Annotated in this window: 94 protein-coding genes, 1 tRNA gene, 1 other RNA gene and 1 pseudogene; 61 read left to right on the top strand and 36 right to left on the bottom strand. The window is 52.8% G+C overall.

Annotated elements, in window-relative coordinates; genetic code table 11:
• Positions 1-103: 103 nt before the first annotated feature.
• From B5F38_RS10395 to B5F38_RS10380, 4 genes and pseudogenes are all read right to left on the bottom strand, one after another.
• Positions 104-445: pseudogene (locus B5F38_RS10395) on the bottom strand (toprim domain-containing protein); the annotation flags it as partial.
• A 54-nt stretch (positions 446-499) separates the two neighbouring features.
• Positions 500-2,080, bottom strand: a complete 1,581-nt coding sequence (locus B5F38_RS10390) for a DUF3945 domain-containing protein (RefSeq protein ID WP_087409218.1) — start codon at positions 2,078-2,080, stop codon at positions 500-502.
• Positions 2,081-2,100: 20 nt separating this feature from the next.
• Positions 2,101-2,451, bottom strand: a complete 351-nt coding sequence (locus B5F38_RS10385) for a helix-turn-helix domain-containing protein (protein ID WP_087409217.1) — start codon at positions 2,449-2,451, stop codon at positions 2,101-2,103.
• Between the two features lie 3 nt (positions 2,452-2,454).
• Complete coding sequence (locus B5F38_RS10380; protein ID WP_087409225.1) at positions 2,455-2,799, bottom strand: helix-turn-helix domain-containing protein; 345 nt, start codon at positions 2,797-2,799, stop codon at positions 2,455-2,457.
• 222 nt (positions 2,800-3,021) lie between these two features.
• Between B5F38_RS10380 and B5F38_RS10370 the strand changes: the two genes are divergently transcribed.
• Positions 3,022-3,315, top strand: a complete 294-nt coding sequence (locus B5F38_RS10370; RefSeq protein WP_023056835.1) for a helix-turn-helix domain-containing protein — start codon at positions 3,022-3,024, stop codon at positions 3,313-3,315.
• Positions 3,316-3,345: 30 nt separating this feature from the next.
• Positions 3,346-3,651, top strand: a complete 306-nt coding sequence (locus B5F38_RS10365) for a helix-turn-helix domain-containing protein (protein WP_087409216.1) — start codon at positions 3,346-3,348, stop codon at positions 3,649-3,651.
• A gap of 81 nt (positions 3,652-3,732) precedes the next feature.
• Here the strand turns inward: B5F38_RS10365 and B5F38_RS10360 are convergent, their stop codons facing one another.
• Together B5F38_RS10360 and B5F38_RS10355 are read right to left on the bottom strand one after the other, a co-directional pair.
• Positions 3,733-4,095: a RhuM protein gene (locus B5F38_RS10360; protein WP_087409215.1), complete on the bottom strand. Its 363-nt coding sequence runs from the start codon at positions 4,093-4,095 to the stop codon at positions 3,733-3,735.
• Positions 4,096-4,108: 13 nt separating this feature from the next.
• Positions 4,109-5,344 (bottom strand): site-specific integrase, encoded by a 1,236-nt coding sequence (locus B5F38_RS10355; RefSeq protein ID WP_087409224.1) that lies wholly within the window; start codon positions 5,342-5,344, stop codon positions 4,109-4,111.
• Positions 5,345-5,694: 350 nt separating this feature from the next.
• On the opposite strand from B5F38_RS10355, the gene B5F38_RS10350 reads away from it, so the two are divergent.
• The gene (locus B5F38_RS10350) at positions 5,695-5,958 is read left to right on the top strand and encodes a GNAT family N-acetyltransferase (protein ID WP_087409214.1); all 264 of its coding nucleotides are present in this window, start codon (positions 5,695-5,697) and stop codon (positions 5,956-5,958) included.
• Between the two features lie 9 nt (positions 5,959-5,967).
• Here B5F38_RS10350 and B5F38_RS10345 read toward each other — a convergent pair whose 3' ends face one another.
• Together B5F38_RS10345 and B5F38_RS10340 are read right to left on the bottom strand one after the other, a co-directional pair.
• Positions 5,968-8,667: an AAA family ATPase gene (locus tag B5F38_RS10345; RefSeq protein WP_087409213.1), complete on the bottom strand. Its 2,700-nt coding sequence runs from the start codon at positions 8,665-8,667 to the stop codon at positions 5,968-5,970.
• 78 nt (positions 8,668-8,745) lie between these two features.
• Positions 8,746-9,957 carry an ROK family transcriptional regulator gene (locus B5F38_RS10340; RefSeq protein ID WP_087409212.1) on the bottom strand — a complete coding sequence of 404 codons (1,212 nt, stop codon included), beginning with the start codon at positions 9,955-9,957 and terminating at the stop codon, positions 8,746-8,748.
• A 219-nt stretch (positions 9,958-10,176) separates the two neighbouring features.
• On the opposite strand from B5F38_RS10340, the gene B5F38_RS10335 reads away from it, so the two are divergent.
• The 8 genes from B5F38_RS10335 (at position 10,177) to B5F38_RS10300 (ending at position 17,188) form a co-directional block, all read left to right on the top strand.
• A complete protein-coding gene (locus B5F38_RS10335) occupies positions 10,177-11,343 on the top strand; it encodes a cyclically-permuted mutarotase family protein (RefSeq protein WP_158096874.1) in 1,167 nt (388 codons plus the stop codon).
• A 94-nt stretch (positions 11,344-11,437) separates the two neighbouring features.
• A complete protein-coding gene (locus B5F38_RS10330; protein ID WP_087409210.1) occupies positions 11,438-12,355 on the top strand; it encodes a dihydrodipicolinate synthase family protein in 918 nt (305 codons plus the stop codon).
• 15 nt (positions 12,356-12,370) lie between these two features.
• Positions 12,371-13,552: an AGE family epimerase/isomerase gene (locus tag B5F38_RS10325; RefSeq protein WP_087409209.1), complete on the top strand. Its 1,182-nt coding sequence runs from the start codon at positions 12,371-12,373 to the stop codon at positions 13,550-13,552.
• A gap of 86 nt (positions 13,553-13,638) precedes the next feature.
• On the top strand, positions 13,639-14,877 hold the full coding sequence (locus B5F38_RS10320; RefSeq protein WP_087409208.1) for an MFS transporter: 1,239 nt from the start codon (positions 13,639-13,641) through the stop codon (positions 14,875-14,877).
• A 40-nt stretch (positions 14,878-14,917) separates the two neighbouring features.
• Positions 14,918-15,370, top strand: coding sequence for a YhcH/YjgK/YiaL family protein (locus B5F38_RS10315; RefSeq protein WP_087409207.1), 453 nt, complete (start codon positions 14,918-14,920; stop codon positions 15,368-15,370).
• Between the two features lie 28 nt (positions 15,371-15,398).
• Positions 15,399-16,016: a class I SAM-dependent methyltransferase gene (locus B5F38_RS10310; protein WP_087409206.1), complete on the top strand. Its 618-nt coding sequence runs from the start codon at positions 15,399-15,401 to the stop codon at positions 16,014-16,016.
• Between the two features lie 47 nt (positions 16,017-16,063).
• Positions 16,064-16,624, top strand: coding sequence for a GNAT family N-acetyltransferase (locus B5F38_RS10305; protein ID WP_087409223.1), 561 nt, complete (start codon positions 16,064-16,066; stop codon positions 16,622-16,624).
• Positions 16,625-16,636: 12 nt separating this feature from the next.
• Positions 16,637-17,188 carry a helix-hairpin-helix domain-containing protein gene (locus tag B5F38_RS10300; protein ID WP_087409205.1) on the top strand — a complete coding sequence of 184 codons (552 nt, stop codon included), beginning with the start codon at positions 16,637-16,639 and terminating at the stop codon, positions 17,186-17,188.
• Between the two features lie 91 nt (positions 17,189-17,279).
• Here B5F38_RS10300 and B5F38_RS10295 read toward each other — a convergent pair whose 3' ends face one another.
• Positions 17,280-17,975, bottom strand: a complete 696-nt coding sequence (locus B5F38_RS10295; protein WP_143240966.1) for a hypothetical protein — start codon at positions 17,973-17,975, stop codon at positions 17,280-17,282.
• 18 nt (positions 17,976-17,993) lie between these two features.
• Positions 17,994-19,394, bottom strand: a complete 1,401-nt coding sequence (locus B5F38_RS10290; protein WP_158096873.1) for an endonuclease — start codon at positions 19,392-19,394, stop codon at positions 17,994-17,996.
• 210 nt (positions 19,395-19,604) lie between these two features.
• Here B5F38_RS10290 and B5F38_RS10285 point away from each other — a divergent pair, with 210 nt between their 5' ends.
• The 9 genes from B5F38_RS10285 to B5F38_RS10245 all read left to right on the top strand — a co-directional run bounded on the left by B5F38_RS10285 (position 19,605) and on the right by B5F38_RS10245 (position 26,787).
• Positions 19,605-20,156 carry a DUF4199 domain-containing protein gene (locus tag B5F38_RS10285; RefSeq protein WP_087409222.1) on the top strand — a complete coding sequence of 184 codons (552 nt, stop codon included), beginning with the start codon at positions 19,605-19,607 and terminating at the stop codon, positions 20,154-20,156.
• Between the two features lie 4 nt (positions 20,157-20,160).
• A complete protein-coding gene (locus tag B5F38_RS10280) occupies positions 20,161-21,114 on the top strand; it encodes a glycosyltransferase family 2 protein (RefSeq protein ID WP_087409202.1) in 954 nt (317 codons plus the stop codon).
• 30 nt (positions 21,115-21,144) lie between these two features.
• Positions 21,145-21,678: a nitroreductase family protein gene (locus B5F38_RS10275; RefSeq protein ID WP_087409201.1), complete on the top strand. Its 534-nt coding sequence runs from the start codon at positions 21,145-21,147 to the stop codon at positions 21,676-21,678.
• Positions 21,663-22,196: a DUF6452 family protein gene (locus B5F38_RS10270; RefSeq protein ID WP_087409200.1), complete on the top strand. Its 534-nt coding sequence runs from the start codon at positions 21,663-21,665 to the stop codon at positions 22,194-22,196. Before B5F38_RS10275 ends, B5F38_RS10270 begins: the two co-directional genes overlap by 16 nt.
• Positions 22,186-22,977, top strand: coding sequence for a DUF6048 family protein (locus tag B5F38_RS10265; RefSeq protein WP_087409199.1), 792 nt, complete (start codon positions 22,186-22,188; stop codon positions 22,975-22,977). Before B5F38_RS10270 ends, B5F38_RS10265 begins: the two co-directional genes overlap by 11 nt.
• 13 nt (positions 22,978-22,990) lie before the next feature.
• Complete coding sequence (locus tag B5F38_RS10260; protein WP_087409198.1) at positions 22,991-24,238, top strand: mechanosensitive ion channel domain-containing protein; 1,248 nt, start codon at positions 22,991-22,993, stop codon at positions 24,236-24,238.
• Positions 24,239-24,573: 335 nt separating this feature from the next.
• On the top strand, positions 24,574-24,942 hold the full coding sequence (locus B5F38_RS10255) for a hypothetical protein (protein WP_087409197.1): 369 nt from the start codon (positions 24,574-24,576) through the stop codon (positions 24,940-24,942).
• A 35-nt stretch (positions 24,943-24,977) separates the two neighbouring features.
• The gene (locus B5F38_RS10250; RefSeq protein ID WP_087409196.1) at positions 24,978-26,282 is read left to right on the top strand and encodes a toll/interleukin-1 receptor domain-containing protein; all 1,305 of its coding nucleotides are present in this window, start codon (positions 24,978-24,980) and stop codon (positions 26,280-26,282) included.
• Between the two features lie 94 nt (positions 26,283-26,376).
• Complete coding sequence (locus tag B5F38_RS10245; RefSeq protein ID WP_087409195.1) at positions 26,377-26,787, top strand: secondary thiamine-phosphate synthase enzyme YjbQ; 411 nt, start codon at positions 26,377-26,379, stop codon at positions 26,785-26,787.
• Positions 26,788-26,900: 113 nt separating this feature from the next.
• On the opposite strand, the gene B5F38_RS10240 is transcribed toward B5F38_RS10245, so the two are convergent.
• From B5F38_RS10240 to B5F38_RS10215, 6 genes are all read right to left on the bottom strand, one after another.
• Positions 26,901-27,452, bottom strand: coding sequence for a hypothetical protein (locus tag B5F38_RS10240; RefSeq protein WP_087409194.1), 552 nt, complete (start codon positions 27,450-27,452; stop codon positions 26,901-26,903).
• Positions 27,453-27,668: 216 nt separating this feature from the next.
• Positions 27,669-28,352: an outer membrane beta-barrel protein gene (locus B5F38_RS10235; RefSeq protein WP_087409193.1), complete on the bottom strand. Its 684-nt coding sequence runs from the start codon at positions 28,350-28,352 to the stop codon at positions 27,669-27,671.
• 245 nt (positions 28,353-28,597) lie between these two features.
• Positions 28,598-29,374: an acyl-ACP--UDP-N-acetylglucosamine O-acyltransferase gene (lpxA, locus tag B5F38_RS10230; RefSeq protein WP_087409192.1), complete on the bottom strand. Its 777-nt coding sequence runs from the start codon at positions 29,372-29,374 to the stop codon at positions 28,598-28,600.
• Positions 29,375-29,392: 18 nt separating this feature from the next.
• Positions 29,393-30,775: a bifunctional UDP-3-O-[3-hydroxymyristoyl] N-acetylglucosamine deacetylase/3-hydroxyacyl-ACP dehydratase gene (locus tag B5F38_RS10225; RefSeq protein ID WP_087409191.1), complete on the bottom strand. Its 1,383-nt coding sequence runs from the start codon at positions 30,773-30,775 to the stop codon at positions 29,393-29,395.
• Positions 30,776-30,787: 12 nt separating this feature from the next.
• On the bottom strand, positions 30,788-31,834 hold the full coding sequence (gene lpxD, locus B5F38_RS10220) for a UDP-3-O-(3-hydroxymyristoyl)glucosamine N-acyltransferase (RefSeq protein ID WP_087409190.1): 1,047 nt from the start codon (positions 31,832-31,834) through the stop codon (positions 30,788-30,790).
• 237 nt (positions 31,835-32,071) lie between these two features.
• Entirely contained in the window at positions 32,072-36,046 is a 3,975-nt protein-coding gene (locus B5F38_RS10215; protein ID WP_087409189.1) for a DUF4062 domain-containing protein, read from the bottom strand.
• Between the two features lie 298 nt (positions 36,047-36,344).
• Here B5F38_RS10215 and B5F38_RS10210 point away from each other — a divergent pair, with 298 nt between their 5' ends.
• On the top strand, positions 36,345-37,532 hold the full coding sequence (locus B5F38_RS10210; protein WP_087409188.1) for a pyridoxal phosphate-dependent aminotransferase family protein: 1,188 nt from the start codon (positions 36,345-36,347) through the stop codon (positions 37,530-37,532).
• Positions 37,533-37,706: 174 nt separating this feature from the next.
• Here B5F38_RS10210 and B5F38_RS10205 read toward each other — a convergent pair whose 3' ends face one another.
• The 4 genes from B5F38_RS10205 to rd all read right to left on the bottom strand — a co-directional run bounded on the left by B5F38_RS10205 (position 37,707) and on the right by rd (position 40,697).
• Positions 37,707-38,147: a PepSY-like domain-containing protein gene (locus B5F38_RS10205; RefSeq protein WP_087409221.1), complete on the bottom strand. Its 441-nt coding sequence runs from the start codon at positions 38,145-38,147 to the stop codon at positions 37,707-37,709.
• A 122-nt stretch (positions 38,148-38,269) separates the two neighbouring features.
• A complete protein-coding gene (locus B5F38_RS10200; RefSeq protein WP_087409187.1) occupies positions 38,270-39,547 on the bottom strand; it encodes a HAMP domain-containing sensor histidine kinase in 1,278 nt (425 codons plus the stop codon).
• A gap of 15 nt (positions 39,548-39,562) precedes the next feature.
• Entirely contained in the window at positions 39,563-40,246 is a 684-nt protein-coding gene (locus tag B5F38_RS10195; RefSeq protein WP_087409186.1) for a response regulator transcription factor, read from the bottom strand.
• Positions 40,247-40,532: 286 nt separating this feature from the next.
• Positions 40,533-40,697, bottom strand: coding sequence for a rubredoxin (rd, locus tag B5F38_RS10190; RefSeq protein WP_087409185.1), 165 nt, complete (start codon positions 40,695-40,697; stop codon positions 40,533-40,535).
• A 537-nt stretch (positions 40,698-41,234) separates the two neighbouring features.
• Between rd and metF the strand changes: the two genes are divergently transcribed.
• The 4 genes from metF to B5F38_RS10170 all read left to right on the top strand — a co-directional run bounded on the left by metF (position 41,235) and on the right by B5F38_RS10170 (position 45,022).
• Positions 41,235-42,191, top strand: coding sequence for a methylenetetrahydrofolate reductase [NAD(P)H] (gene metF, locus B5F38_RS10185; protein WP_087409184.1), 957 nt, complete (start codon positions 41,235-41,237; stop codon positions 42,189-42,191).
• 25 nt (positions 42,192-42,216) lie between these two features.
• Positions 42,217-43,338 (top strand): DNA polymerase III subunit, encoded by a 1,122-nt coding sequence (locus tag B5F38_RS10180; RefSeq protein WP_087409183.1) that lies wholly within the window; start codon positions 42,217-42,219, stop codon positions 43,336-43,338.
• Between the two features lie 110 nt (positions 43,339-43,448).
• Positions 43,449-43,847: a transfer-messenger RNA gene (gene ssrA / locus B5F38_RS10175) on the top strand.
• Between the two features lie 113 nt (positions 43,848-43,960).
• On the top strand, positions 43,961-45,022 hold the full coding sequence (locus B5F38_RS10170; protein WP_143240965.1) for a hypothetical protein: 1,062 nt from the start codon (positions 43,961-43,963) through the stop codon (positions 45,020-45,022).
• Between the two features lie 352 nt (positions 45,023-45,374).
• Here the strand turns inward: B5F38_RS10170 and B5F38_RS10165 are convergent, their stop codons facing one another.
• The 7 genes from B5F38_RS10165 to B5F38_RS10135 form a co-directional block, all read right to left on the bottom strand.
• Complete coding sequence (locus B5F38_RS10165; protein ID WP_087409181.1) at positions 45,375-48,803, bottom strand: LamG-like jellyroll fold domain-containing protein; 3,429 nt, start codon at positions 48,801-48,803, stop codon at positions 45,375-45,377.
• Between the two features lie 372 nt (positions 48,804-49,175).
• Positions 49,176-49,748, bottom strand: a complete 573-nt coding sequence (locus B5F38_RS10160) for a 30S ribosomal protein S16 (protein WP_087409180.1) — start codon at positions 49,746-49,748, stop codon at positions 49,176-49,178.
• Positions 49,749-49,883: 135 nt separating this feature from the next.
• Positions 49,884-50,252, bottom strand: a complete 369-nt coding sequence (locus B5F38_RS10155) for an arsenate reductase family protein (protein ID WP_087409179.1) — start codon at positions 50,250-50,252, stop codon at positions 49,884-49,886.
• A gap of 30 nt (positions 50,253-50,282) precedes the next feature.
• Entirely contained in the window at positions 50,283-51,167 is an 885-nt protein-coding gene (locus B5F38_RS10150) for an AraC family transcriptional regulator (RefSeq protein WP_241147849.1), read from the bottom strand.
• A gap of 56 nt (positions 51,168-51,223) precedes the next feature.
• Positions 51,224-52,900, bottom strand: a complete 1,677-nt coding sequence (locus B5F38_RS10145; RefSeq protein ID WP_087409178.1) for an MFS transporter — start codon at positions 52,898-52,900, stop codon at positions 51,224-51,226.
• A 43-nt stretch (positions 52,901-52,943) separates the two neighbouring features.
• Entirely contained in the window at positions 52,944-54,041 is a 1,098-nt protein-coding gene (locus tag B5F38_RS10140; RefSeq protein ID WP_087409177.1) for an HlyD family secretion protein, read from the bottom strand.
• Positions 54,042-54,109: 68 nt separating this feature from the next.
• On the bottom strand, positions 54,110-55,432 hold the full coding sequence (locus B5F38_RS10135; protein WP_087409176.1) for a TolC family protein: 1,323 nt from the start codon (positions 55,430-55,432) through the stop codon (positions 54,110-54,112).
• 464 nt (positions 55,433-55,896) lie between these two features.
• Here B5F38_RS10135 and B5F38_RS10130 point away from each other — a divergent pair, with 464 nt between their 5' ends.
• From B5F38_RS10130 to B5F38_RS10040, 19 genes are all read left to right on the top strand, one after another.
• Positions 55,897-58,353: an ATP-binding protein gene (locus tag B5F38_RS10130; protein ID WP_087409175.1), complete on the top strand. Its 2,457-nt coding sequence runs from the start codon at positions 55,897-55,899 to the stop codon at positions 58,351-58,353.
• On the top strand, positions 58,350-59,675 hold the full coding sequence (locus B5F38_RS10125; RefSeq protein WP_087409174.1) for a sigma-54 dependent transcriptional regulator: 1,326 nt from the start codon (positions 58,350-58,352) through the stop codon (positions 59,673-59,675). The genes B5F38_RS10130 and B5F38_RS10125 overlap by 4 nt, the downstream gene beginning before the upstream one ends.
• Before the next feature lie 301 nt (positions 59,676-59,976).
• Positions 59,977-60,516, top strand: a complete 540-nt coding sequence (locus B5F38_RS10120; protein ID WP_158096872.1) for a hypothetical protein — start codon at positions 59,977-59,979, stop codon at positions 60,514-60,516.
• Positions 60,517-60,867: 351 nt separating this feature from the next.
• A complete protein-coding gene (locus B5F38_RS10115; RefSeq protein ID WP_087409172.1) occupies positions 60,868-61,383 on the top strand; it encodes a UpxY family transcription antiterminator in 516 nt (171 codons plus the stop codon).
• Between the two features lie 9 nt (positions 61,384-61,392).
• Positions 61,393-62,409: an NAD-dependent epimerase/dehydratase family protein gene (locus B5F38_RS10110; RefSeq protein WP_087409219.1), complete on the top strand. Its 1,017-nt coding sequence runs from the start codon at positions 61,393-61,395 to the stop codon at positions 62,407-62,409.
• Positions 62,409-63,674, top strand: a complete 1,266-nt coding sequence (locus B5F38_RS10105; RefSeq protein ID WP_087409171.1) for an oligosaccharide flippase family protein — start codon at positions 62,409-62,411, stop codon at positions 63,672-63,674. The genes B5F38_RS10110 and B5F38_RS10105 overlap by 1 nt, the downstream gene beginning before the upstream one ends.
• Positions 63,675-64,577, top strand: a complete 903-nt coding sequence (locus tag B5F38_RS10100) for an ATP-grasp fold amidoligase family protein (protein WP_087409170.1) — start codon at positions 63,675-63,677, stop codon at positions 64,575-64,577. It begins immediately after the preceding gene.
• 17 nt (positions 64,578-64,594) lie between these two features.
• On the top strand, positions 64,595-65,569 hold the full coding sequence (locus B5F38_RS10095; protein ID WP_087409169.1) for a N(5)-(carboxyethyl)ornithine synthase: 975 nt from the start codon (positions 64,595-64,597) through the stop codon (positions 65,567-65,569).
• Between the two features lie 27 nt (positions 65,570-65,596).
• Complete coding sequence (locus B5F38_RS10090; protein WP_087409168.1) at positions 65,597-66,784, top strand: O-antigen ligase family protein; 1,188 nt, start codon at positions 65,597-65,599, stop codon at positions 66,782-66,784.
• Entirely contained in the window at positions 66,777-67,850 is a 1,074-nt protein-coding gene (locus B5F38_RS10085; protein ID WP_087409167.1) for a glycosyltransferase family 4 protein, read from the top strand. The genes B5F38_RS10090 and B5F38_RS10085 overlap by 8 nt, the downstream gene beginning before the upstream one ends.
• Before the next feature lie 48 nt (positions 67,851-67,898).
• On the top strand, positions 67,899-68,993 hold the full coding sequence (locus B5F38_RS10080) for a glycosyltransferase (RefSeq protein ID WP_087409166.1): 1,095 nt from the start codon (positions 67,899-67,901) through the stop codon (positions 68,991-68,993).
• Between the two features lie 126 nt (positions 68,994-69,119).
• On the top strand, positions 69,120-70,145 hold the full coding sequence (locus B5F38_RS10075) for a polysaccharide biosynthesis protein (RefSeq protein ID WP_087409165.1): 1,026 nt from the start codon (positions 69,120-69,122) through the stop codon (positions 70,143-70,145).
• 8 nt (positions 70,146-70,153) lie between these two features.
• Positions 70,154-71,299, top strand: a complete 1,146-nt coding sequence (locus B5F38_RS10070) for an NAD-dependent epimerase/dehydratase family protein (protein ID WP_087409164.1) — start codon at positions 70,154-70,156, stop codon at positions 71,297-71,299.
• A 19-nt stretch (positions 71,300-71,318) separates the two neighbouring features.
• The gene (gene wecB, locus B5F38_RS10065) at positions 71,319-72,452 is read left to right on the top strand and encodes a UDP-N-acetylglucosamine 2-epimerase (non-hydrolyzing) (RefSeq protein WP_087409163.1); all 1,134 of its coding nucleotides are present in this window, start codon (positions 71,319-71,321) and stop codon (positions 72,450-72,452) included.
• A gap of 13 nt (positions 72,453-72,465) precedes the next feature.
• Positions 72,466-73,680 carry a glycosyltransferase family 4 protein gene (locus tag B5F38_RS10060; RefSeq protein ID WP_158096871.1) on the top strand — a complete coding sequence of 405 codons (1,215 nt, stop codon included), beginning with the start codon at positions 72,466-72,468 and terminating at the stop codon, positions 73,678-73,680.
• Positions 73,677-74,069: a WbuC family cupin fold metalloprotein gene (locus B5F38_RS10055; RefSeq protein WP_087409161.1), complete on the top strand. Its 393-nt coding sequence runs from the start codon at positions 73,677-73,679 to the stop codon at positions 74,067-74,069. Before B5F38_RS10060 ends, B5F38_RS10055 begins: the two co-directional genes overlap by 4 nt.
• Positions 74,070-74,261: 192 nt before the next feature.
• Positions 74,262-76,343 (top strand): ATP-binding protein, encoded by a 2,082-nt coding sequence (locus tag B5F38_RS10050; RefSeq protein ID WP_087409160.1) that lies wholly within the window; start codon positions 74,262-74,264, stop codon positions 76,341-76,343.
• A gap of 63 nt (positions 76,344-76,406) precedes the next feature.
• Positions 76,407-77,366 carry a WYL domain-containing protein gene (locus B5F38_RS10045; RefSeq protein ID WP_087409159.1) on the top strand — a complete coding sequence of 320 codons (960 nt, stop codon included), beginning with the start codon at positions 76,407-76,409 and terminating at the stop codon, positions 77,364-77,366.
• Between the two features lie 103 nt (positions 77,367-77,469).
• Positions 77,470-77,691, top strand: a complete 222-nt coding sequence (locus B5F38_RS10040; RefSeq protein WP_087409158.1) for a DUF6140 family protein — start codon at positions 77,470-77,472, stop codon at positions 77,689-77,691.
• A gap of 129 nt (positions 77,692-77,820) precedes the next feature.
• Here B5F38_RS10040 and B5F38_RS10035 read toward each other — a convergent pair.
• The 8 genes from B5F38_RS10035 to B5F38_RS10000 form a co-directional block, all read right to left on the bottom strand.
• A tRNA-Lys gene (locus tag B5F38_RS10035) sits at positions 77,821-77,893 on the bottom strand.
• 130 nt (positions 77,894-78,023) lie between these two features.
• Complete coding sequence (locus tag B5F38_RS10030; protein ID WP_087409157.1) at positions 78,024-78,716, bottom strand: LrgB family protein; 693 nt, start codon at positions 78,714-78,716, stop codon at positions 78,024-78,026.
• The gene (locus B5F38_RS10025) at positions 78,713-79,078 is read right to left on the bottom strand and encodes a CidA/LrgA family protein (protein ID WP_143240964.1); all 366 of its coding nucleotides are present in this window, start codon (positions 79,076-79,078) and stop codon (positions 78,713-78,715) included. The genes B5F38_RS10030 and B5F38_RS10025 overlap by 4 nt, the downstream gene beginning before the upstream one ends.
• A gap of 56 nt (positions 79,079-79,134) precedes the next feature.
• Positions 79,135-81,042, bottom strand: a complete 1,908-nt coding sequence (locus tag B5F38_RS10020) for an ATP-dependent DNA helicase RecQ (RefSeq protein ID WP_087409155.1) — start codon at positions 81,040-81,042, stop codon at positions 79,135-79,137.
• 195 nt (positions 81,043-81,237) lie between these two features.
• Positions 81,238-82,959, bottom strand: coding sequence for a single-stranded-DNA-specific exonuclease RecJ (gene recJ, locus B5F38_RS10015; protein ID WP_087409154.1), 1,722 nt, complete (start codon positions 82,957-82,959; stop codon positions 81,238-81,240).
• 247 nt (positions 82,960-83,206) lie between these two features.
• Positions 83,207-83,737, bottom strand: coding sequence for a GNAT family N-acetyltransferase (locus tag B5F38_RS10010; protein WP_087409153.1), 531 nt, complete (start codon positions 83,735-83,737; stop codon positions 83,207-83,209).
• A 143-nt stretch (positions 83,738-83,880) separates the two neighbouring features.
• Positions 83,881-84,801 (bottom strand): mechanosensitive ion channel domain-containing protein, encoded by a 921-nt coding sequence (locus tag B5F38_RS10005; protein WP_087409152.1) that lies wholly within the window; start codon positions 84,799-84,801, stop codon positions 83,881-83,883.
• A 36-nt stretch (positions 84,802-84,837) separates the two neighbouring features.
• Positions 84,838-86,025 carry a clostripain-related cysteine peptidase gene (locus tag B5F38_RS10000; protein WP_087409151.1) on the bottom strand — a complete coding sequence of 396 codons (1,188 nt, stop codon included), beginning with the start codon at positions 86,023-86,025 and terminating at the stop codon, positions 84,838-84,840.
• 134 nt (positions 86,026-86,159) lie between these two features.
• Between B5F38_RS10000 and B5F38_RS09995 the strand changes: the two genes are divergently transcribed.
• The 14 genes from B5F38_RS09995 to B5F38_RS09930 all read left to right on the top strand — a co-directional run bounded on the left by B5F38_RS09995 (position 86,160) and on the right by B5F38_RS09930 (position 101,605).
• Positions 86,160-86,963, top strand: a complete 804-nt coding sequence (locus tag B5F38_RS09995; RefSeq protein ID WP_241147848.1) for a tetratricopeptide repeat protein — start codon at positions 86,160-86,162, stop codon at positions 86,961-86,963.
• A 113-nt stretch (positions 86,964-87,076) separates the two neighbouring features.
• Positions 87,077-88,060, top strand: coding sequence for a hypothetical protein (locus B5F38_RS09990; protein ID WP_087409149.1), 984 nt, complete (start codon positions 87,077-87,079; stop codon positions 88,058-88,060).
• A gap of 64 nt (positions 88,061-88,124) precedes the next feature.
• Positions 88,125-88,883 (top strand): RNA methyltransferase, encoded by a 759-nt coding sequence (locus tag B5F38_RS09985; RefSeq protein ID WP_087409148.1) that lies wholly within the window; start codon positions 88,125-88,127, stop codon positions 88,881-88,883.
• 3 nt (positions 88,884-88,886) lie between these two features.
• Positions 88,887-90,260 (top strand): DNA repair protein RadA, encoded by a 1,374-nt coding sequence (gene radA, locus B5F38_RS09980; protein WP_087409147.1) that lies wholly within the window; start codon positions 88,887-88,889, stop codon positions 90,258-90,260.
• Between the two features lie 15 nt (positions 90,261-90,275).
• Positions 90,276-91,847, top strand: a complete 1,572-nt coding sequence (locus tag B5F38_RS09975; protein WP_087409146.1) for an FAD-dependent protein — start codon at positions 90,276-90,278, stop codon at positions 91,845-91,847.
• 45 nt (positions 91,848-91,892) lie between these two features.
• On the top strand, positions 91,893-92,603 hold the full coding sequence (locus B5F38_RS09970; protein WP_087409145.1) for an MBL fold metallo-hydrolase: 711 nt from the start codon (positions 91,893-91,895) through the stop codon (positions 92,601-92,603).
• Positions 92,604-92,639: 36 nt separating this feature from the next.
• Entirely contained in the window at positions 92,640-93,020 is a 381-nt protein-coding gene (locus tag B5F38_RS09965; RefSeq protein WP_087409144.1) for a VOC family protein, read from the top strand.
• 220 nt (positions 93,021-93,240) lie between these two features.
• Positions 93,241-94,677: a carbon starvation CstA family protein gene (locus tag B5F38_RS09960; RefSeq protein WP_087409143.1), complete on the top strand. Its 1,437-nt coding sequence runs from the start codon at positions 93,241-93,243 to the stop codon at positions 94,675-94,677.
• 1 nt (position 94,678) lies between these two features.
• The gene (locus B5F38_RS09955) at positions 94,679-95,521 is read left to right on the top strand and encodes a histidinol-phosphatase (protein WP_087409142.1); all 843 of its coding nucleotides are present in this window, start codon (positions 94,679-94,681) and stop codon (positions 95,519-95,521) included.
• Positions 95,522-95,635: 114 nt separating this feature from the next.
• Positions 95,636-99,070, top strand: a complete 3,435-nt coding sequence (gene ileS / locus B5F38_RS09950; protein ID WP_087409141.1) for an isoleucine--tRNA ligase — start codon at positions 95,636-95,638, stop codon at positions 99,068-99,070.
• A 100-nt stretch (positions 99,071-99,170) separates the two neighbouring features.
• Complete coding sequence (locus tag B5F38_RS09945; RefSeq protein WP_025277464.1) at positions 99,171-99,554, top strand: TraR/DksA C4-type zinc finger protein; 384 nt, start codon at positions 99,171-99,173, stop codon at positions 99,552-99,554.
• 168 nt (positions 99,555-99,722) lie between these two features.
• Positions 99,723-100,352 carry a lipoprotein signal peptidase gene (locus B5F38_RS09940; protein ID WP_087409140.1) on the top strand — a complete coding sequence of 210 codons (630 nt, stop codon included), beginning with the start codon at positions 99,723-99,725 and terminating at the stop codon, positions 100,350-100,352.
• A 4-nt stretch (positions 100,353-100,356) separates the two neighbouring features.
• Positions 100,357-101,205 (top strand): DUF4296 domain-containing protein, encoded by an 849-nt coding sequence (locus B5F38_RS09935; RefSeq protein WP_087409139.1) that lies wholly within the window; start codon positions 100,357-100,359, stop codon positions 101,203-101,205.
• 16 nt (positions 101,206-101,221) lie between these two features.
• Positions 101,222-101,605 (top strand): hypothetical protein, encoded by a 384-nt coding sequence (locus B5F38_RS09930; protein ID WP_087409138.1) that lies wholly within the window; start codon positions 101,222-101,224, stop codon positions 101,603-101,605.
• 228 nt (positions 101,606-101,833) lie between these two features.
• Here B5F38_RS09930 and gdhA read toward each other — a convergent pair whose 3' ends face one another.
• A complete protein-coding gene (gene gdhA, locus B5F38_RS09925) occupies positions 101,834-103,168 on the bottom strand; it encodes an NADP-specific glutamate dehydrogenase (protein ID WP_087409137.1) in 1,335 nt (444 codons plus the stop codon).
• A gap of 178 nt (positions 103,169-103,346) precedes the next feature.
• On the opposite strand from gdhA, the gene B5F38_RS09920 reads away from it, so the two are divergent.
• The 3 genes from B5F38_RS09920 to B5F38_RS09910 are packed head-to-tail and all read left to right on the top strand — an operon-like array spanning position 103,347 to position 108,710.
• On the top strand, positions 103,347-106,331 hold the full coding sequence (locus tag B5F38_RS09920) for a PEP/pyruvate-binding domain-containing protein (protein WP_087409136.1): 2,985 nt from the start codon (positions 103,347-103,349) through the stop codon (positions 106,329-106,331).
• A gap of 3 nt (positions 106,332-106,334) precedes the next feature.
• Positions 106,335-108,209: a hypothetical protein gene (locus tag B5F38_RS09915; RefSeq protein WP_087409135.1), complete on the top strand. Its 1,875-nt coding sequence runs from the start codon at positions 106,335-106,337 to the stop codon at positions 108,207-108,209.
• Positions 108,210-108,224: 15 nt separating this feature from the next.
• A complete protein-coding gene (locus B5F38_RS09910) occupies positions 108,225-108,710 on the top strand; it encodes a pyridoxamine 5'-phosphate oxidase family protein (RefSeq protein ID WP_087409134.1) in 486 nt (161 codons plus the stop codon).
• Positions 108,711-108,961: the final 251 nt, after the last annotated feature.

Below are 108,961 nucleotides of genomic sequence, written 5' to 3'. Positions count from 1 at the left end.
TACCATTATATTATCCAAACAACATTATCAAAAGTAATATTGAAAATCAATTTATTGGAAACTTATAGTTGTTATTGCTTTGGATAATCTTTTACTTTGGATAATCGCGTCCTGCATCGGTCGCCACGATGATCTGTTCGCTATCCTTGAAAAGACGGCTGATGATTTTTATCTGCGACACCACGCCGCTGTCGGGCTTGTAACCCTTCTCCGTTTTTTCCTGACGGGGAATGAGCGTGAAGGTTTCGGGGATGACGGGCAGGTTGTCACGGACGAAGCCGCGTATGCCGTAGCCGTCGGGCATAGCAAGCTGGACAAGGTGTCCGAATGCCCATGTCACGGCATAGCCGCCTCCCTCGAAATATCCTTCCTCTCTTTTTGTCGCGCCCACGATGCGGGCGATTTCACGTGCCACGGATGGCTTTTCTGCAATGATTGTCTTCATGCTGATTACTTTTTTATGAATTATTACTTTGGATTTAGTGGCGGACACGGGATGTTACATCTTCATGCCCTTATTGTTTTTCTTCTGGGGTTTCTCCTGCTGCTTTTGCTGTTTGTCGTCTTTCGGAGCGGTCTGTCCTTTCTGCAACGGCTCTTTCAGGTTCTTGGTCGCCTCGTTGGTCTTTCCTTCGCTGTTCACCGCCACCTGCGTGCGGCTCTCGTTGGACGGGGCGACCTTCTGCGCGTTGTCGGGGTTGGTGTCGTAGCGGTACGGACGTCCCTTCTCCGGGTTGAACTTGATGTACATGGTGGCGTGGAAGCCTTGCTTGTCGGTCACGTTCTCCAGCTTTATCGCCTTACCCGCAACGTAGTCGGCTTTCTGCTGCTCTGTGAAATTCACACCGCTCCATTTACTGATGGGACGGATGCTGCCGTCGGCGTTTGTCCACGTGTTGCGGCGTTGCTCTTTCTGTGGGGCTGCGGAATTTTCCATGCCCTGAGCCTGTCCCTGCGTGGGATTGTTCTTGGCTTCCTGCGTCTGGGCGGTACGGGGTGACCTGCCGGTTCCCGGTACGAACTCCACGCCTCGCTGCTCGACGTTCACTTGAAGGGTGGTGACGAACTTCCTGCCGTCGTTGCGTTCGATGAGTTTGTCGCGCACAGGAAGCCCGGCACGAAGCATATCCTGTTCTTGCTTGGTGATTTCCGTCTTTCCGATGCGCTCCGGTATGCGCACCTTGTTTGCTGGTATGTCCGTGATTTCATTCGTCTTGCGGTCTATGCTGATGAACGAGGGGATGATTTCACCCGTTTCCCTGTCCACGATGTCCACGACCCTGCCGAGGTTGCCCGTTTCACGCAGGTTCTTACGGTCTTCATCGGAGAACTTATGTTCCTTGTACTCGTCAAGTTTCTGTTCCTTGCGGATGAAGTGCGGCACGAGGCTGACATTGCCCTCGCTGTCCTTCTTGAAGGAGAGGCGGGCATCCAGCTCAAAAGCCTCGCCGCCGAACTTGGGCAACACTTTCACCAAGTCGGACTTGCCGTAGTTGAGCATCTTCTGAAGGTCGCCGGACTTTTCAAGGTCGTCACGTTTCACGCCCCATTTCTCTTCCAGCTCCTGCCAGTTGATTTTGCTCTCGTCAATGGGCTGGTAGCCCCGTCTGTCTTGCGTCTGCTGTTGCGGGCTTTCTTGATTCTGTTCCATGTTTTCCTGTTTTTGGGTTTCTTTTGGTTGTCCTTCCTGTTTTTGTTCCGGCATCCCGGTGGTCTGTTCTTCCTTCACCTGTTTTTCGTAGCCGGAAGTGTCCACCTTGTGGGGCGCGAGCAGTTCCTTGTTGGCTTCGGGGTCTTTCAGCAGGTCTTTCATCACCTCCAGCAGTTTGTCGGCTTGGTCTGCCGCGACACGGTAGAAACCGAAGCGGCTGGGTTCCTTGCACTGCCGGAAGAAGTTTTTGAAAAAGTTGTCCAGCACGTCGCCGTGGCGGTCGAATTGCAGGAAACTCTGTGCGTTCTCCGCTTTCGCGGGAGTGCGCTTGGGTGAACCGTCGGCATCCAGCCCGGCTACCACGCTGATTTCACCCGTCTTCTCGTCACGGACTATCAGCACGTCCTTTTCGCTTTTTTTCTTTGCCATTTGAAAAATGTTTTAATGGGTTATTTTTGAAAGAAATTATGGATACGAGCCTTGTAGAAGGCTATATCTTCTTTTTTGAAGTCCTTTACGTGTCCGGAAAGGAACGTCAGCACGTCCTCCTCGCTGTAATAGGTCTTTTTGCCGAGCGTCTTGTACGGCAACGCGCCGATGCTGCGGTAGCGCTGCAGGGTACGCTTGCTGATCTGGAGCAGCATACAGAGGTCTTGGTTGTCGAACATCCTGATACGTTCTATCGGATTCGGAACTTTGCCGGACGGCTGCAAGGAAAGCAGCAGTTCGTCCTGTCGGTCGAGCCGTTCAATCAGTTTCTGCATCCAGCTCTCGAAATGGTTTCGGGTAAGCAGTTCCATACGTCACGTCCTCCTTCCTTTTGGTTTGCCGCCGCCCGTGCGCAGCGTATGGTTGCGTTTCAGTTCCGTCGGTGTCGCCGCGTCTTCCATGACGGTGCAGTCCGCAAGCAGGCGGTCGATTTCTGACTGGCGGTAGCGGCATTTGCCGCGCAGCACCACATAGCCGATGCGATGTTCGCTGCGCATACGCTGGAGGGTGCGGGTACTCACGTTCAACAGGTGCGCAGCCTCACGGGTGTTGAGCAGCCTGTCTGCGGATTTTTCCTTTCTTTCACCGGAAACGGCACGCACGTGTGCCGCTATCTCGGCTATCTGTTCCGTCAATGCGGTGAAGGCGGAACTTTCCATCGTTATTACTTTCATATTCAGTCCTTTCTTTTGGTTTCTGCGGCAAAATTCGGCAATAAACGAAAGAGACTTTAACAGCTCACTACGTGTCTCACGTAAGATTTTTATCGGAAATGGCTCCGTAACCCGGACAGACGGCGCAAAATACAGCCTTTCAGCGGGAAACGATATGTGTTCACGGGGACGGCGTTACCTTTGCGGCAAACCTGAAATGTTTTGAATATGGAAATTGTATCTATCGAGAAAAAGACCTTCGAGATGATGGTGGCATCCTTCAACGCCCTCTCGGAGAAGGTTGCCGCCCTGAGGCGCAAGAGCGACGGAGGGCGGCTGGAAAGGTGGCTCACGGGCGAGGAGGTCTGCGGGCAGTTGAGAATCAGCCCGCGCACGTTGCAGACGTTGCGCGACAAGCGGCTTATCGGCTACTCGCAGATAAACCGCAGGTTCTATTACAAGCCGGAAGAAGTCAGAAGGCTGATTCCGCTTATTGGCACGCTCTATCCCGGCGGCAGATAATTTTATTATTCACCCACTGAATCCAAAGTTATGATGAACGAGAACAACGATGTTTTTACACTGGAGGATGAGCCGCTTGCCACCGTGGTACAGAATATGCGCAAAGGCTCTAAATGGCTCTCCGCATTTTTGGAAAGTTACCGTCCGCCGCTGGACGGGGAACGTTATCTGACGGACAGGGAGGTGGCGGAGCTGCTCCGTGTGAGCCGCCGTACCTTGCAGGAATACCGCAACAACAGGGTGCTGCCCTTTATCCTTTTGGGAGGAAAGGTACTTTACCCCGAATCGGGATTGCGAGAACTGTTGGAGGCGAATTACCGCAAGCCGCTGGAATAAAGGAAACATGATAACAAAACAAAAGGAAACGGACAACTCAAATTGGGCTGTCCGTTTCCTTTTGTTGGCACGTATGCGTATTCAGCAATACCCGGCTTTCCCGTTCTGTATGAACATCACGTATGCCTGTCGCTTTTCTTCCGAGAGAGCTTTACCCACCAGCCACGTGCGGAACACGTGCGTGCAGTAGGTGTTCAATCTGAAAGCGATGGGGATGATGATCTCAAGCGAGTAAACATCCGCGTACAGCCCGTTTTCAAGTTGTATGTAGCGGCACACCTCGTAGTCGTTCAGCACGTCCGTCTTTAGGACGGATTTGATGGCGGCGTTCACTGCCGGGACGCCCGTGTGGAACAGCCCGGCGATTTCTCCGGCGGTCATCCATATCTCGTTACCGGTTACGTTGACGGTCTTGTCATCTATAATGATTATGTCACGTTTCATGGCTTCTCTTTTTTTAGATGGTGCAACCTGCAAATTCCTCGATTTGGTTCAATCTCGCGGCAAGGTTCTCCATGTCTTGATTGAGCTTCTCTTTGGTTATTTTCGCGTATATCTGCGTTGTCTTTATGCTCTTGTGTCCCAGCATGGAACTGACCGTTTCGATGGGTACGCCGTTGGAGAGGAACACCGTCGTGGCGGCCGTATGGCGGCTTTGATGCCATGTAATATGCTTGGTGATACCGCAACGCTTGGCGACGGCACGGATTCCGGCAAGGCACGTGTTATAGTGGGGTACGGGGAATATCCTGCCGTCCCCGCACAGCCCACGGTATTTGTCGATGATGCGCTTCGCTATGTCGAGCATACGGATGTTGGACACCACCCCCGTCTTCTGGCGGTTGATGTTTATCCATTCGTGTTCGTCAAAGTAGGTGCGGATATTCTCGTCCGTCAGGTTGCGCATATCGGCGAACGACAAGCCCGTGAAGGCGCAGAATAGGTATAAATCACGATACAGTTCTTGCTTCGCATTCTTCAGCTTGCCTTCCATCAGCAGGCGGATTTCATCTTTGGTCAGGAAGCTGCGGGTCGTTTCCTCCTTCTTGATTTCATACTCGCGGAACGGGTCGCGCGTGAGCCACTCGTTGTTGATGGCGATAAACACCATCGTCCGAAGCGGGCAGACATACAGCCACACGGTATTGGTGCAGCAGTGTTTGTCCGTGCGCAGGAACATTTCAAAATCGGAAATGAAAGCGGGTGTAAGCTCTTTCAGGGCAATGTCCTTCACATGGTAGCGGATGGTGAGAAACTCTTGCAAGTGCTTGTAAACGATCTTGTACTTGTCAAACGTGCCTTTGGCTTTCATGCCTGCCTCCACCTGCTTGGCATAGTCCTCGTTGTGTTGCCGGAACACCTGCAACAGCGTGTGGTAGCGGTGTTCCAGTCCGAGAAAGGCGTTTTTCACCTTTTCCGCAGTGACGAAGTTGTCACGCTCCATAATTTCCTGATAATGCTTGTTGATGCGTACGCGCATCTTGTCGAGCATACGGTTCGTTTCGAGTGCAGCCGTGCTTCTCCCCGTGACACGTCCTCCTTTGGTGTCCCACAGTTTGGGATCGACGGTCAGTTTGCAGCTGAACTGTGTCTGGCTTCCGTCCACCGTGATACGTCCCATGACGGGTACTGTCCCGTCCTTTTTCACTACCTGACGTTTGAGGTAGTAGATTACTGAAAATGTACTCTTCATCGTCCTTAATTTTTTTAGGTTCAAAATTAGTCGGTGAAGAATCCTTCGTCGGTACGCAAAACACGGAGGAACGGCGCAATCTTTTTCCGTAACCGGATTTGTTTCGTGAGTTGTTAGTAACTCACTATATCACAATGCCTTGTTTTGCCATTCGTACTCATTTTGTTACCTATATGGTGTGGTTACGAACAAGTAACGTAGCGACGTCTTGACTTGGCTTCGGCAAGGATTATGGTGGCGTTGGAGATAATCGGCAGCTTAAATGAAACCTCTGTAAATCAATTCTATTACTTCATTCTTCCGTATTCCACTTTTTTGTAGTAACTTTGTATTCTTAAACAGACAGAGCTATGGAGATTGTACATGATGTACCGAAATGTCTTTTCGAGACTACGGTCGACGGCGTCAGAGCCTATGTGTCGTATGTGATTACCGACGGTTGCCTCGATATAGAGCACACCATCGTTCCCCCCGAGATTGGAGGCAGAGGCATTGCTGCTGTCCTGGTAAAGGCAGCGTATGACTATGCCCTGTCGCAAAACCTCACACCGCGGGCCTCGTGCGAGTATGCCGCCATGTGGCTGAAGCGTAACCCCTCGTATCTGAACCGATAGCTCTGCCCGTCAACAGAATCCTATGGTGTGGCGGGGAGGCACTCCGTCGATGTCGAAGCAGGCCACGTCGACAGGCAGAACGGTGGCCCGGGCCGGAGCCTCGTGCATGTTGCTGAGTCGAAGGTAGGTATTCTGTATGATGGTGCGCGATATGATTTTCATCGTGCGGGCGTTGGCATAGCACGAGCGGCGATCGGCTGCCAGATGCTTGATGTAGCGTCGCATGACGGCCTCGGCCTCCGGGTCGATGGCAAATTCCTTGTCGGAGAGCATCTGCTTCAGAATCTCGAACAGTTCGTCCTGGGTGTAATCCTCGAAGATGAGGGTGTGGTCGACCTCGGGAGCTCCGTTGTCAATCAGTTGCTCTACAAGCTCTTGGCGGGGTGCCCGATTTTCGGCAATGATGAGGGCGTGGGCACCGGGCAGGGTCGAGGTATACTCGGCCAGTTTGATGCGCAACTGTTCGCTGTCGAAGGTGTTGGCGGCATTTTTGAATTTGGGAGAGTCGCCGTCGATGAATAGCAGCCCCTGTTGCGATTGTTTCATGGCCTCTTGCAGCACTTCGTCGACCTTGTAGTCGGGCACGTTGTAGAGCTGTTCGCCCTTGATTTCGGTAAAATTGCCGTTGTCGAGGATATTCATCGCTTTCAGCAAATCGGTCATAATCTGGGCCACGGTACTCTTTCCGGTGCCGGTATTGCCGGCAAAACTCCATTTGAGCGGAATCTCTCCGAAGAAGTTCTTTCCGTTCCGGTGCAACAGCCGCGCTACCGTAACAAAGTTGTGAATGGCAGCCTTGACCTGAGTGAGCCCGATCATGCGGTCGAGCCGGGCCAGAGCCTCGTCGATGGCCGTTTCGTCGAACGGTTCGGTGACGACGAGCGATTTCTCGTCGACATGTTTGGGTATATCGTCTCGCTCGATGGTGATGAGTGCCTGCCGGTTGTCGCCGGGAGAATCGTAAATTCCGCTTTTGTTGAGCCGGGTAGCCATGGCCGGCAAAATCTCCGACTGGATAATCCGATTGACGAAACGGGCATTGCCGAAGTGGCGGTCGCGTTTCTTGCTTTCGGCTTTGATGAGCTGGGAGAGGGCTTCGCGAGCTTCGTCGGTGAGGGTGTATCCCTCGCGGCGTATGGTGAGCTCGGCAATCTCGAGCAGCTCTTTGGGCGAATAATCTTCGAAATGGAAGGTGAAGGGGAATCGCGATTTCAGGCCGGGATTCGATTCCATCAACTGCTCCATCTCGGCCGGATAGCCGGCCAGAATGACGATGGTGCCGAAGTTGCTGTCCGAGAGTTTGGGCAGCAGCGTTTCGATTACCCGGTTACCATAGTCTCGCCGGTCGCCATCCTTGTCGTTGGTGTAGAGGCTGTAAGCCTCGTCGATGAAGAGCACGCCGCCCTTGGCCGCTTCGATGGCCGCCTCGGTCTTCTGCTCGGTGTCGCCAATCCATTTTCCTACCAGTTTGCTGCGGTTGGTGCAGACGACATGCCCCTTCTCGAGCAGCCCCATCTTGTGGAATATCTCGCCCATAAAGTCGGCCACGGTCGTTTTGCCGGTACCCGGGTTCCCGGTAAAAATCATGTGCAGGGGCGGGATGGTCGCTTTCAGTCCCGCCTTTTTGCGGGCGGTCAGCAGCTTCACGTAGTTGATGTGGTCGGCTATACTCTGCTTGAGCGAGCGGAGGCCGACCATCTCTTGGAGGGCATCCATTGCATCGCGTTCTCCCGGTTTGGATTCCGACGCCTCTTTGATATTGCCCACAGGGGGGCGGGTCTGTATGGTGTAGAGGTTGTATTCGCCGGTCTGCTCCTTGCCTATATGCAGAGGGGCATCGATGATTTTGTCGCCGAAAGCCCAAATCTCCACGGTATAGTCGCCCGGTTCGTACTGGTCGAAGTCGACCGACTCTTGCATGATGTAGAGCAGGTTGTTTTCGTTGTCGGGCTGACTGGTAAAGAACCCGGTCGTATAGTAGGTGGTGATGCCCGTGGAGTTCTTGATTTTCAGTTCATACTCGTAGGAGGCGGGTTCCTTGTCCTTCCCTATGCAACACAGCCCTATGGTGTAGCTTTCGTCCTCTTTCGGGGCGATGCCGATGTAGTTGGCAGGGGGTGTACTCTCCGGGTCGACTATCTCGCTTTGTTTGAAAACCAGGTAGTTGTTTATCTCGAAAACTTCGTCGTATTGGTGGGGCAGATTTACAAACGAGAGCGACAACTCCTCTTCGCAGGTGGGCGAAAAGGCTCTGATTTTCCACTCTCCGGTAGGGTCGTCGTTCAGTTCTACGGAGAATCGAGAGAGGAGCGGGGTATCCAATTCGGTCCAGAAGGTGCACGACAGGTGGTTCTTGGCATAGGTTCTTCCCTCGGGCGAGAGCAGCTCGAACGTGATGGTGTCGTCCCACCTGATTTCCTCGTCATCGTCGTAGTTGATGGCAACGACGTTGGTCGAGATATTTATCACTTTCACCCGGTCTATGGCATATTGGGTACGTTGCGTTTCGAACGAAACGGGGGTGTCCAGCGAGTCGCATATCTGTGCATGCAACGGGCTGACGTGAGTCTCCTTTCCCTTTTTGGGATCCCAATCGAAGTCGAAAAAATCGTCCAATGCCGACTCTATGGGTTCTTTGTCTTCATCTCCCTTGAATACGATAGTCTCTTTCTGGTGAGGGGTATCCGAGGTAGTCCTCTTCTTTTTCATGGTATCAAGTACAGTAATAATATTCTTATCACGAAGATAGGAATTTATTACCGAAGCGACAAATAAAAAGGGTAGAGATTACTCCTTGCCGAAGTCGAACATTTTGCTGCGGGCCAGCATGCAGGCTCCCACGACACCCGCCTTCTCCTGCAGTTTGGAGAGGACGATGGCCGAGTCTTTGTTGACCAGGTTGAGCGAGTATTTGCGTACTGCGCTTTTGATGGGTTGCAATATGTAGTCGCCGGTCTGGGCGAGTACGCCTCCGATAACCACGAGCTCGGGGTTGAGCAGGTTGATGAGCCCGGCCAGGTACCGGCCCAGTTTCTGACCTATCTCTTCGGTGAGCTCGATGCACAGCAGGTCTTCCCGGTTGGTTGCCTCGACAATGTCGGGCAGAGTGAGCGACGCCTCGTCGTGCTCGATTCGTTCGGAGAGAATCGACTGTTTGCCTTCGTGCACGCAGTGCAGCAACTCCCGATACAGCGCTTCGCCCGAGACTTCGGTCTCGAGGCATCCCCGTTTGCCACAGTGGCACAGCCGTTCGTTGTCGAAGACTCCGAAGTGGCCGAACTCGCCGCTGAATCCCGATTTGCCTTTGTACAGCTTGCCGTCGAATACGAGTCCGCTGCCCAGTCCCCAACTGAGGTTGATGAAGATGATGTCTTTCTCACCTTTGACTACCCCTTTGACCATCTCGCCATAAGTCATGGCTCGGGTATCGTTGTCGATGCTTATGGCCACACCTACTCGTTCGGTCATAATCTCGGCCAGGGGACGCTCCTCGAAATTGAATTGCGAGAAGCTGTATCCCGACTCGGGATTGACCCGGCCCGAGATGTTGATGCCAATGTTGAGTATCTTTTTCTGGTCTATGTTGATGGCTTGCAAAAAGTCGCGTATATGGTCGCATAGGAGTTCGAGTCCTTCGGGGGTATTCTCCAACTGACATTTCACATCCATGCGGGTTTCGATAATTCCGCCGATGAGGTTCATCAGCGCAAAGTTGATAGAGAACTTTTTGATGTCGACACCGATGAAATAACCCGAATCGGGGTTCAGTCCGTAGAGCGTAGGAGGACGCCCCTCGGCAGTCTCCATCTTGCCGTAGCTGATGATGTAGCCGTCGTCGAGCATATCGGAGACAAACTTGGTAGCCGTGGGTACGCTTATGTTCAACTCCTTGGCCAGGTCGGGCAGGGTAGACGACTGGTTATAAAGATAGTATCCTATGATTTTTTTCTTCATGGCGGCACTGCGGGTGCCTTTTTCGATTTCGGAGAGCAGGTTCATGGTTTCAACAAAGGGATTATCATTTATGCAAATGTAGGATTTAAATCTTAAGTAACTAAACTTTTTTTAGGAATAAGTGGCAAAAATTGATGCTTAAGTGTATATTTGGGAAAATATAAGATACGGCCGACAGGGTCGAAGGGTGGGAGGATGGAGTTTCCGGTTGTTCCTTTCCTTTGATTATAGATGAGAGTAATCGGTCGAAAATTTGGCTTGTTTATGAAAACGATACAATGTGGAGTAGTGCTGGGATTGTGGCTCGTATTGGCGAGCTGCGGCGGCTCGACTGGCGGCAGTCGTGAATCTGTAGGTTTGCCTGACTATCCTGTGCCGGGAGGCGTTTCGGCCCCCTTTGCCGGGATGGTGGGCAACTATATGGTGGTAGGTGGCGGCTGCAATTTCCCCGATGTGCCGGCGGCCGATGGGGGTGTGAAACGGTTTTACAGCAGCCTCTATGCCTTGGATATGGCTCGGCCCGACAGCGGTTGGCGGGTGTTGCCCGATTTGCCTCAGGCATTGGCCTACGGGGCCGCGGCCGAGACCGACGAGGGGTTGGTATGCGTAGGTGGTATGGATGCCGACTCGGCGGTGACGCGGGCTTTCCTCATCGAGTCACAACCGGGGCCCGATAGCGTGGCCGCGTGGGGCTTTCGTGATTTGCCGCCGTTGCCTGTGGCTATCGACAACGGAGCTGCCGCATCGGTCGACGGGGTAGTCTATGTAACGGGCGGAAACCAGTCCGATGGCGGTCGTGCCCTCTATGCCCTCGACCTGAAGAGTCGGGTCTGGACCCGGCTTCCCGACTATCCGGCTCCGAATCGGGTGCAACCCGTTCTGCTGGCTGCGGGCGGCAAGCTCTATCTGGCCGGAGGTTTCAGTTACGACCCGTCGACGCGCACCTGTACGATTCCTGCCGATATGGTGCCCTACGATGTGGCGACCCGGCAGTGGGGCAATCCTGTGCCTTTCCCTGTCGCGCCCGACGGTGGACGGTATGCCATCTCGGGAGGGAGCGGGGCTGTTGTCGGTAATTGCCTGCTGTTGACGGGAGGTGTAGATTATAAAATATTTAAAGAAGCCATGGAAGGCAGGGCTCCCGCCGACTACATGAAGAAACCAATTGAATGGTATCGATTTAATAACGAGGTGCTTATCTATAATACGACCCGTGGCGACTGGTCGGTCTCGCCCTCAGTCGAGGGGCTGAACCGAGCCGGAGGGGTGCTGTTGCTTGACGATTCGCTCTTGATAATGGTATGTGGCGAGGTGAAACCTGGTGTAAGGAGTTCACAAATAGGCGCTTTTGAGTGGCGCGATACCGATGGCGCTACGTCTGTCGTACCGGCGGGAAAGGTATACTCCTCTGAGCAGAAGGAGCAAATTTGAAATGAAAGATATTTTTTCTTCGTTCTACTTGTTTTAATAAATATAAAATCCTAAATTTGCCAGTAGTTAATAAAATAATTTACTAATAAAAGATATGGAAAAGATAGTAGGATTGATCGATGCTCCGTTTACGCCGTTTGACGAACAAGGAGAGGTGAATTTAGAGCCCATCGAGGCTTATGCCCGCATGTTGGTGAAGAACGGCCTGAAAGGTGTATTTATCAACGGTTCGTCGGGCGAAGGCTACATGCTCACCGAAGAGGAGCGCATGCGACTGGCCGAAGAGTGGGTGAGAGTCGCCCCCGCCGGATTCAAGGTGATTGTACATGTAGGCAGTTGCTGTGTGAAAGAGAGTAAACGGTTGGCCGAGCATGCCCAGAAACTTGGGGCTTGGGGTATTGGAGCCATGGCGCCTCCCTTCCCGAAAATCGGTCGCATCGAAGAGTTGGTGAAATATTGCGAGGAGATTGCTGCCGGAGCACCTCAACTTCCTTTCTACTATTACCACATACCGGCCTTTAACGGTGCTTATCTGCCCATGACCTCGTTTCTCGAGGCCGTTGACGGCCGCATTCCCAACTTCGCCGGTATCAAATATACCTACGAAAGTATCTATGAATACAACCAGTGCCGCCTCTACAAAAACGGCAAATACGACATGCTGCACGGGCAGGACGAAACCATACTCCCCTCGCTGGCTATGGGCGGCGCACAGGGCGGTATAGGTGGTACGACCAACTACAACGGTATCAATCTGGTAGGGATTATCGACGCCTGGAACGCCGGCGACATCGAGAAAGCCCGCGAGCTCCAGAACTTTGCACAGGACGTCATCAACGTGATTTGTCACTACCGGGGCAACATCGTGGCCGGTAAGCGCATTATGAAACTGATCGGGCTCGACCTGGGCAAGAACCGCACGCCGTTCCAGAATATGACCGACGAAGAAGAGGCTCGCATGAAGTCCGAACTGGAGGCTATCGGATTCTTCGAGCGTTGCAACAAGTTTTGATAGGAGGCGATGACAATGGATACTCGAATTTATCTGAGCTATTGGGCCGAGCGGTATAAAAACGACATGTTGAACAACATCATGCCGTTCTGGCTCAAGTATGGCCTCGACCGGAAAAACGGCGGGGTGTACACTTGTGTCGACCGCGACGGCAGCCTCATCGACACCACCAAGTCGGTGTGGTTTCAAGGTCGCTTTGCCTTTACGTGCAGTTATGCCTACAATCATATAGAGAAACGCCAGGAGTGGCTCGATGCCGCCAAGAGTACGCTCGACTTTATCGAGGCCCACTGTTTCGACAGCGACGGCCGCATGTACTTCGAGGTGGCCGCCGACGGTACTCCGTTGCGGAAACGCCGCTACGTCTTCAGCGAAAGTTTCGCCGCCATAGCCATGGCCGAGTATGCCCTGGCTACCGGTAACCGGGAGTATGCCGAGAAGGCTCTCGCCCTCTTCAAGGCCATGCGCCGTTTCCTTTCGACTCCCGGCATACTCGAGCCCAAATACCTACCCACGGTCGAGGCGCAAGGGCACTCTATCACGATGATTATGATCAACGTGGCTTCGCGCATCAAGAAGGTAATCGACGATCCCGAACTCGACGAGCAGATTGCCACCTCGCTTTATGCGCTGGAGCACTACTTCATGCACCCCGAGTTCAAGGCTCTGCTCGAGACGGTAGGTCCCCGTGGCGAATTTATCGATACCATCAACGGCCGGGTAATCAATCCCGGGCACTGCATCGAGACCTCGTGGTTCCTGCTCGACGTGGCAGCCGACCGGGGTGGCGACGAGGCAATCGCCCGTCTGGCCCTCACCATACTCGAATGGTCGTGGGAGTGGGGTTGGGACAAGCAGTTCGGCGGTATCATCAACTTCCGCGACTGCAAGAACTATCCGCCGCAAGATTACTCGCAGGACATGAAGTTCTGGTGGCCCCAGACCGAGGCTATCATCGCCACGCTCTATGCCTACAAGGTGACCGGCGATGAAAAATATTTGAAGTTACACACGCAGATAAGCGACTGGACATACGCCCATTTCCCCGACGCGCTGTATGGTGAGTGGTTTGGATACCTGCATCGCGATGGCAGTGTGGCCCAGCCCGCTAAGGGGAATCTCTTCAAAGGCCCGTTCCATATCCCCCGCATGATGACCAAGGGGTATGAACTGTGCCAGGAAATGCTGAATAGATAATTGAGCACGACCGGGAGCACAAGAGGGGACTACTTGTCCTTCCCGGTCGTAGCTTTTTTTTAATAGTTTGTTTATAAATCTTTATCGTGAAGACCTCAAAAATTTATCCTTGGATTGTTGTTGCTCTTTTGTGGGGTGTCGCTCTGCTCAACTATATGGACCGGCAGATGCTGAGTACCATGAAAGATGCCATGCAGGTCGATATTGTCGAGCTGCAGTCGGCCACCAACTTCGGTTGGCTTATGGCCATCTTCCTCTATATTTACGGATTCATGAGCCCCGTGTCGGGCATTATCGCCGACCGGCTGAACCGCAAATGGCTCATTGTGGGCAGCCTGTTCGTGTGGTCGGCAGTGACCTACCTCATGGGTATTGCCACTACCTTCAATCAGATTTTCTGGCTTCGGGCCCTCATGGGGGTGAGCGAGGCTCTCTATATTCCGGCGGGGCTTTCGCTCATAGCCGATTATCACACGGGTAAATCGCGCTCGCTGGCAGTGGGCATTCACATGACGGGGCTCTATACCGGCCAGGCTATCGGCGGTTTCGGTGCTACGGTGGCCGCAGCCTATTCGTGGCACACGACTTTCCACTGGTTCGGTATCATCGGCATCGCCTATGCCGTGGTGTTGACCCTCTTTCTGCGGGATAAAAAGCCCGATGTGAATCTGGAGAAGCCGGTGCCCGAGACGGCAGCACCGGCCAAAGAACCGGTGTGGGTGAGTCTGAAGTCGCTCTTCAGCAGCGTCGCCTTTTGGGTGATTCTGCTCTATTTCGCCGCTCCCAGTCTCCCGGGATGGGCTACCAAGAACTGGCTGCCCACGCTCTTCGAGGAGAATCTCGATATGCCCATGTCGCAGGCCGGTCCGCTCTCGACCATCACCATAGCCGTGTCGTCGTTTCTGGGTGTCATTATCGGTGGAACACTCTCCGACCGCTGGGTACAGAAGAATCTGCGGGGTCGGGTCTACACCGGAGCCATCGGTTTGGGCCTCACCATACCGTCGCTGCTCCTGCTGGGCTATGGCCACAGCATCGTGGCCGTGGTGGGCGCCGGACTCCTCTTCGGCATCGGGTATGGCATGTTCGATACCAACAACATGCCCATCCTCTGCCAGTTCGTCTCGGCCAAGCAGAAGGCCACGGCCTACGGTATTATGAATATGGTGGGCGTTTTTGCCGGAGCCTTCATTACCAGCCTGCTGGGCCGATGGACCGACGGCGGTAACCTGGGTAGCGGCTTTGCCATGCTGGCCATTGTGGTAGCCGTGGCACTGGCCTTGCAGCTCTACTTCCTCCGGCCCAAGACCGACAACATGGAGTAGCCGGTCTCGAAACTTGAAACTCAAATTAAAACAAAAAGCTATGATACTTACCAATTTACAGAATACCGCCCGTATCGAGGCGCTTCATCCGCGGTTCAAGATGCTGTTCGACTACGTCAAGAGCCACGACATCCTGCACACACCGTGCGGCCGCATCGAACTCGACGGCGACAACCTCTTCATCAACAACGTCAACCCCGAGTGCATGCCGGCCGAAAAGCAGGTGCTGGAGGTACACCGCGACTACATCGATGTGCAGATTCTGCTCGAGGGTCGTGAAACCATGGGGTGGAAGGCGCTCGAAGATGTGATCGACGAGGTGAAACCCTACGACCCCGAGGGCGATTGCGCACTCTATGCCGACCGCCCCACCTCGTGGCTGCACCTCGTGCCCGGACAGGTGGCCGTCTTCTTTCCCGAAGATGCTCATGCCCCGGTTATCGGCGAGGGTAAGATTCGCAAGATGATTGCCAAGGTGAAGATAGAGAAGTAACGGGAAAAATTCTGTCGATGATAATCCGATGAACGCTAAGGAAAATTCCCGAATTTCGTTTAACCATCAGGCTGCCGTTTACGATACGACTCGATATGGAGCCCATGCGAGGAGACTGTATCGCTCGATATTGGAACGAGTAGTCTCGTTACAGGGAATAAGTAGTTTGTTGGATGTAGGGTGTGGAACTGGAGAGATGCTCTATTTAATTCGCTCCAGATGTCCGGCCATGAATTTGTATGGTATTGATATATCGGAAAAGATGCTCGATACAGCCCGTTCGAAATTGGGAGAAAAGGCCAGCTTGTTTTGGGGCGATGCTGAATATCTTCCATTTGATGATGGCGTTTTTGACCTGTTGATATGCAACGATTCATTTCATCACTATCCTGCTCCGGCAAAAGCCCTTTCGGAGTTCCGTCGGGTGCTGAGGCCTGAAGGCCGTCTGTTGATAAGCGACTATCACGTCGGTTTCCCATTGAGGCAGTTGATGAACCTGTTTATTCGCTTTGGACGTGATGGAGACGTTCGCATATATTCCAGAAAAGAGATTGTTCATCTGTTGAGCGAAGCTTCGTTTGGAGACATATCGTACGAATCGGTCCATACTACGGGTTGTATTGTTATGGGGAGGAAGACGGAATAGTGAGTTTTACATGCTTGCCCATTGTGCAACGTTACATGCTTGAAATAATGCCGGACAATGATCTATATTTCGAAACCTTGCGGCTGGTGCTTCGCCGTTGGAGCGAAGCCGATGCTCCGTCGCTCTATCGCTATGCCAGCGATCCGGCGGTGGGGCCTGTGGCCGGATGGCCTCCTCATACCTCGGTAGAGAACAGTCGGGAGATTATCCGCAGCGTGCTCTCGGCTCCAGAGACCTATGCCGTAGTGCTCAAGGCGACAGGTGAGCCGGTGGGGAGTGTGGGCATCATGTTTGGCGATGGAGTGCACAGTGCCGCCATGGAGGCTGCTGATGCCGAAATCGGCTACTGGATAGGTCGTCCCTATTGGGGACAAGGACTTATCCCCGAGGCAGTGCGCTTTCTGTTGCACCGCTGTTTCGAGACCCTGGGGATACGGCGGGTGTGGTGTGGTTATTACGATGATAACATGAAGTCGCGCCGGGTGATGGAGAAGTGTGGGTTTACTTACCACCATACTGAGACGGGAAAAGTCTCTCCGCTGGGCGATGTGCGTACTGAACATTTTATGCTAATCACTTCGGACGAGTGGAATAGACGGATAGAATAAAAATAGACAGTTATGACCGAATTGCGTCAGATACCCAATGTAGGGAAACGGACCGAGCAAGACCTCTTGGCCATGGGATATACCTCGATAGAGTCGCTGTGCGGTAAGAGCGGCGAGGAGTTGTATGTCGAGGAGTGCCGCTTGCGAGGTTGCACCATCGACCGTTGTCAGCTTTATCTCTACCGGGCCGTATCTTATTTTGTCAATACCGGGCACCCCGACAGGAACAAATGCAAATGGTGGCTGTGGAAAGATGAGGTGGCCAACCCTTCGCCCTGTGGTGCGGTATGTGCCGAGTGTGGCAATTATCCGGCATCGTGCCGGGGATGCCGGGCCATCGAGGGACAGGTCTTTTGGTTGTCGTATACCGGCGACGACGAGTGCCCCGTCTACCGCTGTTGCCGGGAGCAGGGGCGGGCAAATTGCGGGGGTTGTCCCGAATTGCCTTGCCGGCGTTTCACCAAAGACCCCACGATTAGCGACGAAGAGAACGAAGCCCACCTGAAGCGTATGGTCGAACGGTTGAACAGGACGGTACGGAACGACCGGCCGGTTTTGAAATAGCATTTGCTTTGAGAGAGGCAGTTATATAAAGGGGAACGGCCCCGACGCACGATTGGCGTCGGGGCCGTTTGTTTAGGGTTATAGTTGAAATTTAGAATACCTCGGTGACGATGCGGATGTCTTTGCGATCGGCAAATTGCAGGGTGAACCAGATTTTGCCCTCGCTGTTCACCTTTTCGATGGTGGCGGTGCAGCTCTCGTACTGTACCGGGTCGTTGTGGCTTTCGCGGGTGGCCACAATGGCGTTGCTCAGGGAGCCCTTTTGGGTGAAGTCGCCCTCGGCCGAGAAGCGCAGCAGTTTGCCCGTCTCGGGGTAGAGGAAGGCGTAGGAGCGAGTGGTGGCGCTGGCTGTCGAGCCGGTGATGTCGAGACCCGGTTCGCAGCTCACCTGTAGGCCGGCAGTCTTTTCGGTCTCGAGCGAGGAGCCCGTCCACGACTCCACGCGAGGGGTAGAGTTGATGGTGAAGCCTATCTGGTAGGCATTGGCCGTGATGGTAAAGGTGTAGTTGCGGCTTTCGCCCGAGTCGAGTACCACCGTGAGCAGGGCCTTGCCCTCCTTGAGTGCGGTGACCGTGAGCACATTGCCCGACCGGGTGTAGTCGATAATGGGGTTGTCGGTCGTCAGGGTATAGGTGGTCGACTTGGGCAGTTTGAAGGCTACCGACTCATCTACCCGCAGGTTGAACGCGGTTTGTTGACTCTCTTCTTTCTCCTCCTTGCAGCCGCAGAGCAGCGACAGGGCTATCAGGGAGGCTACGATATAACGGATATATTGCTCTATTTTCATAATCGGTTCCATTTAGGGTTATTCGACAATTTGTACACGCATCTTGCCTCGCGAGGCCGAGGTGGTGAACTGGACCGTATGGAGCCCCGGCGTAAGGTTGGCGGGGTTGAATTGGGTGGCCTTTTGTCCGTCGATGGTCCATTCGACCGCCACATCGGTGTTCAGTTGCAGGGTCACGGGGCTATCGCTCTTTTTGTAGGACGATTTCAACCCCACAATCTCGAGATAGGTGATTTGCGACGAGAGTACCGAGCCCGAAAGGGCGATGTCGGTAGCCGACTCGAGGTCGTCGCTCGTGAGGCGCAGCGTGGCGTTGTGTGCCCCGGTAGTCTGGGGCGAGAAGGTGACAGTGAGGTTGATGCCCGTCGTGTTGAGCGCATCGGCTGCAAACGAGGTCGAGGCTATGGTAAATTCGCCGCGATCTTCGTTGAGAATCTGGGCTGTGACGGGCGAGGTAAGGTTGCGCCCCTTGAGGTAAACCTCGGCATGTTTCGAGGTGCCGTCGGCAATGTAGCCAAAGTCGATGCGGTTGCTCGATACGGTGATGGCCGGGGTTGAGGTCTGTCCGCCCGAGAAGCTGAACTCATAGCCGATTGAGTCGCCCCAGATGTACTCCACCAGATTGGGGTAGTCGATGTAGGGGTTGCGGTTGCTCTGGAAACTGTAGACGGCGTTGTTGCGGTCGATCTCCTTCTGGCTCACGGGGTCCTGTCGGTGCCACTTCAGCAGCAGGGTTTGGCCGTAGGCATTGAGGGTGGGGTAGGCGTTCTGGGCAAACATGGTGTTGGCCAGGGATTGCCAGGTGTAGTTTTGGTAGCAGGTGACAAAGTAGAGATACATGCGGGCGAAATCGCCTTTGTACTCGTCGGCCGGCTCGAACAGGTTGGTGGCCTTGCCGTTGACATAGCCGGTGCCTACTTTGCTCACGCCGTTGTCGAACGAGGGGGTAACCACCTCGCCCAGTGCAAAGTTGCTTTTGGCCATATTGGCGTTGGCATCGGCCGGGGTGAGGTGGTGCAGGTCGTAGCTGGCGTCGTGTTGAAATCGCGTGAGGGGAGTTGTTCCGTCATAATCGGCCGCGTCGCCCCACCAGCTCTTGGGCACACTGTGCTCGATGTTCATCCCTTTGGCGGCTCCGCTCGAGAAGCTGTAGGTGTTGTTGGAATACATGTCCCACACTTTACCGTTGGGCCTTACGTCGCTCTGCTTGAATACGGTCCAGGTGCAGGCCCCGTCGTAGTTGCGCGAGCCATAGGCGATGCGGGTGTGGTTCTTGAGCAGGTTGTACAGCTCGGTCTTCAGTTCGGCACCGCTCTTCCCCTCGAGGGTATTGGGGTAGTAGTCCCGGGGCATGTCGGCCATCAGCGAGAAGCAGGCGGCGCATAGGGCGGTGATAATCATTACATATCGTCTCTTCATACTCTCTTTATAAAAGGGCCACAAAGGTAGTGAGAATGGCTCGATTTGCCAAGTCATTCGCCGCTTTTAGGTTTTCTTATGGTTTCGGGGGAGCGGTCGGGGCCGGCTATTTTGAATGCGGTGCAACGATTTTTGGCACTGTCGTCTATGAATATTGTCGCAAAAGTGATACCTTTGTACGCTAACGAATATTCGAAAAAAGAGTTTCTGATGGTAAAAAACGAAGAGCCGAAAAGTATCGTGCAGTTTGCCATGGAGTGGGGCGTGTATATGGGGCTCTACTTTGTGGTCAAGTTTGTTTTCGAGGTGTGTAGCATGGACTCCTTTTTCTGTAATGCAGTCTCTCTGCTCATGCTGTTGTGTATCCCCGTAGTGGTTTATTATGCCATGCGCAAGTACGACGTGATGAGCGGGACGAAGGCCTATTTCGCCCAACTGTGGATGATGGGTATCATGCTCTTTTTCTTCACGTCGCTCATCAGCAGTCTGGCCCAGTATATCTATTATGTCTATATCAACCCCGAGTACATCAAGATTCAGTTCCAGTCGGCTGTCGAGCTGATGGAGGCTCTGAATCTGATGGCCAAGGACCCCTCGTTGCTCGATGCAATGAAGGAGGGGCTCGAGAAGGGCAACGTGCCCACGCCGATGTCGGTGGTGGTAGAGCGCATGTGGGTGAATCTGTTTTTCGGGTCGTTGCTGTCGGCTGCGATAGCGTGGCTCGTGAAACTGCGTGCAAAGTCAAATCATACAAAACAATAGGAATATGGATATTTCGGTAATCGTACCTTTGTATAACGAGGCCGAATCGCTGCCCGAGCTGACAGCGTGGATCGAGCGGGTAATGGCCGCCAACAAGTTTTCATACGAAATCTGGTTTATCAACGACGGCAGTACCGACAACTCGTGGCAGGTCATCGAGTCGCTGCGCGAGAAGAACCCCTGCATCAAGGGGGTGAAGTTCCGTCGCAACTACGGCAAGTCGCCGGCTCTCTATACCGGTTTCCTGCGGGCCGAGGGCGATGTGGTCATCACCATGGATGCCGACTTGCAGGACAGCCCCGACGAGATACCCGAACTCTACCGCATGATTACGGTCGACGGTTACGACCTGGTGTCGGGGTGGAAAAAGAAACGCTACGACCCGCTCTCCAAAACCATACCCACCAAACTCTTCAACGCCACGGCCCGCAAGGTGTCGGGCATCAGGAATCTGCACGACTTCAACTGCGGATTGAAGGCCTACAAGAAGGAGGTGGTGAAGAATATCGAGGTCTACGGCGACATGCACCGCTATATACCCTACCTGGCCAAGAATGCCGGGTATGACAAGATAGGCGAGAAGGTGGTCCATCACCAGGCCCGTAAATATGGCAAGACCAAGTTCGGGCTCGACCGGTTTGTAAACGGTTATCTCGACCTCATTACCCTGTGGTTCTTCTCTCGTTTCGGGGTGAAACCCATGCACTTCTTCGGGTTGCTGGGCAGCCTGATGTTTGTGTTGGGCTTTATCGCCGTGATTGTGGTGGGGGCCAACAAGCTCTATTGCCTGTACAGCGGGTTGCCCTATCGGTTGGTGACCGACTCGCCCTATTTCTATCTGGCTCTTACGGCCATGATTCTGGGCACCCAGTTGTTCCTGGCCGGTTTTGTGGGCGAATTGATTTCGCGCAACTCGAGTGAACGCAACAACTACCAGATAGAGAGCGAGCTGAAATAAAATCGAATCTGTCGAAACTCTTTGAATAGTATGAACGAAAATAAATATCCCGATTTGCTTGCGTTGGTGAAGGCCCGCAAGTCGGTGCGCGCCTTTGCTCCGGCCAAGGTCGAACGTGCCAAACTCGAATATATGCTCGAAGTCGCCCGGCTGGCACCGTCGGCCGTGAATTTTCAACCGTGGTGCTTTGTGGTGGTGCGCGAGGCCGAGCAGCTGAAGGCGCTGTACGAGTGCTACCCGCGCGAATGGTTTGCGGCGGCTCCGGCCTGCATCGTGGTGTGCGGCAATCACGAGGCTTCGTGGAAACGGGCCTCCGACGGCAAGGACTTCTGCGATGTCGACGTCGCCATTGCTACCGAGCATCTGGCCCTGGCTGCCGTTGAGCAGGGGCTGGGCACCTGCTGGGTGTGCAACTTCGACGTGGCCCGTTGCCGCGAGGTGCTGAATCTGCCTCCTACGTGGGAACCCGTTGTGCTTCTGCCCGTAGGCTATCCGGCCGATGCTGCCGAAACGGAGCGGAAGCGTAAACCGTTTAACGATGTGGTGAAATGGGAGCGCTTCTGAGAAGATCCCGGGCCGCCTGGTGGCTGTGGCTGTGTGGCTGCGCGCTGCTGTTGGGCAGTTGCGGTAGCGACGGTTGTGTGGAAAACCGCAACAGCATACCGCGGGCTCAGTTCTATGCCTACAATATCAACGAGCAGGCCCTGGCCATCGACTCGATTTCGATATACGGGATTGGGCAGCCCAACGATTCGATGCTGCTCGACTCGGCCGTCGCGGTCAGTCAGGTCTATCTGCCGTTGCGCTTTACCCAGGACTCCACGCAATATGTCATTCGCTATTTGCAACAGTCGCTCGCGTCGCCCCGCAACAACGACACGCTCACGTTTGTCTATCGGGCCTATCCCTATTTTGCTTCGATCGACTGCGGTGCCATGTATAACTTCAGCATCGAGACTTGTCGCTATACCCGCCATGTGCTCGATTCGGTAGCCGTAATCGTGCACGAGATAACCAACGACGACGTAGAGAGCGTGCGCCTGTATTATACCGTTCAAACCCCCGAACCCGATGAGGAGTAAACTGTTCATATTGTTCCTGCTGGTGGCCCTGACGTCGGTGGCCCAACGTCGCATTACGCCGGTCGACCCTACGGCCCGGCGCGATACGGTGACCACACAACCCGACAGTGTGGTGGCCCCCGAGCCCGAGGAGCCCAAAATCAAAGGGTATATCTACCCCCTTTTCAACGGCTTGACGGTGAATGTAAATATACTCGACGGGGTGACCAAACTCTTCGGTCAGAGTTACGGCAACTACGAGATAGCGGCCGAGCTCGACCTGCATAATCGATTCTTCCCGGTGTGGGAGATTGGGTTGGGCTATGCCGACAATACCCCCGAGGAGCTGAATTTCACCTATCGCACCAAGCCATCGCTCTACAACCGCATAGGCATGAACTACAACTTCGGTTACAACAAGGAGGAGATGAGCTTCTTCTACATCGGTGTGCGATATGGATTTTCGTTCTTTACCTACGACATCGACAACATCACGATGGAGTCGTCGTACTGGGAAGAGACCGAGCAACTGAGCATGACCGGGCAGAAGTCGTGGGCCCATTGGGGCGAACTGTTGGGCGGTTTGCGTGTTCAGGTCTATAAGAACTTCTATATGGGTTGGACCGTGCGCTACCGCATGATGTTCAGCTACAAGAAGAATGCCGATTCTCAGCCTTGGTTTATCCCGGGCTTCGGTCCCGAGGGTTCGCCCTTTGGGTTTACCTATACGGTAGGGTATCGCTTCTCGTTCGGTAAGAAGGATAAGAGCAAGAAGAGTGAAGCCCAGCCGGTTGTAGAATGAAAAAGTGATTGTTATGTTGGAGTCTGTCGAAAATTCGTTGCATGCCGTAGCCGGTCTCATGTTCGATACCACCGAGATAGGGTATACCTTGATTTATGTGATTTTGATCGTACTCATTGCCGTGGTGTGCGATGTGGTTTGCAAGCTGCTCATCAACAAACTGTTGTTGCCGGTTATTCGCCGTACCAAGTTCGAATGGGACGACCATCTGTACGACAAGAAGGTGGTGGCCCGGTTGGCAGCCTTGGCGCCGGCCTTTATCCTCTATGCCTTTTTGCCTTCGGCATTCGAGCCGGAGGGTAGCTGGTATGTATTGACCGAACGCATCTGCAAGGTCTATATCATTGCGCTGATACTCCGTTTCCTGAACGGCATGCTCAATGCCTTTCTCGACATCTTCAACGAGAAGGAGGAGCTGCGCCACTACCCCATCAAGGGCGGTATTCAGACGTTGCAAGTGATACTCTTCTCAATTGGATTTATCAGTATCGTGGGTACCATCATCGACGAGTCGCCTGCCCGGTTGTTTGCCGGATTGGGAGCCTCGGCAGCCGTACTCATGTTGATATTCAAAGATACGATTCTGGGCTTTGTGGCCGGTATACAGCTGTCGGCCAACAACATGCTGCACAAGGGCGACTGGATTACCGCCCCGGCGCATAATGCCAACGGTATCGTGCAGGACGTTACCCTCAACACGGTGAAGGTGAGAAACTTCGACAACACGACCACGACCATACCCCCTTATGCGTTGGTTTCGGGTTCGTTCACCAACTGGCGCAGCATGTTCGAGAGTGGCGGCCGCCGCATCACGCGGCAGATTCTGCTCGATGTGAACAGTATTACCTTTCTCGATGAGGAGGAGCTGCACCAGTTCGAGTCCAATTTCCTCATTGGCGAGTTCGTATCGCAGCGGTTGCAGGCCATTGCCGATGCCCGTGCGGCCGGTAACCGGTTTCTGGTCGAGGAGTTGCGAGTCACCAATACCCTGCTCTTCAGGGTCTATCTCGAGAACTATATCCGGCAGATGGGAAAGTCGAACCCCGATATGCTCTACATGGTGCGCTATCTGCCCATGGCCGAGAAGGGATTGCCCGTAGAGCTCTATCTCTTTTCGTCGGAAAAGGTGTGGAAAATCTACGAAGGCATAGCCGCCGACCTTATGGACCATACCCTGGGCATCACTCGTGAGTTCGGGCTGCGTATCTATCAGTCGCCCGGCAGTTACGATTTTCAGTCGCTCAAAGATCGGTTGTCGTGACCGAATATTTTTGCTCTTCGTTTTGGGTGCGGAATAAATAGTCATCCGCACGCTTCCTTTTTTGTCGATCGAAAGGTGTACGATCAACTGTGACCAATCCGTTTTCGTAGTGCAGGTCCTATTTATTTGGTCTTGTGCTGGTGCTATGCCGCTTGGCGAGTCAAGAAGTGAAGGGAGAATGAGCATTTATTAACGCTTGAATGGCTAATATTTGTTTTGTTATGTATCTATATGTTAATTAGAAGAAGAATTCTTAATGGGAATTAGGGCGTATACCTATTCTTTCTTATATTTATCCAAGGAAAAAGTGCTTATATTCATATTCTTGTGGTGCTATGATTTCTAAACGTGTCATTAAGGCTTTGTATAAGAAGTATTCGAGCCCGCCTAAAACCTTATCCGATTTGAACCTCGACGAGTTTATGACTCTTTGCGGGACGCTGTATGGCGTTACCATGACCGACGATTCCATCACATTTGCACAGATGAGCGACGACAATCCCTTCCGCACGATTCTGTTGCGGAATATCTACGGGATTGAGAAGTTTGAGTATCATGTGGCTCTGGTGTCGTCGACCTATATTCTGTTTTTCAATCGCGATGAGGTAGATGTAACCGTCCACTTCAAACCCGAGCCTTCGAACGTATTCAAGCGTTTCTACTATTGGATTAAGTATCGGTTTTTCCACGAGACGGGCCGCTGAGGGGACTTGTTCTATTATTGTATGTACTACTAAAAATGATGGAATTACAATATAAGTATTTAGCGTTTATAACCTATAGTCGTACTGATATTAAATGGGCTAAGTGGTTACAAAAGCGATTGGAAACCTATAAATTGCCAAACTATATTAAGCGAGGTAATCCTGGGGCTACATTAACACCTATTTTTGCGGATGTAAATGAGTTGTCTTCGGGACTCTTGTCTGATACACTTCAAAAATCATTAGAGAAGTCAAAATTTTTAATTGTAATTTGTTCTCCTAATTCTGCGAAATCACATTGGGTAAATTGTGAAGTACAGAAATTTATAGATTTAGGCCGTTCTAATCATATTATACCTTTTATAGTAGATTATGGCGCAGATAAAGAGTATCTTCCTGAAGCTCTGCGTTATAATGAAATACTCGGAATTGATGCCAAGATGGAAGGTCGTGAAGCAGCCTTTATAAGGGTGTTAGCAAGACTTCTTGATATTGATTTTAATGTGCTGTGGAAGAGACAGAGATTGAGTTCCCCATTCAAAATTATTTCTTCCCCTTTTATATATTTAGGTAATTTAATTAGAAAAATCTTAGAAACGCCGTTGGAAATTGACGCATTAGATAGATATGTACCACAAAGGGATAATACCGATATTTTTATTAGTTATAGGAGAATTGATGGACGTGATGTAGCGAGGACAATAGAACAAGCATTACAAAAAGACCATTATCCAAATGTATTCTTTGATTATACATCCATTCAAGATGGAAAGTTTAATCTGAAAATTATTGATGCGATTTTTTCTTGTAAGGATTTTATTTTGGTTTTGAGTCCTCAGTCTATGAAGAAGTGTCATAAAAAAGGGGATTGGGTAGCCAGGGAAATTAGAACTGCATTGAAATATAAATCGCATATAATTCCTGTTGTTATTGAAAACGGAGAGGGAAATACAGTATGGCGTTGGCCCAAAAACTTTCCTGAAGATTTGAGTGAAATTAAAGATTTAGAGCAATTGCCATTTCAAATGGGAACTTATTTCCGGGCTGCAATGGAAAGGTTGACTAATCGGCTAAGAACTTTAAAATATGAAGCCCCTCAGGAACGTACAGATGAAAATTTAGTTTTGGATAGCGCCAATCTTAAAATTAAGTATACAAGGGCTTGTAATGTGTATATAGATGAAGAACTATGTATGAGTATAGAAGAAAATAAATTTACCAAGATTCTTCTAAAAAAGGGAGAATATTTACTCAAGATAACGACATTAGATGATAAAAAAATTTTATTAGAGGAAAAATTGGATCTGTCGAAAGACCGATTGTATACTGATTTTAATTAGATGTGTCTATATAATATTTCTAACCTGGGAGAGAGGATTTTCAGTTTGTTTCTGTGTCCCCTTTTTCACTATCTTTGTATAAAATAACTGTATTATGGTTCGAACGATAGAGATTACATTGCCTCACTACGGGCGAGGCTATCACCTGGTAACGCGAGAGATTTTTACCCGCTTGCCCGAGTTGCCGCAAGCCGGTGTGCTCCATCTGTTTATCAAGCATACTTCGGCGGCATTGACCATCAACGAGAATGCCGACCCCGACGTGCGTCGCGATTTCGCTTCGTTTTTCGACAGGGCAGTCCCCGACGGTGCTCCTTACTTCCGCCACATTTGTGAGGGCGACGACGACATGTCGGCCCATATCAAGGCCTCGCTGCTGGGCCCTTCGCTGACGATTCCCATTCGCAACGGTCGCCCCGACCTGGGAACCTGGCAGGGTATCTATCTGTGTGAGTTCCGTAACGACGGCGGGGTGCGCCACATTGCCGCCACTATCGTCGAGTAACGGGAGCCGAGCAGGATGTCTCGCCTCTCTTGTGTATAAGAAAAGGGCCGCCTCGCGCGATAGCGAAGCAGCCCTGCAATGCGTTTATACGGTTGCCCTCGGGGGCGAATCGGTTACAGCGTGTAATCGTCGTCCATGTTCAGGTCGGCAAAGCCTTCGTCGTCGAGTTCCGACGGGTCGTAGGTTTCGTCGCCATAGAAATCTTCGTCGAGGTCCGATGTGTTGTTGGCGGAATTCTTCTTCTCCAGTTCCTCGAAGTCCATGGTCTGTTGCGGGGGATTTCCCTCTTTGCGGGTGCAGATAGGGGCATCGAGGTCTTTGCCCGGCTCAATCTCTTTCAACTCCATGAAGAACATGCGGTCGGTCATGTAGTCGAATACGAAAACCAGCCGTTGGCCCTCGTCTTCGATCAGCTCGCTCAGTCGGGTCGAGGACATAATCCAAGTATCTTCGTCGGAATCTTTGCCCATGTCTACGAGCGTGATTTCGGTCTTTTTCTCCCAATCGTCGTCACAAATGAAAAACGAGGTCATTTGATCTTTGGTGAAGCCCACCGAGTCGAGTATGGCATCGTGCAAATCGAGAAAGGTGGCATCGGAGTCTATGCAGATTTCCCGTCTGAAATTGTCAACTTCGTCCGAAACAATTCTGAATTTATAGATCATGATGTTGTGTAATTAGGTTCTTTTTTTGGATATGTAAAAGTAGTAAAAAACTTTCGCTTACCAAATAATGCCTGTAAAAATATGGAGGCGACATCTATATTTCGGCAGCTGTCGGCCGTCGAGGGTAGGGCGATACCTATATTTAAAAGAGGCGAGGCATACCGTGTTGATATGCCTCGCTGTTGATATACAAGCCGATAAGCTCTTTATGGTCGATTAGAAGCACCAGCCTACGCGCAGCGACGGGGTAGCATGGAAGCCGAACGAGGTTTGCAGTATAGCTTGGTTTCCCTTGTCTTCGGTGGTCCCGTTCTCTGATATGGTAGTAGTTAGGGTACGTTTGGTATCCAGCGATTCATACCCCAGACCAAGCTCGAAACCCAGGTAGAGGCCTTTGCACAGGTACACATCGACACCGGTGAATACGTTGATGCCGAATCCCAGTCCCGGATTCTTGATTATGGTCTTATTTTCGCTGATTGAGCTGCTGGTCGTCTCTTTAGTTGTAGAGGACAGTAATCCGATTTCGCCTCCGACATAAGGCGATATTCTTTCATATTTGGTAAAGTGATACTCAAAGCCGGGCATAATAGAGAATATCGTTTGCGTGTTGCGGTGGTAGGTCTCTATGTCGTCGTTTGTGCCGTTGGGGGTAAAGTCGGTTGTCTTTTGCGACGATGTGTTCAATCCCAGTTTCAAGCGGACGGCCATCTTTTCGTTGAGGTGCAAACGCACTTTGGCACCATACTCGGGCAGGCTGAAGCCACCATCGGTAGCACCGCCGGGCGAGTAGCTCAACTCGGTGGATACGGTCATGGCATCGGGCTTGAACTTTTCTTGTGCTTGTACGTTGGTGAGTACCAAAGCCGCTGCAGCGGCTGCGAAGAGAATCTTTTTCATAATTCCATTTTTTTCGTTTTTCCTACTCTGTCTATGGTTTTCGGAGGCGCCATTACATGATTATGGTGTGCAAATATATTTGAAAGTTTCGAACCTCAAAATTTTTAGTCGGGAATATATCTCGCAAAGCCCGTTTAATAGACTTTTCAAGCCTGTTTGTCTATCCGATGGCGATAAAACGCGAAGCGGAAGTCTCTTGCTCAGAGGCTCCCGCTTCGTAATCGGTATTATCGAAAAAGTGTATCTTAGAGATATCCTTTGATAATTCCCCGTTTGGAGTTGCGCACGAACATGACGATTTCGTCACGCTCTTTGGTGGCAGGCAGTTCGGCCTCGATGCGTTCGATAGCGTCGCTGTTGTTCATGTCCGACAGGTAGAGGTACCGGTAAATCTCCTGGATGTTGCAGATGGTCTCGTTGCTGAAGTTGCGACGGCGCAGACCGATGGAGTTGATGCCGGCGTAGGAGATGGGGTTGCGTCCTACCTTGATGTAGGGGGGGATGTCTTTGTTGACGTGCGAGCCGCCCTGTATCATCACGTGTGCACCGATGTGGCTGAACTGGTGGATGAGGGTGCCCCCGCCGATGACGGCATAGTTGTCGATAACCACTTCGCCGGCTACCTGGGTAGCGTTCGAGATGATGACGTTGTCGCCTACGACGCAGTCGTGGGCGATGTGCGAATAGGCCATGATGAGGCAGTTGCTGCCGACTACGGTTTTGCCTTTGGCGGCGGTACCGCGGTTTACCGTCACACATTCACGCAGGGTAGTGTTGTCGCCAATCTCTACAATGGTATCTTCGCCGTTGAATTTCAGGTCTTGGGGAATGGCCGCAATGACTGCTCCCGGGAATATCTTGCAGTTCTTGCCGATACGTGCGCCTTCCAGAATGGTTACATTGGAGCCTATCTGAGTCCCTTCGCCGATGACTACGTTTTTATCGATCGTAACAAACGGCTCGATTACCACATTATTGGCAATCTTGGCATCGGGATGGACGTATGCTAACGGTTGTTTCATGTTTTTTCGTTTTAGTATTTATTTGTTCTTGATAATCTGTGCCATAAATTCGGCCTCGGTCACAATGCGTTCCCCTACGAAGGCATAGCCTTTCATGTAGGCACATCCCCGGCGTATCTCCGACATGAGCGACAGGTGGAAGATGATGGTGTCGCCCGGAACTACTTTTTGACGGAATTTGACATTGTCGATTTTCATAAAGTAGGTCGAGTAGCGCTCGGGCTCCTCGACGGTACTCAATACCAGCAGACCACCGGTCTGAGCCATGGCCTCGACTTGCAGAACGCCCGGCATGATGGGCTCGGCGGGGAAGTGGCCCTGGAAGAAGGGTTCGTTGCCCGATACGTTTTTCACACCTACGATGTGGCGTGTACCCATCTCGATAATCTTGTCGACGAGCAGGAAGGGGTAGCGGTGGGGCAGCAACTGGCGAATGCGGTTGATGTCCATGAGCGGAGCCTTGTTGGGGTTGTAGACCGGGCATTGGATGTCCTGACGGCGTACCTCCTTGCGGATGAGGCGGGCAAACTGGTTGTTGATTTTATGCCCCGGACGGGTAGCGATGATGCGGCCCTTGATGGGTTTGCCCACCAGAGCGATGTCGCCCAGGATGTCGAGCAGTTTGTGGCGGGCCGGCTCGTTGTCAAACTCGAGCGGCTTGTTGTTGATGTAGCCGAGTTCGTCTACATGCTTGTGGGGCACGCCCAGCAGGTCGGCCAGACGGTCGAGCTCGGTCTGCGAGGTCTTTTGGTCGTAGATGACGATGGCGTTGTCGAGGTCTCCACCCTTGATGAGGTTGTGCTTTACGAGGGGCTCTACCTCTCTCACAAAGACAAAGGTGCGTGCACCGGCAATCTCTTTCTTGAAGTCGTGCAGGTCGTCGAGGCTGGCAAACTGGTTGCTCAGTATGGGCGAGTCGAACGAGATGAGGGTATTGATGCTGAACTCATCGTCGGGCAGAACGACAATCGACGAACCGCTCTCTTCGTCGTGCAACTCGATTTTCGATTTAATCAGGTAGTATTCCCGTTCGGCATTCTGCTCTACGAGGCCACAGCGTTCTATCTCTTCGGCATACACGGCGGCACTGCCGTCGAGAATAGGCAGCTCGGGGGCATTTACCTGAATGAGGCAGTTGTCAATTTCGGCGGCATACAGGGCAGCCATAGCGTGTTCGATAGTGCCTACACGGGCATCGCCTTCGGCAATCACCGTGCCCCGGCTGGTCTCTACTACGTTTTCGGCCAGCGCTTCGATAATGGGTTGCCCTTCGAGGTCGATACGCTGTATCTTATATCCATGATGTTCGGGGGCGGGGAGGAAGGTTGCGGTGATTTCCAAACCGGTGTGTAATCCTTTTCCGCTCACCGAGAAACTGTTTTTGAGGGTTTTTTGTTTCATCGATATTGAGTTTTATTTGTTTTTCAGTTGTTCTTTCAACGACTCTATCTCTTTGGAGAGCTCCTTGACCGTGCGAGTCAGTTCGGGCAGACGCTTGATGTAGACCACCTGCCGGGCAAACTCTTTGGAGGGGACGGCGGGGTAACCCATGATGACGGCATCGTCGTCGACGTGGTTGGGGATACCCGACTGAGCTCCCACCTGAATGCGGTCGCCCAGTCTGATGTGGCCGGCCACACCCACCTGGCCGCCTATCATGGCGTGGCTGCCCACCTTGGCCGACCCGGCTATACCGGCCTGGGCGGCAATAACGGTGTGTTCGCCCACCTCTACGTTGTGGGCAATCTGTATGAGGTTGTCGAGTTTCACCCCTTTGCGGATGATGGTCGAGCCCATGGTGGCGCGGTCGATGGTGGTGTTGGCACCTACCTCGACATTGTCTTCAAGAATCACGTTGCCTATCTGGGCAATCTTGGCATATTCGCCGTTGGCCTGCGGAGCAAACCCGAAACCGTCGGCTCCGATGACAACGCCTGCGTGCAGGGTGCAGTTGTTGCCGATTACGCAGCTGTGATAGATTTTCACACCCGGGTAGAGGGTGACGTTGTCGCCGATGGTGACGTCGTTGCCCACATATACCTGCGGGTATATCTTGACATTCTTTCCCAGTTTTACCCGCTCGCCAATGTAGGCAAAGGCTCCCAGGTAAATATCGTCGGGGAGCGTGACCGATGCGGCTACATAGTTGGGTTGTTCGATACCTTGCTTGGCCGTGAGCGAAGCGTTCACCAGATTGAGCAGCATGGCCAGGCAGGCATAGGGGTCGTCTACCTTGATGAGCGTGGCCTCGATGGGATGCTCGGGCTCGAACTCGCGATGTACCAACACAATGCTGGCATGAGTCTGGTAGATATAATGCGTGTATTTGGGATTGGCCAGGAAGGTGAGTGTCCCCGGGGTGCCTTCTTCGATTTTGGAGAGGTTGCTCACCTCGACCGAGGCATCGCCCACCAGCTCACCATGCAGAAAATCTGCTATTTGTTGTGCTGAGAATTTCATATTTGTTCTCTGTCATAAGGGTTATACAATCGGCAAATTTCGCAATTTTTTTTCAAATTCTGGGTAATAACCCGACGAATTTATTACAAAACAATTACAAGCAGGGGTTGCGGTTGGGTATATTCACCTGATATCCCTGATTCCATAATAGATGGAGCAGGAAGTTGTAACCGATTGTAATATATTGGATATTATCTTTTTACATAGGTTTTGCTCTGCGGGTTGCAGTTTGTCGGTTTATATCTTTTCCCAACCGTAAGGTTTGGGCAAAGACAAGGGGGGACGGTTTGTAGTTGGTCGTGACCCTAACCAGCGTTTGTACCAGGGGCGATTGTCTTCGAGAGAGGAGGCATATAGGCGATAAGCATGGAGCAGCAGTTGCGCCTGTTCCCGTTGTTTCTCGACCTCGGTGAGCTCTTTGAACAGCGTTTGAAACTCGTCCATTTTGCCGTTCAACAAGAGGCATGTGCCTAAATTGAGGGTAGCCAGCAACCAGACATCCCGCTCGGTGGCCTGTTGGCGGATGTCGTTGAATATGAGCTCGGCCTTCTTTTTCAGGTTGGCTCTCAACAGGCAGAGGGCATAGACCATTTGCTCGTGGACAGACGGGTTTTGTATCTCGTCATAGCGGGCAATCGCTTCGGCATAGTCGCCTTTTTCGTAGGCCGAGGAGAAGAGTGATTGCAAGGGTGTTGCCTTTTTTTTCTGCAACATGGAGAGCACTCGTTCGATTCTTGTAACGATTGTTTGTCCCAATGGAATGTCGGCAGATACCTCCGGGCTTTGATAGGTATAATAGGAGTTGATCAACAGCTCGAGTACCTCTTTCTGGTCAAAGCCGTATTTGACGGCAATCTCCAACCGGTAGTACAGGCAGAAGAGGCCGAGCACGATGAAGCGGGGTATCTGGGTTTGGATAAAAGATTTTTCGAGAAGGGCCCAACCGTCCAGCAGGGCGGTGAACATATCCTGCGGGGTATACAGTTGCTCTTCGGGCGATTGTTTTTCCCAGATCTGGTATAAGAAGAAATAGGCCTGGCCGACGTGTTGCAGTTCATAGGGCTCCCATATCGTAGAGTCGGTGGTGATACCTAATTGTACGAGGGTGTTGTTCAGCTCTTCCCACTTTTCGTTGGACTCGTCCGATACCTCTTTATGTATATCCCACAAGTGGCAGGCGGCAATCAACAAGAAGTGCCGGCATTCCATGTTTTGAGGGTCTGCAATCAGAACTTTCTGGAACAGGTCGAATTGTTTTTGGTAGCAGGTCAAGGCCCGATTGTTTTCGTTGCGGTCTTCGTAGTAGGTGCCCAATGTTTCATAGGCAATGCCCAATTCGATGGTGTAGTGGTCGTTTTGCAAGTTCTGTTCGTGCAGGGCGGTACGCATCTCGATGGCTTGGGTAAGGAATGGCAAAGCTTTTTTGCTGTCGTCCATATCGACGTAGGCTTGTCCGGCCAGGTGACAGAAAGCGGCTATGGTGTCAAGGAACTCGGTGCGGGCCGAAATCTGAGGTATATAGGTTTGAGCCTCTTCAATCAGTCTCCGTTGCTTGTCCCGGTTGGACGTGCGGCGATACAGGTCGAGCAAGTGCAGGCAGCTGGAGAATATATTGTATGCGAGTTGAATGTCGTGGGGTGAGGCCTGGTAATTCTGCTTGTCTTTCGAGTAGGAACGTGTAAACAGTTTTTCGGCGAGTGCGTAGTCTTTTTCGTTCAGGGCCGCCCGGCCTTTCATTTGGTCGCCTATACTGTCCGGTATCTCTTTTTTATCAGCCTCCAGCGAATCGATAAGCTGGGCGTACTTTTTGGTCGTTTGGAAATCTCCCATGGCTTCGGCCGAATCGAGTATCTTGTAATAAAGCTCTTTGAGCAGTTTCCAGGCATCGCTGTTTTCGGGGTGGCGGTCTGCATACGCTTTGACGCTGTTCTCGATACCTTGGGCAAACTGCAAGGCAATCTCCTTTCTCCACCAGTTCAGTTGCGGATACAGGTACTCTATGGCTATCTGGTATAATCGGGTGTAACCGTACGATTCCATCATTTCCCAAAAATCATTGTTGTTAACCCGTTCTCGATTGTATTGATGGGCTTGATCCCGTGATAGGCAGAACATGTTGATAACCCAGGGCAGCATTGCCGGAGCATCTGATTTGATGTTTTCGGTTATTTCGGTAACCGTCGTTTCCAGATTTTCGTTACTCAGGTCGGGGTCGATGCAAGTGTATGCGGCGGTTAAGGGCAGATCGGCCATCAGACAGTAATAGACCTCTTTTTGAGATGCGTGGGGGCGGTTCTTGCCCGGGCCGAGGTAGTATAGGGACAGATTGAAAAACAGGGCTTGCTTGGTCCTTTGAGAGGGCAGTTTGCTGAGCATTTGTGATATGTGCTGGTAGGTGAAATACCAGGTTCCCGACTCGTAGTCTTGGACAAGTATGTCTTTGAGATAGTGGTGTATGTTGGAGAATGCGAGCGGGTTCCACGATGGCCCCAGCAGCACTTTGAGGTCGGTTTCGCTCAGGCCCCGGTAGGAGAATGCGAGCAGAAACAGGGCGCTCCATAAGAAATTTTTGTCCACGTCGTGCAGCAGGCGGGGAATGATGGATTGGACGACGAGGTGGGAGGGGAAGACCGGAGCTTCCTGCACACACTGGAGCAGGTAGTTCTCCAGCCTTTTTTCGTTGTCGGTCTCGCTGCCGGTGTATCGGGCCTTGGCATAGTCGGCCTCGTCGAGCGAAACCAGATACCAGACCAGGAGTTTTATCCATAGGGGGTTGTAATAGGCATAATATCCGTCGGGACTCCATTCGAGAGGTTCGTCCCCGGTGTATTTTTTGGATAGAATCAGGTCGATTAAGGAGTCGGGTATGCTCTTGTGATACAATCGACATTGCTCCTGAAGAAGCAATAGTGCCTCTTGCCGGGTTAAAAAGGGAAGAGAAAGCACTTGAGCCTCTGGTTTATAGATTGTAATCTCCTTTTCGTATCCCTCTTCGGCTGTTTTTTTGCAAGTGAGTATGCAGCAGGCTTCGTCGGGGAGCCAACTGTAATTGGATGCGTCGTCCGATGGGCGGAATGCGTCGGTCGAATCGATGAGAAGTATAACCTTACGCTTGTTTACCGTAGCCTGATGTACCAAATCCAGAAAATATAAACGGGCTTTGTTCCCGACTTTGTCGGGTTCGGCATACGGGATATTCAGTTCGGTACATAGCCGTGATGCGAATCGGCAAAACATACGGTAGGTATAGTCGGCATAGAGCGAAACCTTGGTGCAGTGCAGCAGCACGATGAACTCCGGTCGTTTCACCAGCCGGGTGTACAGTTGACACAGCAGGGCGCTTTTCCCCATCAGGGGGTAGCTCGGGATGACTATGACCCCTTGTCGGGTGAGGGCAAAATGTTCCAACGTGTCGAGCTCTTTCTGCCGCCCGACAAACAGGCGAGTCTGTGTATGCCGGAAAATCTCTTGTTGGAGCTCTTCTGCCTCAATCCAGGTTTGGGGTGCGGTGTTGGCCGTGTCGGCCAGTTCGGTCTCTATCTCGTGGCGTAACTGCCGTTTCAGTTGTTCGCCCCATTCTTCCAGCCGGGTGAAGCGGTCGTCTTTCCACTCCAAACGATAGGTGTGTACGTTGTCTAACCGCTCGGCTTCGCAGCGTGAACGGATATGCTGTTTGAGGTGTTCCAGTTTGTCGGAATTTACCGGGTCGATGTACTGCGGTAGTTTTTCGGCAGGCATATTGTCGTAAGACTCTTTGTCGCGGAAGTAGAACAGACTGTGGGGCAGAAGGTCCTTGCGTCCCAGAGCCCCGAACAGAATTTCCATGGCCGTAACGCTGTACCCTTCGGCTCCTTGCAGCAGAGAACGGTCTTCGTCGTCCATCTGGTTGAGAATCCGTTGGAAGCACTCTTGAGAGGGTACCCATCCATAGCGATGGCCGAGCAGGGCCACAAAGAAGGGGCGGCTTCTCTTTATCTCTTCCATACATACATTGAGAACCGAGAGTTCTCGCTCGTCTTGTCGTTTCTCCTTATCGGTGTGCACCCCCCAGCGCAGGTCGACAAAGGTCAGCGACACACGCCGTTTCTCAAATTCGCGTTCTAAATCACGGGCGATGATGTTGTTCAGGTAGTCCCGCTCGGCGTCCATGTCGGTAAATGTGCTGCTTATGAAGATGGTAAACGATTGCCAGGGCCTTGAATTTGTGGTCATGTTTCGGGTCTTTTGGTTGGATAACTGTCGTTTTTTGTGAGTAATCGAGACGTGTAACTCTACATCCTTTATGAAAGAATGAGAAAAATAACAAAAAGCATATTTACAAATATAATGATTTGTTCGATAACAGGGGAGTATGAAATACGAATTTAGAGATAAAGCGGAGTTTTTTTTAGTAAAAATGGTTTTTATTCGGATATTTGTGTTACCTTTGCACCCTGTATTTTCAAAGGCACTTTACGAAACGTCGTGGTTGTGCAAATAGTTTATAACAAAATAGATACAGCAATAAACTATGAAATTGATGCAAGAGAAACTGTCGAAGTATGATGCTCCGCAGAAAGCCAAGGCACTGGGTGTTTATCCTTATTTCCGCAAGATAGAAAGCGATCAGGACACCGAGGTCTTAATCAATGGTAAAAAAGTTTTGATGTTCGGTTCGAACAGCTATTTAGGCCTTACCAATCACCCCAAAATCAAGGAAGCCGCTATCGCTGCCATCCGTAAATATGGTACGGGTTGTGCCGGTTCGCGATTCCTGAACGGTACACTCGATATTCACGAAGAGTTGGAACATCGGTTGGCCAAGTTTGTGGGTAAGGAAGAGGCTATCATTTACTCAACTGGATTTCAGGTCAATCTGGGTGTCGTATCCTGTGTGACCGGCCGTGGCGATTATATTTTGTGGGACGAGCTCGACCATGCTTCGATTATCGAAGGCCGCCGTTTGTCTTTCTCGACTCCGGTAAAATATCGTCACAACGATATGGAGTCGCTCGAGGAGCAGCTGCGTAACTGCGATCCCGACAAGGTGAAGCTGATTGTGACCGACGGTGTTTTCTCGATGGAGGGCGACGTAGCCAACCTGCCCGAGATTGTACGTCTGGCCAAGAAATACAATGCCGCCGTGATGGTCGACGAGGCTCACGGTATCGGCGTCTTCGGCCGCAACGGTCGTGGTACCTGCGACCACTTCGGGGTAGCCGACGATGTAGACCTGATTATGGGTACCTTCAGCAAGTCGCTGGCTTCGCTGGGCGGATTCATCGCTACCGACAAGGTGACGGCCAACTACCTGCGTCACAACTCTCGCTCCTATATCTTCAGCGCCAGCATCACGCCGGCTTCGACGGCTGCCGTAGGTGCCGCCCTCGACATTATGGAGAGTGAGCCCGAGCGTATCGCCAACCTGTGGGATGTGACCAACTACGCTCTCGAAGGTTTCCGTCGCATCGGTTGCGAGATAGGCAACACCTGCACGCCTATTATCCCGCTCTTTATCCGCGACAACGAGAAGACCTTCCGGGTAACCCGCGACCTCTTCGACGAGGGTATCTTCGTCAACCCGGTTGTGGCTCCGGCCGTAGCTCCCAAAGATACGCTGATTCGCTTCTCGCTGATGGCTACGCACACACGTGCTCAAGTAGACATTGCTCTCGATAAGATCGAGAAGTGTTTCAAACGCCTCGAAATTATCAAGTAAGATATAAGTATAGGTTGAAAAAATACCGCCGGAGACTCTTCTCTTCGGCGGTATTTTTTTTGCCGGTACGCGGGGATTGTTGCGGTGCCGTGTGGATGCAGACCGGGTAAAAGGAAAAACCCGTTCTCGCAATCTCTGCGAGAACGGGCCCCATAAACCAACGATGTGGTGCGGTTAATCGTCTATGTCTATCAGATTAAATTGTTTGTCGAATGTCAGTTCCAGACCGTTGGTGATCTTTACCTCGTAGTCCCGTTTGTCCCGGTCGATTTTTACGATTTGGGTGTCGGGATAGTTCTGCGATACATATTGAGCGATTTGGGTGGGGATGAGTTTCGTGGGAACGACCGAGTATTTGCAGTCGATCTCTTTCCACTCGCCATCTTTCCAGAACTCTACCTTCGAGCTGTTGGTGAATACCACTTCGTAGCGGGTCTCCAGGAATTCCCGCTCGACTTTGGCCAGAGCCACTTTTTCGTTGGGGAAATAGCTCTTGATGAATTGTTGGGCCTTGGCGGGCAACTGGGTTACGGCAATGGGTTTGTCGTTGTCGGCGCAAGCGGTGGTAATGCCGAAGATCATCAGAATGGTCGAGAGAATCAATAACTTTTTCATAATGTTCAAAATTTTATGGGTTATACATTTGTTTTGTTTTCTTTTGATGGTACAAAGATTGAGTACAATTTTGAAGCGAATTTGAAATTTTGGGAAATTTCTCGAAAAAAATCACTTTTTTCTCACTTTTGGGGCCAGGTGACGGCAAAACAGTGCCGCCCGTCGGTATATCGGTACTCGATGTCGAGGTTGTAGTAGCGGCATACGGCCTTGACCAGCGCCAGCCCCAGACCGGTAGAACCTTCTTTCTTGTTCCCCTGGTAGAAGCGGTCGAATATGTGGTCGGCATCGAGCGGAGTGTTGCCGTCGTTGGCGATGGTGAGCGTGCGGTTATGCAGCGCGATGTCTATGCCGTGGCCGGGCTCGGTGTGCACATAGGCATTCTTGAGCAGGTTGGTGATGAGGGTCGAGGCCAGCGAGTCGTTCATCGAGACGACGAAGCGGTCGGGGAGGTCGATGCGGCAGTCGATCTGGCGCGATTCGTAGATTTCGTTGTAGAGCGGGGCCTGCTCCCGGATGAGGGCGGCAATGTCTACTTCGGTGCTCTCGGGGAACTGTCCGTTCTCTATCTTGGTGAGCAACAGCAGCGTCTTGTTGAGGCGGACGATGTGACTGAGCGAGCGTTGCATCTTGAAGAGCTCTTCGATCTGTTTCTCGTTCAGCTCGGTATTGTCGAGCAACCACTCGATGCGGTTGCCCAGGATGGCCAGCGGGGTTTGCAGTTCGTGCGAGGCGTTGCCGATGAACTGTTTCTGCCGTTCGAAAAGCATTGCCGAGCGGTTGGCTGCCTCTTGGGCTGCTACGTTGAGCTTGTGAAATTCGGTGATGTGTGTGTCGTCGGGGACCGGCGTATTGGTTTTTCCCAGCGTAAAGTTGTCGAGCCAGTGCAGCAAGGCGTATAGCGGGCGCATGCTGCGGTGGAATATCCAGGTGGTTACCCCGATGAGGGTAAGGAGTAGAACCAGGTAGAGCAGGGCAATCCAGAAGAGGATGGTGCGCACGAGGTCCTCCTTTTCGAAGGTAGGCATGGCCACCTTCAGTTCGTAGTAGTTGTCGTCGTTGTCGCAAAAGATGGTCGAGAGGATACGGGCCGGCTCGGTCTCCTCCTTTTCGGGGATATAGACCTCGGCGTCGTAATACTCGATATGCGATTTCGAGTCGGCATATTCGCGCGTGACCGGGGTAATCGAGTAGCTGTTGTTCGAGCCGCTGTTCAGCGGGGGGAGCTCCCGGCCGGCCAGCATGCGCACGATAATCAGTTCGGAGTAGTCGGCGAGGGCGTCGTCGGCCTCGTCGTTGATTTCGTCGACCGTCATAAAATAGAACAGCGTGGCCCACAAAGCCATGAGCGGGATGAGTACGGCCGAGAGGCGCAACGCTATGCGATAAATCAGTTTCATGCGGCGATAGAGATTTTATTCGGTCGGGGGGATAAGTTTGTAGCCGAACCCGTAGACCGATTTTATCTCGATGTCGGCACCGGCATCGGCCAGCTTGCGGCGCAGGTTCTTCATCTGGGCGTAAACGAAGTGGAAGTTATCGGCCTGGTCGGCGTGGTCGCCCCACACGGCTTCGGCCAGGACCGACTTGTCGACCAGGTGGTTGGGGCGTTGCATGAAGTAGAACAAGATGTCAAACTCCTTCTTCAGCAACGGTAGCTCGTGACCGGCCACCAGCACCCGCGAACTCTCGGGCTCGAGCGATACGTTGCCCAGGCACAGCGCCATTTCGCCGCCGCTCTTGCCCCGCCGCAGCACACTCTTGATGCGGGCCAGCAGTTCGGCCGTGTGGAAGGGCTTGGGCAGGTAGTCGTCGGCCCCCATGTCGAGCCCCAGAATCTTGTCGTCGAGCGAGTCGCGGGCCGAGATGATAATCACGTTTTCGCGCTTGCGTTGCTGCTTCAGATGTTCGAGCAGCTGCAGCCCGTTGCCGTCGGGCAGCATGATGTCGAGCAGAATGCAGTCGTAGGTATAGGCCGCCAGTTTGGCATCGGCCTCGGCATAGTTCGTAGCCGTCTCGACCACATAGCGCTCCTGTGCCAGTGCCCGTTGCATAATCTCCCGCAGGGAGGGTTCGTCTTCTACAATCAGTATTTTCATGTTTCAAATTTATACATTTGATTTTGTAGAGAATCTGAAATGAACGAAAATTTTTTGTGGATTTTGTCATTCCTCACTGTTTCTGTCATTCCTCACTCCGATGCGGAATCCATGAGTGCCCGGGTAGGGAAATTCCCGTAAAAGTGAATCCTCACAAACGCTCACTCCTGGGCCCCGTATTGAGTGCAGGGAGACCTGCACGTCATCATCGAGTGGGGCAATAAAAAAAAGTCTGTACCGCCGAGTGGGCGATACAGACTCTCTATGGTGTAAGGTGTGGCGCGAATTATTCGCTTACCTCTTCGAATGCGTCTTTACCAAGGCCGCAAACCGGGCAAACCCAATCTTCCGGAATATCTTCAAACGGAGTGCCGGGAGCGATGCCACCATCGGGATCACCTACTGCGGGGTCGTAAACCCATTCACATGCTGTGCAAATGTACTTTTTCATATCAGTCTTTTTTTATAAAAATAGGTTTTTATTAGGTTTTGTCCTGAATAAGGACTTATCTCGGGGATAAAAATACAATCTTTGGGTATACAAACCAAATTACCTCCCTCTTTTTGGGTATTGTTTGGATATTCTAACATTTGGGTGGGAGGTGTGCAAGTCGACTTTATCTATTGGGAGCGTACGGTTGCCCCCTTCGAGTAGGCACAAAAAAAAATTGATTGTCTCACGACAACCAATCTTTGTTAACCTTAAATCTAATACCATGAAAAACACAGTGCAAATATAGGGGTAAATATGTTTTCAAACATAATATTTGAGCAGAAATTTTCTTGCGTTTAATCTATTTTAATCAATGTGAATCGAAAATGGCTGTTTTATATATAGTCTTTAACAGTTGAAGCAGAAAGGAGTAGGCGGTTTTCTCTTTTTCGGGATTTTATTGTACATTTGTCTTTCGTAAAAAAGATGTGTCAACAGGAGGTGACCTGTCGGGGTGAGATAATTCCCGGCGAGGACCTCGCAGAAAAAAGAGTTATGAAGGTTGCCGATTTACTGAAGAATAACGGGAGTACCGGTTTTTCGTTTGAAATATTACCCCCGCTGAAGGGGAGCAGCATCGAGAAGTCGTTCAAGACTATCGACACGCTGCGTGAATTTGATCCTCTCTATATCAATATTACGACACATCGCAGCGAGTTGGTCTACAAGGATACGCCCGACGGATTGTTCCGCCGGGTATCGGAGCGCAGCCGTCCCGGTACGGTAGCGGTGGCCGCCGCCATCAAGAACAAATACCAGATACCTACGGTGCCTCACATGATATGCAGCGGCTTCTCGGCCCACGAGACCGAGTATGCTTTGATCGACCTCAACTTTCTGGGGATATGCGACCTGCTTATCCTGCGGGGCGACAAGGCCAAACACGAGAGCCGCTACACGGCGGTGCCGGGCGGGTATGAGCATGCCATCGAGCTGGAGCAGCAGGTGAACCGTTTCAACGAGGGTTTCTTCATCGACGGCACCCCCATGGATGTAGTCAGCTCGCGCCCCTTCTCCTATGGGGTGGCCGGCTATCCCGAGAAGCACGACGAGTCGCCCAACCCCGACGAGGACATGAAGTGGTTGAAGGCGAAGGTCGACACGGGGGCCGACTACATCGTGACGCAGATGTTTTTCGACAACAGCAAGTTCTTCAACTTCGTGGACCGCTGCCGGGCTGCCGGTATCACCGTGCCTATCGTGCCGGGGCTGAAACCCATTTCGAAGGCCTCGCAGCTCACCCTGTTGCCGAGGGTATTCCATGTGGATATACCCGATGCACTGGTGCGCGAGGTGGCCAAGTGCAAGGACGACTCGCAGGTGAAGCAGGTGGGCATCGAGTGGTGCACGGCCCAGTCGCGCGAATTGAAGGCGAGGGGAGTGCCCAGCATACACTTCTATTCGCTTATGGCTGTCGACAGTGTCTACCAGATAGCCAAGCAGGTTTATTAAAAGAGAAGAGGGGAGAGAACGCGATATGTTTTTCAAAGATGTAATCGGGCAAGACGAGGTGAAACAGCGGTTGCTGCGTTCGGTCGACAGCGGCCACATAGCTCATGCTCAACTGTTGTGCGGTCCCGAGGGGATAGGCAAGTTTGCCATGGCCATGGCCTATGCCCGCTATATACACTGTACCAACCGCCAGCAGGGCGATGCCTGCGGGGTGTGCCCGTCGTGCAAGCAGTATGCGGCCTTCACGCATCCCGACTTGCATTTTGTCTTTCCCATTGTCAAGGTCGAGAAGAAGAAACGCATCTGCGACGACTATCTGCCCGAGTGGTGCGAGTTCTTGAAAGAACATACCTATTTCGGCATCGACTCGTGGCTGAGCTACATCAATGCCGAGAACAAGCAGGCCATGATTTATGGCGAGGAGAGCGAGAGCATCTTGCGCAAGATGTCGCTGAAGAGCTACGAGTCGCCTTATAAAATCATGATTATCTGGTTGCCCGAGCGCATGAACGATACCTGTGCCAACAAGCTGCTCAAGCTGCTCGAGGAGCCCTATCCCGGCAGTGTCTTCCTGCTGGTGAGCAATAACCCCGAGCGGGTGCTGGGTACCATACGGTCGCGGTCGCAACTCATCGAGATGCGTTCGCTCCCCACGCCGGTCATTGCCGAGGCGTTGCAGAGCCGTTACGGCATTGCCGCGCAGGATGCCCTGGCTGTAGCCCATGTGGCCGAGGGCAGCTATCTGCGGGCGTGCGAGTCGCTCCAGTTGAACGAGGAGAGCCGCCTGTTCTTCAACTACTTTGTGCAGGTGATGCGCCTGGCCTACGGGCGCAAGATAAAAGACCTGAAGGCGTGGAGCGAAGAGGTGGCCGACCTGGGTCGCGAGCGCCTGCGCCGTTTCCTGGCCTATGCCCAGCGCATGGTGCGCGAGAACTATATCTACAACCTGCACATGCCCGAACTGTCGTATATGAATCGCGAGGAGGAGCAGTTCTCGACCCGCTTTGCCCCCTTCATTCACGAGCGCAACGTGCAGGCCATTATGAAGCACCTGAGCGATGCCCAGAACGACATCGGGCAGAACGCCAATGCCAAAATCGTACTCTTCGACCTGGCCATCAAACTCATTCTGCTGTTGAAGAGTTGAGACCTGTAATTCATTTTTTTTTCGGGGAAGCCGGTAGAATCTGCCGGAAAAGCATTATCTTTGTTGTCCCTCATCGAAAGCGTTCGAGGGGGAGAACGAAGTTTACCACTGGGGCTGACCGGTTTTGACAGCGGGTAGAAGTGGTGGGTAAGCATGCAGAGCGTTTGTTGCCCCGCTCTATAATCTCAGACAGCAAAAATTTAACTGGCGAAAATAACTACGCTCTTGCTGCTTAATCGAAGTACAGTAGATTAGCTTAATCTCTGCAACAGTTGCGGAGACAAGACATCACCCGGTTGCTGTGGTTCCGAAGCGTACCGAATCGGTGGTGCAATAATATCGGAAATAGTCGGAGGCAGGTTTCGGGCCGACGATGAAATTTTAGAAACTAAGGTACAGATTGGTGGCTTCGGTCTTGTCTGTACCCGACAATCAAAGCGAAGATAAGCATGTAGAAAGCTCATTAGTTCCTCGTTTGGACGAGGGTTCGAATCCCTCCAGCTCCACAAGAATTTAATTATCCGGGGTTGTGTCTGAAAACAAGATGTGACCCCGTTTCCGTAATTGTGCCATACCCTCTTTCCGTCACGTGGTTGGCTGTGGCCTAAAAGTTAGGACAGATATGAAAAACAGGATTGTTTCCCTATGTGCCGTTTTGCTGTTGAGCATTCCTTCGGTCGGGGCGCAGAAGTATTACGATGCCGTTGTCGAGGATGCCTATGGCCATGTGAAAATGATAAAAAGTGGAGACGAGGTATATACTTATGATTTCGACGGCCGCTTGATCTCGGTCAACAATCAAGCCGTACAGGATATAGGCAAATACAGTCCCGACGGCTATCTTCTGGAGCGTTGTAATCAGTTTTGTACAGAGTATCAATATGATGAGTTAAACGGGCTGCTCGTTTTTGAAAACGATGTGGCTTTGCTGGGCGAAATGACCACCATGTATGAATACAACTCGGCCGCTGAGCGTATCGAGAAGTCGGTGTTCTATAATAATTCCACCCTGCTGAGCGTGGATAACTACCGGATACTCCGCTATGACGATAAGGGCAACTGGGTTGAGCGGGAGGTGCGGCATCGCAGCGTGAACAGTAAAACCGGCCTGCTGGAAGAGGACGGTGTGGAGAAGGAGACCCGGGTGATTCTGTATTATGGCGAGTCGGATGACCGTGAGGCTTTGGTGGACTATTCGAAATACATCGACAAGACTTTCCCGCTCACCGTGGCGATGATGCTGGAGCGTCCTTTGGGGGTGGTGAATACTCGCCAGATTTCCTTCTCTGTATTGCAAGGCGTGGCTCTGACGACCCCGTCCTTATTTACCAACGTCCGTACCGATAAGGACTTTTCTGGCCAGCCGACCCTGTTTGCCAACGTGCAGTTCCCTTACGCGGATTATGTGGTAGACTATGTATGGGTTAGCTGCGTAGATGAGAAGAGCGACTCTGTCAAGTCGGTTCAGTTTCATGTGAAGACCGAGGCGAAAAACGTGAAAAACGTAGCCGAACAGATGTGCCGCGAATTGAATATGTTGGGTATAGAAATGAAGAAGCACAAATGGGGTATGTCTGCCGGATACCAGGGCTACTGGGAAGGCCATACAATCGGCATCATGTACTCCAAAAAAGAGGCCAGTGGCGTGACGCTGCTTGTTACGTTCGATGCACATTTGAAATAGCTTTGCCTTTGTATGAGGTGGAGTCGGGCGTTTTGTCGAGCCCGCTGGCAGGTATGAGCAGAAAAGCGGTTGTGGCAGTGTTGTCAAGAGGATAAGACTTTCTCCAAAGGGTGCTGCGAGAAATGATTTGATAGAATATTCGATTCCCGATTTTATGATATACAACAGGGATTATATCGCGACGAAGATATGGCCCTTGTTTTTTCTTCCCCCCGTTGTATCGTTTTCGGGGACTATCGATGCCGGCAGGAAGGGGTGTAAAGAATCGGGGCCGCTTCGCGATGCGAGGCGGCCCCGATTGGTTGGCTATTGACCGCAACGGATTACCGTCGGTCGGTCGAAATGCAAAGGCTTATCGTTTGATAAATTTTACCACCTTCTCGGCGTTGTTCATCGCTACCTTCACGATGTAGCAGCCGTTGTACAGGTCGCTTACATTGACGGGAGCTTCGTGAGCCACTTTCACCAGTTTGCCGGTGATGTCGTAGATTTCAATCGTAGCGTTCTCGCCCAGGCCGTTTACATAGAGCATGCCGGCGTTGCAGTAGATCGAGAGGGCGTCGATGGTTTCTTCGATGCCGCTGATAGCACTGAACTTCACGTTGTAGATGTGGTTGCCGGTGAGGCGGCCGATATTGTATACATTCGATTGAATCTGAGTCAGCAACGAAGTGGTTTCGCCTTCGGCATCGGTTTCGTAGAAGTCAACGATTTCGTATCCTTCGGCCGGCTCGAATTCCAGTCTCATGTCTACATTCGACGGAATCTGGCTGTAACCGCTGGGGTATTGCGTGCCCTCTTCGTCGTAGATGGTAACCGTACCGTTACCTTCAACCATGCAGGTGATTTGCCAGTAGAGAACCTTTTCGCTGAAGGCAGCTTCGACAGTCACGTCTCCGTCGAGCGAAGCGATGGTGTAGGTGTTGTCGGCTACTTCGTCAATCTTCTCTTCGCCGTTGATCAGGAGCGAGGTCAGTTCATAGCCTTCGTCGGGGGTAGCTTTCAAGGTTACTTTCGAACCCAGGGTAACTTCGCCGAATGCGGTGGCCTCGGTAGCATCGTCGATAAACATCTCTACCTGACCATGAGCAGCGGTCGTGTAGCTTACGGTAGCTTGGTTGGTGAAGACTACGGTTACTTCGGTATCGTCTTCGATTACGAAGGTCGTGCCGCTGTTCTCTTCGCCGTTAACCAATACTTTGTCCAGACGGTATCCTTCGGCCGGTTCGGCAACAACGGTCAGTGCCGTGAACTGGTCGATGGGGCCGCTGGTTACCTCTTCATTTTGGGCATTCACTACTTTGAATGTACCGCCTTCGGTCGGTTGGGTAATGGTGAGGTTGTTGGTCGGGAAGGTGTGACCTTCGACAATCTGTACCGAGATAAAGTCGCAGGTATATACATCGGTCCAGTAGGGTGAGCCTTGCAATTTGGTCGTACCTTCAACCACACCGGCGGGGCAGGCACCGTAGGAGCCTTTGTTTTCCAACTCGGCTTCCGAGTCATTTTCTATCTTGTAGTAGGCAACCAGCTCTTGAGGCATGTTTTCTTGCGTGTAACCGCCGCGAATCGACTCTTTCAGCTCTTTTTCATCCAGAGCCTTCGTCCATACCTGTACTTCGTCAACATAGCAGGAGAAACCGCCGTTACCTACGAAGAATACGCACTCGTCTTGAAGCAGACCGATACCGTGGCCTTCGCGTACGCCGTTTTCAACGATGGTTGCCAAGTCGCCCGTACCGGCCAGTTTGCCGTTCTTGTAGAGTTTGATGGTCTTGTTTACATCATCTACTACTACCGAGATGAAGGCCCATTCGTCGGTGGTGAGGGTAGCATTGGTAGCTACTTCGGCAATACCGGGGCAGCTGCCGCCATCTTCCCAGGAACGAGCTTTCAAGGTGAGACGACCGTTGTTGAGGAATACACCGAATGTACCCGTGGCGTTGTAGAAGAGCGATTGTCCGTGACCGAGAATCTGACCGTCGCCACCGGTGCTGACAGCCTTAATCCAGGCCGACATGGTGAAGTTGCGGGCGCGGTGGTCGGTACCGGTTACATTGCCGTTGTTCCACGAGTTGTTCACGCCATTTTCGTGTTCGCCCAATACTTTGTCGTCGAAGCGGAACTGATATTTGTATTGACCGCTGATTTCAGGAACCAGTACGGCTTTGGGGCCTTCGAACTGGAAGGAGGCCGTAATCGTTACGTTCTGATTCACTACATAGGTGTTACCGCTGGTGAAATCTTCGCCGTTGACTTGCAACGAGAGGATTTCGTAACCCGAGTTGGGAGTAGCGGTGATGGTCAGGGTAGTACCCTCTTCGATTTGGGTATTCTCGCCGGGGTTGAGGGCTACGTCGCCCTTCATAACAGTAAGTGTACCGTTCTCTACGGTTTCGGGCAAGGTTACGGTATAGTAGGTAATGTCGGCCAGTGTAACGGTGAGGGTAGCGTCGGCAGTTACTGTGAAGGTGTAGGTGCCGTCTTCGTTAGCCTCGAGGGGCTCGTCGCCAAGGGTTACCGATACGAGTTTCTTGCCTTGGGGCAGAGCGTTGATGGTCAGCGTCAGTTTGCTGCCGGCAACTATCGACGTGAGGTCTTCGACCGGTTCGCCGTTCATGGCGATTTGATAATCTACGCTTTCGTCGATGGCAACCGATACGTTGTGCATTTCGATTTCGGCAAACGAAACGGCGATGGTAGCATCTTCGTTTACAACATAAGTGCCGCCGTTTTCAACGGGAGCTTCGTTTACGGTAAGCGACTCTACGAAATAGTTTTTGTTCGGAGTAGCCGTGATGGTCAATTCGGTACCGGCCTCTACCTGGTTTTCACCGGCGTTGAGGGCCGTTTCGCCGCTCATGACCGAGAGTGTTCCGTTCTCTATGGTCTCGGGCACGGTTACGGTGTACATCGTGGTGATCTCAATCGTGCGGCCTTCGGCCAGGGTAGGAGCAGTTTCGGTAAAGGCCTTAATAGAGGTATAGCCACCGTCGCTGCTCAGCGTGGCGTTGGTGAGGTTATAGAATACAGCCTTGGTGTCGGCATGAGCCGAGCCGGTAGCCTTGTTGGCAAACGTACCGGTTGTTCCGCTCTCGATTTCGTTGAAGTCGTACCAGGCAGTCAGACCCGAGACGCCTTGCGGATTGTTGTTGTAGGCTTGGGCAACTTCGTCGGCCGTGAGAGCTCGGTTATAGAACTGCATCTCGTCGCAGAGACCCGAGAAACCGGTGCCGCCTACATAGAAGATACAGGGGTCATCGCCAAATAGAGTCAATTGCGAGCCGTTGTTGCGGGTATCGACCAAGACGCCATCTTTATAGACTTTTACCGAAAAGTCGCTGTTGTCATAAACCAGAGTCAGATAGGTCCAGGTATTCAAGGCGACGGTTGCATCGATATTGCCCGACACGGTGTTGCCACCCCCCGAAATGATTTTGAGGGTACCGTCGGTTGTTGTAGCCAATACCAGGCTGCCGTTGTAGTTGAAGTGAAAGCGGGCGCCGTGACCCATAATTACATTTCCCTTGTTGTTGTAGCTACCATTGGTAAACTGGTCCATGTTGATCCAGGCCGACAGGGTAAACGATTTTCCTGTGCGGTCGGTTTCACCACCGTTACGGTCGCCCAAGATTGTTTCGGGTACTTCCAGTCGGTAGGCCGAGGTGCTCCAGTTGATGTTGAGTTGTGGAATGTTGATCGCTTTATTCTCCTGTGCCTGTGTCGTGAAGAATGGCAAGAGAACAAACAATAGAGAGAATAGTAAAAAATGTTTTCTCATGATATAAAAGTTTAGTGAAAAAAATGTGTTCTTATTGGATGTTTCTCGATTATCTGTTTTTTTTCGATCATCTGTTTTTCATGGTTACCCCCCCGTAAAATAGGCTTGCAAATCTGTTTTTTGCAAAAAAAATTTTTATCATATATAATAACTCTATATCGAGTAGGGTCCCTAGTAGAAAAAGGAATTTATTTTATCCTTTTTTATAAAAAAAGTCGTGAATGGGCTTTAATGGAATCAATCGATGTGTTAAATACTCCTTGGCGGCAGGGGTGCGAGAGGGTAGGGTGCGGAGTAGAGAGGTGTTTATAAAAAGAGAACGGAGTATCCTGGTGTGGATACTCCGTCTCGATATGCTGTCTAAGTTTTGGATTATTCAGCATTTTCGGCAGCGGGAGCTGCTTCTTCGGCGGGAGCTTCTGCAGCAGCGGCAGCTTCGGCTTCTGCTTTGGCAGCGGCTTCAGCCTCGGCCTTGGCGGCAGCTTCGGCAGCTTTCTTAGCAGCAACAGCTTCGGCTTTCACTTTGTTCTTCTCTACTTCGTCTTCGAGACGTTTCTTGGCAGCAGCGTCTTTAGCGGCAGAGATTTTAGCCTTTTCAGCATCGGTAGCCGATTTCTTGTTTTTCAACCACGCTTCGAAGCGTTGTTCTGCAACTTCTTCGGTAAAAGCACCTTTCTTTACACCGCCCAGCAAGTGTTTTTTCAGCAATACACCTTCACGAGAGAGGATGTTGCGCACGGTGTCGGTGGGTTGAGCACCCGTTGTCAGCCAATACAAAGCCCGTTCGAAATTCAAATTTATTGTAGCAGGATTAGTGTTCGGATTATAAGAACCTATCCTTTCAATAAACTTACCATCACGTGGTGCCCTGCTATCGGCGATTACAATTTGATAGAACGCATAGTCTTTGTGACCAAAGCGCTGTAATCTGATTTTTGTTGCCATTTGAAATTTTTTAATTGGTTAGTATTTGCATTAGCGGCGCAAAGGTAGTGTTTCTTTGCGAATCGTGCAAGTAAAACTCTTTAATTTTCTTTTTGTTTGCTTCGGTTTGTCCGCTTCGGGGGTGGCGGTGTACCGTTATTTCGACTGGGGGCATAGAGCCTCTTCCCATTGGGTGGGGGCGAAACCCACGAGCACCCGGTCGCCGGTGACCAGCAACGGGCGTTTGATGAGCATGCCGTCCGAGGCCAGCAGCTCGATCAGCTCCTGGGGCTGGGCGGTGAGGATGCGCTCCTTCACCCGCAGCTCGCGGTATCGCTGGCCGCTGGTGTTGAAAAACTTTTGCAGAGGCAACCCGCTGCGGGCAATCCATTGGACGAGCTCTTGAGCCGTGGGCGGAGTCTCTACGATGTGCCGGGTTGTTACCTCGATGTGATGGTCGCGCAGCCATTGGGCCGCTTTGCGGCAGGTGCTGCATGGAGGGTATTGGTAAAACAAAATTTCCATAGGTGTCGGTAATGATTGTTGTACTTCGGTTTATGCTTGGTTGCGATATTTTTGAGGCGATAAGCCTGTTTGCTTGCGGAAAAATGTGCCGAAACTCGATGGGGTAGGGAAATTGAGTTCGTCGGAAATTTCGGCTACGGTCTTGTGGGTGCTGTCGAGCAGCGACATGGCTTTGCGTGTTATGTTTTTGAATACCAGTTCTTGAACGGTATATCCGCAAACAGATTTTGATAGTTCTGACAGATATTTGGGCGAGAGGCATAGCTTGTCGGCATAGAATGCCACACCCCGCTCGTGCATGAAGTGGCGGTCGATGAGTCGTATCAGTTTCAGAAATATCTCGGTGCGCCGGGCATGGGTCGGGCTGTTCGACAGGAATTTCTGGCTGAACACGGAGCAAAGCCGGTAGGTGAGTGATAGCAGCAGCAACTTGTGCTCGTTGATCGAAAAGAAATCTTCGGACGAAATATCTTTGGCCTTTATCAGGGAGATGTACCGGGCGATGTCGTTTTCGCAGCCGGTACTCCACACACAGGGTATGTTGGACGACATGAGGGTATAGAGGTGTACCGATTGTACCATGGCCCCCATGATGTCGCGGATGGATTCGGTGTGGTAGATGATGAGGCTCAGGAGCACGTCGGCCGATTGCCGTGTAACGCGGAAGAGACCCCCCTCGGGCATAAAGACGGTTTCGTTGCGGCTGGCCTTGTAGGAGCGGCCCGACAAGGTGAACTCGAACTCGCCTTCGTGGCACACGATGAGGCCTATACCGAAACTGATAAACCCCTCTTTCATACATGCCGGGAAATCAGAAACGGTACCCCCCGACGAGCACACATCGGCCTGGCCCGACATCATTTCTTGCAGCGTGTCAAGCCGGGCCGTAGCCTTTTCATAAAGTGTTTTTTCCATAGGGGCAAATATTTATCGCCACTAAGGTAATAAAAATTATCTGACTTGGCGGGTTGTTATTCCCGCCAAGCAGATAATTCCCTCTTCTTGTATGGATAAATGAGTACGAAGAGCATTGAAATGATACAACCGTAGAAGGTCCACCCCGACATCTCCTTGACGGCCGAGAGGGTGGCCTGCACTTGTATTTTGCCTTTAGTAGACGTGGCAGCCATGTGTTCGGCCTCGGTCTCGCTGCGGCCTTGCCAGCGCATCCCGTTTACCGTCTGGTCGTAGTCGGCGGCCGACTGGGGGTTGATGCGGTCTACATCTTGAGCAAACATTGTGATGTAGTGCTGCTGGCGGTGCTGGAGCACGTTGGAATAGAGGGCCGAACCGATACCCGGGCCAATAACCATACGCACACTGAGCATGATACATATCCAGGTCGACAGATACTTGTAGGGCATGCGTTGGTTGGCATACACGGCCGTGAGGGAGTAGATGAGCATCATGCCGGTCGAGCGTATGATTACCGGGTACTTCATCCTCTCGTACAGACCGTCGGTCTGCACTTCGAAATACATGAACAGGGACGACAGGCCGATGAGCAAGAAACCTAAAGCGAAAAGATATTTCAGCTTTACGTTGCGGGAGCCCAGGAAGATGGCTATCACGGCCCCGATGAAATAGCCCAGCATGCTCCAGTTGCCCAAGGCGGCATTCTGCCAGTTGTCTATTTTCATGCTCATGCCGGTAAACACGTTGACAAACATCGAACTGGTATTGAACACCATGAGCAGGAGGAACAGGACGATACCCATGTTGATGGTGCGCAGGCGGAATACCCCCATGAGGAAGTAGGGCGATTGGTGAGACCACTCCATGTAGAAGAACACGAGGGCAAAGACTACCGTAAGTATCGTGGAGCGTACGATGGTGGGGTCGGAGAACCAGTCGAGCGTTTTGCCATACACGAGAACGTAGATGCCGCAGGTCATCATGGCGCTGAAAACGGCCACATTGCCAAACTTGCGGAACGTAATGGGGAAACGCCGGTTGTTGTAGGTGTGGTAAGGCATGGTGACGAGGACGATGAGTATAGCTACGAGCGTCATACACATCATGTAGTAGTACACGTCTTGCCACTGGTATTCATAAGCCAGCCATGCCGTGAGCGATGTACCCAACTGTCCCAGGATCATGAAGAACAGATATATTATCGGCATGCTCTTGCTCTTCTCCGAGTCGAGTCGGTCCCATCCCTCTTCATTGACAGGTTCGTTGCCCGGTGTGATGTTTTGCGTAGCTTCCATGCCGAAAGCGTAGCGTATGAGCGAGAACAGATTGACCATCATGAGTACCATGCGCAAGAACCCCATGATGAGGCTGCACAGGGCCAGTACAAATATGCTGTCGGTGATGGCGCAGATATGGCTGAGAAGATACATCAGGGAGAACCCTACGACACACATCATCTTTTCGCGGCGTATGCACACCAACTGGTAGAAGAAGGGCGAGAAGGCCGCCATGCCCACGGAGGTGACGAACCCCACGAACTGTATGTGTTCCGACTGTATGCCCAGTCCGCTTGTCATTTCGCCGCTGTTGGCTGTATAAACGCCACCTACGGTGAGGATGGGGATAAACAGCAGTATCAGCAGTATGATGCCCAGCGGCTTGGGTACCCAGTTGTAGAACGGGTAGTTCTTATATTTTGCCCCATAGGTGAGGCTTATCGTATTTTGTTTCATGACTCTAAGCTTTTTGTGAGAGATGCTTTACGAGCCAGCTTGCTTAATCGATTTTAGCTTTTACGATTACCATCATGCCGGCAGCCAGGCGTTCGTTGTCGGCTTCGGACAGATCGGTGAAGTCGATTCTGACCGGGATTCGCTGGCGTATTTTCACGAAGTTACCGGCCGAATTGTCGGTAGGAACGAGCGAGTATTTGGAACCGGTGGCTCCCGAGATGGCCGAGATGCGTCCCTTGAACTCATGTCCGTCAAGAGCATCTACCGTAATGGCTACCTCCTGGCCTACATACAGGTTTTCGACCTGGGTCTCCTTGTAGTTGGCAATCACCCACTTCTGGGTGTCGGGTATGATGTAGGTGAGAGTCTGTCCGGCCGAAACATACTGCCCATCCTCGACGGCACGGCGTCCGAGTTTGCCGTCGCAAGGAGCCACGACTACGGTGTAGGAGAGGTTGAGGCGGGCCATCTCGAGTGCGGCGCGGGCTCTTTCGACAGCAGCCTCGGTGCTTTGGCGGCGGGTAGATACCTCGTTCACGCCCGATATGGCAGCCTTTTGCTGGCTTATCAGTCCGGCCAGTTTTTTTTGGGTAGCCTCGTATTCGGTCTCGATTTGCTCCAGTTGTATCGGTGTTGTGGCATTGCGTTCAAGCAGGTTCTGGTAGCGGGTGCGGTCTTTCTCGAGTTTGGCCAGGCGTATCTTAACCTCGGCAATCGATGACTCGTAGACCGAGGCCGAAGCCTGTGTCGTCTGCAGTGTCTGTCCTATGACCGATGCGCCGGCTAAAGCATCCTTCAGCGCAGCTTCGGCTTCCATCACGCGAATGCGGTATTCGCGGTCGTCGAGGATCAAGAGGGTGTCACCCTTTCTTACGTTCTGGTGTTCAGTGAAACATACTCGCTTGATGTAGCCCGAGGCACGAAGGTTGACCGGCGAGATATATTGTTCTATCTGGGCATCGTTGCTGGTTTCGGTATTTTTGTAGTCGAGAAAAATCATCGATATTTTCACAATGCCGCATACGAGGATTATAATGCCGAAGATGCTGGCTACGATTTGGCGGGAGCGCTGTTTCCTTAATCTTTTGGCTTGTTGTTCCAGGGTGTTGGTTTTCTGTATGTTGTTGTTCGGAGTTTTCATTGAAGTAAATTCTAAAATGGTTGATTATGAGTGTGTTTGTGCGCTGTGCGGTTGCTCTGTGAAAAGGTCTATTCCAGCAGAGAGTCGAGTTTGCCGGTCAGTTTCAAGAGCGACAAGGCCGTCACGCGATAGTTGTAGTGAGCGGTCACATAGCTGTTTTGAGCTTCGCTCATCTGCATCTCGTCTTGGAGCACTTCGGTCATCGAGGCTATGCCTTCGCGGTAGCGGTCGGCCGTAACGGCGTAGACCTCCTCGGCAAGCCGGTAGTTGTCGAGTTGCTTGGTGAAGTTGCGCCTGCTGTTCATGAGGTCGCAGGTTGCATTGAGGTATTGGGTGTGCAACCCTTTGAGGGCGTCGTTGTAGGCCAGGCGGGCGTTCTCGGCATCGAGTTTGGCCTTGCGTATCTTGGAGCGTTTCTCGAGTCCGTCGAATATTGGGATACGCAGCGTGATGCCCAGACCCGATGAGTTGTACCAGTGGTTGGAGGGGCCGGAGTGAAACCAGTTGCAGAACTTGTCGGTGAAAGCCGAGTAGGTGAAGTTGCCTGTGAGCGAGAGTGAAGGCAGGTAGCCTTGCCGAATCATCGTCTCTTGCTTGTTGGCCAGTTCGCTCTGTTGTTGCAACAGCTGTAGCTCGGGCAACGACTCGTAAAGTCCGGTGAGTTCAATATCCTCGACGCTTGCCGCATTGACTGCGGTAAGGGCTATGGGCTTTTCGGCCGGATAGTCGATTACATACTTCAGCATGTTGGTCTGTTGCGTGAGCATGGCCTCGGCGTTGTCGCATTGTACTTGCAGATTTTCCAGGTTGATGTTCACTCGCTTCACGTCGACATCCATGGCCATACCGTTGTCAAAAAAGGCTACGGTAATATCTCGCAGCTCTTCCAGTCGGGCGATGTTGTCCTTGATGATGGCAATCTGCTCTGCCGTGCTCTGGGCGAGATAGTACATGCGGGTTATCTGCTCTATGAGGTCGTTGCGGGCCTTGTCGTAAGAGAGGCGGTTGATGCGGTCCATCATCTTCGTGATGTCGAGCGTTGTGAGCAGTGTCTGGTTATAGAGCGGCATCTGCAACTGGAGCCCGGCCGAAGCATTGTACTGCAAGGTCTTGGTCACGTTGTAGGGGTTGCCGTAGGCCGAGCCGTCGGTTACGGATACGGGCGGATTGAAGTTGTCGTTGAACGACCCTACGGCGTTGATTTGAGGCAGCAGTTTGGCACGGTTTTCGGTAACATTGTGTTTGCCTTTCGTGATGTCGTTGCGCCTCGTCTGTAGCTGGAGGTTGTTTTCGATGCCCATGAGCAGACACTGCTCGAGCGTGAGCGTCTCCTGCGCTTTAAGAGGAAAAAGCGTAGAGAGAACAGCAAATGTAAATAAAAGTCTCTTCATAACGTTTGTTTCATTTATCCACTGCAAAAATAGGTAGTTATATATGCTTTATCGCGATGAGATTTCCCTACTGTATGTTCATATTTTCCGTTTCTGTATGAGTGGGGTATAAAAAACGGGAGATAATCGCTGTAAAGCTGTGAAACGGATCCGGTCCGGACCGTTTTTGGGGAGGGGGATGGGTAGGGTAAGCAGGCGGCAGAAGTGAACGGGAAACCTGTGGCAGGCCGTGGTGCGTTTTGAGCCGTGGACAGGAGCTGTTTTTCGTCCCTCCTTATTAAAAAGGTGTGATGCCCCCGAGTGTATGTCATGAATGGCGGCCGATGCTGATGGCCGGCATGTAGTTGGGGGGCAGGCGTGGGGCCGTTTCGGGTAGGGAGGAAGAGGTGGAATGAAAAATAGCGGGGGGAGGAGGGGCTGGTTTTTGTGGAAATTTTTTTATCTTCACCGCCAAATCGTGAACTATGGCTTCCTATTCCCGAAAAGCTACCCGCAACAAGGCGTTGTGGGGATATTTGCTGCTCGTTGTCGTGCTGCTCTCCTCCTCGTGGTTTGTCTATCACGAGATAGGGCTGTTGGTATCGGTGCGTGAGGTTGAGGAGGATATGACGGCCAAGCGCCATCGAGTATCCGATGCGCTGTCGCTGCTCTATCGTACCGAGACGCTGGGGCAATCGCTGGTGTGGGGACGCTATTCCGATTATCCGGTGTACCGGCGTTTGATGAACGATGCCGTGTCGTGCGTCGATTCGTTGTGTAACATCACTGCCGACTCGGTGCAGTTGTCGCGTATCGACAGCATTGTCTATCTGTTGAATCGGAAAAATTCGGTCATCCGTCGGTTGATGAGTACGTCGATCGATGTGGCCGAGGAACAAAATCGCAAGTTCGACGACATCATGCGTCAGCAAGACTCCTTGCTCCTTATTCATGCCCATCAGCAAAAGTTGGCCCAGAAGAGCGATTCGCTCATGGAGAAGCGCAAGCGGCGCAATCTGTTCGGTCGCATAGCCGATGCCATATCGGGCAAGTCGCCGGGCGGACTCGACAGCATTCGGTCGGAGTCGCGGCGGATTGGGGCTTTGAGCGATTCGCTGGCTCTGGACCTGAAGGCCATGGAGAGCGGTTTTCACGAGAGTCGCGAGCTCTCGAAGCAGGCCCTCGAGCGGGAACGCTGGCGACTGCGGTTTGACAACCAGCGGTTGAGCGGGCAGATAGGCCGGCTGATGAGTAGCTTCGAGCAGGAGCAACTGTTGGTCTCGGAGCGGATTCTCGACCGCAACGAGGCTATCCGCCAGGAGTCGATGAATGCTCTGGTGGGGGTGGCCTCGGGGGCTATCGTGCTGGCGTTGATATTCGGCATCATGGTGTGGCGGGGCTGGATGCGCGACGACCGCTGGCGTCGCGAACTGGAGGAGGCCCGCCGTCGGGCCGAAGAGCTGCTGGAGGCTCGCGAGAAGCTGATGCTGACAATTACGCACGACTTCAAGGCTCCGCTCAGTTCGATTATCGGATATGTAGAACTGATGATGAGGCTCGACAACAGCGAGCGGCAGCGGTTCTATCTGCAAAATATGAAGGCCTCGTCCGACCATCTGTTGTCGCTGGTGAGCGACCTGCTCGACTTTTATCGGCTGGAGTCGCACAAACTCGATGTCAATCACCTTACCTTCAATCCGCGGGTGTTGTTCGAGAAGATTGTCTCGGCCATGCAGCCGGTGGCCGAGAAGAAGCAGTTGACGCTGGAGTTGAAGGCCGAACCGTCGGCCAATGCCACCTTTGCGGGCGATCCGTTGCGCATCCAGCAGATTGTCGACAACCTGCTCTCCAATGCGTTGAAGTTTACCGCCCGGGGACGGGTCACCGTGCATCTATTCGTGCGGGGACAATACCTGGTCTTCTCGGTGAGCGATACGGGGCGGGGCATTGCCCGTGACGATTTGGAACAGATATTCCAGGCCTTTACCCGCTTGTCGTCGGCCCAGGGTATCGAAGGCTTCGGGTTGGGCTTGACGATTACCCGGCAGTTGGTCGACCTGCTCGGCGGCCGGCTCGATGTGCGCAGCCAGGAGGGGGTGGGCAGTACCTTCACCGTAGAGATTCCGCTCGACAAGGTCGACGGCGAGGCCGAGCCCGAAGCTCCCGCCTTTGCCGGGCGCCGCTGCCTGTTGCTCGACGACGACAAGATACAATTGACCCTCTTTGAAAACCAGTTGAAACAACTCGGCGTGGAGGCGGTCTCCTGTGTGCGGCCCGAAGAGGTGGTCAGCTATCTGGAGCACGAACCCTTCGACGCCGTCTTTACCGATATGCAGATGCCCGAGATGGATGGTGTGCAGTTCTTGAAATCGTTGCGCGATTCGTCGGTGCCCCGGGCCCGGGATATTCCCGTGGTCGTGGTCACGGCCCGCAGCGATTCGGAGCGTCTGTTGTCCGAAGGCTTTTCGCGTGTGTTACGCAAACCCTTCTCGTTGGCACAGCTGTCCGACTGCCTGTCGGCCATTTGGCACGAGGTACCTCGGGCCGTAGCCGAGCCGCAGCCTGTGACCGCCGAAGGTGAAGAGTCGCAGGGGCGATATGACTTTTCGCCGCTCACCGTGTTTGCCGGTGACGACCGGGCCGCCCGTGTGAAGATACTGGAAACCCTCTTGCACGAACTTACGACCCAGATCGAAGAGCTGGAGCAGGCTCGCGAGACGCGCAACGGGGTAGTCGTTACCCGTATGGCTCACAAATGGCAGCCGCTTTTTGCCATGCTGAAGCTCTCGGACATGCTGCCGTTGCTTTCGCGACTGGAAGAGGAGGGGGCTGCCCCGTGGAGCGATAGCCTGTCGGAACACTTGACCCCTCTGCTCGCCTGTGCCGGGCAGATACGGGACGAGTTGCAAGCTATTTTAAGAAAGGAGGAACAACAACCATGAACCATATTCTTATCGTCGAGGACGATACTACATTTGCCCTCATGCTGCAGACGTGGCTTACCAAAAAGGGCTTTGCCATCACCTCGGTTTCGGGGGTGGGAGCGGCCCGGCGTGCACTGCAGGACGAAGCCGTCGACTTGGTGCTGTGCGACTTGCGGCTGCCCGATGGCGAAGGCATCGACCTGCTGGAGTGGCTCAATGCCCGGCGGCAACCGGTGCCGGTTATCGTGATGACCAGTTATGCAGCCATCCCCTCGGCCGTCCAGGCCATGAAACTGGGGGCCAAGGATTATATAGCCAAGCCGGTCAATCCCGAAGATCTGTTGCAAAAAATCAACGAGGTACTCGGGGCCGCCGCCCGTGCCGTCGAACCGAAGCAGCCCAAGCCAAAGGCTGCACCCGAAGAGCCCGGCTATCTCGAGGGGCAGAGCGAAGCTGCCCGGCAGCTCTATTCGTATGTACGGTTGGTAGCCCCTACCAGCATGTCGGTCTTAATCAACGGGGCGAGTGGTACAGGTAAAGAGTATGTGGCCAAGCGGATACACCAGTTGAGCAAGCGAGCCGACCGTCCGTTTGTGGCCATCGATTGCGGAGCCATCCCTAGGGAGTTGGCCGCCTCCGAGTTCTTCGGTCATAAGAAGGGGTCGTTTACGGGGGCTATCGAAGACAAGGTGGGAGCCTTTGTCGAGGCCGACGGAGGCACGATATTTCTCGACGAGATAGGCAACCTCAGTTACGACGTGCAGATACAACTGCTCCGGGTGTTGCAGGAGCGGAGGGTCAAGCCGATAGGTACCACGACCGATATTAAGGTCGATGTGCGGTTGATTGCCGCTACCAACGAAGACTTGAAGGCTGCCATAGCCGCGGGTACCTTCCGCGAAGATTTGTATCACCGCATCAATGAGTTTACCATCCATATGCCTCGCCTGTGTGAGCGGGGCGAAGATATTCCACTCTTTGCCAACTTCTTTCTGGACCAGGCCAATCGCGAGTTGGAGAAGCCCGTCCCGGGATTCCGGCCCGATGCCATGGAGCAGATTTGTCGCTATCGCTGGCCCGGTAACTTGCGCGAGATGCGCAATACCGTAATGCGGGCCGCCCTGCTGTCGCAAGGAGCTCCCGTCGGGGTGGAACATCTGGGGCTGGAGGTTGCCGAGTCTGCGAAACGGACGGCCGCATTGCACGACCCCGAGAGCGAACGCACCAAGATTGTGGCCGCTCTGCAACACTGTGCAGGCAACAAGAGCCGGGCGGCCGAAATGCTGGGCATCGATCGCAAGACACTCTACAACAAACTCAAACTGTATCACATCGAGTGAAGCCGGGCGGGTGGGGGTGATTGTCGCCTTTCAATCTCGGTTCCCGTACATCTATATCGGGGCACTCCAATTGGGGTGTCCCGATGCTTTTTGGGTGTGTGGTGTGGAATTTTTCCACACCACTCCACATCTGTTCCACACTATTCCACACTATGCTACAAGTGGTATTATTTTTTAATATCTTAATAAATAGAGCTTTATGTGCATATTGGCGCCATTGGCACGGCGATTGTATTTTCATTAGGCGAAGAATGGAATAATAGAGTGTATAACTTAAAAATGTGGAATTATGAAAAAGTTAATGTTATCAGTCGCAGTATTTATGATGTCGGTTAGCGTTTCATCTTTTGTTTCGTATGCACAGAGTCCGAGCGAAGAACCGGCACAAACCGATAGTGTTCCTGCACAGGAACCCCAAGGAGAGGCAAGTCTGTTCGGTCTGAATGAAGAGCCGGCTCCTGCTGACAGTGTCCCCTCTCAAGAACCGCAGAGTGAAAAGTCTCTGTTCTGTCTGAATGAGGAGCCGGCTCCTGCCGACAGCGTTCCCACTCAAGAGCCTCAGAAAGACGAGCCTCAAGCCAATCTCTATCTGCTCGGCCTGACCGAAGAGCCCACCGACAGCGTTCCCACGCAGGAGCCTCAGAAGGATGAGCCCCAAGCCAATCTCTATCTGCTTGGCCTGACCGAAGAGCCCACTGACAGTGTTCCCACGCAGGAGCCGCAAAAGGATGAGCCTCAAGCCAATCTCTATCTGCTCGGCCTGACCGAAGAGCCCACCGACAGCGTTCCCACTCAGGAGCCGCAGAAGGATGAGCCTCAAGCCCAAAATTCTATCGCATAACTTTTGCATCGGATAAGTGAGTTAATCTTTAGAAAAAGCGTTCTTATTTTTATCTGTATTAGTGAAGATGATGGAGCCGCCATTCTCCTCGGTATGAGGGGGATGGCGGCGTTTTTTGCATCCCCTCTTTAAGAGGCCTTGCAGAAAGGGTGGCAAATTCTTTTATCTATTGGGAATAATAGCGTAAATAATATTAAAATGTAACCATTTCTCGTTATATTTGCATAGTTAAATTGTATTTACAACTCTGTTTAAGAGGTTAAAATGCAAGAGATAGCAGGAGTGCCTGATATAGTCGAGGACGACGTTTTGTCGCCTGGAGGCTTAGGCTTTGTCAAAACCGAACCGAATATGCCGGATGCTGAAGAAGAAGGGTGGTATGTGGCGAAAACCTATCGCCAGGAACGCAAGATAAAGGAGCTTCTTACCCGCATGGGGGTGGAGCACTTTATCCCTTTTCGCGAAACTGTCAAAGAGATTGGCGGAAAGCGTAAGAAGGTCGAAGTCCCTTTTATCAGCGGGTTGATATTCGTTCATGGTTGTAAAAAAGAGTGCATTTCGCTTATCAACGACTATGGTTACCCCATGCGGTATGTTCGCGACTTTTCCAGCCGCTCGCTGTTGCGAGTGCCCGACAAGCAGATGGAGGACTTCATCTATCTGGTAGAACACCACGAGAACGAAATCGAGGTGCTGCCTCACGACCTGCGTCGGGGCGACCGCGTGCGGGTTGTCGCCGGCAGTTTTGCCGGCATCGAAGGCGAACTGGTGCGCATAGCCGGCCATCGCCGCGTGGTGGTTCGGATAGACAACCTCTTTACCGTAGCCACGGTCTATATACCGGGCAGTTATTTGGAGAAGATATAAATTTGAATGATGAAAATATTGGTTACTGGTGGTGCCGGATTTATAGGAAGTAATTTGTGCCAAGGCTTAATAGACCATGGTTATGATATCGTAGCACTTGATAATCTGAACGATTATTATGATATAGAGTTGAAATATTCCCGTTTAGCTTTGTTGGGAATTGAAAAAGAGGAGATAGCAGATGGGGTAATTGTGCAGAGCCATCGATACGACCGATTGAGATTTGTCAAGATAGATCTGGCGGATCGGGAGGCATTGCAATCTCTTTTCCGAGAAGAGAAGTTTGATAAGGTATGTAGCTTGGCAGCCCAGGCCGGAGTAAGATATTCCATAGATAACCCTTATGCGTATGTCGAAAGTAATTTGGTAGGGTTCGTCAATCTCTTGGAATGTGTAAGACACTATCCGGTCTCCCATTTTGTGTTTGCCTCGTCGAGCAGTGTGTACGGTATGGATACCCATGTGCCTTTTTCGGAAGAGGATAAGACCGATAAGCCTGTGAGCCTGTATGCTGCTACCAAAAAGGCCGATGAACTGATGGCTCATGTCTATGCCCATTTGTATGGCATACCTACTACGGGTTTGCGATATTTTACGGTTTACGGGCCTTGGGGCCGTCCCGACATGGCTCCTTCACTCTTTGTAAAAGCGATTGACGAAGGGCGTCCCATAAAGGTGTTCAATCAAGGCAATCTGTCGAGAGATTTTACCTATATCGATGATATTGTGGAGGCTACCATAAGAGCAATAGATTATACCCGAGACAAAGACCATGTATTCGATATTTATAATGTAGGATGCGGCCACCCGGTACCTTTGATGGACTTTATTCACATTATAGAAGAGAATATGGGTAAGAAAGCCCAGTTGGAGATGTATCCGATGCAGGCTGGCGATGTGTATCAAACTTATGCCGATTCGTCGAAATTTGAACAGACTTTCGGATTTAGACCTTCAGTGACATTAAGCGAGGGAATTGCTCACTTTGTGGACTGGTACAAGACGTATAATTGTCGGGAAGAATAATGCGGTTGAACAAGTCGAAAATAAAATCGCTTTTTCAGAATCAGGATATACGGGGATTGGTAGGAAATTTTTTCTATTTGTCCATCCTCAAAATCATATCGTTTGTTTTTCCCCTTATTACTTTGCCTTATCTTACGCGTGTGATAGGGGTAGAAAAATTTGGAGCGATAGCTTTTGCTACGGCAGTAATTGTGATTGTAGAGACTGTCGTGGATTGGGGGTTCAACTATACGGCGACTCGTGATGCCGCTCGGGCTCGTGAAGATATAGATGTGGTTTCGCAAATATTCAGTGAGGTGATTTTTTCGAAACTAACCTTGATGGCGATATGTTTCTTTTTGCTTTTTTCATTGTTGCCCTTGTTTTCGCTGTCAAAAGAAACAGAGTTGCTGTTGTTGTTGACTTTTGCCTATATACCAGGACATATACTGTTTCCTGAGTGGCTGTTTCAGGCATTTGAGCAGATGAAATATATTACTATCTTGAATGTGCTGTCGAAACTGATATTTACGGTATTGGTGTTTGTCGTTATTCGTGAGCAGAGCGATTATATGTTTCAGCCGCTTTTGGTGGCTTGCGGATACATCGTTAGCGGTATAATAGCCATGTTTGTTTTGGTAAAACGTTATGGTATTTATGTGCGATTCCCGAAGTTTGGTCCGATTTTCAGACGATTGAAAAATTCGACAAATATGTTTATAAGTTTGATTGTTCCCAACTTATATAATAATTTTTCGGTAATCTTGTTGCGGACCTATTGTGGAGACGGTGCAACAGGTATCTATTCGGGCGGAGAAAAATTTCACGGGATAGTCGATCAGTTGACACAGGTTCTTTCGAGAGCTTTTTTCCCGTTCCTGGCCCGGCACGAGGAGAAGCATAGCCTCTATGTAAAAATTACGGGAACTATAGCCATATTGATGAGTTTGCTTATGTTTTTGGGAGCCAATCTCTTTGTCGATATATTCTTGACGCCCAATTTTTCCGATTCGGCAACTGTTATTCGCATCTTGGCATTGTCGCCAATTTTTTTATTTCTGTCCAATTCTTATGGTACTAATTATTTGGTCCTCGTAGGAAAAGAAAATTTGATACGCGACATATATGTTGTGTGGTCTCTGGTTGGCTTCGCTTTGGCCTGGATTCTGGTCCCCCGATTTAGTTATGTGGGAGTTGCGTTCGTGCTGTTGGCAATAAGGGGAGCTATAGGCGTATCGATTTATCTCATGGCTAAGCGGTTGATGAAAGCAAAAACTCATAGTTAGATGCAGAGGATTATTGATTATATAAAATCGCCACGACGTTTGTTGTTGGCTATTGTCAAAAAAACGAATTTCTTGTATAGTGATTCGGTCTATTTAAGGTTAGTGTATTTCCTTGAAATGAGGAACCCGTTGCACCTCAAACATCCGGTCACATTCAATGAAAAGTTACAATGGCTGAAGTTGCACGATCACAATCCATTATATACTCAGATGGTAGATAAATATGAGGCTAAGAAGTATGTGGCTTCTATTATTGGTGAGAAGTATATTATTCCCACATGGGCCGTGTGGTCGGGGGTAGAGGATATTGATATGTCTCGTTTACCCGATCAATTCGTATTGAAGACTACTCACGATGGAGGAGGCGAGGGCGTCGTTGTTTGTCGTAATAAAAAAAATTTTGATGAACAGTCTGCTTTATCGAAATTGAAACGCTCTATGCAACGCGATATATATGCCGAGACGAAGGAGTGGCCATATAAACAGGTGAAGCCTCGGATTATTGCCGAGAAATATATAGCAGATGAACGTGGCGAACTGGCCGATTATAAGTTCTTTTGTTTTGACGGTAAGGCTTATTGTGTGATGGTTTGTATAGACCGTAGTATAGGAAGTCCGAAATTTTATTTTTTTAATAGAGATTGGACTCTTTTACGATTGAATAAAAGGGGGAAAGAGGCTCCTGTTGATTTTACGTTACCCGAGCCGTCCGGTATGAACGAAATGTTCCGTCTGGCCGAAAAGTTGTCGGGAGGAATCCCGTTTGTGAGGGTCGATTTATACAATCATGCAGGAGCCATTTATTTTGGTGAAATGACCTTTTATCCGGCGAGTGGTTTCGACGGGAATTTACTGGAAGAGACCGATTGGCTGTTTGGGTCGATGATTTGTTTGAAAAACTGAGCGTATCGATTTTTATTATGAGGACGATAGGATTTGTAATAAGTAAAAAGGAGAATGAACATCGTCGGGCTCTATTGCCTTGCGATGTGAAGTCTATAAAGAATAAAGAGCATGTCTATATCGAGAAAGGCTATGGTTCCATATTGGGATATGACGATAGCTGCTATCTGAACGAGGGTATTGGCGGCGTTTGTGACCGGGCTGAGATTTTGAAGAAAGATGTGATATGTGACCCTAAGGTGGGAGATGCCGAATACTTGAACGAACTGTCGGGACAAATCGTTTTTGGATGGTTGCATGCTGTTCAGAACAGAGATATTACCGGCCGGGTGATTGCAAGCAAATTGTCGGCGTACGCCTGGGAAGACATGTACGAAATGGGGCGTCACTCTTTTTGGAGGAACAACGAGATTGCCGGAGAGGCTGCTATCATGCACGCCTATTTGAGGCATGGAATCTTTCCATATCATACTCGAGTGGCCGTAATCGGTCGAGGCAATGTTGCTCGGGGGGCCATGAACATGCTCAATTATATGGGTGCAATGGTTACTGTTTATGATCGTAAGACAGAGGCTTTATTCCGAAAAGAGCTACCACTCTATGATGTAGTCGTAAATGGGGTATTGTGGGACATTTCTCGCAAGGATCATATTATATCGCGGGAAGATTTGAAACGCATGAAACCGGGTGCGATGATTATAGACATCAGTTGTGACCGGGGTGGCGGTATAGAGACAAGTGTTCCCATGACGATTGATAATCCGGACTACGAGATTGATGGTATTCGTCATTATGTTGTAGACCATACTCCGGCTTTGTTTTATAAAACAGTCTCCAAAGAGTTAAGTAAAGAGGTCGTGAAATATATCGACTATTTTATAGAAGGGAGAGAGTTGGAGTGTGAAGTCTTGAAAAACAGCCTGATTATTGAACAAGGGGTTATTCGAGACGAAAGAATAAATAGTTTCCAAAATCGGCAGGTCCTGAAATAGATGGTATATTTTTAGAAACGGAATTTTATGGCATTACAGAAACCCGTGGGGCTTGTTTCCCCGATACTGTTCTTTTTCTTATATTATTTACAGGGTATCTTGTATCCCAGTGGTAGTATTTTATCGCAGGTTTCTATTTTCTTTTTTTTATTGATAGGTCTTTATTATTACGGGAAAACTGCATTGTATGTACATAAGCCTTTCTGGGTAACGATATGGTTGATTTTTTACTTGGTTCAGACGGCTTCGTTTTTGTTTTCTCCCCAGGTCGTTTTCGGTACGGTGTACGAGGCAATAGGAGAGGTACATACAATGGACCAATTTAAGAGCATATCTGCATTTATGCTTTCGTTCTGTATCGGCTATGTGGTTGCCCGAAAATCTGGTAAGATAAGTAATAATATTTTGGTTTCTATTGGACTGATATTCTTTTTACTGGCTTTAATTCGCTATTTTTATATGTTGCATGCGTTACTTTCATGGTTGAGAGTGGATGGTGTGACGAATAATAGTGGATATTTTGTAGTAGGAATTCTTCCGTTCTTACCTTTTTTTTTGAAGCGGAGTAAGATTTTGGCAGCTATAATATTGGTCTTGTCAATTGTGCTCATCATGTTTGCGGCCAAACGTGGAGCTATTGTATGTATGGTAGCGGCTTTGTTTTTCTCGGTATTGTTTTATCTCAAAGAGAATAAGGCATCGATGAAAGCCATACTTTTGGCTGTAGTCTTGTTCTTGGGTGCCGGCTACCTTATTTATTATGCTTATGAATCGAATGAGTGGCTTTTGAGCCGTATCGAGTTTATGCAGAACGAGGGTATAGGCGGCCGAGGCGTAGCTTATCCTGTGTTGCTGGGGCACTGGTACAATGATACAAATTTCTGGACACTCATGTTTGGTAATGGTATGGCCCAAACGGTAACAGTTTGGGGCAATTTTGCACATAACGACTGGTTGGAATTGCTGATTTGTAATGGTGTAGTGGGTGTCGTACTCTATTTGATGATATTCGTCGGCCTGTTTCGATTCATATATCGGTCATCGTTATCTTCGTGGGTGCGTTTGTCGGCCTATTTGTGTATGTTGATTTGGTTCCTTCAATCGCTCTTCTCCATGGGATTTACCTCTATGTCTAATGTAGAATATATTTTGCTGTTGGGACTGATTGTAGGTAGTGAGAAAGTTCAGTTCAAAAAGGTTCCCTGTAATGGATAAGAAGGTACTTTGTTTGATTGATTGTCTGAATTCTGGTGGGGCCCAACGTCAGATGGTGGGATTGGCCGGACTGTTGAAACAGAATGGCTACTCCGTGCGACTGGTCACTTATTACGATATTCCTTTTTATAAACCGCTTCTCAAGTCGCAAGGCGTAGAGTGTGAGTATCTGGAAAAAGCCAATAACAAGTGGTTTCGGATATATGCCATTTACCGGTATTTGACTGCTTATTCGCCCGATGCAGTCATTGCCTATTTAGATGGGCCGTCAATCATCGCCTGCATTTGTAAAATGCTAGGGGGCAAGTTCCGGTTGATTGTCTCGGAACGCAATACCACCCAGAGGCTCTCTTGGAAAGAGCGTATTAAATTTTGGAGCTATCGGTTTGCCGATAAGATTGTATGTAATTCATATACTCAAGCTCGGTTTGTCGAGAACCATTATCCTCTTTTATCACCCAGGTGTGAGGTGATAACCAATTATGTGGATTTGGAGCGTTTCCAACCGTTGCCGAGGGAGGCATTCGAGCATCCGTATCTGCATATTGTGGGCGTAGGACGGGTATCGGAGCAGAAAAATATTCTTCGCTTTATCGAGGCCGTCAATATTGTGCGTCAACATTATCCGGTGAAGGTTTCGTGGTACGGGATGAAGGACTCCTATTTTGCATGGTGTGAGAAGAAAATAGAGGAGTATCGTTTGAACGATATATTTACTTTTTATGCTCCGACCCAAGAGGTGGAGCGAGTGTATCACGAAGCCGATCTGTTTTGTTTGCCGTCGATTTACGAAGGGTTCCCTAATGTTTTGTGCGAGGCAATGAGCTGTGGAGTGCCGGTTGTATGTAGCCGGGTTTGCGATAACCCGTATATTGTGGAGGAGGGTAAGAGTGGATTCTTGTTCGATCCGAATGATGTGCAGGATATGGTTCGAACAATCGAGCGATTCATAGAGTTGCCGGACAATCAGCGGCGCGAACTGGCTGCTAATGCCAGATTGCGAGTCGAGCAACTTTGTTCAAAAGAGACGTTTGTCAACTCTTATCGGCGTATTATTGATGCTTGAAGCGAAGGATTAAGAGAATTTTAGAAGATTGCACAACTGTAGATACCAATGAAAAATGTCTTGTTTGTAGCTCCAGAGCACAATGTCGGTGGAATATTTTCATGGGCACAAGTTTTTCGAGAGAAATTTCCTCAATCGGAGTATCGTCTTTATTGTGTAGACAATGCACCTGTTCGAGAAAAGAAAGTCTCTTTTTTCGGAAGAGTTGTAACAGGATTGGCTGCATTATTTAGGATTAAGCGCGAGATTAAATCTATACTTGAAACCACTCATATCGACATTATGCACGCAACGACGAGTGGCTCTATGGGCGTTTTACGAGACTGGTGTATTGGACGAATCTGTAAAAAGAGAAAGATAAAGTCCATTTTACATTGTCATTATGGATGTATTCCCCAAACAATAAATAGCCATAGCCTTATTGGTTGGGGAACATTGATGTCGATGAAGCAGTACAATCAAATATGGGTATTGGATCGAAAATCATATCAAATGCTTCAAAAAATAGATACCTTGAAAAACCGAGTACGTTTGACTCCTAATGGTATAAATCTGGAGAATCAGGTTGTGAACATCATACCTAAACAGTATACTCAAGTTGCATTTATTGGTAATTTGTTACCTTCGAAAGGTGTTGGAGAATTAGTCGCGGCAATGATGTCGGTTAATGAAAATATTTCTTTACATCTTGTTGGAGGAGGTGATATGGACTTTATTTCCAAGATAAAGACAATGGCGGGTAGTGATTGGGGAAAACGGATAAAATATTACGGTGTATTACCTAATAAAGATGCCATTGAATTTATGAATCGAATGGATGTGTTGGTGCTCCCTACCTATTACAAGAGTGAGGCATTTCCCATATCCATTCTGGAAGCAATGAGTTTGGGTAAAATGGTTATTTCCACGAGGCGGGCTGCTATTCCCGATATGTTGACAGGAGCAGATGGCAGCTTGTGCGGCATCCTTGTGGAAGAGCGCAATTCAAAGCAGCTGGCCGAAGCTATTGATTGGTGCCATAATCATCCGGTTGAAGCAGATAAGATTTGTGAAAGAGCACTACAAAAGGTTCGGCAAGCATATGACTTGAATACCGTTTATGCAGAATACAGAAAAAATTATAGAGATTTATTGACAGTATGAAAAAGCGTTTGGTTATCTTTGATGCAGTAGCCTCGTTTCTGCATGGATAAGATCCCTTGAAGTATTGGGCGACATATTGTTGAAAATCAAATGAAAATATAAAAGAGGATATTAAAATTATGCATTATGTCTATTTTTAAAGATAAAATATTGCTCATTACCGGGGGGACCGGGTCGTTTGGCAATGCCGTTTTGCGACGTTTCCTCGATAGCGACGTGCGCGAGATTCGCATATTCAGTCGCGATGAGAAGAAGCAGGACGATATGCGCCATCGGCTGCAAAATCCCAAGGTAAAATTCTATATTGGCGATGTGCGCGACAAGCGCAGTATCGACGGGGCCATGACCGGGGTCGATTATGTATTTTCGGCTGCGGCTTTGAAGCAGGTGCCTTCGTGCGAGTTTTTCCCCATGCAGGCGGTGCGTACCAATGTGTTGGGGACCGAGAATGTTCTCGACTCGGCTATCGAACACGGGGTGAAGAATGTGGTGGTGCTCTCGACCGACAAGGCGGCTTATCCCATCAATGCCATGGGCATCAGCAAGGCGATGATGGAGAAGGTGGCTATCGCCAAGGGGCGTCAGTTGGGCGACTCGGCGACGACCACGATTTGCTGCACGCGCTACGGCAACGTGATGGCGAGCCGCGGTTCGGTCATCCCTTTGTGGATTGACCAGATGAAGAATAATGCCGTGATTACGATGACCGACCCCAATATGACGCGCTTTATGATGACGCTCGACGATGCGGTAGACCTGGTGGTATATACTTTTGAGCATGGTCACAACGGCGACCTGTTCGTGCAGAAGGCGCCGGCAGCTACGCTGGAGACTCTGGCCACGGCCTTGAAGCAGCTCTATGGCAAGGATACGCCGGTGAAGGTTATCGGCACTCGTCATGGCGAGAAGTTGTACGAGACGCTGGTGACTCGCGAGGAGATGGCGCGTGCCGTGGATATGGGCAACTACTTCCGTATCCCGTGCGACAGCCGCGACTTGAACTACGACAAATATTTTGTCGAGGGCAACAAGGTGGTTTCGCAAATCGAAGACTATCATTCTCACAACACGCATCGCCTCGACGTGGAGGAGATGAAGCAATTGCTGCTCAAGCTCAATCTGGTGCGTGACGATTTGAACCTGAAAGCATAGGAGGGGGTATGATACGAGTAGGAATTACCGGGCAGGCTGGTTTCGTGGGTACACATCTGTACCATACGCTGGGGCTCTGGCCCGAAGTGTTCGAGCGGATACCTTTCGAGGATTCCTTTTTTGCCGACCGGGAACGGCTGGAGGCGTTTGTGCGGCAGTGCGATGTCATTGTGCATCTGGCGGCAATGAACCGTCACCCCGATGCGCAGGTGCTGTATGAGACCAACGTGAAGCTGGTGCGACAGCTCATCGAGGCGATGGAGTCGACCGGGGTGCGCCCCTATGTGCTCTTTTCGTCGAGTACGCAGGAGGAGCGCGACAACGAGTACGGCCGCAGCAAGCGCGAGGGGCGTCGCCTGTTCGAGGAGTGGGCCCGCCGTCAGGGGGCCTCGTTCACCGGGCTGGTGGTACCCAATGTCTTCGGACCCTTCGGCCGCCCCAACTATAACTCGTTTATCGCTACGTTTGCCTATAAGTTGACCCACGGCGAGGAGCCGGTAGTGATGCAGGACAGCGAGGTGCATCTCATCTATGTGGGTTCGTTGTGCGAATACATCTGCAAGCGGATCCGCCGTCAGTCCGAGATTGCCGAGGTGGTGGTCGAACGCGACGAAGTGCCCTTCGACTTTGCCATGAAGGTGAGCGAGGTGCTCGACCGCTTCGGCCAGTTCAAGAGCCTCTACCTCGAGCAGGGCATTATCCCGCCGCTCTGTAACCGGCACGAGTGGAATCTGTTCAACACCTTCCGCAGCTACATCGACATGAAGCAGCACTTCCCGGTGCAGCTGGTGCAGCACACCGATGCACGCGGCAGTTTTGTAGAGACGGTGAAGATAGGGGTAGGGGGGCAGGTGAGCTTCTCGACCACGGTGCCCGGCGTCACTCGGGGCAACCACTATCACACGCGCAAGATGGAGCGCTTTGTCGTCATCAAGGGCAAGGCCCGCATACAGCTGCGCCGGGTGGGTACCGACGAGGTGCTCGATTATTACCTCGACGGCGAGCGTCCGGCCTATGTCGATATGCCCGTGTGGTATACGCATAATATATCGAATATCGGCGATGAAATACTGTATGCCCAGTTCTGGATCAACGAGTGGTACGATCCCGACGACGGCGATACCTATTTCGAACCCGTAGAACAAGAACCATGAAACAACTCAATATAAGATTATGAAACCTTTGAAAGTGCTTACAGTGGTGGGCACACGACCCGAAATCATTCGACTTTCGTGCGTGTTGCAGAAACTGGACGCCAGTCCAGCCATAGACCATGTGCTGGTACATACCGGCCAGAACTACGACTATGAGTTGAACGAGATATTTTTCCAGGACCTGGGATTGCGCAAGCCCGACTACTTCCTCAATGCGGCGGGCAACAACGCTACCTCTACGGCCGGGCAGATATTGATCAACATCGACCCCGTGCTCGAGCAGGTCAAGCCCGAGGCCTTCCTGGTGCTGGGCGATACCAATTCGTGCCTCTGTGCCATTGCGGCCAAGAAGCGGCACATCCCCATCTTCCACATGGAGGCCGGTAATCGCTGTTTCGACCAACGGGTCCCCGAGGAGAGCAACCGCAAGATTGTAGACCATATCTCCGACATCAACATGACATACAGCAGCATCGCCCGTGAATACCTGCTGCACGAGGGCATCCCGGCCGACCGCGTAATCAAGACCGGCAGCCCCATGTACGAGGTGCTGAACCGCTACCTGCCCAAGATCGAGGCGTCGACCATACTCGAGACATTGGGGCTCGAGCGCGACCGTTACTTCGTGGTCTCGGCTCATCGCGAGGAGAATATCTCGAGCGACCGCAACTTCGGCAATCTGGTGACGATTCTGAACGGCATTGCCCGGGAGTACGGCTATCCGGTTATCGTGTCGACCCACCCCCGCACCCGCAAGCGAATCGAGCAGACCGGGGTCGAATTCGACCCCTTGGTGCGGTTGATGAAACCGATGGGATTGAGCGATTACAACAAGCTGCAACTCAATGCCCGGGCGGTCATCTCCGATAGCGGCACCATCAGCGAAGAGTCGTCGATTCTCAACTTCCGGGCCCTGAATATCCGCGAGGCGCACGAGCGTCCCGAAGCGATGGAGGAGGCCTCGGTGATGATGGTGGGTCTCAATCCCGAGCGGGTGATGCAAGGGTTGGCCGAGTTGCAGGACCAGAATCTCGAGCACCGCAACTTCCGCCCGGTAGCCGATTACTCGATACCCAACGTGAGCGACAAGGTAGTACGAATCATCTTATCCTATACCGATTATGTCAAGCGAGTCGTCTGGAGTGAAAGGTAAGCGCTGTCTGCTTTTGACCAACTATTTTTACCCCGAGACCTTCAGGGGTAACGACGTAGCCTTCGAGATGGTGAAGCGGGGCTACGAGGTTACGGTCATCACCTGTATCCCCAACTACCCGCAGGGCCGTTTCTACGACGGGTATGGCATGTGGCGCCGCCGGCGCGAGGTAGTCAACGGGGTGAACGTGATACGCGTGCCGGTCATCCCGCGCGGCAACGGCCGGGCCATACGCATGGTGCTCAACTACGTGTCGAGCCTCTTCTTCACCTTTATCTATACGTTGAGCATTGTGCTCCGCAAGAAGTTCGATTTCATCTTCGTGCAGGAACTTTCGCCGGCCTTTATCGGCATTCCCGCCGTGCTGGCCAAGAAGATACAGCACATACCCATCTACTTCTGGCTGCTCGATGTGTGGCCCGAGAGTCTGGCAGCCGGTGGCATCACCAACAAATACATCATTGGCATCGTCGACAAAATCATGCGCCGCATATATCGCAACTGTCACAAGATCTTTATCGCGGCCCCCGGCGTGCGGTCGCTGTTGCAGCAGCGCGGCGTGCGCAACGACTGCATCGAGGACTTGCCCAACTGGGGTGAAGATGCCTTGCAGGGCGATGAGGTGAGCGAAGATCAGCTGCCCCCGTTGCCCGATGGGTTCCGCATCATGTTTGCCGGGAATCTGGGCGAGGCCCAGAACCTCGAGAACGTGATGCGTGTGGCCGAGCGGTTGAAGGACGACAAACGCATCCAGTGGATTTTCATCGGCGACGGCCGCAAGAAGAAGTGGGTGCAGCAGTTTGTGCAGAGCCGCGAAATGGAAGATACGGTCCATCTCTACAAACGCTATCCGATAGAGTACATGTCGGCCTTTTTCAAGAAAGCCGACATCATGTTGCTCTCGCTCTGCAACAACAACGCATTCAATGTGACCCTGCCGGCCAAGCTGCAGGCCTATATGCTCAATGCCAAGCCCGTGCTGGTGATGGCCAACGGCGAGGCCCAGTCGGTGGTCCGCGAGGCGCGGTGCGGCTATGGTGCCAATGCCGACTCTATCGACAAGATGGTGCGCCTCGTGCTCTCCATTTCGCGGGTCCCCAAGCAGGAGCTCGAGCAGAAGGGGCGCAACGGATACCACTACTACCAGCGCCATTTCAGAAGAGACAAGTGTATGAACGACCTCTTCGGAACCATCGAAAACTACAAAAAGAAAGGAGCTAAAAAATGATTATCGACAAGAAACTGCTCGACCAGGTGACGGCCGAAGCCCAGGCCAGCCCCCGGTTGCGCATGAACTACAACTTTCACGAGACGCTCGACGCCCCTGCGCAACGTCTGCTCAATGCGCTCGAGCCGGGCACGGTGTTGCCCATACACCGCCACATGCACACGGCCGAGACCTATGTCGTGTTGCGGGGCCGGCTCAATGTCGACTTCTACAACGAGGACCGTCAGGTGACGGCCCATTACGAACTCGATCCCACGAAGGGAGCCTATGGCGTGAACATTCCCCGCGGGCAGTGGCACACCATCGAGGTGTTGTGCAGCGGTACCGTCATCTTCGAGGTGAAAGACGGTCCCTACATGCCTCTGGCTCCGGCCGACATACTGGAGTAGGTACCTGGTTACCTATCCCGTTTTCTCCGAGGGCGACCCGTCGGTCTATCTGGCCGACAGGTTGCCCTCGGTGCGTACAGGGATGGCGGTGAAGCTGTTGCCGGGATATGAAAAAATTTCGCATCTCTCCAAACCTATGCTATATTTTGGCATATGCCCATATGTAACTTTGTGGCATAAATTTAGAAAAGTATGGAAAGAACGATGATTCAACTGCTTAAACTGACGGCTTCGAAATTGCACAATCGGAAACTCAAGGGACTTACCGGGGAAGAGCTTTCGGGGTTGTTGGGCGAGGTGCAGGCTCGCTTTCATTTGGATAATGTGGATGAGGCTGTTGTCTTTACGGCTCTTTTTGATTGTGGATGCGGAGGGCGGAAGAACGACTTGAACGACCTGGTCGCTTACTTCGGTTGTACGCTGTTGCAGATGATGGAGTATGTAGTGGCTATCCGGTCGTTGGTTCGAAAGCATCTGGTGGTACAGACCAACAGGAGTGAATTTCGAGTGGTAGAACAGATGTTCATAATACCCGATTATGTAATCGAGTCTATCCTGGAAAACAAGATGCCCCATCCGAAAGAGTATATGCCGGGAAATGTGTTTAATCAATATGACTTTTGCGAGGCGGTCGACACGGTGCTGCAAAATCGAAATTCTTCTGATGTTGATTCTCTGAAATGTATCGAGTTTCTGGAGCGGGAGAATGCCGGGATGTCGCTGGTGAAAGAGTTGAAGAGAGTAGTGCCTCAACTGGATGAGCGAGCAATCTTTTATAAACTGTGTTTCGGTTTTACCGAAAATAGCAGTTCGGATGTGGATGATATTCTGGAAGATATCTATAAGAACTATGGGGCACGCTTACAGGCAAAGTATGCTTTACTCTCCAGAGAACATCCGCTGGTTGTCGCCGGATTGATGGAGCTGGTAGACAAGGAGTATCTGGAACTTACAACCGCAGGGGAGCGCCTTTTCCTGGGTGAAGATTTTGAGCGGCTCAAGACGAATGTAGAGAGCGATTGTTATGGCTTTGCGAAAATGGTCGAGGAGTATGTCGACCGCTCCAGGCGTGGAACCAAAACCGCGAGGGATACCTATAGAATGGAAGCAAAACTGGTTGCGATGGAGAAGGACAACCATCACATCTCCAGCCTGGCCAAAGTGCAGAACCTGATTGAAGAGCCCGGTTACAGAATCTTGTTCTATCTGGCGTGCGAAGGTTGCATCGATGGATCGGGGGTTGAGCTGCCCATGGTGTTGAATCTTATCTATTCCCCGAAAGATTGCAGTGCCAATTTGAGCCTCTTCAAAAGTGGGTCTCACAAGTTGCAGCGGCTCGATCTGATCGAGATGGTAACCGAGAGCAGTTTCTTCGGGAAACAGACGAAACTGATACTCACCGACCGGGGGAAAGAGCTCTATTTCGGAGAGGATGCCCGGTTTTTTGTGGAGAAGATCGATGACAAGGAGTTGATTCGGGCATCCGGTATTCGGGAAAAACGGCTCTTCTTTTCGCCTGAAGAGCAGGAGCAGCTGTCGCTGGTAGGCAACGTGTTGAACGAAGAGAACTATCGGGCATTGGTCGACCGCCTCGAGGCCAAATCGCTCCCCCGGGGAATAGCCGTCTTGCTGTATGGAGAGCCGGGCACGGGCAAAACCGAGTCGGTCATGCAGTGGGCCCGTCAGTCGGGGCGCGATATTGTGCATGTCGATATAAGCGCCTCCAAGAGCATGTGGTATGGCGAGAGCGAGAAGATAGTCAAGCAGATATTTACCCGTTATCGCAGTATATGCAAGCACTCGGCACAAAAGCCTATCCTGTTGTTCAACGAGGCCGATGCCCTCTTTTCCACCCGCCAGAATCTGACGGGAAGGGGTAGCATCGATCAGACCGAGAATGCCATCCAAAACATTATTCTCGAAGAGATGGAGACGCTCGACGGGATTCTGATTGCGACGACCAATCTGGTCGACAATCTCGACAAGGCTTTTGAGCGGCGCTTCCTCTTCAAGATACGTTTCAACAAGCCTTCGGTCGAGGCCAAGCGAAACATCTGGCTCGACAAACTGCCCGTGCTCACCGACGAGCAGGCTACCCGGTTGGCCGCGACCTACAACTTCAGCGGTGGCGAGATAGACAACATCGTGCGCAAGGTGACCCTGACCGAGGTGGTCGACGGCACTGCCCCCTCGTGGGAGAATCTTATCCGAATCTGTAACGAGGAGAAGATAGGCCGGGGCGGGTCGAGCGGAAAGATTGGCTTCAATCGATAAAGGCTATGCTTGATTTTTTCATAACAAAACCGTAACTTCACCCAATATAATTCATTAACCTCTATGGCAGCTAACAAATTCGGCCGATATATATGGCTTGTCGATCTCATTAAGAATCACCCCCGCATCACCTTCCGGCAGATAAGCGAAGCCTGGGCCGACTCGGGCCTGGGCGACGGCAAGTGCCTCCCGTGGCGTACCTTTATGAACCACAAGGAGGCCATCGAGACCATCTTCGATGTGATTGTCGAGTGCGACCCCAAGGCCGGCTATGGCTACTACATAGCCGACGACGAGCTGCAGGGCAACAACCTGCGCTCGTGGCTCATCGACTCGTATGCCACCCTCAACCAGGTGCAGGCCGACAGCCATTTGCAGAGCCGCATCTCGTTCGAGCAGATACCCTCGGGCAGCCGTTACCTGCAAATCCTCCTGCAGGCGATGCGCAAGAATCGGGTGGTCGAGTTGGAATATCAGTCCTTCAGCAAGCCGAAAGCCTATACTTTCGAGGTTGAGCCCTATCACCTCAAAGTGGTTCGTCGTCGCTGGTATCTCATCGGGTATAGTCCCAAACGCAACGTCATTTACACCTATGCACTCGACCGCATGTTGAGCGTCGGGATTACCGACAAGCCTTTCGAGCTTCCCGCCGATTTCGACATCGACCACTATTTCGAGGGGTGTGTAGGCATTATGGCCGATGACGATATAGGGATAGACCGGGTAGTCATCAAGACCTACGACTGGGCCCGCTGGTATATCAAGACTCTGCCGCTGCATGCGTCGCAGCGCGAAATAGCCCGCGACGACAAGTCGATTACCTTCGAGTTGTGGGTACGCCCCACCTTCGACTTCATGCAACTGCTGTTGCAGCAGGCGGGGCAGGTAGAGGTGGTGGAGCCCGAGTGGGTCAAAAAGCGAATGTGCGAGTTGGCCCGGGAGGTATGGCAACGATACCACCCGACACTCCCGATAGAGGAGGGGATATCTTTGTTGAAACAAGGAAATAAGCCCTTGGAATAAATTTGGTAAAATGCTTTCACCTGTGCTTCGTTCCGGCATATCGGTGAGGTTACCTTTGTCATACCGTTAATCAAAAATGTTTCACTTAAAACGAAAAATCGATATGTCAAGGGTATTTAAAGTAACGCCGAAAAAAATCAGACGGGTAAACGGCACCGTATTGACTCCCGAAATGGAGGTAACCGTAACCACTCAGCTACACACCGCCGATCCGTTCTACAACGGGGCCAAAGAGATCAAAGAGGCGTACATGCGTCTCTATGGATTTGACTATCAAAAGGCCTGTTGCAATAAGTCCGATTTCAACTTTCGGGCTTTGGATTGAGACAGAGGGGATACTCTTTCCTCGTGGGGTGGGGGAGCTGGTTGCCCCGCCTCGGCGAAGGTAACATGGGGACTTTAAAAAAGCGACACTCCGGTAATCGGTCGATTATCGGAGTGTCTTGCTTTTCGGTGATCCGCCTGGGGCTCGAACCCAGGACCCCAACATTAAAAGTGTTGTGCTCTACCAGCTGAGCTAGCGAATCTAACCTTGGTGCTTTTTGTAAAAGCGTTGCAAAGATAGCGCCTTTTATTGGAATATACAAGGGTTAGCCCCAAAATATTCTATTTATTTTTCGCTCTGGGGCCCATGACTCACGGTCGTGGGATTGATTGTCAGCGCATGAGGGTCTCGAACACCGGGATGAGGAGCGAGGTGATGACACCCATCAGACCGATGGCCAGGCCACTGATGGCTCCCTCGACGGCTCCCAGCTCGATGGCGCGGGCGGTACCCAGTCCGTGGGCAGCCGAACCCAGAGCCAGACCGCGGGCTACGCGGCTGTTGACGTGGCAGCGGTCGAGTACGGCCGGGCCGATGATGCCGCCCAGCAATCCGCAACCAAATACGATGACGGCCGTGAGCGAGGGGATGCCGTGCGAATGCTCCGAGAGAGAGATGGCGATGGGTATCGTAACCGACTTGGGTTGCAGCGACGAGGTGATGGCTTCGTCGACTCCCATCATCCGACAGATGGCGATGACACTCACGATGCCCACGATGCCTCCGGCAAAGACGGCCGTGAGCACGGGAATCTCTTTGCCCCGTATCTGCTCGATCTGTTCGTAGAGTGCATATCCCAGGGCAACGACCGAGGGGCCCAGCAGAAAGCTGATGAAGCTGCTGCCGGCGCAGAAGGTGTCGTAGTCGATGTCGAGCAGCGAGAGTAGCGCGATGATGAGCACCATAGCTACCAGCAGGGGGTGAAAGAGGGCGATATGTTTTTTCTGATGCAGTTTGCAACCGGCCAGATAGCTGCCCAGAACCAGCAGCAGGATGAAGGGCGTGGAGGAGAATATGGCGTTCATTGCTCAACCCCTCCTTTCTTGCGCGACAGTTTGCGGTCGAGATGCTCTTCGGTGACTCCCACCACGATGATGACCAGCAGTGTAGTCACTACCGAGACGGTGAGCAGGACCACCCAGTTGCTCATGAGTATCTTGTACTCGTGCATGAGTCCGATGCTGGCGGGGACGAAGAAGAGGGCCATGTTGCGGGTGAGGGCCGAGGCGGCCTTGTCGACGTCGCGCGGACGTACCCACTTGAGGGTGAGTGCCAGGAACAGCAGTATCATGCCGCACACGCTGCCGGGAATGAGTTTCCCGATGAGCAGGCTTACCATCTCTCCCAGTACATAGAAGAGCATGATGTAGCAAAAACCTTTAATCATTTTCTTAAAACCTTACTTGTTAATACCTAAATACCTAAATCTTTTTTTATCTCTTTTTATTCCTTGTTTCTATAATGAATTTCGTCTTCGCAGACGACGAATCCTTCATCTCGCAGGAAGCGCAGGGCTTCGATCACTTCGTCCTCGGGATAGGGGAGCGAGTCGACTATCCGGTTGCGGCTTACGGTGCCGGTGCCGATTACCTGCTGCACGGCCCGGGCTATCTGTGCAGGGCGCTGTATCGAGGGGCGCTCGTGTTTGCGCCGTTCGATGCAGTTGTCGCAACAGCCACACTCGTAGTCGCTTTTCTCTCCGAAGTATTCGAGCAGCATCTGTTGCCGGCAGCGGGTCGAGGTGGCATAGGTAATCATGCTCTCGATGCGGTCGGCCATGCGTTTGCGTCGCTCTTCGTAGGCCTCGCGGGTGATGTGCACGTAGCGGGGTTCCATGCGTTCGCGGGTGTAGACGATGTAGGGGGTGCGCCGCCGGGGCACGTAGTGGAGCACATGCAGACGGTTCAGCTTGAGCAGTGCTTCGTAGACGGCATGCTGGTCGATGCCGAGCCGCTGGGCCAGCAGATCTTCGTGAATGTATATGTAGTCGGCAAAGAGCCCGGTGTAGGAGCGCAACAGACATTGCAGCACGCGGTCGGTCTGCGGGTCGCAGTCGCGCAGGTTGTAGAGCTCCTCCTTGTGCACCAGAATCATCACGCGCGAGAGGGTGTCGGTCTCTTCGATAAACTCGATGTAGCCCGATATGGTGAGTATTTTCAAGGCATTGAGCACCGGCGTGGCGGTGTAGTTGAAGGTGGTGCAGAAGCGCTTCAGGTTGAACTCGAATATCGAATCCATGCCGCAACCGAGGGCAATCTCGAGGAAGTTGCTCACTCGCTCGTAGACCTTCAGCACAAACTCCTTGTCGGGAAACTCCTCGGTGAGTCGCTTGTGCAGGTTGGCCTTGTCGCGCCGGGCATAGAGCAGCACGGCGTAGGCGCGGGCCCCGTCACGACCGGCCCGGCCTGCCTCCTGAAAATACTCTTCGGGAGCGTTGGGCATGTCGAGATGCACCACCACCCGCACATCGGGCTTGTCTATACCCATGCCGAAGGCGTTGGTCGATACCATTACCCGCGTTTCGTTCTCTTTCCACCGGCGCTGCTTCTCGTTCTTCTCCTCCTGTCCCAGACCGGCGTGGTAGTAGTCGGCCGAGATGCCGGCCCGCGTCAACGCCTCGGCCACCTCTTTGGTGCGCTTGCGGTTGCGCACATAGACGATGGCGCTGCCGGGCACCCGGGTGAGGATGCGCAGCAGTTGCTGCATCTTGTCCTCGCCCTGCCGCACGACATACGAGATGTTGGGGCGGGTGAAGGGGGTGCGGAATACGCGCCCGTCGTGAAAGTCGAGTTTCTGTTGTATATCCTCGGCCACGCGCGGAGTAGCCGTGGCGGTGAGTGCCAGCACGGGAACGTGAGGCAGGGTGTGGCGTATCTGGGCAATCTTCAGGTAGGCGGGGCGGAAGTCGTAGCCCCATTGCGAAATGCAGTGTGCCTCGTCAACGACGATAAACGAGACCGGCAACCCCTTGATGCGGGCCGTGAAGAGCTCGGTGTCGATGCGTTCGGGTGAGATGTAGAGAAACTTGAATCGTCCGTAGAGGCAGTTGTCGAAGGTGACCACCATCTCGCGGCGCGACATGCCCGCGTGGATACAGGCGGCTCGTATGCCCCGGGCGCGCAGGTTGTCGACCTGGTCTTTCATCAGGGCCACGAGGGGAGTGATGACAAGGCAGAGCCCTTCGCGACAGAGGGTGGGTACCTGGAAGGTGAGCGACTTGCCCCCGCCGGTAGGCATGAGTCCCAGCGTGTCGTGTCCGTCGAGCAGCGAGGTGATAATCTCCTCTTGCATAGGGCGGAAACGGTCGTATCCCCAATACTTCTTCAATATTTCGTAGATAAGCTCTTGCATGCCTTTCCTTGAAAATCGACTGCAAAAATACAATTTTATCTATTACGATATAGAAATCGGGTGACGAAAATTGGAGCAAAGCCGCAAATCGGTAGGGGGCCTGGCATGATAGCGGAAGCCGATAAAAACAGCAGAGGCACGGTATCCGGGTCGGTTGCCGTGCCTCTGCCGTGATGCGGTTTAGCCTCCGCTCGGTTATTCCGAGGGGCGTATATCTTTGATAAAGAGTTGTATCGATCCGCTGTTGTGGGTATTCTCTTCGATGGTGTAGCAGATGTCGAACGGTTTGCCTGCCTTGATGTGGTCGAAGTGACGGCTCATGTTGAAGGCGATGCCGTTCATAATGTTCTTCGACTTGCTGTCGACCAACTCCAGTTTCACGTGTTCGTTTTTCTTGCCCACGAGCCGACTCGTGCCGTAGTCGGTCACGTGCCGGGTGCTGAAAATGGGCTTCTGGTTACCGGGTCCGAAGGGGTTGAATTGCTTGAGCAGCGCGAAGAACTCGGGGGTGATTTCGTTGAAGTCGATTTCGGTGTCGATGTCGATTTGGGGTTCCATCTGTTCGGGCAGGATGTGTTTGGCCACATGCTCCTCGAAGCGGGCGGTAAACTCCTTGATGTGCTCCTCTTTCATCGAGAGACCCACGGCGTAGGTGTGGCCGCCGAAGTTCTCGAGCAGGTCGCGGCACGACTCCACCGCCTTGTAGATGTCGAATCCCTGTACCGAGCGGGCCGAGCCGGTAGCCAGTCCGTCGGAGAGGGTGAGCACCACGGCCGGGCGGTAGTAGAGTTCGGTCAGGCGCGAGGCCACGATGCCGATGATGCCTTTGTGCCAATCCTTGTTGTAGATGACAATCGATTTGCGGTGGTTGATGTCGACATGCTCTTCGAGTATCTTGCTGGCCTCTTCGGTGATGCGCTTGTCGAGCTCCTTGCGGTTCTCGTTGTACTGGTCTATGTTCTGGCTCTTTTCGAGGGCGCCGGCCATATCTTTGGCCACCAGCAGGTCTACCGCCTCTTTGCCCGACTGCATGCGACCCGAGGCGTTGATGCGGGGCCCGATTTTGAAGACGATGTCGCTGATGGTGATGTTTTTGTTGTTCAGTCCGCACACCTTCAGGATGCCGCGCAGTCCCATGCTGGGGTTGGAGTTGAGCCGCTTGAGGCCGTGATAGGCCAGGATGCGGTTCTCGCCGGTGATGGGCACGATGTCTGAGGCGATGCTCACGGCCACCAGGTCGAGCAGCGGTTCCAGGTCGGCGGCTATGTCGATGCCGTTGTTCAGGGCAAAACCCTGCATGAACTTGTACCCCACGCCGCAGCCCGACAGATGTTTGTAGGGGTAAGTCTCTCCCTCGAGTTTGGGGTTGAGGATAGCCACGGCGTCGGGCAACTGGTCGTCGGGCATGTGGTGGTCGCAGATGATGAAGTCGATGCCTTTGCTCTTGGCGTATGCAATCTTCTCCACGGCCTTGATGCCGCAATCGAGGGCGATGATGAGCGTGATGCCGTTCTGGGCGGCATAGTCGATACTCTTGTCGGAGATGCCGTAACCCTCGTCGTAGCGGTCGGGGATGTAGTAGTCGAGCCCCGAGTAGAAATTCTGCAAGAACTTGTATACCAGCGATACGGCCGTCGTTCCGTCCACGTCGTAATCGCCATAAATCATAATTTTTTCTTTACTCCCTAATGCGCGGTTGAGCCGAACTACCGCTTTCTCCATATCTCGCATGAGGAACGGGTCATGCAGATCGGACAGTTGGGGTTTGAAAAACTTCTCCGCTTCGGCGACAGAAGTTACCCCTCGTTGAGTCAGTAGTTTACAGAGCGCAGGGACCCGTGGGTATCGGGCCTCTAATCTCTGGGCTATCTGTTGTTGGTTGGATGTTAGGGGTAAGTAATTCCATTTACTTATCATTTATATTTTTTTTATTTTTTATCGCTCTCGGTTCCCGCAACGACCGGCTGCTAAAAGCCAGACAGCCCGGTGGTGTCCAGCGGGAAAAATGGACTTCGGCCCAGCTATCTGCCTTGTCCACATTTATATAGCAATGAGCAGGAGATGTAATTGCTTACAGACAGTCCTTTTTCACCTCATTATTGGCGTAAAGTTATAAAAAGACATTCAATGTTGAACCGTTTTTGCGCATTAAAATTGTAAATCTTCAAAATTTTAACGTCGCCGATTCGGTCGGGTCGGGAGCGGTTTGCGGAGCCAGCAGCAACTCGTAGTCGACTACGTCGAGCCACTGCCCGAATTTATGGCCTACCTCTTTGAAGAGCGATACCTGTTCGAATCCGAGCCGCAGGTGGAAGGCGCGGCTGGCCTCGTTGTTGCCGGTGATGCAGGCAATCAGGGCCCGATAGCCCTGCCGGCGACACTCCTCGATAAGACGGAGCATGAGTTCCCGGCCCAATCCCTTGTTCTGGCCGAGAGGCGACAGGTATACGGTGGTTTCGAGCGTGTGGCCGTAGGCGGCCCGCTCTTTCCAGGGGTGTGCATAACAGTAACCGACTACGGTGCCCGCCTCTTCGGCTACGAAGTAGGGGTAGTGGTCGGCAATGTGGGCGATGCGGTCGCGCATGGTTTCGGGGGTGAGCGGTTCGGTCTCGAACGAGATGGTGCTGTGCAGTATATATTCGTTGTAGATGGCCGTAATGGCGTCGGCATCGTGTGGGGTAACCTCGCGTATCATCGTATCGTCTCTTTTTTAGGGCACGAATATACGAATAAACGGCCGACCGTTGTATACGGGTGGGGGCTATTTCCTTGAAAAAAAACGGGAGGCAACCATCTTGCAGGTTGCCTCCCGGGGATAATGTGTTTGTGTCGTACCGGTTACTGGTCGATCATGTGCACATCGACTTGCGGGTAGGGGAAGTGCAGGTTGTACTTCTCGAACTGTTTGTATACCTGCTCGTTGAAATCGTAATAGACACCCCAGTAATCGCTGGCGGCAGCCCAGGCGCGAACGGTCACCTCGACGGCGCTGTCGGCCAGGCTGCTCAGAGCCACGAACGGGGCCGGTTCGGTCAGTACCCGTTTGTCGGCCGCGAGCAGTTGCAGGATGACCGTGCGGGCCGTGTCGAAGTCGTCGCCATAGGCGATGCCTATCTTCCAGTCTACGCGGCGGCGCCCCTCTTTCGAGTAGTTGTTGAGGCTGCCGGTCGAGAGCCCGCCGTTGGGTATGATGATGGTTTTGTTGTCGGGTGTGTTGAGTATGGTGTTGAATATCTGTATCTCCTTGACGGTGCCCGAGTAGCCTTGCGCCTCGATGAAGTCGCCCACCTTGTAGGGCTTGAAGAGGAGAATCATCACCCCGCCGGCAAAGTTTTGCAGCGTGCCGCTCAGTGCCATACCTACGGCAAGACCGGCCGAGGCAAAGATGGCCAGGAACGAGCTGGTGTTGATGCCCAGGATACCGATGACGATGACGATGAGGATAAGCATGAGTATGATGCGGATGAGGCTCAGCAGGAAGGTGCGCAGCGAGAGCTCCACGTTGCGGCGGACGAAGGCTTTGGCCACGAAGCTGTGGATGCGGTTGATAATCCACTTGCCGATAAAGAAGACGGCCAGAGCGATGGCTACCTTCACCAGACCGTGCAAAATGGCCGAGATGGCTTGCTCCATGAATTGTTCGAACGAAAGCGACGAAAGCGACGAGAGCTTTTGTTGCCAGGTTTGGGCTACCTCTTCGGGAGCCGGCAGGTCGGGCGTTTGTGCCCACAAGGTCAATAGCGAATTGAGAATAGACATACGTAAAATATAGGGTTAATGGTTTTTATTGGTTTCTTAATTGGCAATCGGGTAGACTTGTTGGTACCAGTCGAGGGTGGTGTAGTAGCTGTCGAGGGTTGCGTCGCCGCTTCCCAAGGCATAGGTGCTCAAGCCACAGTGCGTGTTGACGGGCACTGTTCCCAGAATCGAGGGGGTAGCCGCCCGGTAGATTACGGTAGCGGCCAGGGCCTGGTCGAGCAGGCTCATCTCGTCGGCCGTAGCAATTTTCGACAGGTAGTCGCGCAGGTCGAAACAGATGTAGGGCCGTTGGCGGTCGAAGTGCTGCACCTGGGTGAGGTCGGGGGCGGCCTCCTCGCTGTGGGCTGCGAAGATGGTGCGTGTGGCGTCGGCCAGCACCTCGAGTTTGCTGCAGTCAATCAGGCTGGTGGTAGCTGTCCGATAGGCCCCCGAGAGTCCGTCGTAGTAGGTATAGATGGCGTGGCACACGCTGCTCAGGTCGAGCCGGTAGTCAAAGAGCAGGGGGATGGTGAGCGTATAGGGCATGCCGGTCCCCATCACCTCGGCAGCCGAGCCTATGTAGTAGTCGGTCTTGTTGCGCAACTGGTAGGCGCACTCGACACTGCCCATGAAGCAGACGTCGGTGAGGATGAACCGGAACCGATGGTCGGGCAGGGCCCTGACCAGTTCGTCGAGCTCCATGTAGTTTGAACCGTCTTGCCCGAACGAGCGGGTAAGGGGGCCCGTCCACCGTTTGCGCGAGAGGGCCAACGATGAGTTGCCCGGCACCCATCCGGTGCTGTGCGACCAGAGTATCAGGCCATACTCCGAGGCGGGGAACAGCTCGATGGTCTCGTCGACGATTGCACTCAACACTTCGCCGGTGGCCGAGTTGCGGTTGGGGTACTCCCTCACAATCACCTTTTGGGCCTGCCCCGAGGCATCGCGCTTTATCTGAATCAGTTGCGGATTGGTGTCGCCACCGTCGCGATAGATAATCAGATTGCCGCCGTTCAGTTCGCCGGCCTGGGCCACCTGCAGCATTTCTTTGATGTTTTGCGTGTCATACCCGTAGTAGCCCAGGCTGTTGTCGGAGAGCATGTAGACCAGCACCGTGCGGTCTACGGGGACAGGCTCGGGCTCGTCGTCTTTGCAGCATGCGGTCAGAAGCGAGGCGACGGCTACCAGCAAAAACAGATCCCAAAGGCTCGGGCGGAAAAGGAATATTGTATCGAATCTCTTCATAATTCGCAAAAATAACAGAAATTTTTTCAAGGACTGTTTTTTTTGAGTACTTTTTAGAATCCCGGAGTGGGAGAATAAGGTCTAAACCTGTACCTTTGTTAGGTAAAATATCGGGTATGAAAAAACTTGGATTTTTGTTTTTGATTCTACTCTTGCCTTTGGGGCTGTGGGCGCAAAGCTATTACCAGTGGGTCGAGAAGGCCGACAGTTGCATCAAGGCCAAGGATTGGGCCGGGGCCGAGCATGCCCTGCTGAGTGCGTTGCGTACCGAACCGGCCAACGGCCAGAACTCGCTGCTGATGTCGAATCTGGGCACCGTGCAGCGCTATGCCGGCAAATACGACGAGGCGCTCAGAAGCTACTCCAACGGTCTGCTGATGACCCCCAACTCGGTCACGCTGCTGCGCAACCGGGCGGCCCTCTATTCCGAAATCGACAGCATCGACCTGGCCTATAACGATTACAGTCAGATATTGATGATTGACGACTCCGACGAGGATGCCCTCTACCAGCGGGGACTTATCGAGCTGGGGCGGGGCGATACGATTTCGAGCCGGGCCGACTTCGAGCGGCTGCTCAAAATCAATCCCGCCAGTGCCAACGGTCGCATCGGCTTTGCTTCGCTGCTGAAGGTGATGGGCTACTACCCCGAGGCCATCGAGGTCTATTCGCAGGTCATCAAGTTCAACCCCGAGAAGGAGATTCTCTATGTAGGGCGGGCCGAAGCCTACCTCTTTGCCGGGCAATATGCCAAGGCCGACAAGGATATAGAGAAGGCCATGGAGCTCGACCCCGACGACCCGGTGGTCTATGTGTTGCGGGCGTTGGGTAAGTTGGCCCGGTATGAACGGGAGTCGGCCAAGGCCGATTTGAAGCGGGCTGTCGAGCTGGGGTACGACCGGGAGTCGGCCGAGCAGTTGCTCCGGCAAGAGGAGTAGCGGGTAGGTTCGTCTGTTTCGTGCAGGAGGCAGACCCTGATTGCCGCCGAAAGAATGTAAAGATTTTTTCCCCACCTATTGCGCCGACGAAAGAAAATGCGTACCTTTGTTGTATGATTGAACTGGCGCGTCATATTGAATATTTGTTGCTGCACAACGACCGGGTTTCGGTGCCCGAGTTGGGTGTGTTTACGGTTACTTACCGCGAAGCTCGACTGCTGCCCGACGGGAGTTCGTTTTTGCCCCCGGTGCGGAGTATCGGGTTTCTCCCCGGCGAGACAGGCGACGACGAGCGGTTGCTCCGCTCGGTGATGCGTGCCGGTTTTCTGTCGTACGACGAGGCTCGCGAAGCCCTCGACGGCGAGGTCGGCTCCATTCGCCGGGCCATCGAGGCTGATGGCGAATATCGGTTGGGTCGGCTGGGCCGTTTCGTACAGCGCGACGGCGGGTTGAGTTTCTGTGCCGATGAGGCCAATTTTGTCGAATATCCCCGGTTTGGGTTTGCCCCGGTCGAGGTGAATCTGCTGGAAGAGCCCGAGGTCGAAAACGAAGTGGCCGTGGTCGAAGAGGCGAAGACTCCCGACCGCATCTACATTTCGTTCCCGCGTCGCACGTTGCGGGCCGTGGCTGTAGCTGCGGCGGTCATCGTTTTTCTGCTGATGTTGTCGAAGCCCGTCCATACACCCGATACCACCGTCAACTACGCCGGTTTGCTCTCGGCCGAACTTTTCGGCACGGCAAACGATACGGCCCAACTTCTCGACGAAGGCGACGTGCCCGACACTCGGGCCGAGTCGCAGCAAACTGCTCCTGCCGCCGAGGAGACGACGGCCATCACAGCCGATGCACCCGCTACTGCCGATACCTATTACATCATAGTTTCGTCGCTTCCCTCCAAACGATTGGCCGAGAAACAGATTGAGTGTTTCCGCCAGCAGGGCGTTGCGTGCGACCTGCACATCTATGAGACGGCGCGGAAGTCGCGGCTCTATGTGGCCTCGTTCAACGATTTCGAAGAGACTCGTCAATACCTCTCGCAACTGGTCAAGGAGCAGCCCCTTTTTGAAAATGCCTGGATTATGAACGCCCGGGATTGAGGGGCGTGACGCGTGGGCTGGTCTCGGTCGGGGGCTCTATTGTTATCGAATTATCGGATAAGCGATGCTTAGTAAAAATCAAATCAAACGCATACAATCGCTCGCCCGTAAGAAAGGACGGCGCGACGAAGGCTGTTTCATAGCCGAGGGTCACAAACTGGTCGAGGATACCTGGGCGGCCTTCGAGTGTGACACGCTGCTGGCTACCCGCCGGTGGATCGATGCGCATGCCCGCGCGTTCGACCGGCCGGCGCAGGAGGTGACCGAGCAGGAGATGGCGAAGGTGTCGCAACTCACGACCCCCACCGACGTGATGGCCATCTACCGCATACCCCGCTATCGGCTCGATGTGGAGGCCCTGCGCCAGGAGCTGGTGCTGGCTCTCGACACCGTGCAGGACCCTGGCAATCTGGGTACAATCGTGCGCCTGGCCGACTGGTTCGGCATCCGGCACATCGTCTGCTCGCCCGAGACGGCCGACCTCTACAACCCCAAGGTGGTACAGGCCACGATGGGGGCCTTGGCCCGGGTGCGCCTTTACTATACCCCGTTGGCCGATTTTCTCGGTTCGATGGACCGCACTACGGTCTATGGCACCTTTCTCGACGGGGTCGACCTCTATCGTTCAACCCTGACTCCCCGGGGTGTCATCGTCATGGGCAACGAGGGCAACGGCATATCGCCCGAGCTCGAGCCCTACATCGGGAGCCGTCTCTATATCCCCAGCTATCCGGCTGGACAACCCACCTCCGAATCGCTCAACGTCGCCATGGCGGCAGCCATTACCTGTGCCGAGTTTCGCCGGAGGCAAATCGTTTCGTAAAATATGGCAAAGACAAAATCGGTTTACTATTGCAATAATTGCGGGGCCGAGTCGGCCAAATGGATAGGCCGTTGTCCCGTGTGTGGCGAATGGAATACCTACGTCGAGGAGGTGGTGAGCACGAAGCCTGCCGCCTCGTCGGGTAGCGGATACAGCCTCTCGGGTGAGAATCGGGTGCGTCCGCAACGCATCGACGACATACAGGTGACCGAGGAGTCGCGCATCGACCTGGGAAACGGCGAACTCAACCGGGTGCTGGGCGGCGGTCTCGTGCGCGGGTCGCTGGTGCTTATCGGTGGCGAGCCGGGCATAGGCAAGTCGACCCTTATCCTGCAAACCGTCCTGGGGCTGAAAGGCTATAAAATATTATATGTGTCGGGCGAGGAGAGTGCCCGCCAGTTGAAGCTGCGCGCCGAGCGCATTGGCGGCAGTGCTCCCGACTGCTATATCGTGTGCGAGACTTCGCTCGAAGATATTTTCGTACACATCCGCAACGTCGACCCCGACATCGTGGTCATCGACTCGATACAGACCATCGCCACCACGGCCATGGAGTCGTCGCCCGGCAGTGTAGGGCAGGTGCGCGAGTGTGCCGCCTCGCTGCTGAAGTTTGCCAAGCAGACCAACACGCCGGTGCTGCTCGTGGGGCATATCAACAAAGAGGGGAGCATTGCCGGCCCCAAGGTGCTCGAGCACATAGTCGACACGGTGCTGCAGTTCGAGGGCGACCGGCATTACATGTACCGCATATTGCGCTCGATCAAAAACCGTTTCGGCAGCACGTCGGAGCTGGGCATCTACGAGATGCGGCAGAACGGTTTGCGTGAAGTCTCGAACCCCTCGGAGATGCTGCTTACGCAAGACCACGAGGGGCTGAGCGGTGTAGCCATCGCCGTCACCATCGAGGGGGTACGCCCCTTCCTGATCGAGACACAGGCCTTGGTGAGCACCGCCGCATACGGCACGCCCCAGCGGTCGGCCACGGGTTTCGACCTGCGGCGCATGAACATGCTGTTGGCCGTGCTCGAGAAGCGGGTGGGGTTCAAACTGGCTCAGAAAGATGTATTCCTCAATATCGCGGGCGGCATCAAGGTGAACGACCCGGCCATGGACCTGGGGGTCATCAGTGCCATCCTCTCGTCGAACATGGATATGGCTATCGAGACCGGCACCTGCATGACCGGCGAGGTGGGCCTCTCGGGCGAGATACGTCCCGTCAACCGCATCGAGCAGCGCATCCTCGAGGCCGAGAAGCTGGGATTCAAACGCATGCTTATCCCGCAGAACAACATCAAGGGTTTCGACACCTCGAAGCTCTCCATCGAGTTGATTCCGGTGCGCAAGGTCGAGGAGGCCTTCCGTCAACTCTTCGGATAAAACAGAAAGAAGATTATGATTCAGGAATTGCAATTACGAATTTTGCCCGAGCAGGCTGCCAACGAACAGAATATAGCGGCCTATGTGGCTCGTGAGCAAGGAATAGATATACGCACGGTGAAGAGCGTGCGGGTGCTGAAGCGCTCGATCGACGCTCGCCAGCGCACCGTTATGGTCAATTTGAAGGTGCGCCTGTACATCAACGAGTTCCCGCAGGACGACGAGTTTCCCCGCATCGACTATGGCGATGTATCGGGTAAGCCGCAGGCAGTGGTGGTGGGGGCCGGCCCGGCCGGATTGTTTGCCGCCCTGCGTCTGATTGAACTGGGGGTGCGCCCTATCGTGGTCGAGCGGGGAAAGAACGTGCACGACCGTCGCAAGGATATTGCCCGCATCAGTCGCGAGCAGCGCATCGACCCCGAGTCGAACTACAGTTTCGGCGAGGGTGGGGCAGGTGCCTTCTCCGACGGCAAGCTCTACACCCGCAGCAAGAAGCGGGGCAACGTAGACCGCATTCTGCAAATCTTTTGCCAGCATGGCGCTTCGGTATCGATTCTCTCCGATGCTCATCCGCATATCGGCACCGACAAACTGCCCGCCGTCATCGAGCGCATGCGCAACCGCATCGTCGAGTCGGGGGGCGAAGTCCACTTCGAGACCCGCATGGATAGCCTCATAATCGAGGGCGACGAGGTGCGGGGCATCGTCACGGCCGACGGGCGGGAGTATACCGGCCCCGTCATTCTGGCCACCGGCCACTCGGCCCGCGACGTCTACTACATGCTGCACGACAAGGGGGTAGAGCTCGAGGCCAAGGGTATCGCCGTGGGTGTGCGTCTGGAACATCCCCAGCAACTCATAGACTCCATACAGTATCACAATCCGCACGGTCGGGGCAAGTACCTGCCGGCCGCCGAATACAGTTTTGTCACCCAGGTGAACGGGCGGGGGGTCTACTCCTTCTGCATGTGTCCCGGCGGCTTTGTGGTGCCGGCCGCCAGCGGGCCCGAACAGATTGTGGTCAATGGCATGTCGCCTTCGACCCGCGGTTCGGCTTGGGCTAATTCGGGCATGGTGGTCGAGTTGCAGCCCGAAGATTTTGCCGACCGCTTCTCGGCCTATGGCGTGTTGGCCGGCATCAAGTTTCAGGAAGACCTCGAGCGCCAGTGCTACCTCAACGGCAACTGCAAACAGACGGCTCCCGCCCAGCGTATGACCGATTTCGTGAACCGCCGCAACTCCTACGACCTGCCGCGTTCCTCCTATTCGCCGGGGCTTATCGCCTCGCCGTTGCACTTCTGGATGCCCCCCTTCATCGTCACCCGTTTGCAGGAAGGATTCAAGCACTTCGGCAAGGTATCACACGGGTTCCTCACCCGCGAGGCGGTGATGATTGGGGTAGAGACCCGCACCTCGTCGCCGGTACGAATACCTCGCGACCGCGAGTCGATGACCCATATTCGCCTGCAAGGGCTCTATCCCTGTGGCGAAGGTGCCGGATATGCCGGCGGCATCGTGTCGGCCGCCATCGACGGCGAACGCTGTGCCGAGGCGTTGGCCCTTCGACTTACCGGTAAACCTGCATAACCCGCCGCGTGTTGTATATACGTTTTTATGGAAAAGTGTAAGACGATGAAACTGACCTATCTTTTTCACAGTGGCTTTTTGCTCGAGGCCGATGGCTTTGCCGTCGTTTTCGACTATTATCGCGGGGGCGAGGCCATCCTCGACGAGGTGCTTCGCCGTGGCGAGCCGCTCTATGTGCTGGTGTCGCACGAGCATCGCGACCACTACAACCCCGAGATATTGACCTGGAGCCGGCTGAACAGCCGCATCTGCTACCTGTTTCCCCGCGAGATGGACAGCCGCAGCGAGTTGGTCCATCTGCCCAACGCGGCATTTTTGAGCCGGGGCGAGTCGTTTGCCGACGAGCGGGTGCGGGTGACCGCCTTCGGGTCGACCGACCTGGGCGCCTCTTTCGAGGTCGAGACCGGCGGCCGTGTGATATTTCATGCCGGTGACCTGAACAACTGGCACTGGACGGACGAGTCGACCGAGGAGGAGGTGCGCGAAGCCGAGGCCGCCTATCGGGCCGAGCTCGACTACTTGGGGCAGACGGTGGCCCGGTTCGACGTGGCCATGTTTCCTGTCGATGCCCGGCTGGGTAGCGACTACATGCGGGGCGCCCGGCAGTTTGTCGAGCGGTTCGAGGTAGGGCTCTTCGTGCCCATGCACTTCTATCCCGCAGTCGCCAAGGCCGAAGCCTTTGCACCCATAGCCCGGCAGCACGGGGCCGACTTTGTGCTGTTGAGCCATACGGGCGACAGTGTGACTATTCAATAACTATTCTATAATCATTCTATAATTTATACTACGACTATGGAGATAAAATCGAAATTCGACCACTTCAATGTAAATGTGACCGACCTCGACCGTAGCATTGCCTTCTATCACAAGGCGTTGGGCTTTCACGAGGTAAGCCGTAAGGAGGCTGCCGACGGCTCGTTCGTGCTGGTCTATCTCTCCGACGGCGTGTCGCCCTTCCTGCTCGAACTCACCTGGTTGCGCGACCACGACCAGCCCTATGAACTGGGCGAGAACGAGAGCCACCTGTGTGTGCGGGTCGAGGGCGACTACGACCAGGTGCGGGCCTTCCACAAGGAGATGGGCTGCGTCTGCTTCGAAAACGAGGCGATGGGGCTCTACTTCATTCACGACCCCGACGACTATTGGATCGAGGTGCTCCCGGTGAAGGAGTGAATAGCGTCATAAAAACTTAGGAAAGCTGTCATTCTCGCAGGAATGGCGGCTTTTTTCTTTTGAATAGGTTGTCGGAATGATAAAAAGGTTTTACCTTTGTACGATTCCATGAAAAAGAGGCGATAAAGATTTCGTTCGATTTGTATCAATGGCATTTTGAAAGAGTGCGAGATTCTTCTTTCGTGAAAGAGTATTTGACAAGCAGAAGTATATTTGTAGTATGATAACCTTTTGTATTGCCCTGTTGCTGCTGGTTGCAGGCTATTTTGTGTATGGTGTCTGGGTCGAGAAGGTGTTTGGCGTAGAGCCGAGCCGGACGACCCCCGCCTATGCTTCGACCGACGGGATTGACTATATCCCCATGCCCACGTGGAAAGTTTTCCTCATACAGTTCCTCAACATCGCCGGGCTAGGCCCTATCTTCGGGGCTATCATGGGAATCCTCTACGGTCCTTCGGCCTACCTGTGGATTGTCTTCGGTACCATCTTCGGTGGAGCCGTGCACGACTATCTGTCGGGTATGCTCTCGGTGCGGCGCAACGGCGCCAGCCTTCCCGAACTCGTAGGAGACGAACTGGGAGTGGGCATCAAGCAGGTGATGCGGGTATTCTCGCTGCTCCTGATGGTGCTTGTGGGGGCTGTCTTTGTCATCAATCCTGCCAATCTGCTCGACCTGCTCACGGGCGAAGGTACCACCACGGCCCTGTGGGTTGCCATCATCTTTGGCTACTATATACTGGCTACGCTGCTGCCTATCGACAAGCTCATCGGGCGGCTCTACCCGATTTTCGGGTTTGCCCTGCTCTTTATGGCCATCGGCATCATGGTGTCGCTTTTCCTGCGCCCTGACAGTCTACCCGAGTTTACCGAAGCCATGGCCTACACCCGGTCCGATGCCGACGTGAATCCCATATTCCCCATGATGTTCATCTCGATAGCGTGTGGAGCCATATCGGGCTTTCACGCTACCCAGTCGCCCATGATGGCCCGCTGCCTGAAAAACGAGAAGATGGGCCGCCGGGTATTCTATGGCGCCATGGTGGTCGAGGGTATCGTGGCCCTCATCTGGGCGGCTGCCGCCATCGCCTTCTTCGACGGGTCGTTTGCCGCGCTCTTCGACTATCTGACGGGTAAGACCCCGGCTATTCTGGTCAACGACATATCGGTAGGGTGGTTGGGTACCTTCGGCGGTATTCTGGCCATGCTCGGTGTGATTGCCGCTCCCATTACTTCGGGCGATACGGCTCTGCGGTCGGCCCGGTTGATTGCGGCCGATTTCCTGCACATCTCCCAGAAGAAGATACGCAACCGGGTGCTGGTGTCGCTCCCCATCTTTGCCCTGGCCTGGCTGGTGATGATGATCGACTTCGAGGTGCTGTGGCGTTACTTCGCCTGGTGCAACCAGACGCTGGCCGTCTTCACCCTGTGGGCCCTCACCGTGTGGTTGGCCCGCGAACGCAAATGCTATTGGATTACCTTTGTCCCGGCCCTGTTTATGACCCTGGTGACGGTTACCTATATACTCTTTGCCCGCGAAGGGTTCAGGCTTCCCTACGGTGTTTCGCTGGGTGCAGCCTTTGTCGTCACGCTGGCGATAACCGTTTTGTTCGTTCGGTTCAAACGCTCGCTGCCGGGCCGTGAATCTTTAAGAAGATGATATGAATCTGTTGACCAATTATCATTCGCATTGTGAGTTTTGTGACGGGCACGCCCCCATGGCTGACTTTGTCGAGGAGGCCGTTGCCGAGGGTTTTGCCTCGTACGGCATATCGTCGCACGCCCCCTTCCCGATAGCCAACAACTGCAACATGCACCGGGAGCGGCTGGCCGACTATCTCGATGAGTTCCATCGGCTTAAATCGCTCTATGCGTCGAAAATAGAACTTTATGTGGGGCTCGAAATCGACTTTCTCGACGACACCTTCAACCCCTCGATTCCCTACTTTCAGGAGCTGCCGCTCGACTACCGCATCGGGTCGGTGCACTACATCGTTACCCCCGACGGAACTCCTATCGACACCGACGGCTCTCCCGACCGCTTCAGAGGCTACGTCGATACCTATTTCGGGGGTGATGTCGACGAGGCGGTGCGTCGCTTCTACCGCAGTTCGTTCCGCCTGATCGAGTTGGGCGGGTTCGACTTTCTGGGGCACCTCGACAAGATAGGGCTCAATGCCTCGCTCTATCGGCCCGGACTTGACCGTGAGGCGTGGTACCGGCAGCTGGTGAACGACTACCTCGAGGCAATCGCTTCGCGCCACCTGCTGGTCGAGGTCAACACCAAGGCCTTTGCCACGCGCGGCCGCTTCTTCCCCAACGAAGACTATTTCGAGCAGATGCACCGGATGGGCATCCGGGTGGTCGTCAACTCCGATGCGCACTATCCGGCCAAAATCAATGCCGGCCGCCCCGAAGCCCTGCACGCCTTGGCCCGTGCCGGCTACACCGCCGTGTGGCAGTTGAGCCGGGGCGAGTGGGTAGAGGCTCCGCTCGACCTGTAACGGGGTCGTATGATTTTCTTTCGGAAAAGAATATAAAGCTGTTTCTTTCATGGTTACAGCTTTTTTTTGTATCTTCGTGCCGATTTTTTTAAGTAAATATTATTTCAGAAATATATGGGCAAGAAATTCACCGAATATTCTCACTTCGACCTCTCCGAAATCAACAAGGAGGTTCTGGATCAGTGGGATAAGCAAGATCTTTTTCATCAGAGTTTGGAAACCCGCGAAGGTTGTCCTTCGTTTGTATTCTACGAGGGTCCCCCCTCGGCCAACGGTATGCCGGGTATTCACCACGTAATGGCTCGCTCCATCAAGGATATTTTCTGCCGTTACAAGACCATGAAGGGATTTCAGGTGATGCGTAAGGCCGGTTGGGATACCCACGGTCTGCCCGTAGAGTTGGGTGTGGAAAAGGCGCTGGGCATTACCAAGGAAGACATCGGTAAGACCATTTCGGTGGCCGACTACAACGCTACCTGCCGCAAAGATGTGATGAAGTTTACCCGCGAGTGGGAAGACCTCACGCACCGTATGGGTTACTGGGTAGATATGAAGAACCCCTACATCACCTACGACAACCGTTATATCGAGACGCTGTGGTGGCTGCTCAAGCAACTCTACAACAAACACTACCTCTACAAGGGATACACCATTCAGCCCTATTCGCCTGCTGCCGGTACCGGCCTCAGCTCGCACGAGCTCAACCAGCCCGGTTGCTACCGCGATGTGAAGGATACAACCTGTATCGCACAATTCAAGATTCGCAATCCGCGTCCCGAGATGGCGGCTTTCGGTGAGCCCTATTTCCTGGCATGGACCACGACGCCTTGGACTTTGCCCTCCAACACGGCGCTGTGCGTAGGTCCCAATATCGACTATAATCTGGTACAGACATACAATCCCTATACCGGTGCGCCCATCAGCGTGATTGTGGCAAAGGTACTCGTGCCCACGCTCTTCAACGCCAAGGCTGCCGACCTGGAGCTCGACGCCTACAAGCCGGGCGACAAACTCATCCCCTGGAAAGTCGTAGCCGAATACAAGGGCAGCGACCTGGCCGGCATGGAGTATGAGCAACTGTTGCCGTGGGTAAATCCCGGCAAGGGCGCTTTCCGTGTAATCACGGGCGACTTTGTGACTACTGAAGACGGTACCGGTATCGTGCACATTGCACCTACGTTCGGTGCCGACGACGACCGGGTGGCTAAAGCCAGCGGCGTGCCCCCGTTGATGATGCTCGACAAGGACGGCAACCGCCGGCCTATGGTCGACATGACCGGTAAGTTCTACCTGCTCGAAGACCTCGATCCCGAGTTTGTGAAGGAGAATGTCAACGTAGAGGCTTACCGCGAGTATGCCGGCCGTTTCGTGAAGAACGCCTACGACCCGGCACTGACCGAGGACGACGCTACGCTCGACATCGACATCTGTGTGATGTTGAAGCAGACCAACAAGGTGTTCAAAATCGAGAAGCACGTACACAGCTATCCCCACTGCTGGCGTACCGACAAACCGGTGCTCTACTATCCCCTCGACAGCTGGTTCATCCGCACCACGGCTTGCCGCGACCGCATGATTGAGCTCAACAACACCATCAACTGGAAACCGCAGTCGACCGGTTCGGGCCGGTTCGGCAAATGGCTCGAGAATCTGCAGGACTGGAACCTCTCGCGCAGCCGCTACTGGGGTACCCCGTTGCCCATCTGGCGCACCGAGGACGGCAGCGAAGAGATTTGCATCGGTTCGGTCGAGGAGCTCTACAACGAAATCGAAAAGGCTATCGCCGCCGGTGTGATGACCGAGAATCCCTACAAGAAACAGGGTTTCGTACCGGGCGAATATACGGCCGAAAACTACAACAAGATAGATTTGCACCGTCCCTACGTCGACGACATCGTGCTCGTTTCGCCTTCGGGCAAACCCATGAAGCGCGAGAGCGACCTCATCGACGTGTGGTTCGACTCGGGTGCCATGCCCTATGCCCAGATACACTATCCGTTTGAGAACAAGGAGGCCTTTGACAAACGCGAGGTTTACCCCGCCGACTTCATTGCCGAGGGTGTGGACCAGACGCGTGGCTGGTTCTTCACGCTGCACGCCATCGCCGCGATGGTATTCGACAGCGTGGCCTACAAGGCCGTAGTCTCCAACGGTCTCGTGCTCGACAAGAACGGCAACAAGATGTCGAAGCGGTTGGGCAATGCCGTCGACCCCTTCAGCACCATCGAAAAATATGGTTCCGACCCGCTGCGCTGGTACATGATTACCAACTCGTCGCCGTGGGATAACCTCAAGTTCGACTTCGACGGCATCGAAGAGGTGCGCCGCAAATTCTTCGGCACCCTGTACAACACCTATTCGTTCTTTGCCCTCTATGCCAATGTCGACGGCTTCACCTTTGCCGAGCCCGAGATTCCCGTAGAGAAGCGTCCCGAGATCGACCGCTGGATTATCTCGCTGCTCAACTCGCTCATCAAGGAGGTAGACGAGCAGCTCTCGGCCTACGAGCCCACCCGTGCCGGACGTGCCATCTCCGACTTTGTAAACGACAACCTCAGCAACTGGTATGTGCGCCTGAACCGGAAACGCTTCTGGGGCGGTGCCATGACCGACGACAAGCTCTCGGCCTACCAGACCCTCTATACCTGCCTCGAGACGGTAGCCAAACTGATGGCGCCTATTGCCCCCTTCTATGCCGACCGCCTCTACACCGACCTCACTACGGCCACCGGCCGCGACAACCGTTCGGTACATCTGGCCAACTTCCCCGTAAGTTGCGACCGCTATATCGACTCGGCACTCGAGGAGCGCATGCAGATTGCCCAGAGCATGACCTCGATGGTACTGGCTTTGCGTCGTAAAGTCAACATCAAGGTGCGCCAGCCGCTCACGACCCTCATGGTGCCGGTTCTCAATCAGGACCAGCAGGCTCACATCGAGGCCGTGAAAGACCTGGTATTGAGCGAGGTGAACGTGAAGGAGATGAAGTTTGTCGACAACGCCGCCGGCATACTGGTGAAACGCGTGAAACCCGACTTCAAGAAACTGGGCCCGCGCTACGGCAAAATCATGAAGCTGCTGGCTGCTGCCATCGCCGCCATGTCGCAACCCGATATTGCCGAGTTCGAGAAGAACGGTTCGTTTACCTTCGACATCGACGGCCAGCAGGCCACCATCGAGAAGGGCGACGTAGAGGTGATTTCGGAAGATATTCCCGGCTGGCTGGTAGCCAACGAGGGGAACCTCACCGTGGCACTCGACATTACGGTGACCGACGAGTTGCGTCGCGAGGGTGTGGCCCGCGAACTGGTGAACCGCATCCAGAACATCCGCAAGACCTCGGGCTTCGATATTACCGACAAGATCGACGTCTACATCGCATCGAACGAAGAGACTGACCAGGCTGTGAAGGAGTATCGCGACTACATGTCGCGCCAGGTGCTGGCCAATACCTTCGAGATTGTCGACACGCTCTCGGGCGAGGGTGTCAGCGAGTTGGATTTCGACACCTTCAAGGTAAATATCAAAATTGTTAAATCCGTGAAATAATAGAGAGCCATAGTAATATTTCTGTTATATTTGACCTGACGTAAGGCACCCCCGGAGGGGGATGAACCGATGGAATGTGTAACTTTAACCAATAATAATTATGAGTGAAAAAACACGCTATTCCGACGCCGAGTTGGAAGAGTTTAGACAGATTATCAACGAGAAGCTCGAGAAGGCTTATCGGGATTATGATTTGCTGAAAGCCTCGATTATGAATACCGACGGTAACGATGTAACCGACACGTCGCCCACATTCAAGGTGCTGGAGGAGGGTGCAAGTACGCTTTCCAAGGAAGAGGCCGGACAGTTGGCTCAACGTCAGATGAAATTTATACAACATTTGCAGGCTGCACTCGTGCGCATCGAGAACAAGACCTACGGCATCTGCCGCGAAACCGGCAAGCTGATTCCCAAAGAGAGACTCCGGGCTGTTCCTCATGCCACGCTGGGCATAGATGCGAAGGTAGATGGACGCAAAAAATAAGTGGGCCGCGCTTTTGCCTGTCGGCTCCCTGCGGGAAGCCGCGGGACGGTATGCCCGTTTTACGAAACTTATCGAAGCGATATGCTGATACAATTCGACCTTCGGTCGCTCTTCTCGCCGTAGAAAAGCACGAAGGTCGAATCTGTTTTTTTGAAAAAGAGAGAAAAGATGAAGAAATTGACCAAAGGCCAGATTGCCCTCGTGGTGATTGTGCTTGTACTCATTATCGACCAGGTCGTGAAGATATGGGTGAAAACCCACATGTATATAGGCCAGGCCATTCATGTGACCGACTGGTTCTACATTGCCTTTATCGAGAACAACGGTATGGCGTTCGGTATGGAGGTGGGTAGCAAACTGTTCCTTACGCTGTTCCGCATCGTAGCTGTCGTGTTGCTGGTGTGGGTCTTGTGGCGGGTGAAGAACAAGCCGCAGATGCCCACGGGCTTTATTGTCTGTCTGGCCCTGATTATCGCCGGAGCGGCCGGCAACATATTCGACTGTCTGTTCTACGGGCTGTTGTTCGACAATCCCATGCCGCCGATGGTGGCCTCGTTTGTCCCGGGCGAGGGGTATGCCGGGCTCTTCTACGGGCGTGTGGTCGATATGCTCTATTTCCCGCTCTTCAGTTTCTACTGGCCCGACTGGATGCCGTGGATCGGCGGGGAGCGTTTCGAGTTCTTCCGCCCGGTCTTCAACATAGCCGACTCGGCCATCTCGGTCGGTGTCGGATGTCTCATTCTGTTTTATCACCGCTATCTCTCTACCGACCACAAGAAGGAGGCCAAACCGCAGTAACGATATGAGAAAGCTGGTATATCTCGTCATGGCGCTTTTCGTGCTGGCTGCCTGCAGTCACGACCCCGACTATGTAATCGGAAAAAAGAAGATGGTCGATGTGCTGGTCGACGTGCACAAGGCCGAGGCCGTAATCGAATCGAACTACAACCTGTACAGCAGCAATGCCGACAAGAAGAAGTTGCGCGAGGCGGTTTTCTTGAAGCACGGCATCACGCAGGAGCAGTTCGATACCAACCTGGTGTGGTACGGGCATCATATCGAAGATTACATGGCGATATACGAGCAGGTGATAGAACGGCTCCAGACCGAGAACGACGAGGCCAAGAAACTGCTGGCCGAGGAGAACTCGCAGACCATGTCGCAACCCGGCGACAGTGTGGATGTGTGGAAACAGAAGCGGGCTCATGTATTCGATACGCGACAGGCCTCCAATCTGCTCGCTTTCGAAATCGTGCCCGACGAGAACTTCCGCATTCGCGACTACTTCGAGTTGCGGTTCAAGGTGCTTTTCATGCCCCGTTTGGCGGTGAAGCCGCAGGTCTACATGGCCATACGGCACAGCAACAACGATATTGTCTACAATCAGGTCGATGTCGATCGGGAGGGGTGGTGCACGCTGCCGTTGCAGTCCGACTCCGTGGCCTCGTTGCAGCGCCTCTTCGGATATGTCGTGTTACCCGTTCAGCCGGTACCGTCGGCTATGTATGTCGACAGTCTGTCGCTCATCCGGCGCCACTACAACAACCGCATTCCGGCGGTAAGCGGGCAGAAGTCGCTGCCCGAACGACCCGTCGAAAACAAGTCGGGGAATCGTGCACCGATAAGAAAATTAGGAAACTTGAAAAAATAGCTCCAGATTAGCAATTATGAAAAAAGGATTCTTCTCACATCAGTTATGTTACAGACGCTCTCTGTTGAACAAGCATATTCTCTACCTGACCATAGACAATAGGGTAGACAACATATTGCCATTTCAGCGCGAGGTGTCGTTGACCACTTTTTGTGAAGGAGTGCTTTTTGTCGTTTCGCTCGATTTTGAATCTGAGAAGGATGAGTTTTGCCGCACCATACGCGAGCAGTTGGAGGCTAACTGGTTGCTTACCGTGGGCGAAGCCATCATTCAGAATCCCGTCTATTTGCGCCACATGGCCGACGATGTGCATCCGTGCAGTCTCTATACCATCACCTCCATCAGTTGGGCTACGGCCCGGTTGCGCGACGACCGTCTCGATTTGGTGAAGGTGCTCTGAGCGAACTGCGGCTTCGATGTGTCGGCTTTCACTGGTCGATGGAGCAGGAGGGGTACCCCCGTTTCACGGGCGTGGTCTCCAAGGCTTCTGTTCGGTGCGGATTATCTGCAGGTGGCGATACCATTGTGCGCAATACAAGTACAGAAACAAAAATAGGAAGATAAAAAGAGAGCGGCCCCCCGTGTGGGGTCGCTCTCTCTGTATAGATAGGTTTGTCGGTTTCCTTGATTAGATGACACCTTGAGCCATCATGGCTTTGGCCACCTTCATAAAGCCGGCGATGTTGGCGCCCTTCATGTAGTTGATGTAGCCGTCGGGTTCGGTTCCGTATTTCACGCATTGGGCGTGGATGTCGCTCATGATCGTGTGCAGGCGTTGGTCAACCTCTTCGGCCGTCCACGAAATGTGCATGGCGTTTTGAGTCATCTCCAGACCCGAGGTAGCTACGCCGCCGGCGTTGACAGCCTTGCCCGGACCGTACATGATACGGTGTTTGATGAAGAGGTCGATAGCCTCGGGACGGCAACCCATGTTCGAAATTTCGCCCACGCAGATGACGCCGTTCTCGATCAGCTTCTTGGCATCCTCTTCGTCAAGCTCGTTCTGGGTAGCGCAAGGCAATGCGATGTCGACCTTCTGTTCCCAGGGACGTTTGCCGGGGAAGAATTGCACGCCGTATTTCTCGGCATAGGGAGCTACGATGTCTTCGCCCGAAGCACGCAACTCGAGCATGTAGTCGATCTTCTCGCCCGAGATTCCGTCGGGGTCATATACATAACCGTCGGGGCCCGATATGGTAACCACCTTGGCGCCCAGTTGGGTAGCTTTCGAAGCAGCACCCCAGGCCACGTTGCCGAAGCCGCTGATGGCGATGCGTTTGCCGGCGATGTCGATACCCTTGGTAGCCAACATCTGTTTTACGAAGTAGAGACCTCCGTAACCGGTAGCCTCGGGACGGATGAGCGAACCGCCGAATTCGAGGCCCTTGCCCGTGAATGTACCAGTGTGCTCGTGGGTGAGTTTCTTGTACATGCCGAACATGTAGCCCACCTCGCGGCCGCCTACGCCTATATCGCCGGCCGGTACGTCGGTGTCGGGGCCCAGATGGCGCCACAACTCCAGCATGAAGGCCTGGCAGAAGCGCATGACCTCAGCGTCGGATTTGCCGCGCGGACTGAAGTCCGAACCACCTTTGGCACCGCCCATGGGCAGCGTGGTAAGTGCATTTTTGAAAGTTTGCTCGAATCCGAGGAATTTCAATATAGAGAGGTTTACCGATGCGTGGAATCGAATGCCGCCTTTGTACGGGCCGATGGCATTGTTGAATTGTACGCGGTAGCCCAGGTTTACCTGTATGTCGCCGTTATCGTCTACCCAGGGTACTTTGAAGGAAACGATTCGGTCGGGTTCGACAAGCCGCTCGATCAGTTTGGCTTTTTCGAACTCGGGGTGTTGGTTGTATACCTCTTCGATAGAGAGTAACACCTCGTGTACCGCTTGTAAATACTCCGACTCACCGGGGTGCTTTGCCTCCAATGATGTCATGATGTGCTCGATGTTCATAGTCGCGATATTGTTAAGTTAAATTCTTGGTTGGGTACCTCCTTGGGAGAGATACTCGTTTCTCTTATTGCAAATGTACATAATTCTATGGATAAAAAAATTTTTTTTACTACTTTTGAACAATTAAATCGTAAAAAAGTGGAATGGCATTTTGTAAGCCAAAATCGACAATAGAACAATGAATCGGCCAAATATAAATCAATTATACTTGAAAGATACCTCTTTTGCTAACTTAATGCAAAAAAGGGTCTTCAATGTCTTACTTGTTGCGAGCCGTTACGACGCCTTTATCATGGAGGAAGACGGGCGGGTCGAAGAGCAGATTTACTTCGAATATGTGTCGCTGAACCTGAGTTCTCCCCCGCGGGTGAAGCAGGTGACGACCAACGAAGAGGCCTTCGAAGAGCTGGCCATGAAGCGCTACGACCTCATCATTACCATGCCGGGGGTCGACTGTTCCGAGACCTTCACCCAGGCCAAGGCCATGAAGCGCCTCTATCCTTATATACCTATTGTGGTGCTCACCCCCTTCTCTCACGAGGTGTCGAGGCGCATTGCCAAGGAAGACCTGAGCGGTGTTGACTACGTGTTCAGCTGGTTGGGCAACGTAGACCTGCTGGTGGCTATCATCAAGCTCATCGAAGACAAGATGAATGCCGAGGTCGACATCACCTCGGTGGGGGTGCAGCTCATCCTGCTGGTCGAGGACTCCATCCGGTTCTACTCCTCCATATTGCCCCACCTCTATAACTTTGTGCTGAAGCAGTCGCAGATATTCTCGACCGAGGCGCTGAACGAGCACGAGCGCATGTTGCGCATGCGGGGGCGCCCCAAGGTGATGCTGGCCCGTACCTACGAGGAGGCCATGCAGATTTACGAGAAATACTCGGGCAATATGCTGGGCATCATCTCCGACGTGTCGTTTATCCGGGCCGGGGTGAAAGACAAGAAGGCCGGCATCAAGTTCTGCTCCTATGTGCGCTCGTGCGACCCCTATCTGCCGCTCATTATCGAGTCGTCGGAGTGGGAGAACCACAAGGATGCCATTCGGCTGAACGCCTCGTTCCTCGACAAGAACTCCAAGAAACTGCCGGTCGATTTGCGGAAGACGATTCTGAAAAATTTCGGTTTTGGCGACTTCACCTTTATCAACCCCCACACGGGCGAACCGATTGTCACCATCAAGAATCTCAAGGACCTGCAGGACAATATCGACATCATCCCCGACGAGTCGCTCTACTACCACGCGTCGCGCAACCACATATCGCGCTGGCTCTATTCGCGGGCCATATTCCCTATGGCCGAGGCGTTGCAGCCGCGCCGCATTACCGACCTGAGCGAGATTTCCGAAATTAGGCAGCTCATCTTCGACGCCATCGTGCAGTACCGCAAGATGAAGAACCGGGGGGTCGTGGCCATCTTCAAGCGCGACCGTTTCGACAAGTACTCCAACTTTGCCCGCATCGGCGAAGGATCGTTGGGTGGTAAGGGGCGTGGTCTGGCCTTTATCGACGCCATGATCAAGCGAAACCCCATCTTCGACGACATCGAGGGGGTGAATGTGACGGTGCCCAAGACCGTGGTGCTCTGTACCGATATATTCGACACCTTTATGGAGAGCAACAACCTCTATCAGGTGGCGCTCTCCGATATACCCGACGAAGAGATTCTGGAGCAGTTTCTCAAGGCTAAGCTCCCCGACGAGCTGAAGCCCGACCTGCTGGCCTTCTTCGACGTGGTGGGCAAACCTATTGCCGTGCGTTCGTCGAGCCTGCTCGAAGATTCGCACTATCAACCCTTCGCCGGCATCTATTCGACCTACATGATTCCGGCTCTCGACGACAAGGAGGAGATGCTGCGGCTGGTGCTCGACGCCGTGAAAGCCGTCTACGCCTCGGTATTCTATGCCGACAGCAAGGCCTATATGACGGCCACCTCCAACGTCATCGACCAGGAGAAGATGGCCATCATTTTGCAAGAGGTGGTGGGCAACCAGTATGGCGACCGCTATTACCCGTCGTTTGCCGGGGTAGGGCGCTCGATCAACTACTATCCCATCAACGACGAGAAGGCCGAGGATGGCGTGGTCGATTTGGCTGTCGGTCTGGGCAAATACATTGTCGACGGCGGCCGCAGTCTGCGCTTCTCGCCCCGGCACCCTAACAAGATATTGCAAACCAGCACCCTCGACCTGGCGCTGCGCGATACACAGACTCGCTTTTATGCGCTGGACATGAAGCGGAGCGAAAAGAATTTCTCGATTGACGACGGCTTCAATCTGCTCAAACTCTCGGTGCGCGATGCCGAGAAGGATAACTCGCTGCGGCTGATGGTTTCGACTTACGACCCGATGGACCAGATTATTCGAGACGGCTATTACGAGGGTGGCCGCAAGGTGGTTACCTTCGCCAATATACTCAAGCACAATGCTTTTCCGTTGGCACCCATTCTCGATACGATGCTCACGGTGGGCAGTCGCGAGATGGGACGTCCGGTCGAAATCGAGTTTGCCGGACTGCTCGGTACGAGCGGGAATCCGGGTACGGTCTATTGGTTGCAGATACGGCCTATTGTCGACATGAAGGAGATGCTCAACGACAACGTGATGGATGTACCCGACGAAAAGACCATTTTGAAGAGCAATACCGCTCTGGGGCACGGCATCATGGACAACGTGCGTCATATCGTGTATGTGAAGTCGCAAAACTTCAAGGCTTCAAATAATGTCAATATAGCAAGAGAAATCGAGAAAATAAATCGTACCTTTACCGAGCGGGAAGAGTATTACATCTTGATAGGTCCTGGCCGGTGGGGCTCGAGCGACTCGTCGCTGGGTATTCCGGTCAAGTGGCCCCACATCTCGTCGGCACGGCTCATTGTCGAGTCGGCGCTAGATAACTATCGGATAGAACCGAGTCAAGGCACTCACTTCTTCCAGAATCTCACCTCGTTTGGGGTGGGCTATTTCACAGTCAACTCGTTTGCCGGCGATGGCTATTACGACGAGGCCTATCTCGACAGTCTGCCGGCGGTGTACGAATCGGCATCTTTGAGAATAGTGGAGTTTGAGAAACCTGTATTGATAGAGATTAACGGACGAAAGGGCAAGGGGCTGGTCACGAAACCGGGTCTGGACCTGAATGAAAATAAAAAAGAAGAATAAGTTATGTCGATATTTAAGAAAATGGGGAGAGCCTTGGGCTTCTCTGGCGAAGACGATGAAATGGAGTCGCAGCCCTATACGGCCGAAAACATTACGAATGCTTGTGTTCGTGAGCGGGAGTCGCAAGGTGAGCACGCCGAGTCGGCCGCTCCGGCAGAGCCGTCGCATAATACCGAGGTGCTCCGGTCCGAAGAGTCGGGCGAAATACAGTTGCCCGATACCATGCTCGAGGTGATGGTCGAGATGCTCAACCGCTCGTTGCCCGAGTATGTCGTGGCCGCTCTCGATAAGGATGCCGAGAAAAAATACCTCTTCGAGCAGCTCGACGAGCCGTTCAAAAAGTTCGTGGCCGATGTCAATGCCCGTTCTCGCGAGTGGGTTGTCCGCAAGTGGGAGAACAAGCACAAGGCGTTGACGAAGGAGGTCGAGGAGGCTCGGGTCAAGGTGAAGGAGCTCGAGGAGCAGCGCAATGCCATGCAGAGCGCTCAGTTGAGTGCCGAGCGGCAGAAACGCGCCGTGACCGACAAGGTGCACGAGCTGGAGGCCCGTATCGCCACACTCGAAGCCGAGCGCGAGCAGTTCGATCTCGAGAACAAGAGTCTGGTCAATAAGCTGAAGGTCTCGACCGTCCATCAGGAAGAGGTCGACGCTGCCTATGCCGAGGTGGCCCAGTTGAGAGAAGAGCTGAAGAAACAGACCGGCAATTCGGCCGAAGCCGAGCAGCTCCGCAACGATTTGCAGCAGGCTCAAGTCGATTTGGCCGAAGCCCGAGAAAAGGAGCAGGAGGCGACGGTTCAGCTCGAGAAGGCTCGCGAAGAATTGGCCCGTCAGGAAGAGAAGATGGCTCAGTTGGTCAAACAGATAGAGACGCTCGAAGCCGACCTGGCCGAAGCCCGAGAAAAGGAACAGGAGGCGAAGGCTCAACTCGAGACGGTTCGCAAAGAGTTGGCCCGGCAAGACGAGATGATAGCTCAACAGACCAAACAGATAGAGGTCCTCGAAGCCGATTTAACCGAAGCGCGCAATGGCCTGAAGGTGGTCGACGAAGTCGAGGCCAAGCTCAAGCAGTTTGAGCAGGTCAAAGCCTCGAAAGACGACCGTATAGCGCAACTCTCCAAAACCGTACAGGAGTTGGGCGAGGCAAATGCCCGGTTGCAAACCCGGCTGGGCGAGATGGCGCAGCGCAACGAGCGGCTGGAGAGTCGGGCCCAGGAGGCTGCAACTCGACAGAGCGAACTCGATACCTTGAAAGCCGATTTGGAGAGTGCCAATGCTCTGGTAGCAGCCTTGCGCAACCAGCGTCAGGAGCTGTTGTCGCAGATGGAGGCCCTTCAGGCGGCAAAGCTCCTCGAGGAAAAGCCAGTGCCGACAGTCGATGTACCGCCTGTTGTGGAGAAACCAGAGCCTACGGTAATCAGTTTCGATACTCCGCAAAGCGATGAGCCCGAGGTTGAACCTGTCCCCGCAGTAGAACCGGTTTCCGAGCAGCCGGCCGAGTCTGTACCCGAATCGTTGCTGGAGACGGCTCCGCAATCCGATACACCTGTGCAACCGGAACAGCCCGAAGCTCCCCGGCAAGAGTCGGAACCCGAGCCCGAGGAGGAGCCTGCACAGCCGGTCGAGAAGCCGAAACCTGCCAGGAAATCCCGGCGCAAGCCCAAAGCGCCCGAGAAGGTCGAGGTCGACTCTGTCGACGACGATTTTCCGGGGCTCGACAGCTTTGGCGATAATTGGCTGATACCTACTCGGCCCGATACCCCCGAGATGATTGCCAAGCGCAAGGAAGAAGAGAAGAAGAGACGCGAAGCCGAAGAGCAGGCTGCGATGGAGCAAAAGAAGTCGCATCAGGTCGACCCTTCGCAAATGACCCTTTGGTAATAATACGGCAAACAGATGATTTACGACAACACCATGGTCCGTCGGCAAGATCGCTTGCTCGACGAACCTCGTGCCTGGGAGCTCTTGCAGAAAGGCGAGTATGGGCTTCTTTCTCTGGTCGATCTCCAGGGTAACCCCTATGGCATCCCCATCAATTATGTGTGGGATGGGCACGACCACATCTATTTGCACTGTGCTCCCGAAGGGAAAAAACTCAACAGCATCAAGCTGCATCGCGAGGCCTCGTTTTGTGTCGTAGGTCGCACGCATGTCGTGTCCGGCAAGTTTACGACCGGCTACGAGAGTATAGTTGTCAAGTGTCGGGCACAAATCGGACTCACGGCCGATGAGCGTCGACATGCCCTCCGGCTTTTCTTGGATAAGTATTCGCCCGACGATAAGGAAGTCGGGTTGAAGTATGCCGAGAAATCGTTTCATCGGACCGAAATCATCCGCCTCGACATCCAGGAGTTTAGTGGTAAACAGAAAAAAGTCGACTGACTCTTGCACTCTATACTCTATAAGTAGAGGGAAAAAGGGTAGGGATATGTTCGGCTGTTTGCCGGGAGCTGGCAAAAACCTTCAAAAAAAAATTTTTTGTAAGGTGCAGATCAATAGGCGATTGATGGCATCCTTGAAAAAATTTTGAAAAAAAAGTTGCTGAAAAATTTGGAAGGGAAAAGAAAAAGGGTGTATCTTTGCATCACTTTCGCCGCGAGAAAGGGCCGAAAAGACCTGACTCGGAAAGACGA

This window comes from Barnesiella sp. An22, from assembly GCF_002159975.1.
Taxonomy (GTDB): domain Bacteria; phylum Bacteroidota; class Bacteroidia; order Bacteroidales; family Barnesiellaceae; genus Barnesiella; species Barnesiella merdigallinarum.
Note: the sequence above shows the minus strand (reverse complement) of the source record. Positions and strands in the feature narration are given on the sequence as shown.

What these genes read in the sequence shown, in the direction of transcription:
- B5F38_RS10070 (WP_087409164.1), top strand. Translation starts at nt 70,154, where the DNA reads ATGATACGAGTAGGAATTACCGGGCAGGCTGGTTTCGTGGGTACACAT.
- B5F38_RS10130 (WP_087409175.1), top strand. Translation starts at nt 55,897, where the DNA reads ATGGCTTCCTATTCCCGAAAAGCTACCCGCAACAAGGCGTTGTGGGGA.
- gdhA (WP_087409137.1), bottom strand. Translation starts at nt 103,168, where the DNA reads ATGAACATCGAGCACATCATGACATCATTGGAGGCAAAGCACCCCGGT.
- B5F38_RS10160 (WP_087409180.1), bottom strand. Translation starts at nt 49,748, where the DNA reads ATGGCAACAAAAATCAGATTACAGCGCTTTGGTCACAAAGACTATGCG.
- B5F38_RS09910 (WP_087409134.1), top strand. Translation starts at nt 108,225, where the DNA reads ATGATTTACGACAACACCATGGTCCGTCGGCAAGATCGCTTGCTCGAC.
- B5F38_RS10110 (WP_087409219.1), top strand. Translation starts at nt 61,393, where the DNA reads ATGAAAATATTGGTTACTGGTGGTGCCGGATTTATAGGAAGTAATTTG.
- ileS (WP_087409141.1), top strand. Translation starts at nt 95,636, where the DNA reads ATGGGCAAGAAATTCACCGAATATTCTCACTTCGACCTCTCCGAAATC.
- B5F38_RS10245 (WP_087409195.1), top strand. Translation starts at nt 26,377, where the DNA reads ATGGTTCGAACGATAGAGATTACATTGCCTCACTACGGGCGAGGCTAT.
- B5F38_RS10055 (WP_087409161.1), top strand. Translation starts at nt 73,677, where the DNA reads ATGATTATCGACAAGAAACTGCTCGACCAGGTGACGGCCGAAGCCCAG.
- B5F38_RS10345 (WP_087409213.1), bottom strand. Translation starts at nt 8,667, where the DNA reads ATGAAAAAGAAGAGGACTACCTCGGATACCCCTCACCAGAAAGAGACT.
- B5F38_RS09915 (WP_087409135.1), top strand. Translation starts at nt 106,335, where the DNA reads ATGTCGATATTTAAGAAAATGGGGAGAGCCTTGGGCTTCTCTGGCGAA.
- B5F38_RS10360 (WP_087409215.1), bottom strand. Translation starts at nt 4,095, where the DNA reads ATGAAACGTGACATAATCATTATAGATGACAAGACCGTCAACGTAACC.
- B5F38_RS10350 (WP_087409214.1), top strand. Translation starts at nt 5,695, where the DNA reads ATGGAGATTGTACATGATGTACCGAAATGTCTTTTCGAGACTACGGTC.
- B5F38_RS09930 (WP_087409138.1), top strand. Translation starts at nt 101,222, where the DNA reads ATGAAAAAAGGATTCTTCTCACATCAGTTATGTTACAGACGCTCTCTG.
- B5F38_RS10325 (WP_087409209.1), top strand. Translation starts at nt 12,371, where the DNA reads ATGGATACTCGAATTTATCTGAGCTATTGGGCCGAGCGGTATAAAAAC.
- B5F38_RS10310 (WP_087409206.1), top strand. Translation starts at nt 15,399, where the DNA reads ATGAACGCTAAGGAAAATTCCCGAATTTCGTTTAACCATCAGGCTGCC.
- B5F38_RS10265 (WP_087409199.1), top strand. Translation starts at nt 22,186, where the DNA reads ATGAGGAGTAAACTGTTCATATTGTTCCTGCTGGTGGCCCTGACGTCG.
- B5F38_RS09990 (WP_087409149.1), top strand. Translation starts at nt 87,077, where the DNA reads ATGATTGAACTGGCGCGTCATATTGAATATTTGTTGCTGCACAACGAC.
- rd (WP_087409185.1), bottom strand. Translation starts at nt 40,697, where the DNA reads ATGAAAAAGTACATTTGCACAGCATGTGAATGGGTTTACGACCCCGCA.
- B5F38_RS10355 (WP_087409224.1), bottom strand. Translation starts at nt 5,344, where the DNA reads ATGAAGAGTACATTTTCAGTAATCTACTACCTCAAACGTCAGGTAGTG.
- B5F38_RS10300 (WP_087409205.1), top strand. Translation starts at nt 16,637, where the DNA reads ATGACCGAATTGCGTCAGATACCCAATGTAGGGAAACGGACCGAGCAA.
- B5F38_RS10105 (WP_087409171.1), top strand. Translation starts at nt 62,409, where the DNA reads ATGCGGTTGAACAAGTCGAAAATAAAATCGCTTTTTCAGAATCAGGAT.
- B5F38_RS10045 (WP_087409159.1), top strand. Translation starts at nt 76,407, where the DNA reads ATGGCAGCTAACAAATTCGGCCGATATATATGGCTTGTCGATCTCATT.
- B5F38_RS10315 (WP_087409207.1), top strand. Translation starts at nt 14,918, where the DNA reads ATGATACTTACCAATTTACAGAATACCGCCCGTATCGAGGCGCTTCAT.
- B5F38_RS10280 (WP_087409202.1), top strand. Translation starts at nt 20,161, where the DNA reads ATGGATATTTCGGTAATCGTACCTTTGTATAACGAGGCCGAATCGCTG.
- B5F38_RS10240 (WP_087409194.1), bottom strand. Translation starts at nt 27,452, where the DNA reads ATGATCTATAAATTCAGAATTGTTTCGGACGAAGTTGACAATTTCAGA.
- B5F38_RS10285 (WP_087409222.1), top strand. Translation starts at nt 19,605, where the DNA reads ATGGTAAAAAACGAAGAGCCGAAAAGTATCGTGCAGTTTGCCATGGAG.
- B5F38_RS10075 (WP_087409165.1), top strand. Translation starts at nt 69,120, where the DNA reads ATGTCTATTTTTAAAGATAAAATATTGCTCATTACCGGGGGGACCGGG.
- B5F38_RS10025 (WP_143240964.1), bottom strand. Translation starts at nt 79,078, where the DNA reads ATGATTAAAGGTTTTTGCTACATCATGCTCTTCTATGTACTGGGAGAG.
- B5F38_RS10365 (WP_087409216.1), top strand. Translation starts at nt 3,346, where the DNA reads ATGATGAACGAGAACAACGATGTTTTTACACTGGAGGATGAGCCGCTT.
- B5F38_RS10100 (WP_087409170.1), top strand. Translation starts at nt 63,675, where the DNA reads ATGCAGAGGATTATTGATTATATAAAATCGCCACGACGTTTGTTGTTG.
- B5F38_RS09960 (WP_087409143.1), top strand. Translation starts at nt 93,241, where the DNA reads ATGATAACCTTTTGTATTGCCCTGTTGCTGCTGGTTGCAGGCTATTTT.
- B5F38_RS10250 (WP_087409196.1), top strand. Translation starts at nt 24,978, where the DNA reads ATGATGGAATTACAATATAAGTATTTAGCGTTTATAACCTATAGTCGT.
- B5F38_RS09970 (WP_087409145.1), top strand. Translation starts at nt 91,893, where the DNA reads ATGAAACTGACCTATCTTTTTCACAGTGGCTTTTTGCTCGAGGCCGAT.
- B5F38_RS10260 (WP_087409198.1), top strand. Translation starts at nt 22,991, where the DNA reads ATGTTGGAGTCTGTCGAAAATTCGTTGCATGCCGTAGCCGGTCTCATG.
- B5F38_RS10005 (WP_087409152.1), bottom strand. Translation starts at nt 84,801, where the DNA reads ATGTCTATTCTCAATTCGCTATTGACCTTGTGGGCACAAACGCCCGAC.
- B5F38_RS10205 (WP_087409221.1), bottom strand. Translation starts at nt 38,147, where the DNA reads ATGAAAAAGTTATTGATTCTCTCGACCATTCTGATGATCTTCGGCATT.
- B5F38_RS09975 (WP_087409146.1), top strand. Translation starts at nt 90,276, where the DNA reads ATGATTCAGGAATTGCAATTACGAATTTTGCCCGAGCAGGCTGCCAAC.
- B5F38_RS10170 (WP_143240965.1), top strand. Translation starts at nt 43,961, where the DNA reads ATGAAAAACAGGATTGTTTCCCTATGTGCCGTTTTGCTGTTGAGCATT.
- B5F38_RS10145 (WP_087409178.1), bottom strand. Translation starts at nt 52,900, where the DNA reads ATGAAACAAAATACGATAAGCCTCACCTATGGGGCAAAATATAAGAAC.
- B5F38_RS10390 (WP_087409218.1), bottom strand. Translation starts at nt 2,080, where the DNA reads ATGGCAAAGAAAAAAAGCGAAAAGGACGTGCTGATAGTCCGTGACGAG.
- B5F38_RS10010 (WP_087409153.1), bottom strand. Translation starts at nt 83,737, where the DNA reads ATGATACGCGAGGTTACCCCACACGATGCCGACGCCATTACGGCCATC.
- B5F38_RS10090 (WP_087409168.1), top strand. Translation starts at nt 65,597, where the DNA reads ATGGCATTACAGAAACCCGTGGGGCTTGTTTCCCCGATACTGTTCTTT.
- B5F38_RS10195 (WP_087409186.1), bottom strand. Translation starts at nt 40,246, where the DNA reads ATGAAAATACTGATTGTAGAAGACGAACCCTCCCTGCGGGAGATTATG.
- B5F38_RS10330 (WP_087409210.1), top strand. Translation starts at nt 11,438, where the DNA reads ATGGAAAAGATAGTAGGATTGATCGATGCTCCGTTTACGCCGTTTGAC.
- B5F38_RS09985 (WP_087409148.1), top strand. Translation starts at nt 88,125, where the DNA reads ATGCTTAGTAAAAATCAAATCAAACGCATACAATCGCTCGCCCGTAAG.
- B5F38_RS10085 (WP_087409167.1), top strand. Translation starts at nt 66,777, where the DNA reads ATGGATAAGAAGGTACTTTGTTTGATTGATTGTCTGAATTCTGGTGGG.
- B5F38_RS10200 (WP_087409187.1), bottom strand. Translation starts at nt 39,547, where the DNA reads ATGAAACTGATTTATCGCATAGCGTTGCGCCTCTCGGCCGTACTCATC.
- B5F38_RS10215 (WP_087409189.1), bottom strand. Translation starts at nt 36,046, where the DNA reads ATGACCACAAATTCAAGGCCCTGGCAATCGTTTACCATCTTCATAAGC.
- B5F38_RS10225 (WP_087409191.1), bottom strand. Translation starts at nt 30,775, where the DNA reads ATGAAACAAAAAACCCTCAAAAACAGTTTCTCGGTGAGCGGAAAAGGA.
- recJ (WP_087409154.1), bottom strand. Translation starts at nt 82,959, where the DNA reads ATGATAAGTAAATGGAATTACTTACCCCTAACATCCAACCAACAACAG.
- B5F38_RS09935 (WP_087409139.1), top strand. Translation starts at nt 100,357, where the DNA reads ATGAGAAAGCTGGTATATCTCGTCATGGCGCTTTTCGTGCTGGCTGCC.
- B5F38_RS10255 (WP_087409197.1), top strand. Translation starts at nt 24,574, where the DNA reads ATGATTTCTAAACGTGTCATTAAGGCTTTGTATAAGAAGTATTCGAGC.
- B5F38_RS10380 (WP_087409225.1), bottom strand. Translation starts at nt 2,799, where the DNA reads ATGGAAAGTTCCGCCTTCACCGCATTGACGGAACAGATAGCCGAGATA.
- B5F38_RS10040 (WP_087409158.1), top strand. Translation starts at nt 77,470, where the DNA reads ATGTCAAGGGTATTTAAAGTAACGCCGAAAAAAATCAGACGGGTAAAC.
- B5F38_RS09940 (WP_087409140.1), top strand. Translation starts at nt 99,723, where the DNA reads ATGAAGAAATTGACCAAAGGCCAGATTGCCCTCGTGGTGATTGTGCTT.
- B5F38_RS10180 (WP_087409183.1), top strand. Translation starts at nt 42,217, where the DNA reads ATGTTTTTCAAAGATGTAATCGGGCAAGACGAGGTGAAACAGCGGTTG.
- B5F38_RS10305 (WP_087409223.1), top strand. Translation starts at nt 16,064, where the DNA reads ATGCCGGACAATGATCTATATTTCGAAACCTTGCGGCTGGTGCTTCGC.
- B5F38_RS10135 (WP_087409176.1), bottom strand. Translation starts at nt 55,432, where the DNA reads ATGAAGAGACTTTTATTTACATTTGCTGTTCTCTCTACGCTTTTTCCT.
- B5F38_RS10050 (WP_087409160.1), top strand. Translation starts at nt 74,262, where the DNA reads ATGGAAAGAACGATGATTCAACTGCTTAAACTGACGGCTTCGAAATTG.
- metF (WP_087409184.1), top strand. Translation starts at nt 41,235, where the DNA reads ATGAAGGTTGCCGATTTACTGAAGAATAACGGGAGTACCGGTTTTTCG.
- B5F38_RS10370 (WP_023056835.1), top strand. Translation starts at nt 3,022, where the DNA reads ATGGAAATTGTATCTATCGAGAAAAAGACCTTCGAGATGATGGTGGCA.
- B5F38_RS10155 (WP_087409179.1), bottom strand. Translation starts at nt 50,252, where the DNA reads ATGGAAATTTTGTTTTACCAATACCCTCCATGCAGCACCTGCCGCAAA.
- B5F38_RS10080 (WP_087409166.1), top strand. Translation starts at nt 67,899, where the DNA reads ATGAAAAATGTCTTGTTTGTAGCTCCAGAGCACAATGTCGGTGGAATA.
- wecB (WP_087409163.1), top strand. Translation starts at nt 71,319, where the DNA reads ATGAAACCTTTGAAAGTGCTTACAGTGGTGGGCACACGACCCGAAATC.
- B5F38_RS10235 (WP_087409193.1), bottom strand. Translation starts at nt 28,352, where the DNA reads ATGAAAAAGATTCTCTTCGCAGCCGCTGCAGCGGCTTTGGTACTCACC.
- B5F38_RS10275 (WP_087409201.1), top strand. Translation starts at nt 21,145, where the DNA reads ATGAACGAAAATAAATATCCCGATTTGCTTGCGTTGGTGAAGGCCCGC.
- B5F38_RS10095 (WP_087409169.1), top strand. Translation starts at nt 64,595, where the DNA reads ATGAGGACGATAGGATTTGTAATAAGTAAAAAGGAGAATGAACATCGT.
- lpxA (WP_087409192.1), bottom strand. Translation starts at nt 29,374, where the DNA reads ATGAAACAACCGTTAGCATACGTCCATCCCGATGCCAAGATTGCCAAT.
- lpxD (WP_087409190.1), bottom strand. Translation starts at nt 31,834, where the DNA reads ATGAAATTCTCAGCACAACAAATAGCAGATTTTCTGCATGGTGAGCTG.
- radA (WP_087409147.1), top strand. Translation starts at nt 88,887, where the DNA reads ATGGCAAAGACAAAATCGGTTTACTATTGCAATAATTGCGGGGCCGAG.
- B5F38_RS10295 (WP_143240966.1), bottom strand. Translation starts at nt 17,975, where the DNA reads ATGAAAATAGAGCAATATATCCGTTATATCGTAGCCTCCCTGATAGCC.
- B5F38_RS10115 (WP_087409172.1), top strand. Translation starts at nt 60,868, where the DNA reads ATGCCGGATGCTGAAGAAGAAGGGTGGTATGTGGCGAAAACCTATCGC.
- B5F38_RS09945 (WP_025277464.1), top strand. Translation starts at nt 99,171, where the DNA reads ATGAGTGAAAAAACACGCTATTCCGACGCCGAGTTGGAAGAGTTTAGA.
- B5F38_RS10140 (WP_087409177.1), bottom strand. Translation starts at nt 54,041, where the DNA reads ATGAAAACTCCGAACAACAACATACAGAAAACCAACACCCTGGAACAA.
- B5F38_RS10290 (WP_158096873.1), bottom strand. Translation starts at nt 19,394, where the DNA reads ATGAAGAGACGATATGTAATGATTATCACCGCCCTATGCGCCGCCTGC.
- B5F38_RS10000 (WP_087409151.1), bottom strand. Translation starts at nt 86,025, where the DNA reads ATGAAGAGATTCGATACAATATTCCTTTTCCGCCCGAGCCTTTGGGAT.
- B5F38_RS10270 (WP_087409200.1), top strand. Translation starts at nt 21,663, where the DNA reads ATGGGAGCGCTTCTGAGAAGATCCCGGGCCGCCTGGTGGCTGTGGCTG.
- B5F38_RS09955 (WP_087409142.1), top strand. Translation starts at nt 94,679, where the DNA reads ATGAATCTGTTGACCAATTATCATTCGCATTGTGAGTTTTGTGACGGG.
- B5F38_RS10120 (WP_158096872.1), top strand. Translation starts at nt 59,977, where the DNA reads ATGTTATCAGTCGCAGTATTTATGATGTCGGTTAGCGTTTCATCTTTT.
- B5F38_RS10125 (WP_087409174.1), top strand. Translation starts at nt 58,350, where the DNA reads ATGAACCATATTCTTATCGTCGAGGACGATACTACATTTGCCCTCATG.
- B5F38_RS10385 (WP_087409217.1), bottom strand. Translation starts at nt 2,451, where the DNA reads ATGGAACTGCTTACCCGAAACCATTTCGAGAGCTGGATGCAGAAACTG.
- B5F38_RS09920 (WP_087409136.1), top strand. Translation starts at nt 103,347, where the DNA reads ATGAATCGGCCAAATATAAATCAATTATACTTGAAAGATACCTCTTTT.
- B5F38_RS10020 (WP_087409155.1), bottom strand. Translation starts at nt 81,042, where the DNA reads ATGCAAGAGCTTATCTACGAAATATTGAAGAAGTATTGGGGATACGAC.
- B5F38_RS10340 (WP_087409212.1), bottom strand. Translation starts at nt 9,957, where the DNA reads ATGAACCTGCTCTCCGAAATCGAAAAAGGCACCCGCAGTGCCGCCATG.
- B5F38_RS10335 (WP_158096874.1), top strand. Translation starts at nt 10,177, where the DNA reads ATGAAAACGATACAATGTGGAGTAGTGCTGGGATTGTGGCTCGTATTG.
- B5F38_RS09965 (WP_087409144.1), top strand. Translation starts at nt 92,640, where the DNA reads ATGGAGATAAAATCGAAATTCGACCACTTCAATGTAAATGTGACCGAC.
- B5F38_RS10165 (WP_087409181.1), bottom strand. Translation starts at nt 48,803, where the DNA reads ATGAGAAAACATTTTTTACTATTCTCTCTATTGTTTGTTCTCTTGCCA.
- B5F38_RS10030 (WP_087409157.1), bottom strand. Translation starts at nt 78,716, where the DNA reads ATGAACGCCATATTCTCCTCCACGCCCTTCATCCTGCTGCTGGTTCTG.
- B5F38_RS10150 (WP_241147849.1), bottom strand. Translation starts at nt 51,167, where the DNA reads ATGGAAAAAACACTTTATGAAAAGGCTACGGCCCGGCTTGACACGCTG.
- B5F38_RS10210 (WP_087409188.1), top strand. Translation starts at nt 36,345, where the DNA reads ATGAAATTGATGCAAGAGAAACTGTCGAAGTATGATGCTCCGCAGAAA.